We start from the raw sequence: 90,216 nt of genomic DNA on the forward strand, positions 1-90,216 counted from the left end.
AGGGAGAGTCTTGTTTCTGATAGGGCATATCCACTTGACACTTTACCTGCAACTTTGAAGTATTTAGTGAATCAAAAAGCGAGGGTAAGAGTTGATGTTTATAGAGGTGGTAAGTTTCTTGTTAAGATAGAGGATAGGGGTTCGGTTGTAGGGGGCAGGTGGCAATTTGCGAGTTGGAATGGGATTATTAATAATATTCCTGTTGAGTCAGGGAGCGATTACAAATTCAGAATCACTGCGTATAGTTTACCAGATTTTACAGATTCTATTTCTGTATTTTCTGATAATTTTATGGTGATGGATTCTCTTCCTTTGAGTTTAGGGAAATTCTTTATTCCTCCTGATTATTATGTTGGGAAGATTCACAGTGATTCTGTTTTTAATGGGAAGACTGATTTTCTCTGGGAAGCGAGTGCGAGTGGAGAAGTTTATCCTCCCCAGAGATATGTTTTTGTAGATACTGCGAAGGGTATAAGGAAAAGGGTAATTAATTGGCAGGTTGAAGTAAATGCTTGGGCGGGATGGGGTGTTGACGGAAAGGGGCTTAGAGACTCTGTTTATATTTTTGTTGGGTTATCTGGGGCTAGTGGTGTAAGAGACACGGCCTTTTTCTATGTGGATCCTCCTTGTGAGTTAATGCCAGTGAAAGTTGAGTTTGTTTGGTGTTTCAATACTCTTAAAAACTTTATAGACGGAAGAACTTATAGAAAGACATTCGGCTATTATGGATAAGTATGATTCCGAGAAAAGTCGGCTTAATTGTTGAGGAGTGAGGAACAGGGTATGATCTCGAAGATGGAACTAATCCTGCTTTTCTTTATCAACAAAATTACCTTAGAGATGCATTGGTTGCGGCAATGAACCTTGATATCTTTAACAATAATTGCGAGAGAGTGAAGATGGTAAATGTCGCGCAGTTAGTAAATGTTTTACAATCGGTTATTCTAACAAAGGACGACAGGATTGTGCTCACCCCAACTCACTATTTTTTAAGATGGATAAATTGTATCAGGACGTAATACTTCTACCTACTCGTTTGAAATGCGAAGGCTATTTTTATGGTCAGGGGAAAATCCCATTAATCAGTGCGTCGGCCTCAAAGGATAAAGATGGAAAAATCCATATAAGCGTAGTGAATTTAGACCCTGTAAAGGAGAGAAACTTACTCTGCGAAATTCGCGGTGTATCTCTGGAGAAAGTTCCTGGCGAAATTATTACCGCCAATAAAATAAATGCCTATAATGATTTTGGAAAGCCTGAAGAAGTAAAAATAGAACCTTTTAAAGAGTTTAAAATAGATGAGAATAACATTGTTGTCACTCTTTTACCTAAATCAGTTGTTATGCTTGAGGTTCAATAAACAATAAATTGAGAGTTTTGTGATTTTTTAAATAGGAATCTCTTAAAATATAATAATTGCAATGGTTTTATGGATTTTTCAGGTGGACAGTATCAATTTTTGAGGTAGGAGTTTTCGACGACTAACCATTCAGAAGACAACGCGGTTAATTTTTCCATCGAGGGAATTGCCACTCCCTATAGCCTCGCTCCTGTTGATTTTTAAGAATTTAAATAGACCGTGGTAGCTCGGCTTCCGAGACGTCCTTCTTAACGGTTAGTCCTCGCTGTTAACTCGAGATAAAATATACACCAGTTATAGTGTTTTAAACAAAAATCGTGAAACTCAGATTGAGGAATGGAAAGTTTTAAGTTACTTATCTTTCTGGCAATCTAATCTTTGTATCCCCCTGTCTCTCTCGATTTGACGGATCTCGTCCTCAGTAGCCTGTATCGGATATTTACCGGTAAAACAAGCAGTGCAAAAATTACTAATCTTTTTATTTGAAACAGCTTCTATAAGCCCTTCTAAGGTTTGATAGGTAAGTGAATCCACACCAATCATTTTTCTTATATTTTCTACAGTTCTATTGTAGGTAATAAATTCTCCCTTTCTTTGCATATCAATCCCATAATAGCAGGGAAATCTTAGAGGAGGACTTGAGGAAGCAAAATGAACTTCTTTTGCACCCGCATTTTTGATTAATTGAACAATTTTTTTTGATGTTGTTCCTCGGACTATAGAATCATCTACTAAAAGAACTTTTTTGCCTTTTATGATTTCTTTCACAGGAGAAAGTTTTATTCTTATCAACTCTTCTCTCTTTTTCTGATGAGGCATTATGAAGGTTCTTCCTACGTAACGATTTCTTATCAATCCCTCTCTATCTTTTACTTTTAGTTCTTCTGCGAGGGATACAGCAACTGGTCTTGATGTATCCGGTATGGGAACGACTATATCTATGTTTATTCTCTTTTTTTCTATTTCTTTTGCAAGGTTTTTGCCAAGTCTTAGTCTTGCCTCGTAGACGGATATGCCGTCTATAGTGGAGTCGGGTCTTGCAAAGTATACATATTCAAAAATACAGGGATAACGTTTCTCTTCGGTGATTTTTTTGGTGTATAATTTGCCGGCTGTGCTGAAAAATATGGCTTCTCCTGGGTGAACATCCCTCTCTATTTTATATCCAAGTGATTCGAGAGCCACACTTTCAGAGACTACACAGAAACTATTATTCTTTCTACCAAATATTAGAGGTTTAATCCCATAAGGGTCTCTAAAAGCGAGAATACCTTTATCTTTAATCAGAGCAACAACAGAATAGCTTCCTTTTACCTTTTTGAATAATTCTCCAATAGATTCAAAAAGAAAGGAAGGAGAAAAGACAGGTTTATTTTCCATCTCTACAGAGAGAAGATTCAATAGGAGTTCTGCATCAGAAGTTGAGATAGTTATTCTTCTCTCATCTTTTTCCAATCTGTTTTTTAGAGATTCAAAATTAATTATATTTCCGTTAAATGCAAGGGCTATGCCGTAGGGAGTATTTGAAATGAAAGGCTGAGCGTTTTCTATTCCCATTTCTCCTAAGGTTGGATACCGAACATGTCCAATTCCAATATTGCCTTTGAGGTAGTTAAAATCTGCTTCTTGGAAGACATCCCTAACTAATCCTTCTCCTTTTTTGATATGGAATTTATCCGAATAAGTTACCATACCTGCTGCATCTTGTCCACGATGTTGTATTACGAGTAGAGCCTCGTAAATCTGGCTTACGACTTCTTTTTTTCCAAGTATTCCTACTATTCCACACATTTTTACAAAATGGGTAAATTAGATTTTCCCATCAAATATTTATCTATATTATGAGCAACTCTTCTGCCTTCGGATATTGCCCATACAACAAGAGATTGTCCTCGGTGCATATCTCCTGCTGCAAAAACTCCCTCTCGGGTTGTCATAAAATTTTCATCGGTTTTTATATTACCCCGTTCTGTTAGTTCAAGCTTTAAGTCTTCCACCAGACCTCTGTGTTCAGGATGTAAAAAGCCTATAGAGAGAATTACTAAATCTGCCTTAATTTCAAAGTCACTTTTAGGGATTTCTTTCATTATAGGGCAATTCATTTTATCGGTTTTCTTAAATTCAACTCTCACACAATGCAGTTTCTCGACATATCCTTCTTTACCAATGAATTCCTTTGTTAAAACTGACCAGAGGCGCTCACAACCTTCCTCGTGACTGCTTGAATTTTTTAGAATTGAAGGATAAAAGGGCCATGGGTCATTTGTTGTTCTACAGGCTGGGGGTTTTTCAAGTATTTCTATCTGGATTATACTCTTTGCTCCCTGTCGCTTTGCAACACCTACACAGTCTGCACCGGTATCGCCTCCTCCGATTATTACTACTTCTTTATTTTTTGCATCAATAATTTTTTCGGGAGGTATTTTTTCTCCGCTTACTTTTTTATTTGACTGGATTAGATAATCCATTGCAAAGTGAATTCCCTGTAATTCTCTACCCTTGATTTTTAAATCTCTCGGGACTCGTGAACCTATGGCAAGACAAATTGCGTCAAAATCTTTCAATAATTTCTCGGAGTCTATATCTACACCAACAAATGTATTTACTTTAAATTCTATCCCTTCTTTTTCCATTAATTTTAACCGTCGATCAAGGATGTGTTTTTCTAACTTAAAGTCTGGAATCCCATATCTTAATATTCCTCCGATTTTTTGGTCTCTTTCGAACACAACTACTTGGTGCCCCACTTTATTCAACTGATGAGCAGCAGCGAGCCCCGCGGGACCAGAACCTACAATTGCGATTTTTTTACCGGTTCTTTTTAGTGGTGGTTTTGCTTTAACAAGTCCTGATTTAAATGAGTATTCGATTATTGCAAGTTCATTTTCTCTGATTGTGACTGCTTCGTCATTTATTGATAAAACGCAGGAATGCTCACAAAGTGCAGGACAGATTCTTCCGGTTATTTCTGGGAAGTTATTTGTTGCGGAAAGGAGTTCATAAGCTTTTTCCCACTGATTGTTGAATAGGAGGTCGTTCCACTCAGGAATGTAATTTCCAATTGGACAGCCCCAGTGGCAGAAAGGGGTTCCGCAATCCATACAACGGGAAGCCTGTTCCCTTGTTGTCTCATCTTTTCGTGGGATAGAAACATCTCTATAGTCGTTTATTCTTTCTTCTACAGGTCTTAATTCTGCGGTCTCTCTTTTTATCTCTAAAAATCCGTTTATCTTTCCCATTTTTTCTATTCAATTATCGATTGAACCCATTCTTTTGGTTGTTCTTTTCTTTCAGTTTCCAACATATGTTCATATTCGATTGGGATAACCTTTATAAAATTTTTAATTAATTTATCGAAATCCTCGAGAATCTCTTTTGCTCTTTTACTCTTCGTGTATTTATAATGATTTTTTATCAGAGTGTGTATTATTTTAGAATCGTTTTCGTTTATTTTTTTTAATTTTACCATCTCGAGATTACATTTCAGTTTAAAATCTCCATCTGTATCGTACACATAGGCAACACCTCCAGACATTCCTGCAGCAAAATTACGACCTGTCTTACCCAAAATAATTACTCTTCCTCCTGTCATATACTCACAGCCGTGATCTCCCACGCCTTCAACAACCGCATCTATACCTGAGTTTCTTATACAGAAGCGTTCGCCTGCAATACCTCTTATATATGCTTCACCTCTTGTAGCTCCATAAAAGGATGTGTTTCCAATGATGATGTTTTCTTCCGCTCGATAAGTGGTTTTTTTGTCCGGGTAAATTATTATTTTTCCTCCGAAGAGTCCCTTCCCGACATAGTCGTTCGCCATTCCTTCCAGTTCAAAAGTTATCCCTTTTGTTAGAAAAGCCCCAAAACTTTGACCCGCAATTCCTTTGAATTTGAAGTGAATCGTCCCTTCCGGGAGACCTTCTTCTCCATAGACATAAGAAACTTCACCACTTAACCGTGCTCCAACTGAGCGGTTCGTGTTATTTATGTTGACATTCTCTTTTATTTTTTCTCCTTTTAAAATAGCATTTTTTGCAAGCTCTATCAGTTTGTTGTCCAAAATATTATCAAGGTCATGTTTCTCGAATTTGGAATAAAAAATTCCCCTTCTTTCTTTATTTTCCGGTTTGTATAATATTTTGCTGAAGTCGAGGTCTTTTGTTTTCCAATCAAGAATTTTCTCGTTAACTTCCAGAAGTTCGGTTCTTCCTATCATTTCTTCGATCTTTCTTATTCCAAGACCTGCCATAATCTCACGCAGTTCTTCTGCCACAAAGTTAAAATAATTTATAAGATATTCGACTTTTCCGTTAAATCTTTTCCGGAGAATTTCGTTTTGAGTTGCAATACCCAAAGGGCAATTTCCGAGATTGCAGTGACGGAGTAGGACACATCCGAGGACAACGAGAGCAGCAGTGCCAAATCCGTATTCTTCTGCACCCAATATTGCTGCAATTGCTATATCTCTTCCCGTGCGAATCTGTCCATCTGTTTGTAGGCGGATTCTGTCTCTCAAGTTATTTAGCACAAGAGTTTGATGCGTTTCGGAAAGCCCTAATTCCCAGGGAAGGCCTGCATGGTGTATTGAGCTTAGAGGTGCTGCTCCTGTTCCACCATCTCCTCCTGAAATCAAAATCATATCTGCGTGAGCTTTTGCAACACCAACCGCGACTGTTCCAACTCCGACTTCTGATACGAGTTTTACGCTGATTCTTGCCATGGGATTTACATTTCTGAGGTCAAAAATCAACTGTTTTAAGTCTTCTATTGAGTAAATGTCGTGGTGAGGTGGAGGAGATATTAAGGTTACTCCAGGAGTAGTGTATCGAGTTCTTGCTATTATTTTGCTCACTTTGTAACCGGGTAAGTGCCCACCTTCTCCGGGTTTTGCTCCCTGGGCTATCTTTATCTGTATTTCGTCTGCGTGAATAAGATAGTTCGTAGTTACGCCAAAACGGCCTGATGCAACCTGTTTTACTTTGCTTCCGAATGAAGCCCCATTTGAAAGTCTTTTGAAACGGGAGGGCTCCTCGCCACCTTCACCTGAGTTGGACATACCTCCAAGTTTGTTCATTGCCATTGCGATTGTTTCGTGTGCTTCTCTACTTATTGATCCGAAACTCATTGCTCCGACCGCGAAACGTTTTACGATTTCAGAAACAGGTTCGACTTCTTCAATTGAGATGGGAGAAAAATTTGATTTAAATTTTAAGAGACTTCGGAGGGTTGTTGGATTTTCATTTTGAACATTTATAATTTGAGCAAATTTTTTGTATTCTTCATAATCTCCTTTACGCGTAGAATCCTGAAGGTAGGCAATACTCTCGGGATTCCATAGATGATATTCTCCATCTCTTTTCCATTGAAAAATTCCACCCGAAGGGAGTATAGATGAATCGGAAAAAGCTTCTTTATGTCTTAAGATTGTCTCTTTCGCAAGAGTCAAGAGGTCCATACCTCCAATTCTTGAAGTTGTTCCAGCGAAGCATTTATCTATGACTTCTTTACCAAGTCCAAGTGCTTCAAATATCTGAGCTCCCTTATAACTCTGAAGAGTTGATATGCCCATTTTCGATAATATTTTAAGTATTCCTTTATTTATGGCTTTTTTATAGTTACTTATGGCATCGGTTATATTAATTTTAATATCTCCTTCATCTATTAAATATCTTATAGCCTCAAATGCGAGATAAGGATTTATACAGTCTGCTCCATATCCTAAAAGTAGAGCGAAATGTTGAACCTCTTTTGCATCCGCGCATTCAACGAGGATACTTACCTTGTTTCGTAATTCATTATTTATGAGGAAATGATGGACGGTTCCAGTTGCAACAAGTGAGGGTAAAGCGGCATTTTCTTTGTTTATTCCTCTATCTGTTAAAAGTATAAAAGAATATCCGTTCTCTACCGCCTCTTCTACTTCTTCTTTTATTCTCTCTAAAGCTCCGAGAAAGTTTTTGGGGTTATTGGGATTAAAAAGTAAAGAAATATTTTTTGTTGCAAATCCTTTAATCTTGATATTTTTTAATCTTTCGAGTTCTTCATTCGTTAGAATTGGTTCTTTTAATTCTATTTTATGGGCATGTAGAGGGGTTTCTTCTAACATATTTTCCCTGGGTCCTAGGAAAGTTATGCTACTCATAACAATCTTCTCTCTGATTGAGTCGATAGGTGGATTTGTTACTTGAGCAAATAGTTGTTTGAAATAATCAAAAACCAGTTGAGGTTTTTTTGATAGAACCGCATGAGGATGGTCGTTGCCCATCGAACCAATTGGTTCTTCTCCTTCAAGAGCCATTGGTTTTAAAATAAATTTTAAATTTTCTCTCGTATAACCAGACGCCTTTAAACAGGAAATAAGTTCTTCTTTTTTGTATGGAACTTTTGTTTCTTTTTTCTTATTTTGTTTTATAGAATCGAAATCGAGTAAGTTTTCATTTAACCATTTTCCATAGGGGCTTTTATTTGATAGGTCTTTTTTTATCGTTTCGTCCGGAATTATTTCGCCTTTCTCTGTGTCAATGAAAAGTATTTTTCCGGGTTCAATTCTTCCTGATTTTATTATGTCTTCGTTTTTTATATCCAGGACTCCGACTTCAGAAGCCATTACTACTTCTTCATTTTTCGTAATTAGATATCGGAGAGGTCGTAACCCATTTCGGTCAAGTATTGCACCAACTTTCTTACCATCAGTAAAGGCTATTGCAGCAGGACCATCCCAGGGCTCGGAAATGCAAGCGTGATATTTGTAAAAGTCTCTTAATTTTTTATCCAGAAGATTGTCATTTTCCCATGCGGGTGGAATTAGGATCATCATTGCGTGGGGGAGAGAACGACCAGATAAAACCAGAAGTTCAAATACATTGTCTATAATTGCAGAATCGCTTTTTGAAGGATCTATTATTGGTTTTATTTTTTCTATATTTTTTCCGAACAAAGGACTGTTGAGGAGTCCTTCCCTGGCTTTCATCCAGTTTATGTTTCCACGGAGTGTATTTATTTCGCCGTTATGAGCAAGAAATCTGAAGGGCTGTGCAAGGTCCCAAGTTGGAAAGGTATTTGTGCTATAGCGGGAATGAACAAGGACTATAGAGCTTTTTATGGAAGGGTCTTTTAAATCAATATAGAAATCCTCAACCTGCTTTGCCATCAGAAGCCCTTTGTAAGTAATTGTTCTGCTTGATATATTCGTGATATAGAAGAAAGATTTCTGCCTTATGCTTGAAAGACGAATTATGTTCTCGACTCTTTTTCTTATAACATAGAGAATTCTTTCGAAAGCAAGTCCATCTTTATTATTCTCTATAGGGAGTTCCGGGTTTTTGCAGATAAAAATTTGTTCAATCGAAGGTTGAGATTCTCTGGCAGAGGTTCCTATATTTGAATCATTTACAGGCACTTTTCTCCAACCGAGTAAAATCTGTTTTTCTTCTTCTATTACTTTGGTGAAAACATCTTTACAGAATGAACGTTCATGAGCATCTTGAGGCAGGAAAACAATTCCTGTTCCATATTCTCCTGGAGAGGGTAAATCAATTTTTTCTTTATCTGTAACCTTCGTGAGGAATTCGTGAGGAAGTTGAATCAGTATGCCTGCTCCATCCCCGGTTGACGGGTCTCTTCCGGTAGCTCCACGATGAGCGAGGCGACAGAGAATTTTTAATCCTTTTTTAACGAGCTCGTTGGATTTTTCTCCTTTGATATTGCAGACAAAACCCACTCCGCACGAATCGTGTTCATTTTGAGGGTCGTATAATCCCTGTTTTTCTGGGAAATTTTTGGGGCTTTCCATTTTTTTTAATGTCCTGCCTCTCAGTTTAATTGTTTTTTATTAACCGACCAACGCACTAACGGATCAACCTACTAACCATTACAAAATCGGCAGATATTTCTCTATTTCATACTGGGAAACCTGGATTCTATAGTCATCCCATTCTTTCTTTTTTAATGCAATAAATCTCGGAAATATGTGGTCTCCAAGTATTTGTCTGGCGAGGGGACTATTTTCTGTTATCGTTATTGCATGTCCAAGACTATCTGGAAGCATCTCAATGCCCATTTCTTTTCTTTCTAATGGAGTAAGATGATAAAGATTCTTTTCCATTGGAGGTGGAACCTTGTAATTTTTTTCTATGCCTTCAAGACCTGCATGGAGGATTGCTGCAAAAGTCAAGTAAGGATTACAGGCGGGGTCGGCTGCTCTAAATTCGCATCGTGTCGCTTTTTCTTGTCCAGGTTGATACATTGGAACGCGAATTAAAGCACTTCTATTGCGATGGCTCCATGCTATGTAAACGGGCGCTTCATATCCCGGGACGAGCCGTTTATAGGAATTTGTTGTTTGTGCAAATATTGAACAGATTTCTTTTGAGTGTTTCAAGAGTCCCGCAATATAGCAACGTGCAACATCGGATAGAAAATCTTCTGAATTTTCGTCGAAAAAGGCATTTCTGTCTCCTTTGAATAAAGATTGATGAATGTGCATTCCAGAGCCATTTTGCCCGAAAATCGGTTTCGGCATAAAGGTGGCATAGACTCCGAACTTGGTTGCAATTTCTTTTACGACCACCCGGTAGGTTATGACATCGTCTGCCATTTTAAGCGCATCTGCATAACGCATATCCACTTCGTGTTGGGAAGGCGCTACTTCGTGGTGGGAATATTCTACCTGTATACCCATTTCCTCAAGGGCAAAGATAGTTTCTCTCCGAAGGTCACTTGCGACATCGAGGGTTGTCAGGTCAAAATAACCCCCCTTATCCAGAACTTCTGGTTTCTGGTCATTTTTAAAATAGAAATATTCAAGTTCTGGGCCAACATAAAAGTGGTCAAAACCCATCTCCTCTGCTCTTTTTAATGCTTTTTTAAGGACGAATCTGGGGTCGCCATCGTAAGGAGTTCTATCTGGATTTAAAATATCACATATCATTCTTGCAACCTTTTTCTCATTTGGTCTCCAGGGTAATATTGCGAATGTGCTTGGGTCTGGCATTGCAATCATATCAGACTCTTCTATATCTTGATAACCTGTAATAGAAGAACCGTCAAAACCCATTCCATTTGTAAGAGCTCCCTCAAGTTCAGAGATTGTTATTGCAAAGCTTTTAACCTGTCCAAGGATGTCAGTGAACCATAAACGAATGAATTTTACATCTTCTTCTTTTACGATTTTTAAAATATCATTTTTTGTTAAAATATCATTTTTTGTTTTTTTAGCCATTTTTACCTCCTTTTATCCTATTGCTTCTTTTCCTCTTTCACCGGTTCTTATTCGAATACAATCTAAAAGGTCAAGGACAAATATTTTTCCATCTCCTATTTTTCCTGTGCGAGCTCCCTTTATGATTGCCTGGATTGTGGGTTCGACGAAATCTTCGTTTACTGCAATTTCTATCCTTGTTTTTTTAAGTAAGTTTACTTCCTGGAGAACACCCCGATAGGTTTCTGTGTATCCTTTTTGTTGTCCGCAACCAAGAGCATTGGTAACTGTCATTTTATACACCTCTGCCTCATAAAGAGCCTTTTTTACATCAGGCAGTTTATGAGGTTGAATTAGAGCAACAATAAGTTTCATTTTTCCTCCTTTATTCTGTTGAGAATATCTGGAAGCCTCCATAAGCTTCCATTCCATGTTCTCCTATATCAAGCCCTTTTAATTCTTCCTCTCGAGAAACTCGCAATCCAATAGTAACATCTATCAACTTAAAAACAATGGCCATAGTTATAACAATGAATGAGATTACAGATAAAGCACCTAAAAGTTGAATTCCAAGTTGCTTTAAACCCCCGCCATAGAAAAGACCATTGGACACGAGCCCCAGACTTTTTCTTCCAAAAAGACCTAACGAAAGCGTTCCCCAGAAACCGTTCATTCCGTGAACAGGGAACGCTCCAACAGGGTCGTCAATATGAAGTTTATCCAAAAGAACAACTCCGAGAACAACGATTATACCTGCTACCGCCCCAATTGTTATTGCTGCCCACGGTTCGACGAAGGCGCAGGGTGCTGTTATTGCAACAAGACCAGCAAGAGCACCGTTCATTGCCATTGAAAGGTCAGGCTTTCCAAACATTTTCCAGACTGTTATCATTGCAAATATTCCACCTGTTGCAGCTGCCAGGTTTGTGTTTATCGCAACAAGTGCGATTAAACTTCCGTCTCCTACATGAAGACTTGAGCCAGGGTTAAAGCCAAACCACCCGAACCAGAGAATAAAAACTCCGAGAGAAGCAAGTGGTATGGAATGCCCTGCGATAACCTTGGGTTTTCCATCAGGTCCATATTTGTCCAGTCGGGGTTTTAAGATTTTTGTTCCAACGAGAGCCGCAAAACCTCCAACTGTATGAACCACGGTCGAACCGGCAAAATCTGTAAAATTCAATTTTGCCAACCATCCACCACCCCATATCCAGTGTCCAACTATAGGGTATATCAAAGCAGAAATCACAAATGAATAGATAAGATATGCCTGGAATTTCATTCTCTCCGCCATTCCTCCTGCGACAATCGTTGCTGCTGCTCCGCAGAATGCAGCCTGAAATAACCAGAAAGCGTAAAGGGGAACATTAGCACCAGATTCGGCACCAATAAGAAACCATCCTTTAGAACCCATAAATCCATTTCCGTCGCCAAACATTATCGCATAGCCAAACATAAAAAATCCAATTGATGCCATACAGAAGTCAAGAAAGTTTTTGGTTAAAATGTTACAGGTGTTTTTTGCACGGATAAATCCTGCTTCGACCATACCAAAACCTGCCTGCATAAAGAAAACAAGAAATGCAGCCAGAAGAACCCATAGAGTATCCAATCCAACTGAGCTTATTTGTAAAACTTCTTGTGTCATTTTTTCCTCCTTATTATAAGTAATTTAGTTTTAATTTCAATATTTTTTATAGGCTTAGTTCTCCAGGAATCTTAGGGAACAGCGTTGCATCTTTAATATGGGGAAGTCCACAGATATAACGAGTAAGACGCTCTATCCCAATTCCAAACCCTCCCGAAGGAGGAAGACCTAATTTTGCAAGTTCAAGATATAGCTTGAAATCATCTGGATTTAAGCCTTGACGGATTATTCTTTCTTTTATTTTATCATATTCGTTTTCTCTCATACCCCCTGAAAGTCCCTCGCCGTAACCTTCAGGATATATAATGTCCATATCTAGCAATATTCCCGGTCTTTCTGGGTCTTCTTTATCGTAGAATTCCCTTTTCCACACAGGAATGTCAATCAGCCAGAAAGGCTCTTCCATTTTTTTTGAAAGCACCATTTCAAAATCTTTGCCGTATTTATCCATCGCTTCTGTGAAGGTAATCCTCTTGTATGGAGTTTTAGGTATTTTTAAATCACGACCAAAAAATTCAAGCTGCTTCGAACAGTTCTTTTTGACTTCCGTAAAAACATGAGTAAATAAATTTTCTCCCAGACAAAGAAGTTCGTCTCTACTTGCCCCTCTAATTTCAAGGTCAAGTTGCGTGAATTCGAAGAGATGTCTTCCGGTTGCGGCTGTTTCTTTTGTTTCGAGCCGCAGGTTCGGAGAAAAACAAAAGAATTTATCAATGCCGATTACAGCCATTAGTTTGTGAAGAATCATACTTTTGGTTATTTTGTATTTTTCTCCATAGTATTCGAATTCCGTGTCAAAAACCTCGTGACAGAGGGGGTCCGTCTCGGGAGACACCATAACAGCTCCGATTTCAAGGAAGCCATTATTATAGAGATAATTCGCCATTGCCTTCCTGATATTCGTTTGCACTATAAGCATTTCTTTAACCGCAGGATCGGTAAACCTCTTGTGATATTTTTCCGCCAAAACCACCGCTCTATCTCTTTTCATTTTTACTTTTGCCATAATGGCCTCCTTTCGTTTTAAATTATTATTCATCTTTTTTGCATATTTATTCATAATGGTTTAAAAACAAAATAATAAAAAATCTTTTTTTGTCAAGGGGTAAAAATTATTTTTTTGTTTTTGGGATATTTTTTATTTGAAATAAAATTCGCAATTAGAGTTTAACATCAAATAAAAACAAATTTTGAATGTTTGAATATTTTGGTGGAGGGTTGTAAAGATGTACTAGTTTATTTCTACTTTTTGGCTCTTCCTTTGTTTTTAATGATTTATTTCTTTCGTATTCAAAGGGTTTCCCATTACTATACAGAAATTTTTCTTAGACATTCTTTGTCGTTTATGCAACTACTGTACAATCCTTTCTTTTTCATATAATTCTCTTTTTTACCCAATCGCGTTAACCCCAGTTCGCTAGTTCTGATTCTAATACAATCCAGGAGATTCCCTTCTTCTACCTTGCCGATGTAAATCCTCACATACCCCTTTTGAGCGACCACCACCAAAAGCAATTAACCATTCTCATCTTATAAATTTCGGTATCAAAGAGAGCCTTTTTACATCAGTTAATGTGTAGGGGTGAATTAAAGCAACTAAGTTTCATTTTTCATTCAAATTTTTAATGGTGGTGAGCAATTGGTAGGGAGTAGGTAATGATTACGAAAGAGTATCCCTTTTTGCTCACCACCATTTTTGAAGAACTTTTATGATGTTAAAATCATCTTTGCTTTTTCGTCCAGCATATCGGTGAGAAAAGGTATTCCCGTTTCTCTTTCGGTTTCTCTATTTGCCGAGAATATATCGTTACGAGAAATACCCTTTACACTAAATTTTCGAACACCAGCAAGTAATTGTTGTAAACCTGCTTTTATCTTATCCGCAAGAGTCCAGATAGCTATGGCTCCATATGGTATCTTTTTGATTTCATCTTTTCCTATTTTCTTTTCAAGGTCATAATAGCCAGCGAATATTTCTTCCGGTTTATTTCCAAATACAGAGACGGTCTTGGGAAGTTCTTCCCAGTTCCCATGTATCTTTTCTTTCATCTCAGGTTTTATTACTCCTTCGATATTTGAACCAAGGAAGGCAGGGATCATAAGGGCTCTACCCATACATACGAGCTTCGTAAAAGGACTTCCTAAAGCAAGAGCTTTAAAAATCTGATCCTCTCTTGCAATTCCGCCTGCAAAAGCTAAATCCACCACTTTCATTCCTTTAACTGCTGCAAGAATAGAAGCATATTCATAAGCCTTTGCATGAAGGAGAAGGGAGGGAACTCCCCAGTTTTCCATCATATTCCATGGGCTCATTCCTGTTCCACCGCCAGAACCGTCAATGGTTAAAAGATCAAGATTCGCTTCTGATGCATATCTAATAGCCATTGCCAGAGCTTCCATCCCATAAGAACCTGTCTTTAAAGAAATCCGCTTATAACCGAGTTTACGGAGATATTCAATTTCCTTAAAGAAATCTTCTTTAACATCTTCAGCAGACTCTCTATTTGTATATCCAAGTCTACTGTGTCGTGCAATAGATTTTATAGCTCCATGTTTAAAAGCTTCCTTAACTTCTGGCTTTGTCGGGTCCGGGTCTACAATATAGCCACGGTTCTTTAAAAACAATGCATAATCAAGACTGTTTACCTGGATTTCGCCTCCAATAGTTTTTGCTCCCTGGCCCCATTTAAGTTCGATAATGACTTTATCTCCGTATTTTTCGATTAAGAATTCAGCTACTCCGTTACGAGTATCTTCTACATTCATCTGCACAATGATAGCGCCGTATTTATCGAAATACCTCAAGTAGGTATCAATTCGCCTTTCCAGTTCAGGGGCTTTTTTAATTTTACCATTCTTAATAACAGCATCTCTGTCAATGCCTACAACATTTTCTCCAACAACAATTGGAAACCCAACAAGGGCTGCTCCAATTGCCAAAGAATCCCAGTATTTTGCTGCAATAAAGGTAGAACCCAAAGCACCTGTCATTATAGGTAATGTTGATTTTGTTTTAACCGTTGCTCCAAATTCGGTTTCTACACTGACATTAGGAAAGATACAATCATCGGGATCATTGGATAAGCCTTTTTGTAAGTTCTCTGCCCCATAGAGATAACCCTGTATCCTTAGGGAATGGTATGAAACGCCAATAGCACAGGTGTTGCCACTCCCAGCTGTAACATTCCCAAAGTCCCTCGGATATAGTAAATTTCGTCCTCTTAAACTTGCCATCCAGGTTTCACATTTTCCAGTACAATCTGCCTGACAAAGAGTGCATAAACCAGATTCTGTTGGATTGCCTCGGTTGACGGTCCCAAGAGCGTCGTTTGTTTTTTGCCAATTGAGCATTTTTAATTTCCTCCTTTCCTTTGTTTTTGATTTATTCAAGATTTATCGAATAAATATTCACTTTTTTGAATATTTATTCCAAAACTTTCAAAAGGAAGATAATCAGATTTTGTAATTTGTCAATGTTTTTGATTTAACATTTGAATTAAAATTTGAAAAGAAGAGATGTTTGTCGCAAGGGAACAATTGTGTTAAAAAATAAATAATTTATTATAATCAGGTTTTAGGTTTCGTGTTCACGTAGAAGCAGGTTGATTTTTATATTTGTAGAACGGTTTTGCCGCAATGTATGTTTTTTATTTCTTTTCTGGGGTAAGCAGGCTTCCTACTACAACTGCGATTGTGGCAAGGACGAAAGAAGTGATTCTTCCGGTGATAAAATCATTTAATTTAGTATTCGCATAGATGATTGTGCTTATGGTGTCTATTAACATTCCAGCAATTGTTCCATATTTTGGGATTCTTTTCCGCTTTAAGGAGAAGAGAAGTATAGGATCGAATGAAGATCCGAGGCCAATATAGACATATGGAACCATCGTATAAATAAGTTTTTCTGATTTTATTGCAAGTAAAAATGTTGCTACTCATATAAATAAAGTTATAATTCTTGAGGCAAACAATTGGGTTTTATCAGAGATTTTTCTTCTGAAGATGCTGTTATCCACATCTTCGGATAAAGCAGAAGATGTAAAGAGAGGATAGGAGTCAGTTGTAGACCTAATTGGAGTACTTACATCAGAGATTAAAATTACTCCAAACTAGAGCAGAAAAAGTTTTGTTGCAAGGAAAGGCATAAGGTGTTCCGAATAGATAAAGTTTCGGGTAATACCAGACCTTTCCCTCCTATACCTATAAGAAGGGCTCCTAAAAATGCAGAGATACTATAGGTAATAGCAATATTTCTCCCTATTCTGATTTCTCAGGGTCTTTTATTGACATAAGGCGGACGATTGTGTGTGGCTGTCCAAGGTAGCCAAGAACCCCTAGCTTAACCCGCCAATTACTCCAAAAGCAACATACCAGCCTTTGGTGTTTTCCCAAAGAGAGAAGAAAGGGGAAGGTTAATGGTATACCCTCCTTATGATGCCAATAAATTCCACTATAGGAATACCTACAAGAGTTATAATCATTAATATTGTCTGAGAGAAATCTCTCCGGGCAACTGCCGAAAAACCTCTGAGAAGCGGATAAAATATTATAACTTTTTCGATTATAAACCAGGATGCAATTATTCCAGCTAAGCATCCTATGACAGTCCAGTCTTCTATAAGACCTGCAGTAAAGATCATAGTAGCTACACTTAGAATTAACCATCCTGATTCTCCAGATGCTCTCTGGAAATGCAACAACCAGAGGATAGAACCTTCTTCCGCCTAGAACAAAGTCCTCATGAGTTTTGGTAAGACTAACACTCTAAATACCTATTCCAAGAACCAGGATAAGATAAATAAAAAATCCTATTAAAACAGGATTCATTTTTACCTCTATATTTTTTAAATAATAGTTAATACAATTTTTATGTTATGGGTTTAAAGAGCAGAATAGGGGGAGGGGAGTTAGATTGCTTGGTAGATGTTTTTCTTTTTTCAGGATATAATCCTTGTAATTAATGGATTTATTTAATTTTTTTCAATAGAGTTTTTAAATTTGAGAAAATAATTCGAACAGGAAATTTCCTCGGATAAATGTAGATTTTGTGGTCTTCAGGGATTATTTATTGTTGTTTCGTTTTTCCTCAAAGGATTAGGTCTAAAGAAGGCTCGAGGAAAATTTCTTCAATTTTTACCAGAACTCTACCAACCTAATAAGGAACATTTTTGCCAGTTCACCTTTTCTTTTCGAGAGAAACAGAACTAACTTCTCAAGGATCGCTTCTCTCCTTAAGAGGGGAAAACAAAAGGCAAGATTCTGCCATGCGAGTTCAAATTTAGCTTGCCAACTCTTCAGTCCTCATGAATCCAGAAATCGCGAAATAAGAATTGACGGAAGTTTAGTAGGAATACAAAAAAGAGGAAGGAGATTCTCTTTTCGGAATAGATCTCCACCAAAACACAGAAAAAGCCCTTCAAGATAAGCTATTGGAAAACAGGCCCATCCCCTAAAATTCATTCAAATAATTTTTATGTTTTAAGTATATATTTTTTTACATTATAAAGAACTTCTAATTAAGATTGTTTTTAGGGACGTTGTTAAAAAGGTAGGTTTTTGTTATGCAATAACTTAATTTTTAAAAATCGCAGAACTTTCTATAAAGCCTTTCCTGATGAGTTAAAAATCCAAAAATATTGAGTAATAAATTTTTTACAAAGACAAATAAATGCAACACCTATTTGTCTTAAGTATTTGGTAATAAACAACTTGAATTTTGGAACAAAACTTGCATTATGTAAAAATGAGGTGACGAAAAATGTATATATTTATTGTCTTATTAATAACAGGAGTAAAAGCAAGCGCAACAGCAACATTGAGTTTTATATTTCCGGATTTTGAGAAAGAGGAAATTAGGGAAGAAAAGGTTGAGAAGCCTCTTATTAGGCTTCTGGGGGTAAAAGAAGAGAATGGTAAGTTTGTTATTGGTTTGTCTTCTGAGAATAGTGGAGAGGTGAAGATAAATGTAGTTGTAGCTTATGAAAATAGGATTTTTAGAGGAGTTAGCGGTATTTCTATTTCAGGTTCTCAAAAGATAAAAATTCCGATTGTTCTTAGTGGTTCAGGAGAAAGGGTAAGGTGGGTAAAGATTTCTTGGGAAAGTGATAGTTTAGTTGTTTGGAATGCTTCTTGTGATATGAATGAGGATTTAAGCAATTTCCTCCTTTCTCAAAATTAACTAAGCCCACCTTACCTTTTCTCTTTTCTCTAAAAATTTTGAGTTTTGAATTTTTCAAAAATACGTTCCAAAAGATTTTTTGTTTTTCTTATTCCTTCATATTCACTTAATAGGGTCCCTTCGTATTCGATTCCAATATAGCCTCTATAACCACTTAATAAAATGAGTTTAAGCATTTTTTCGTAGTCTATGGTGTTTCGTTTCCGTTTTCATCAAAATTATATGATTTTGCGCTAATGCCTTTTGCAAAAGGCAGGAGTTTTTTTATTCCTTCGTATCTATCAATTCCTAAGGGGAAGTTTCCGAAATCAGGTAAACTTCCAAGGAAAGGATTATTTATCTCTTTGATAATACCAGAAAGCCAGTCTGGGTCTTCAGATAACCCTCCATGATTTTCTATTATTATATTTATTTTTCTTTCCATAGCGTATTCTAAAAGTTTAAGAAGACTTTCTTTAATACGAGATTTTTGTTCCAAAGGAGTTTCTTCTCCAATAGCATTAACTCGAATAGAATGACAATTTAAAAATTTTGCAATGTCTATCCACTTATAGTGATTCTCTACAGATAAAGTTCTTTCTTTTTTGTATTTTGCGCCAAGATTCCCCTCTCGGTCGCGCATTATGAGTAGATTTTTTATTCCTTCTTTTTCTGAACGATTCTTTAATTCTTTGATGTATTTTTTATCTATTTTTTGGGGGAAGAGTTGGTCTACATATTCAACTGCATCAATTCCAAATTGTCTTTTAGCAATGAGAGGAAAATCTAAGGTGGCCTCTTCTCCACTCTTAAAGAAATGACGATGAAGTGACCATTGGCAGAGAGAAATTTTGAAAAGAGGAGAATTTTTACTACCTTTCCTCTTCAAAAGATAGGTTTTGGGAGATTCCTTGTGAAGAGTGGAGATGGGAGAGTTAGAAGAATAGCAAAAGCAACTCATTTTATTTTTTCTCCAAGATTACTTCTATTATCCGGTTTCTTCTTATTTTTCTTATAATAAAGTTTGCTTCTTTGTGTTGGAGTCTCATTGAAGCCTTTGGCTCTACTCCGAAATAAGAAAGAATCCAATCTCCAAGAGCTTTTTCTGGTTCGGGTAAATTCATATTTAACAACTTATTTATTTCTTCTATCTTAACGCCACCTCCAATATTGTAACGATTTTCAGTTATTTTGTATAAGTAAGACGGCATTACATCATATTCATCTTCAATTTCTCCTACTATCTCTTCAATAATATCTTCTAAGGTTACAAGGCCAAGGACTTTTCCTTCTTGAGATTCAACAATAGCAATATGCTGGCGAGAAGCGGTCATTTTTCTAAAAGCTTCTCCATAGCTTTCTATAGGAGAAAACTTCATTATGGGTCGTTTTATGCCAACTACTGAGGGATCATGAGGATTTATTTTTAAAGCGCTAATTATGTCTTTAAAATTAACATAACCAATAACCTTGAAAGCTTCCGTGCTATCATCAATTAGAGGATACCTTGTGTGATTGTGAATGTGAGCTTCTATTAGAGCTTCAGATAAAGACATACTTGACCTTAGGACTTTCATATCTTTTGCTGGAATCATAATATCCTGTACCTTTTTCTTTGAAACATCAATTGTTCTTGAGATAATTTGTTCTTGATCCTTGGTTATTGTTTTTGTTATATATGCATAATTAGCCAAGGCAGATAATTCATCTATGGTTTTTAGTTTAGAAGTTTCTGTGCTTTTCCCAACAAAGGGTCTGTTTAAGAGTTCAATAAACCAAACCATTGGAGAGAATATGCGAATTGTCAGTTCAAGAGGATAGACAATTAAAAGGGCAATTTTTTTATTATACTTAACCCCCAAGGTTTTTGGCAATATTTCTGTCCATTGAATCATTGCAAAGGAATAAAGAATAGAGAAAATTAGGATCCATTTCCCACCAAAAACTTTATTAAACTGAGCCCCAGCCAAAGAAGCTCCTATGGTGTGAGCAAAAGTGTTTACAATTAAAATTACAGCTATTGGCTTTTGGATATTATCTTTGAAGGTACTTAGGATAAAAGCAGGTTTTGGCCTTTTAATAGACATCTCTCCAATTGCTGCTCTTGAGATGCTGAGTAAACAGGATTCAAAAATAGAGCATAGAAGAGAGATTGACATACTGAAAAAAATTACTAAGAGTAATATCACCATAAGAATCCTCCTCTTAACTTTTAAAGAAAAGATATATTTTTAAGATTGTCTTATCAAAAGATAGAAAAAATTCATCAATTTGCATTTTGTTTTTATTGTAAAAAATTTTTATTTCTTTGTCAAGGCTTTTATTTTTTTAATAAATCAAGTTTAGAATCCACCCAACAAAAAAAGCAGAAAAGAGCATTATAATTGTAGCTTTAAGTGTATCTAATGGTCCCAATTCTTTAAGTAAAACCACAAAAGTTGCTACACAAGGGAAATACATAGTTAGGATCGTAGAAGCTGTGATCAATTGGCCTTTAGATAAGCCTAAGGGTGCAAGCATACCAACTGCTAAATCTTTTCTTAGAAATCCAATAAATAAAGCCAATATAGCCTCTGAAGGAAGCCCTAAAAATTTTGTGAGAATTGGACTAAAAACTCTTGATAAGAAATTCATTACTCCAAAATTATGGAATAAATTAACAATAACAACCCCAATTAGAACAAAAGGGAGGGCTTCCTTAGAAAAGGAACTAATTCGCAACCAAAGTTTTTCTAGAAGAGTATTTAAATGTGGAACCCTATATGGAGGTATTTCTATGAAGATCTCTGGGCTTTCTCCCCTAACAAACCTTGCCATAAGTTTTCCAACTATAACCCATACAAGAAATAATGAGAGGAAAACTGGACTAATTCCTCCTATTCCATATTTACCTAAAAGTCCAAATATCATTGCGGTTTGAGCCATACAAGGTATTGAAATTGACATAAGAGTTATGGCGATGAATCTTTCTTTTCTTGTTTCCATAATTCTTGTTGCTAAGACTCCCGGAACATTGCAACCGCAGGCAAGAAACATAGGAATAACACCCAATCCATGAATACCAATTTGATGCATAAAATGGTCCAAAAGGACGGCTAATCTTGGGAGATATCCGGTATCTTCAAGAATACAAAGGATTAAATAGAAACTGAAAATGTAAGGAAAAACATTAGCTATTGAGATGTATAACCCGGTGGAGAGCAAACCAAAGGATTGAGAAAAATCAATTTTTCCGTTGATTAATTCCCCAATAAAAATTCTATGGAGGAAGCTATAGCTTCCTAAAGCTTTTGAGATTTTTAATAATAGAGGAGCCCATAGATTCTCAAATATTGGTTCAAAAACAAAATTAATTAGACTCTCTCCAATTAACCTAACAACCGCGAAAGAAAAAAGCAAAATTAGAATTCCAAGAGCCAATCCTCCTATTGGGTGAATTGATAGCCCTTCTAAAACCTGAAGGAAAGTGTGGTGGTGATGTGTTATCGCTTGGGTTTTTTTAGTAATTTCTCCAATTAAGTTCCATATATCCTCACTTTTTACATTGAATTTAGAAGGCTTTGCAGTTTTAATTTTTTCTCTTAGCTCTTTGATGCCAAAGCCTGTCACCGCCACAGTAGGGATCACTTGCACATCCAAAAGCTCGCTTAGTTTCTTAATATCAATGGTTATCCCTTTGTGGTGAACTTCATCCCAGAAGTTAAGAAGAACAATAACTGGAAATTCGGTAGATAATAATTGGATTGTTAGATAAAGATTTCTTTCTAAATTTGTCGAATCAACAACATTTAAAATCAAGGTGTCTTTTGGGGAGGACTCTTCCAATATTTTCTTTGCAACTTCTTCAGCAGGAGAACTTGGATCAAGAGAATAGGTTCCTGGTGTATCAATAACTTCAATATATTCTCCATTTAATCGGATTTTTCCTCTTAGATATTCTACAGTGGTCCCTGGATAGTTTGAAATGATTACTTTCACTCCAGTAAGTCTACTGAATATAACACTTTTACCAACGTTTGGATTCCCAAACAAGAGAATTTTCTTCATTTTTCTACCTCTTCTACGATAACAGCGCTTGCCATTCCTCTACCAATGGCAACTTCACAGTTTCCAATTTTGATTATAATAGGTCCAGAAAATGGTTGGGCAGAAACCTTTTTTATAATAACCCCCTCTCTTATTCCCATACAATTAAGTTTCTTTACTAAACCTAAGCATCTTCCTTTGCCTTTCTGAATAGAAATAACTTTAAGAGGAACATCCTTTTTTGCTTCAATAAGGGTAACTATTTTCACCTCCTTTAGTTTTTAAGAAAAAATCCATTCTGTTTAGGGTCTCTTTTGAAAGAACGTGCTCCATTTTGCAGGCATCTCTTTCTGCTGTTTTCTCATTCACTTTTAATATATTCATTAAGAATTCTTTTATTATTTGGTGCTTCTTTGAAATGGCTTTGCCTGTTTTGTTTCCTTCTTTTGTTAGTTCTATAAATCCATATTTTTTATGTTTTATAAGGCCGGCTTTCTCTAACATAGTTAAAGCATAATTTACGCTTGGTAGAGAAACACCCATCCTTAAGGCAATGTCTTTTACTCTTGCAACTTTCTCCTTTTTGCAAATCTCGCATATAACTTCAAGATAATCTTCTCTGCTTCCAGTTAACCCCATTTTATCCTCCATAAGTTAGATATATCTAATATTATAAGAGATATTTATCTTTTGTCAAGAGTTTTATTGGAGTTTCTTTGCGGAAATCCCTTTTATAAAGAATATTTTATGAAGAATGAAGATAATAAAAAATTTTTAAAAGAGATTGGTGAAAGATGTTTTTAAAGCAATCTTTTTTCTCCTTCTATATTCTTTATTTCTGTAATGTCATGTGTTACTTCCAAAGTCCCAAGATACTTTTCATTTCTACGAACAGCAAAATACCGAATGTGAATAAGGCGTCCTCTCATATTTATCCAGAATTCTGCCACATCTCTTTTATTGTTTTTAAAATCTCTGAGGATCTCCTCTACTTTGTGTAGGCTCTGAGGGGGATGGCATAATTGGACTTTTCTGCCAATAACCGCTTTTCCTCTTGGGAAGATTCTTTCTTTTGCTTGATTGAAATATCGGACAGTATCGTTTTTATCTACAAAAGTGATATCAATTGGTAAAGTATTTAAAACCGATTCCAGTTCTTCGAGGGAAAAACTTCCTGTTTCAAATTCTATTAGTTTTTCAGATCCTTTTGTGAGCTTTTTAGCTTCAACTTTTTCTGTTGGAATATTAATAATCTTTGGAGTAAAACAGCAATAACCTATTTCTGTAAATTGTGTTTCTATATCTTTCCATTCATCTTCCTTTATAATATTTAATGCTGTTGGGAAAAGAATGTTGTTTTCCTTATAGAAATGACTCATAAGTTTATCGCCGAGAGCAAAAGTTATATCTTTAAGCTTCTTGATATAATCTTCCTGTTTTATCTTTTTCTCTTCTTCAATTATAGAATAAAGCTCTTTTTCATTTACTCTTATTTCATTATGCTCAGCCCACATAACTTTAGGTGGTTCTGTAATTCCATGTTTCTCAATGTAAGGGAATAAAACATTCTCTTCCCGAAGATAGTGTTTCTCCGAATCTTTGAAATGTTCAACAATGTTATGGAATTCTTTATTAAGTAAGCGGTGATCTTTAACATTATTTGCTCTCTCTATTATATTCTTTAGGTCTTCTACGAATCTCAAAATTATTTTGTGCTCTTCCATAAGGATTTGTATTGGATGACCTTCAGGAACTAAAATATTCTGTTTGTCCAAATATTCTTTAAAAATTTTTAAATGGATATCACATAATCGCTGAATTTCCTCTAAGGATATCCCTTCTTTTATTAGTTCTTCTTCAATTGAAGTAATCTCTTCGACACTTAAATCCTTAAGAATTCCCCTAAATTTTTCTTTTGCAATTTCTGGGTCCATTCCTTTGTGTATCTTTTTTATAAGTTCTTTTATAAGATTTTTTTATCCTTTTTTTCTCCGAATAATTCACTCATTTTTCCTCCTTTTTACTTTCTTCTCTTATATTGACCTCTTTGAGAGACTCTATTCATTTTCCATGCTGTCAAATTTTTGAAAAAAGAGTTCCTAAGCATAATGCGAGGATGCTGATGATTGTTAAATATGTAAGGAGAATTTTAATTCCAAACTCTTTTCTTAAAACGAGGAGAGTTCCCCAACTTGTGACTGGCCCTACAATGAGTAAGACCATCCCTGCTCCAATATTCATTCCTTGAGAAATGAAGGCATGAACTAAGGGGACACTCCCAGTAGCACATATATACATTACAACTCCAAAGACAAGGCTAAATAGATACCCAAAAACACCTCCAAAGTAATCTTCAATGAATTTCCCAATAGGAGTGATTATAACTATAAGTGCTGCGAGAGCTAACCCTAAGAGTAATTCTGGGCCAATTTCTTTCGGTAAATCTACGAAAGAATGTCTGAAAACACATTTTAATCTTTGGTTGAACTTTCTTGGAGGAATCTCCCTTTTAGAGTTAGTCTCAATTTTTTCCTCACAATGAGCACAGGAAGGATTAGAAGCCAAAGTCAGGTTTTGAGAAGAGAGGTCTCTATTTTTGACGTCAATAAGGTTCCCAAATAGGCCTATCACCAAACTAATTATTATAACGGCGAAGAATATAAAGACGGCAAATTTTATCCCAAGAAGAGCATAGGTTACCAAAAGGGCGGGTATAGAAGTAGCTGGGGTTGCCACCAGAAACGCTAAAATTGGACCCAACTTTACCCCCTTCTTGTGCAAGCTAACTGCTACCGGAAGAGAACCAAAACAACAAAGGGGAAGAATTACTCCTGAGAGGGTGAGGTAAATTATGGGTCTTATTCTCTTACCACCAAGAGTCTTTTCTACCCATCCTTGGGGTATGAATTCGTGAATTATCCCACTCAATAAAAATCCTACTCCAACAGATGGTAAGACCTCAATAAAATAATCTTTAAACGCCATAAGAAATTTAATTATTATCTCCATCTATATTTTCTCCTTTTTTAAAGGTTTGATTCAACATTTTTGTTTTTATCCATTTTTCTAATTATGCTCGGTTCTTGGAGGATCTTTTTTGATTTTCTTAAAGTAATCATTAATTGCAGCCTTAATCCCTTCTTCAGCTAAAAGAGAGCAATGCATTTTTATAGGAGGTAGTCCGCCTAGTTCTTCTGCCACATCTTTGTTTGTAACTTTAAGAGCTTCTTCAATTGTTTTCCCCTTTACAAGTTCAGTCACCATTGAAGATGTAGCTATTGCCGCACCACAACCAAAGGTTTTGAATTTAATATCTGTAATTATATTATCTTTTACTTTTATATAAATCGTCATTAGATCCCCACAGACAGGGTTTCCAACCTGACCAACTCCATCTGCATCCGGAATCTCTCCCATATTTCTCGGATTCATAAAATGTTCCATTACTTTTTCTGAATAAACCATTTTCCCTATCTTTTTGGATAAAGCGGTGACATTTTTCTCATTTTATCCACAATTGGAGGTAAAACCTCTAAAACCTTATCCACCTCTTCTTCAGTATTTTCTCTTCCGAAACTGAATCGCAGTGAGCCGTGAGCAATCTCAGGAGGAATTCCCATAGCGGTTAAAACATGGGATGGTTCGAGGGAAGCTGAGGTGCAGGCAGAGCCACTCGAGGCTGCTATTCCATAGTAATCTAACTGTAATAACATTGACTCTCCTTCTACATATTTAACGCACAGATTCAAAGTTCCCTCTAATCTTTTTTCAGGATGACCATTTATTATTATCTCATCAATTAGTTCAAGAAGACCTTTTTCGAGCTTATCTCTTAATTTTTTTATTTCGACTCTTTTATCGATTTCTTCCAAAGCGATTTCTGCTGCAACTCCAAGACCAACAATTCCGGGAACATTTTCTGTTCCTGCCCTTTTATTTCTTTCTTGATGACCACCATGGAGTAGGGAATCAATTTTTATCCCTTTTTTTATGTAAAGAGCTCCAACGCCTTTTGGTCCGTACAATTTATGGGCGGAGAGTGATAAGAGATCCACCCCTAAATCTTCCACATCAATAGGAATTTTCCCTACAGTCTGAACAGCATCAGTATGAAAGTAAATATTTCGTTCTTTTGCAATTTTAGCTATCTCTTTTATCGGTTGAATTGTTCCTACTTCATTATTTGCATGCATAATGGAGATTAAGATTGTCTTATCTTTTATAGTATCTTTCAATTCATCCAAATCAACAATTCCATATTTGTCTACCCCAATGTAACTAACCTCAAAACCTTGTTTTTCAAGCCACTTGAATGTATTAAGAACCGCAGGATGTTCTATTTTTGAAGTTATGAGATGATTTCCACGGTCTTTGTTTGCAAAAGAGATTCCCTTAATTGCAAAATTATCAGATTCTGTGCCTGATCCTGTAAAAAATATCTCATAGGGTTTTGCATTTATAAGAGCTGCGACTTTCTCCCTGGCTTTTTCTTTCGCAAGTTCGGATTCCTTGGCAAGTCTATATATACTTGAAGGATTTCCATATTTTTCCGAAAAATAAGGGAACATTGCAAGAAGGACTCTTTTATCTACAGGGGTTGTTGCGTTATGATCAAGGTAAATTAGTTTTCCCATCTTTTAGCCTCCCGTACTTCTTTTCTTCTATTTTAAGATAATTTCTATCCTTAAATTCCTCTTTCTTTCCAACATTCCATCCCTCAACGGGTCTAAAATAACCAACAATTCTTGAATAAACCTCTGTTTTAACTGCAATTATTTTTTTCATTCAATCCTCCTTTGAGGTTATTTAACCGCTTTCCGTAAGGCCTGATCGATGTCTTCTTTCAAATCTTCAGAATCTTCAAGCCCTACAGATAACCGGATGTAATCCTCTGTTACTCCAGTTTCTTTTTGTTCTTCCTTTGTAAGTTGTTGATGAGTTGTTGAAGCAGGGTGAATAACAAGTGATTTTGCATCTCCTATGTTTGCAAGATGAGAGAGTATTTTAACCGATTCAATGAATTTTTTGCCTGCTTTAATACCTCCTTTTATTCCGAATCCAACCAAACCACCGAATTTATCCTTGAGATATTTTTTTGCAGTAAAATGTGAAGGATGATCTGGAAGCCCAGGATAATTTACCCAATTTACAAGAGGATGCTCTTTTAGAAAATGGGCTATTTCAAGCGCATTTTCAGAGTGTTTTTTAACTCTCAGAGGCAAAGTCTCGAGACCTTGCAAGAACAGAAAAGCATTAAAAGGACTCATACAAGCTCCAATATCTCTTAAAAGTTGAACCCTCACCTTTGTTATAAAAGCAATATTTCCTATTCCTGGGAAATTCCCGAAACTCTCCCAGTATTTAAGTCCATGGTAGCTCGGATCAGGTTCAGTAAATTCCGGGAATTTACCATTATCCCAGTTAAATTTTCCGGAATCAACAATGACTCCACCAATAGATGTGCCATGCCCTCCAATATATTTTGTAGCAGAAAGAACAACAATATCTGCTCCATAATCTATAGGTCTTATGATACCAACCCCTACAGTATTATCAACTACAAATGGGATTCCTGCCCTATGAGCAATCTCAGCTAATGCTTCAAAATCTGGGACATCTAACTTAGGATTACCGATTGTCTCTGCATAAATAGCTTTTGTCCTTTTTGTTAATGCCTTTTTGAATTCTTCTGGTTTTGTAGAATCAACAAATTTAACTTTCCTTCCAAGTTTAGGAAAGGAGTAATGGAATAATTGATAGGTCCCTCCATAAAGATTATTTGCAGAGATAATCTCATCTCCTATAGATGTTATCCCAAGAAGTGCAAGAGTTTCTGCAGCTTGCCCCGATGAAACTCCAAGAGCTCCAGTTCCTCCCTCAATTGCAGCCATCCTTTTTTCAAAGACTTCCACTGTAGGATTCATAATTCGAGAGTAGATATTTCCGAATTCCTTTAAGGCGAAGAGATTTGCCGCATGTTCTGTATCTTTAAAGACAAATGAAGTTGTCTGATAAATTGGGACTGCTCTGGCTCCAACTTCTTTGTCTGGAGTTTGTCCTGCGTGAAGTGAGAGCGTGCTGAGTTTTTTCTCTTTCATTATTCCTCCTTTAAATGTAATACAAAAATTCAAGATTTTCTTCCTTTATGCTCTTCTTTTTATACATTTGGACCATATCCTCTAATGTTATTCCATTTAAAATTTCTTCCATTGCTTTTTTTAATCTTTGCCAGATTTCGTAAGTTACACAGGTTCTAACTCTCTTACATATTTCTGGCCGATCAACACAATCTGTAGGGCTAAGAGAACCTTCCACCACATTAATTACTTCTGCCAAAGTTATTTCACGAGGTTTTTTAGCCAAGCGAAAGCCGCCGTTTTTCCCTCTTAAGCTTATAACCAATCCACTTGAGGTTAGTTTGTTCATAATATTTTCAAGATATCTCTCAGAGACTTCTTCCCTTTTTGCTATCTCTTTTATTGATAAAAATTCATCCCCATAACCTATAGCAAGCTCTAACATTGCTCTTGCAGCATATCTTCCTTTTGTCGAAAGCTTCATCTTTCTTCCTCCAGAGATTCAAAGAAAACTGGCCAGAAGGGATCTTGAGTTGGAATCTTTAAGGGTTCGATTTCTCCTTTTATTCTTTTTATAAACCGCTTTCTGGTATTCTCAGTTACCTTCCCTATAATAGAAGCTTTTATCCCTTCTTTCTTTAAATTTAAAATAATTCTATCTGAATGGGTAGGGTTGGAAGTGATGATTAGTGATCCCTCTGAGATTGCATAGAGGGGGTCAATCCCGAATGCTTTACAAACTGTCTTGACCTCTTCCGGATATATGAACTTTGTTTCATCTATCTCCATTCCGACAGCACTTGCATTTGCAATTTCAAAAAGTCCTCCGATAATCCCTCCTTCTGTTGCATCATGCATCGCGGTAACCTCACCTGATTTCATAGCTGTTAATGCATCTTTTACCACTGAGATCTCCTTTGATAGTTTTTGTGCTTTTTTAACAATAGATGTTCCATATTTCTTAATTAATTCTTTTTCTCTTAGAATAGATAAAATACCAACCGCTTCTATAGCAGGTCCTTTCGTGAGGATAATATCGTCTCCAGGTTTTGCTCCTTTTGAGGTTACATATTTCCCTTTTTTAGCAAAACTAAAGACAGTAATTCCGCCAACTGTTGGAGAAGCAAATCCCGGATAAAATCCAGTATGTCCTCCAATAATCGCTATTCCAAGAGAACTTGCAGTTTTATGAATTGAATTCACGATAGTCTTGAAATCTTCTTCAGGAGTTTCTGGAGGCATTATTAATGTATAACTCATAAATTCAGGTTTTACTCCCATAACAGCCACATCACTTGCTCCAATATGTACAGTGTACCAACCATACATCTCTAATGGTTGCCCAGGAATAGAGAATATTGGATCTTCTGCTATGATTAAAACTTTATCTTCATCGATTTCAATAACAGCTGCATTCACGCCAGTTAGAGGTGGAACGATGACTCTTTTATCTTTCTTCCCCAACCTTTTTAAGAGATAGGTTTCAAAAGTCTTTAGGTCGATTTTACCTACTTTTAACTTCCTCTGTGATTTCTTAAAATAAGCTCTTGCGAGGGAACAAATTTCTTCTGCCACTTCTATTGGGTCCTTACCAACTAAAACCGTTACTTCCTCTTTTCCCAGAGCACCCGTTTCATAGAAAACCCTTGGGACTTTTCCGCCAGTAGACTCAACAGCCATTTTTATTTTCCAAGACATAGAAGCCATTTCTGGCCTTCTCACATCTTCTGGTTCCAAAGAGCGGTCTATTTTACCTAAAATCCAGTCTTTCTTAACACTATAATCTTGTAGGAATTTTACTATTTTCTCATTACAGGCAAAATTTATTCCTGCGCGAATGGAAGGTTCATATTTGTTTATTTCAAGAATTAATCTTGCCATGTGACTAGAAGCTCCAAATTTCAAATTACCTGAGGCTCTTGGTTTACCATTTACAATTGTAATTCTTCCATCTATTCCAAGGACATCTTCAACTCTTTTCGCATCTTTCTTTGCATATACTAAATTTGTTCTAACTTCGGGTATAAAAGAGGCAAACTCTTTACAATTTTCAATTTCGCTTAGAGCTATGCTCATTTTGCCGAATAACTCAATCTCTTCTGCCCTATTCTTCATAAGTTCCTCCAATATTAATCCTCAAAAAGGTTTGTGCTTAAATATCTTTCTCCGTGATCTGGGAGAATAACAACTACTTTCTTCCCTTCCCCCAATCTCTTAGCTACCTTTAAACCTCCCCAAAGAGCAGCTCCTGAAGAGATTCCTGCGAAAATTCCCTCCTTTCTTGCAAGTAATTTAGCCATCTCAAAAGCGTCTTTGTTGCTTACCTGGATTATTTCGTCATAAATCTTCGTATTCAAAACTTTAGGAACAAATCCGGCACCAATACCTTGAATTTTATGTGGACCCGGCTTTCCGCCGGAAAGGACAGGCGAATCCAGAGGTTCGACTCCGATAATCAGGATCTCTCTCTTTTTTATTTCTTTCCGGAGAATCTCGCCCACACCAGTTATAGTCCCACCCGTGCCGATGCCTGCAACAAAAGCGTCTAGATCTGGAATCTGTTCTAAAATCTCTCTTGCTGTCGTTTTTCTGTGAATTTCGGGATTCGCAGGATTATTAAACTGCTGAGGTTGAAACCATCCGTGTTTCTCTGCTAATTCCTGGGCTTTTTCTACAGCCCCCTTCATTCCTTTCTCGCCAGGAGTAAGTATAATCTCTGCTCCAAAAGCCTTCATTATTTTTCTCCTCTCTACACTCATTGTCTCTGGCATTGTGAGCACCAATTTATATCCCTTAAAAGCCGAGACAAAAGCAAGTCCTATTCCTGTATTACCACTTGTAGGCTCAATTATGGTATCCCCCGGCTTTATTTTTCCTTCTTTTTCTGCGGCCTCTATCATACTGAGAGCAATTCTGTCTTTTATAGAACCTAAAGGATTAAATCCTTCTAACTTGCAATATACATCAGCAGAATCCTTCTTAACTAACCTACTTAATTTCACGATAGGTGTATCACCTATCAATTCTAAAATACTGTTCACAACTTTACCCATTTTTAACCTCCTAATTAATATTATAACTAATATCATAGTTTTAGTGATATTATAACAAAAAATTTAATTTGTCAAGGGGGGATTTTGTTTAAAATTTAAAAGGCTTTTTAAATTATTAGGTCTCCTTGGGAAAAAGATTAAAATATTAATTTGTTTTTTAATCTTAGCAAAATTTTTAAAGAAAAGATAGGTTGGATAAAGAAATCTTCTCGATTTAATTTTTTTTATTTTGATTTTTAGAGAAAAACTCTTCTATTTTTTTTATTGCTTCTTTTGGAGAGTTAGCCTTTTCTATTGGGATTGGAAGATCGCATTTTATCCCTATTATTTTTTTATCATATATCTTAGCGAAAGCAATTTCGCTTTGTGTCCCTAAGGCTCCGTCGATTGCTATTAAAATATCGGCGGTTTGGACAATGATTACGTTCCTTGCATGTCCCATTCCTGTAAGTATTGGGATGTCTACCCATCTATTAGCTGATTCTTTTGAGCTTCCTGGTAGGATTCCAATAACTAATCCTCCCTCTTCTTTAGCTCCTTTTGAAGCTGCTTCCATAACTCCTCCTAATCCCCCAGTGACTAAAGCGTAGCCCTTTCCCCCAATTAGCTTTCCCATTTCGTAGGCTATATTATAAATTTCTTCTGTAACCTTAGAGCCGCCAATAACACCGACAATTTTCATCTTACTACCGCTATTTTACCGTAATAAGGCTCGGTATTTCCTGCTTTTATCATATAATAATAAACTCCATTAGAAACGGGTCTTCCTAATTTATCTTTTCCATCCCATTCTACATAATTAATCCCATATTTTGAGACTCCAGGATAAATTTCTTTAACCAGTCTTCCAGCTATCGTAAAGATTTTTATTTCAACAGGCACTTCCTGAGATGTATTATAAACGATTATTGTTTTATCCTTCATTGGATTTGGATAATTGTTTACGTTCCAAAGAATTTCTTTTCTCCCAACTTTAAAGCTCGTTTCGCAAGAACCAATGTTTCCAGAGTTGTCCTTAGCATAAACTTTAATTTTAATAGAATCAGAGAGAGAGGGAGCTTCATAGGCAAAAGAAACTTCTCCTATAGTGCAGGTTCCTGTTAAATAAGTAAATTTATCTCCAAGGAGAAGTTTTGAAGTTCCGCCAACGTTGACTTGGATATTGGTTTTGTCTCGTAAGTCAATTCCACTGGAATCGCTTATAATAAGAGTCATCTCCCCTGAAGGAGGAATCAAATCTCCTTTTTTAAGAACCCTACCTTCCAATTGGAAAGAGATAGAAGGTGGTAGTGTATCTAGGGAAGGGAGGCCTTCTTTAAAATATATTCTTGAGGAGAAATATGATTCTTTTTCTCCTCTTGAATAGAAACGGATTCTTCCAGAATCTGCTTTTATGTCATAAGGGAGGTTCATTTTTATCACAAAAGAATCGTTCACTATTGGTGCACTACCTCTAAATAATATTCTTCCTTCTTTTCTTACTTTAATCATTAAAGTGCCACTTCCTTCGCTTCCGTCTATTAATGTATCATAGCTTCCCTCTGTTAGAAGACAGGAAATCTTTTCTGCTGAATTTTTACATTCTCCTTTTATTTCTATAGAAGAGCCTGTTTTAAAAGTATCATTTAGGGAAACAGTTAACGGAGCTGAATCAATCAATATAGAAGTTCCGGGATCTCCGAAGAATGTGTAGGTTGAATGTCCTCCCTTTTCTTTTGCAAAAAGGAAAGCCTCTCCTGCAGTTTTTACAGAATCGTTAAAAAGATACTCGATTATCCTTTCTCCCAAGTATGTATTATCAGGGTTTCCTGTAGCTCTTCCTGCAGCAATTGTTACGATGGTTCCCCCCTCTTTATAAAGAACAGAATAATCCCCAATGCTACGCTCATCCGGTCTTTCAAAGTAACCAACATCACAAGAGCCAAAATAATAGATTGGGGTTTTTCTCCAATTAGAAAGTAGGTTTATGTCTTGAATTAGAAAAACTCCTTCGTGGGCTAAACCTCTTAAGTTTCCATGCCCAATATACATTCCAACAAGAGCTCCTTCTTTCATTGACTCAATGTGAGCTTTCCTGGCGGAAGGTTTTAATCCTGCCTCTCTTGGATATTCTATTAAATATATTTTATCTTTATAAATCCACCCTGGAAGTTTTCTTGCAATACTTTCCATACCGTCAGTATTCTCTCTTTCAGCACTACTTGTAGCAGAAAATGCATCATCAGCGAGAAGAATAGCTTTCATTCTCCAATTACCCGAACTTTTCTCATATTCTATTAACTTATCTACCCATCCTTTAGCTTCTTGTAAGTTAGAAGCTGTGACTCTCCCAATAGGTATATCTGGGACTTGTCTTGGGTCTTCGTTAAAATTTACAAACCAGCTATCCCAAGAAGGATTTGAAGTTAAATAACCCTCTTTCTGAGAAACCGTGATACCTTCTGTATGAATAGGAATGAAGGATGTCTTCCCATTCCCTGTTAAATTTTTGTCATCGTAACTACCATTTCCGAAAAGCAAAACATAATTAGGAGGTGGATTCCAATTTAATTGCGTCCAATATAAGAATCTTTTTATGGCGGAAGGATCTTTAACCCCATAAGAAAAATTATCATAAATTTCTTCAATTTTTACAACCTTTGCTATAGGAGAAGAAAAGCCTCTTAAATTACTCTCTCTCCAATTTTTTAATTTTAGAGCTTCAGAGAAAAAGGTTTCTGGGGTTATGACAATCCAATCTGCTCCACCCTGGAATAGGGAGGTTGGATTTGATATGGATATTTCTTCTATAGAAAAAGGAGAGCTTTGTAAAAGAACTCTACTTGAGGCAGAAGAAAAATTCACAGTTCCATTTTCGAAATCAGAAGAAATTAGTTTCGGAGAGCTTTCTTTACTAATGTCAAGCACATAAGGATTTCTTAAGAATCCTTCTACTCGGTAATTTCTTAAAGAAGAATCCTGTTTTATAATTAAAAAATCTTCTTTCCCGATTGTTTTTCTTTTATAAATAATTTCTATATAATCTAAAATTATAGATCTCTCACTACTTCTAAGAGAAACACTTAACTCGTTTATTCCTGAGTGGAGGTTTTCTAATGTATCTATAAAAATTGTCCTATCAGTTTTAGGGTCTCCAAAACAAGGAACTGTTTTAAGAGATGTTTCTCCATTTAAAGAGATCTCCAAATCAGTGTTTTTATTCTCCTTAGGATAGAAAGCTACAAATATTATTGCTTTAGAGTCAAGGGGGTCTTGGGGAATAAAGGTTGTTATTAATTTGCTATTTTCACTTTCTAAGTTTTCTCCAATCACATTTAATTCTTTCCAACCCCAGGTAAGTCCACTTTTTAAAGGACTAAAAACATCTTCTTCAAGATGGATGGTATCAATAAAGAAAGAAGATTCTTCTCCTCCAACTTGAGAAACTTGATTCATTTTTAAGGCTTCTTTGTTAAAGCGGAGCCAGTAAATATTTGTGTCTGTGTAAGGGTGATAATAGAAAAACACTTTAGAAGTAAACCTATTCCTTTTCCAACCCGAAAGAGAATGAGCATAAAATATGATTCTCTCCCATGGTTCAAAAGTTTCGTCTTCATCGATCTCATATATGGTAGGAAGGACTTCTGGAAGAGTGTCCATTGCTAAAAGGCTATCCAAATTCCATTTCATAACCTTTTTATATCCACCAAGAATTTGAATCTTTTTCGGATCCACTCTTAATGGATTAATGCCAACTTTTTCTAAATCTTTTGGGGTAACTTCATATAAGCCTTCTTTTAGTGTTTTTAATTTTAAGTAAAGGGAGGGTTCTTCTCTTATTTTATAGATAGAAGGTATTATTGCTTCTCCTTTTTGTTTATTTAAAAAAATGCTAAGTTTTCTTGCTTGATAGCCCCTTGGTTTAATCCATTTTCCTCCTCTAAAATAAATTTTAATTAAAATTAATTTCCTTTCCTCTATTTTTTCTCCATCAAAAGAAAAAGGATTTATGATTAAAGTAGAATTTCCAAAGGGAGAAGGGGTATTTTCTTCTATCGCAACAGGAGGTAAAATGTAGGGAGGAGGAGTTTTTTCTATTTCCTCTCCGAAGTAAGATAAAACTCTTGGGATCCCTTTCTCTTTTTGAGATTCTAATACTTTGTATTTTAATTCTATTTCGCATCCAACTGGAGTTAAAATTGACCTTCTTATAGAAGGTAACTCAGCCACTCCTTCTTCTATAGGGTAAAAGTTTCCTTCTTTTAGTTTATAGGAAATTCTACCTGAGATTAGAAATTTTTCATATTCTAAGGTATATTTAATAATTAAAGAATCTGGGGTATCTGCAATAATATTTATGGCAGAAAATAAAAAAAACAAAATCATAATTTTTCTGCTTCCTCAATTAGCATTACAGGAATTCCATCTTCAATTGGATATGCAAGTTTACATTTGTCGCAGATTAGCCTTTCTTTTTTTTCATCCAACCTTAATGAACCTTTACATTTAGGGCAAACAAGGATATCCAATAATTCTTTTTTTATCATTATTACCTCCTTTTAAATAAAAACTATTTAACAAGGAGCAAAAGTCAATAGAAGTCTAATACTTAACTTCGTAAAGCCTAATTACTAAATTATTCCATTTTTTAGAATTACATAACTTTTAACATATTTTAAGTTAGAATTTAAAGGAGGAGAAAATTCTTCTTCCTCAATGAGATAATAAATCTTTTTCCTCTGAGATCCCTCTTTTAGAGAATGATAATCATAATAAAAATCAAATTTATTTATCTCAAGTAGACTTAATTAAAGCTCCATTCTCTCCCATTTTTATTGTTGAAAAATCAGGACTTTTTAAGTAGTAATATACAAATTATTAAAATTCCATAAGTTTGTAAAAATTATAAAAAGGAAAAGAGAAAAAAATATGCGATTTCTTGATTCTCCTGTAATTCTGAAGAACTCAATAAAGTTAATAGGAAGAGTAACAACAAAATATACAATGAGGGGTATTAGAATTAGGAAATATCTAGGTGGTTGATAAGTAAGAAAGTCAAGAAATATATAACTTTTGAAAATTAGCGTAGAGATATCTCTAAGTTGGAGTTTTTCTTTCTCCTTAAATTCAGAAACAAAATAAAAATGTTGCATAAAGCCAAAAGAAATAGACAAAAATTTTTTCTTAAAAGATAATTTCCAAAAATTTAATGTAGTTTTTACCTATCACCGTTAACGTTTTTTGCTTTATTTTGAAATAATAATATTGAAATAATAATATTATTGTTTGGATATACTTTTCTTTAAAGATTTTTTAAAATAAATGAGAAGAAAAAGTTATAGTAAAAAACTTAAAACAAGGAATAGGAAATCCTTACCTTTAATTTTATGAATTACTCTTATTTGTTAAAAACTTGCGTTCAAAAAATCCGCTCAGTAAATAGAGTAGTTTTTTCTTTTAGAGTTAAAGCCTTATTATAAAAACAATAAAATTCCAAAGGAAATCATTGGGACTTCAAGTAGGGCGCTTATTCTCTAAATAAATATAATTTGAACCCATTATTATTGTATATAAAATTAATAAAAACATCAAAAAATCTGAGTTTTAGAGACCCTCAAAAAGGTAGTAAGCTAATCCTATTATTAGGATGACAGAGAAGATACAAGAAGGTAATCTCGTAGAGAACAGATTTAACCCGGTTAGTTTAAACAGGTGGTATCGAATAAAAGGCATTAAAGGCATAATTACCATATGATTTATTTTATCGCAAATCCAAGGATCTCTAAGATATTTTTTGCAACATTTCCCATATGATAACTTTCATCTGCAAAGAAAACTTTGGATCATGTTAAAGAAGGAATCTGGATCTCATGTTATTTTATAGAATCTTAGGCTCGTGAAATCAAGTAAAAGGATTAAATAAAACGATTTTTATTCCTTTATAATTACCCATTCTTTTATAGTTTTATTACCTTGGTTATCGGTTAAAGAGATTTTAAGAATGTGTTTTCCTTTTTTAATTTCTTCTGGATATTCAAAAATCAATCTCTTCCTCTGGGGTTCATAAGCAAAAACTGTTTGTTTCCCATCTATAAATGTTTTAATTGAATGGAAGTTGACCCCGGATAAATTGTCATCAACTTCTATTATAAGAGGAACTTGAGAGGAAAATTTTTCACTTTTTAAAGAAAGAAGAGGTTTAGTTGTGTCCCTTAATATTCCAAAACACCCAAGGTGATCTATAAAGCCTATAAGGTTATCTCTATCTCTTTTAGAAGAAATGAATATCCAACTCTTTCCTTTCTTTTCATAAATAGAGGATTTTTCTTCTTGAGTCTTTATCCTTATTTTTATTTTCTTTTTGAAAGGAAGTGGTGGCTCCCACTCCCATATGTCTCCATTTTTGTGTGATTTTACTGCTATTAAATCGGTGAAAAGGTTAGCATCCGCAGGAATAGAAATTTCACACTTTCCTTCTATAGATCTTAACTTATTCATTTTAATCTTTTTTAGATTCCAAACTAAAATTGAATCCCCAGACTTTAAAATTCCTCCAAATTTGTTTGGATTAAACCATTTTCCTCTACACAAAAATCCATATGGTTCAAAAAGGAGTTCTTTCCCCAAGGTAAGAGTTTTTCTTTCTGGAAGAGAATCTATTAATTTTATTATTAAAGAGGTAAAGTTATAAGCAGCATCATAAACCTCTATTAAGTAAACTCCTTTTTCTTCTCCTTTTATTATTCCATCTTCACCTTCGAAAAAAGGAAGTTCATTGCCAGGACAACTAAAAACTTTCCTAAATTTTCTTCCTGTTCTTTTTTCGTATGCAAAATCGAAAAGGAACCTTGAGTCTTTGTAATTTGAATATGGAAATTTATCAATAAGTTCTCTTCTTATTAGTCTTTCTCCTTTATATAGTCTAATTTCTTTTGGCCCAACTCTTCCGGATTTCCCATTTACTTTGTCGAATACCTCTATTTCTATTCCTGCTTTTCCTTCTATAAAAACTTTAATTGTGTCATAAATGGAGTTGTAAAGTTCTCCAATAGGAGAGCCATTTACTCTTGAAGAACCGCCCAAAGGAATGATTCTTAGTCCTGTGATTACAGGAGGGATTGAGTCAGAAATAGTAAACCCTCTAATAAGAGGATCCATAGGTTTTTGAAATTTGTCTCTCATTTCAAAATGAAGATGAGGAGATAAACAGCCCGAATTTCCTCCATACCCAATTACGTCACCTCTTTTAACTAAGATTTCTCCTTCTTTAAACCATATATCCGTAGAATAAGAAAGTTTCCTTAACTGTTCTTTTCTCACTATTTCTTCTATTTTTTTTGGAAAGGAAAATAGATGAGCGTAGACAAAAGTTTCGCCTGTCCAACTTTTTACGTATACTGCTTTCCCATAACCCCAAGGAGAAGTTTTTACTCTCCATACCCAGCCGTCACAAACCGAGAGAATTTTCTCCCCAATTTTCTTAATAGGAAGATCAATCCCAGCGTGAAGATGATCTTCCCTCCACTCCCCAAAAGAAGAAAGAATGCCTTTTTCTTCAGTAGGCCAAAGAAAATCTATTTCGAGAAAGATAGAAAAAAAATAAAATCCAAAAAATCCCACTTTGTTAATTTAACAAAAACTAACAATTTCGCAATGTTAGTAAAAATATTTAAACTGAGGTTATCTTAATTTTACATAATCTTAAGTTAAGTTTTTGATTTTTAATATCTTATTTTTGGAACAATTTTTGTAATATAAATTTTATTATGAAAGAGATTTTGATTGTTGATGATTTTAGGCCAACTTTAGATTCAATTGGAGATTATCTCTCAAGGAAATTTAAGGGAGAGATGAGGATACATTTAGCAGAAAATGGAAGGGAAGCAATAGAGATCTTAGAAAAGAAAGAAATAGATTTGGTTGTGACAGATATAGCAATGCCTATAATGGATGGGTTAGAACTTCTTGCTTATATGAGCAAGAAATATTCTGAGATTCCTGTTATTGTAATGACCTCTTTTGGAACGCCACAAATAGAAGAGAATCTTAAAAAATTTAAGGCTTTTCTTTATATTGAGAAGCCTTTTGATATTAATTCTCTTGAGGAGAAAATTTTGGAAGGGCTTAAGGGTGAAACAGAAGGGCATATTAGGGGTTTCTCGTTGCCTTCTTTTTTACAACTCATAGCCTTAGAATCCAAAACTTGCACCCTAAAGATTGAATACGAAGGAAAGAAAGGTTTTTTATATTTTATAAATGGTTCTTTAATAGATGCTAAAACCGGAACAAATTCTGGGTTAGAAGCTGCAATAGAGCTTTTATCTTTAGAAAAAGCTGAGATTGAAATTGATGGGAAATGTAAGAAGACAGAAAGGGTTATAGATGCTCCTTTACATTATCTTTTACTTGAGAGTGCTCGGATTAAAGACGAAGAAAATAGAAAGAAAAAATCAGTAGAAGATCTTGAGAAAGAAATTAAGATTGAAGTGGAAAAGGAGTTATATACTCTTTTAGATCTTAACTTTAATTTGCTTTTAAATAATGATACGGAAGGAACCTTTTTATAAATTTTTAAGTTTTATAAAAAGGAGGTTAAGATGAAAAGAGGTAAGGTAGTAGGACTTATGTTATTTTGTTATCTTTTTGTTTTCTCTCTCTTTGGGATTGAGCTTATTAAGGATGATTTTAGGCTGAATGATGATGAAGTTGGAGGGAATAACTATTCCCCAGATGTTTTAATTTTTGGAAATGGGGAGGAAGTAATTTTTTGGGGAGATGAACGAAATGGGAGTAGGAATATCTATGGGCAATTTTACGATTCTTTAGGGAATAAGCTTTGGGGTAATTTTAAGCTCACAATGATGAATGCTTTCAATTGGGAGACCGACCCAAAAGTTTCTAATATTGGTGATAGCTTACTTGTAATTTATAAATATGGTTATGCTCAGTGGTTAACTATAGAGGGAGAGGCTTTAGGTTATCCAATTTATCTTGGATATTTATATGATTTTGATTTTGCAATAAGTGATTCAGGAATATTTTTGGTAGGCTCTACTTATATTTCAGGGAAGGGGTATGATGTTTTTCTTAAAAGATTTAAATTTAATGGAGACTCTGTAGGTCAACGAATTATTTTGAATACTGATGGGTCTTCTGCCGATCAAATGTATCCGTTTATAGCAAGAGACAATAACGGAAGATTTGTTGTTGTGTGGAGAGATTGTAGGAATTCCTCTAAAGGGGACATATATGGACAACTTATTAATGAAAAGGGAGACCCGATAGGTTCAAATTTTCTTGTAAACACAGATTTAGGGGATAATGATCAACTATCTCCTTCTTGTGCAATGGATTCAGCCGGAAACTTTATTGTTGTTTGGGAGGATGGGCGGAGTAGTCCTCATTGCGTTTATGGCCAGAGGTTTGATCAATCGGGTGTCCCAATAGATACTAATTTCAAAATAAATGACACCTCTCTTACTTGTTCCCATCCTTCCTGTGGAATGGATAAGGAAGGGAACTTTGTTGTTGTTTGGGGAGAGGGAAGTAAAACCATCTCCGGGCAGCTCTTTGATAAAAGCGGGAGTAAAATAGGTTATAATTTTAAGATAGTTGAAGATGATAATAGTTTTAGCCTTAATCCTTGCGTTATTATGAGTGAAGACAAATTTGTTGTAGCATGGGAGAGGGATAAAGAGGGTGGTTTGGATATTTATAAGAGAAGCTTTAAAAATGATGGGACTCCTCTTTCTGGAGAGGAAAAGGTTAACGAGATTGAAGGGACCGCAAATCAAGAGTATCCAGTTGTGGATATGAATTCTTCGGGTAGTGTTGTTGTCGCTTGGACAGATTTCCGGAGCCCTTGGGGAGTTTATTTCCAGCGACTTGATCCTCTTGGAAATCCAATTGGGGAAAATATTCATATTGAGCCCGGATACACTCCAGATGTAGCATTATCTGAAGATTCAAGCTTTGTTATCGTATACAGATATTATGGAGAAATTCATCTTCAGAGAGTAAGTCCTTCTGGAGATACCGTAGGCTCTCCTCTTAGGATAGATGAGGTAAGTGGTTATTATTGTTATAGTCCTTCGGTTGATATTGATTTTCTAAATAATGCTGTTGTTACTTGGTATGATCACCGTGATGGAGACAATGATATTTGGGCTCAAAAGATTAATAAATTAGGAATGAAAGTAGGCAGTAACTTTAAAGTGAATGAAGATGATGGTTCTTCTTCCCAAGAAGAACCGAGTATAGCAATGACTCCCAATGGTAAATTTCTAATAGCTTGGGCTGATAATAGAAACGGAAATTATGATATATATGCTCAATTGTTTGGTTCGGATGGGACACCTATAAATGGAAATTTAAAGATTAATGAAAGTGAAGATCCTTCCGGGCAATTTAATCCCTGTGTAGCTTATCTTCCAGATGGAAATTTTATTGTTGCTTGGGAGGATTACGGTTCTTCTTATGGTGTTTATTTTCAAATAGTAGATACCACAGGAGTTCTTGTTGATTCTAATTGTAAGGTTAGTCAGAATAATCACTGGGGATTTTCTCCAGAAGTGAGTGTTGCGCCTTCCGGTGAATTTGTAATTACTTGGGAGGATTATGATTATTATTCTTTTTATAATATCTATGCTCAGAGGTATAAAGCTCAGAGAACCCCTGATGAAGAAAACTTTAAAGTAAATAACGATATGGAAGGAGTAAATAATTCTCAGCTCTACCCTTCTGTCGCAACAAATGGGAATTCGTTAATTTTCGTTTGGCAAGATGCAAGATGGCAAAAAGGTTGGGACATAGCAGCAAAAGTATTTGGTCTTCCATTTGGGATAGAAGAGAGAAAATCAGAAAAGTTTCTTACCACGCTTTTCCAAAATATCCCAAACCCATTTGGTAATACAACTTTTATTTCCTATCAACTTGAGGAAATTGAAGAGATAAGCTTGAATATATATGATATCTCAGGAAGATTAGTTAAATCTCTTGTAAGTGGTGTTGGAAAACCAGGAATTCATACCATTATATGGAACGGAAAGGATAAAAATGGTGTGGATCTACCTTCTGGGATTTACTTCTGTCGTTTGGAAACACCTAAAAAGACTTATTCAATAAAAATGACGCTTCTTAGATGAAGTTACAAATCAAGGAAGACCCTTCCTCCAATGCTCGCAGAGGCATCAAAGTCTGTTTCTGGATAAAGATTTAAAAGAGGAGAAATTTCGAAAAATAAGTCAAATGGTGCTTCTTCAAATAAGTAGGTAAGTCCAACTGGGACCCTAATTCCAATTTCTATTTCTTTCTTAAATAAAATCCTTCCTCCCATTCCAAGATATAAAGGAAGCTCTCCTTTTTCTACCTTAATCAAATCAAAAAAATGATAAATGAAATCACAATTTATTTGAAAATAATCTTCTTTAAAAGACCATCCAGATGCTCCACAAACGCTGGTGGAGCTACCTGTCCAGGTCTTAATTGTTATGCCCGTAGGATCTCCAGCAACAATACCTAAGCCTAAATCTTTTTTTAGAACAATACTCTTTCCAATTAAAGAAATAGCTATTAATGAAAAACAAGCAATTTTTCTCATCTTTCTCTCCTCCTTTTTCCTGAAAATTAATCTGGATTCTGAGAAAGTCAATATTTGCTTACTTGACATATAAATAAATTTTTCTATTATATAGTAAACTTATAAAAATTTTTAAAAATATAAAAAGTATTTGAATAAAAGTTTTTATTATTTGTAAAATTAATAAAGGAGGATATATGATGAGTGTTATAAATGTAATAATTGAACCTCAAAAGGTGTTTGAGCACATTAAAGAAAAAGACGATTGGTGGATCCCTTTTATTATTGTTATCCTTATAAGTTTTCTTTTCTTATGGATTAGCTCTCCCGCAGTGAATCGTCTCTTAGCAGAGAAGATGGCTGAGGTTGGAGTGAGTAAAGAGTTCTCTAAAGCAGCAGAAATTATAAAGTATATAGTGGTTCCAATTACAAGCTTTATTGGATTTTTGATTCTTTCTTTAATTATATGGCTTTTAGGTAACCTTTTTGGAGGAGATTGGGATTTCGTTAAAGCTCTTGATCTTTATGCATATTCTTCTATTACTCAGGTTTTAAGAACCTTACTAAACATAATAACGATTCTTATTCGGGGGACTCCAAATATAGTAACTCTTAAAGACTTAAATGTTGCTACAGGGCTTAATCTCTTTTTTAATCCTCAAAATCCCAAACTTTATGCTCTTTTTTCCGGAATAGAAGCTTTTACTATTTGGCAATTTACACTTATCTCTTTTGGAGTTTCCCAAGTTTCCGGGGTCTCTAAGAAAAAAGGAGTTTGGGTTGGAGTTATTTCTTATATTATCTCTCTTGGATTTAGCGTTATTTTTGCAAAGAAAGAGATAATGTGAGTATTCTATTAATCCTATTAATTTCTCTTATTAATTTAACTCTCAGTGATGCGATCAAAAAGGGATTAAAAGAGAATCCTCTTTATTTACAGGCAAAAAAAGAATTTCTAATAAAGCAAAAGAATAATGCTTATTTTTATTCAGAACTTCTCCCAAGAATTTCAGGAGGATACCTTAGGCAGAAAAACAACTTAATTCTTGATGGGGTAGAAGTTTATGACTCCACAAATAGATATTATGGTGTAGAGATGAACTGGGATTTGAGTCCTAATGAAATTTTTAATGCTTTTTCTTCTCATTATGATAATAGCTCAATATTTTTTTCTTTTTTGGAGCTTAGAGACCAAGCAATATACGAGATTATATCGCAATATCTTAATACTCTTAAACTTGATAAGCTATTTGAAAGTAGAAAGAGAGCTGTGGAGCGAACGGAAAACAATTTGAAACTTATTGAGGAAAAAAAAGAACTTGGAGCAGCTTCTTTTGCGGAAGTTTTGCAAGGGAAGGTGAACAACTTAGAAGCACAATTGGAATTTATGGAAACTAAGAAGAATAGGAAAATTAGTTTGTTGAAACTGAAAAAGCTTATTGGTCTTGGGATAGGAGATTCTGTTTTACTTGAGGAACCAGAGATTGATTTTGTAATTCCGCCAAAGGATTCTATTTTTTATTTGGCCGAGAGAAGAGACCCACTTATTAATGAATTTACTTCTGAACTTATAAAGGCAAGAATTGATTTTTTGAATGTTTCAACAAAGAATTTTTTTTCTTTTTCTTTTGGAACAGAATGGAGATATAGAGATAAAGAATTTCCTAATTTAGATTTTTTGAAAGATAATTATAATTATTCTATTGGATTTTCTATTTCTATTCCTTTATTCACAGGTTTTTCCAGAATTAATGAAATTACAAAAGCCCAATTAATAATGGATTTGGCTTTTTTGAGGCTTAAAGAAAGAGAAAAAGAATTAAGAATATTGGTGGAAGAGAATTATCTCTTATACGAGGAGTCCCAAAAGAAATTAGAGTTAGCACAGACCGCCTTAAGTTTTGCAGAAGAGAATTATAAGGCTGCATCTGAGAGGTATCGCCTTGGGGAAGCCTCAATAATTGAACTTTTAGGAGCGGAAGAAGACCTCCTAAAAGCTCAATATTATTTAACTGAAGCGAGATTTGATTGGTATCTTTCTATTTATAGTCTTAGAAAACTTATGGGAGAATTATATGAAGAATAAGAGAAAATTAATTGTTTTGATTTCTATAATCGTGTTTTTTATTCTTGTAATATTTGTAAATATAAAAAGAACAAATGTTGTTAAGGTTGAGGTTGTAAAAGTGAGTAGAGGTAAAATAGAGGAGATTGTCTCTGCTCCTGGAGAGATTCATTCGGAGGAAGAAAGGCAGATAAACGCAGAAGTTACAGCTGAAGTGATTAAGTTATATGTAGAGGAAGGAGATAAAGTGAAAGAAGGGCAGGTTCTTGTAAAACTTGATTCTACGGAGCAATACGCTGCTTATAGAAGAGCTCTTGCAGGGCTAAATGCCCAAAGAGCAGATCTTGAGTTTAAGAAAGAACAGCTAAGAAGGAAAAAAGAGTTATATGAGAAGGGGTTAATCTCTAAGGAGAATTATGAGAATATTGCGACTGAAGTAGAGCTTGCTGAGAGTAATTTTGAAAATGCAATTGCAGAACTAAAAAGAGCAAAAAGAATGCTTGAAAGAGCAACAATTAGAGCCCCTATTAAAGGAACAATAATGAATATAAATAAAAGGGAGGGAGAGGTTGTGGTTGCCGGAACTGTAAATAATCCTGGTTCAATAATCCTAACCATTTCAGATCTTGAAAAAATGGAGATGGTAGCAAAAGTTAATGAGAATGAAGTTCCGAGAGTTTCGATAGGAGATACCGCAAGGATTTCTATTGATGCTTTCCCAGACACCACATTTATTGGAATCGTTTATTATAAGGCAAGTATGCCAAAAGAAACTTCTCTTGGAGTTGTAGAGTTTGAAGTGAAAATTTCTATACCTTTTCATCCCGGGATGTTGCCTGGTATGAGTGCAAATTGTGAAATTATTACAGCAAAGAAACAAAATGTTCTTCGTATTCCTCTTCAAGCTTTGGTTACGAAAGAGGAGAAAAGTGGGGTTTATAAGATAGAAAATGGTGTTGTTAAATTTGTGGAAATTAAAACTGGAATAATAGAAGGGAAGTGGGTTGAGGTTAAAGAAGGACTTCTAGAAAACGACCTTGTTGTTTCTGGGCCACTTAAGACAATGATTAATCTTGTGGATAATCAAAAAGTTAGTTGGGAAGAGAGTGAAAGGAAAGATAAAAAGATTGAAAAAAATGATAAGTAATTTGGAAGTTTGGTGGGTTTATTGATTAGTGGTTTTCTTGTAGAAATTTTAAGATCCTCTTTTGACTCTATTAGATCCAACAAGCTTAGGTCATTTCTGACTACACTTGGTATTGTTATTGGGGTTATGACTGTTGTAGGTGTTATGTCTATTATCTCTGGTTTGAAAAGAAGTGTTGCGAAGAGTTTTTCACAGTTAGGTGCAAATGTTATTTATGTAGATAAATATCCTTGGTTTATGGGAAAGATGAGCAGAGAGGAGTGGAATAAAATTAGGAAGAGAAAAGATATAGATCTGAAAGCTCTAAATGCATTAAAAGAATATGGAACTTCTTTTAAGTTCGTCTCTCCTCTTATTACAAGAGGTTTTAATATAACAAGGGGAGAAAAGGAAGCTGTTGAGGTGGACGTCCAGGGAACTTCTCAAGATTTTGTTTATATTATTAAACAGAACGTAAAGCTTGGAAGATATCTTTCAAGTGACGATTTAAAATACAAAAGATATGTTTGTGTTTTAGGTGAAGATGTGGTAAAAACGCTTTTTCCAGAGTGCAAAAACCCAATTGGTGAAAAGATAAAGATTCAGGGAAGACAATTTAATGTTATTGGAATCTTAGAGAGAAGAGGAGAAATGATGGGAATGAGTATGGATAATATTGCAATAATCCCATTTCCAATAATGGCTGAATTTGTAGGAGAAGATAGAAAATCTATTACAATAGCAATTTCTGTAGAAGATGAGGAGGAGGCAAGGGAGGAAATAAGATGGATTTTAAGAAGGGTTAGAAATTTAAGGCCGGGTGAAGAAGATGATTTTTCAATTAATTCTTCAGAAGCTCTTATAAGACAGTTTAATGAGTTAACAAAAGCTTTGTTCCTTTTTTCAATTGCAATTGCAGGTATTTCTTTGGTTGTTGGTGGAATTGGTATAATGAATATAATGCTTGTTTCTGTTTCTGAAAGAACAAGAGAAATTGGAATAAGAAAAGCTATCGGAGCAAAACCGTCTGAAATTTTGGGACAATTCTTAGTGGAGGCAGTTGTGATTTGTCTTATTGGTGGAATAATTGGTATTTTTTTAGGAGCTTCTATTACAAAGATAATTTCTGTTTTAAGTAGAGGAAATCTTCCTTTTTATATACCTATCTGGTCAATATTTCTTGGGTTTGGTTTTTGTGGAAGTATTGGGATTTTTTTTGGTTTTTTCCCGGCAAGAAAAGCTTCAAAATTAAATCCTGTAGAAGCTCTTCGATATGAGTGAATTAATTAAGATGAAGAAAGTAACGAAAGTTTATTCGCTAGGAGAAGTGGAGGTTTGTGCACTAAGAGGAATTGATCTTAAGATAAAGAAGGGAGAATTTGTTTCAATAATTGGCCCTTCGGGTTCTGGGAAATCTACTTTGATGCACTTAATTGGGTGTCTTGATGTTCCTACCTCTGGTTCTTATTTCTTAAGAGGAAAGGATGTAATTAAAATGGATGAGAATGAGTTGGCGGAGATAAGGAAAAATCTTATTGGTTTTGTTTTTCAAGATTTCTATTTATTGCCGGGAGCTCCTGCCTGGTATAATGTTTCTTTACCAATGATATATAATAGAATTCCACCAAAGGAAAGAAAAGAAAAAGCTATTTCCCTTCTTGAAAGAGTTGAGCTTGGTGATAGAATAGATCATTTCCCTAAGCAGCTTTCAGGCGGAGAGCGTCAGAGAGTGGCAATTGCAAGGGCTTTAGCAAATGATCCAGAGATTATAATAGCTGATGAACCAACTGGTAATTTAGACTCTCGGAGAGGAGAAGAAATATTAGATATTTTTTCCCGTCTCCATGAAGAAGGGAAAACAATTATCATTGTTTCTCATGAGAAGTACGTTGCAGAGAGAGGTAAAAGAAAAATTTATATAAGAGATGGAATTGTTGAAAGAGAAGAGTGAAAGAAAACCTGGAATATTGGTTATTAATTGGCAAGATTGGACTAACCCTCTTTCAGGAGGAGCGGAAGTTCATTTTTATGAAATATTTAAAAGACTTGTGGATGATTTTAATATTTTTCTTCTTTGCACTCATTTTAAAGGGGCTAAGAGTATTGAAGAGTTAGAAGGGATTAAGATCTATAGAGTTGGTTCAAGAAACACTTTTAACTTTTGGGTTCCAAGAGCTTATAAGAGAATAAGAAAAAGAGAAAGGATAGATCTTGTCATAGAAGATTTAAATAAAATCCCATTTTACGGCAAAATATTTGTTTCTGAAAATAGAATTGCAATTCTCCATCATCTTTTTGGTAAAAAAATATACACTGAAACAAATCCAATATTTGCTTCTTATGTTTTTTTTGCGGAAAGACTAATACCGAAATTTTATGATGATATTCCTATTATAGCTATTTCAGAAAGCTCGAAAGAAGTTCTTGTTAAGATGGGAATTCCAGAAAAGAATATTGAAATAGTATATAATGGGATTGATTTAAATAGATATTTCCCCCAAAAAAAGAAAACTGAAGAACCGACAATTGTTTGTCTTAATAGGATGAAAAGATATAAAAGGATTGATATTTTGCTTGAAGCTATTCCAGAGGTTTTGAGAAAAATCTCTAAACTCAAAGTATTCATAGTTGGGGAAGGAGATGACCTCCCAAGGCTTAAAAAATTAGCTTTTAAGAAAAGAATAGAAAAAGTTGTTAATTTTACTGGTTTTGTTCCAGAGGGAGAAAAGATTTCTCTTCTTTCCGGTTCTTGGGTCTCTGTTAATACTTCTCCAATAGAAGGGTGGGGTTTAACTTCAATCGAAGCTCAAGCCTGTGGGACTTTGTCTGTTGTCCCTGATTCTCCTGGGTTGAGAGAGACAGTGAAAGACGGTTTTAGTGGATATATATATAGATGTGAGGATGCTCAAGCTCTCTCTGAAATTCTTGTAAAATTACTGAAGGATAAGAAGTTTATCTTAAAAATGGGAAAGCAGGCAAGGGAGTGGGCTTCTAAATACTCTTGGGATAACTCTAAAGAGAGAATGAAAAAAATAATTGAAGCTAATATCAAAAATAATAGCAGATAGTGACAAACACCCTTGACAAAGACCTTATTTAAGTTTAAGATAATAGTAGAATCTTAAGAAAGGATAACTCAGATGGTGGAAAGGAGGAAATTTGCAAAGGATTATAGCTTATTAATTAAAGAGTTTGATATTCCATGTTGTTTCTTAGATAAAGAAGGAAGATTTCTTTATTTTAATTCAGCTTGTAAAAAACTTTTTGGTGTTTCAACTCTTAAGAATAAAAATTTAAAAGAATTTATCTCTCCTTCGTTTTCTGACTCCTTGAGAGAATGGACAGAAGGAAAGGCTATTATATGTGAAGGAGAAATTTCTGTGAAAGGGAAAAAGAAATTTGTTCGTCTTTTACCTTCTTTAAAGTATGATAAAAAAAACAATTATATTGGAGCTCTTGTTATTTTTGAAGATCTTGGGGAGAAAAAAATAGAAGAATTGAAAGAAAAAACCAAAAAACTTGAAGAGGATATTTTTATTAAGAATGAATTATTATCCAATCTTCTTGATAACATTCCGGATAATATTTATTTCAAAGACAAGAAAAGTCGTTTTATTGCTGTGAGTAAGGCGCTCGCAAAATGGGTTAAGGCTAAGAGTCCTGAGGAAATGATTGGTAAAACAGATTTTGATTACTTTACAAAAGAACACGCAGAGCCTGCCTTTAAAGACGAACAAAAAGTTATGAGAACAGGCAAACCCATTATTGGTAAAATTGAAAAAGAAACTCATCTTGATGGGCGAGTAACATGGGTTTCTACAACAAAAATCCCAAGATACGATAAAGAGGGTAATATAATAGGGACTCTTGGCATTTCAAGAGATGTGACTGAAGAGGTGAAGATGCGAGAGAAACTAAGAGAAAGTGAGGAAAGAAATAAGGCGATTCTTTCTGCATTACCAGATCTTCTGTTTCAGGTTAAAAAAGATGGGACTTTTCTTTCTTATTTTGCTCCAAATGAAGAGCTGCTTTACGCTAAACCAAGAGATTTCTTAAATAAAAAAATTAAAGATTTGCTTCCAGAGAAAATTGCTTCTCTTGCTATGAAGGGAATAAAAGAGGTTCTAAAAAAAGGTAAGGTTTTTAGGTTTGAATATGAACTCCCGCTAAAAGGAGTATTAAAAAATTGGGAGGCAAGAATAGCAAAATGTAGTGAAGAAAGTGTTATTATCCTTGTAAGAGATGTTACTGAAATAAAGGAAGCGGAAAAGGAAGTTGCAAAGTTGACCGATCTTATAAGACAATCTTCTGATGGAATCTTTAGAATGAATAAAGAGATGCGGATTGATTATATGAATGAAGCTGCTAAGAGTTTATTTGGATATTCTTTTTCTGAACTTAAGGATAAAACTCTTGAAGTTTTAATTGCAGAACCTGAAGCTATGGAGATTCAGAAAGAGATTTTTGATTTTGTTTCAAAGGGAAGAATATATTCCAAGGATCACTTAAGTATAAAAAAAGATGGTTCTATATTTTTTGCCAGATTTAGGATTATACCACTTTTTGAGGTGAATGGTGAAATTTATGGATATATGGCATCAATTATAGATATTTCAGAGGAGAAAAAAGCACAAGAAGAACTTTTCTTTAGAAAGAATTTATTAGATTCCCTTTTGGAAAACATACCTGATGAGATATTTTTTAAAGACAGAGATTCTCGTTTCTTAGAGGTTAGCGTCTCTAAAGCTAAGAAGCTTGGTGTTTCTAAAGAAGAAATAATTGGAAAGACAGATTTTTCTTTTTTTGAAGAAGAAGTTGCTGAAAAATATTTTAGAGAAGAACAGGAAATGATGAGGAATAAACAACCTATCTTTGGAGGAATTGGGAAAAGAATTGATGAGAACGGAAAAGTTCACTGGATTTCTTATTCAAAAGTTCCAAGGTATGATGAGGAAGGGAATGTTATTGGTCTTATAGGGATTTGTAGGGATATTACTGAGCTTAAAGAGAAGGAAGAGGAATTAAGAAAAGAACACGAACTTTTGTCTAACACTTTGGAATCAATGGAGGAAGGAGTTCTTGTTTTAGATAAAGATTTCAATTTTACCTATTGGAATAAAGAAATGGAGAGAATTACAGGGATGAAAAGAGAGGAGGTTTTAAAAAGTGGGAAGAAACCTTGGGAGTTATTTCCTAACCTGAAAGATGTTAAAGTGGATGAGATGATGAGAGAAGCTATGGAAGGAAAGGTGGTTAAAAAAACGCAAATTCCTTATAAGAGAAATGATAATAAGAGGATTTTTACCTCGGAGATGTATCTGCCTCTTAGAGATCCAAAAGGAGAGATTTATGGAATTATTGGTGTGGTCCGAGACATCACAAAAGAAATAGAGGTGGAGGAATCCTTAAGAGAATCAGAGGAAAAATACAGGATTCTTGTAGAAAGTAGCAAGGATGGGGTTTTTATTTGTAGAAATGGGAGATTTCTTTTTGTTAATAATCGCTTATCGGAAATCCTTAAATATAAGAAAGAAGAACTTTATGCGATGGAAATTTGGGATGTAATTATAGAAGAGGAACGAGATTTAATTAAGGAGATGGGGAGGAGGAAAGAAAAAGGAGAAGAAATTCCTGATGTTTATGAGGTTAATGTGATTACAAAGGATGAGAATATACGGCTTTGTGAACTTTCTTTAAAAAAGATAAAATATCAGGGAGAAGAATCCTTTATGGGTGTTCTAAGAGATATCACAGAGTATAGAGATATGGAAAGAGAAAGGGAGAAGGCGGATAGACTTGAATCTCTTGGTATTCTTGCTGGGGGAATTGCTCACGACTTTAATAATTTTCTTACAGGAATTCTTGGGAATATTTCTCTTGCAAAGCTTCATTTAAGCCCTGATAGTGAAGTTTATGAGATATTAGAAGAATCGGAGAAGGCCGCTCAAAGCGCTAAGAGTTTGACCCAGCAACTTTTAACTTTCTCAAAAGGAGGTGTTCCTGTAAAAGGAGAAGTAGACATTGAAGATTTAGTAAAGAGCTCTGCAAATTTTGTCACAAGCGGATCTAATGTTAAATGTAAATTTGAGTTTCAAAAAGAGCTTTGGTTTGTAAGTGGAGATAAAGGACAACTTAATCAGGTTTTTAACAACATAATTTTAAATGCAATCCAAGCAATGCCTGAGGGCGGGATCATAACAATTAGAGGAAAGAATTTAGAACTTTCAAAGAGTTCTTCTTTACCTCTTCCTTCTGGTAAATATGTAGTGGTAGAGGTTCAAGATACGGGGGTTGGGATTCCTCAAAATATATTGCCAAGAATATTTGATCCTTTCTTTACGACAAAACAAAAGGGAAGTGGCCTTGGCCTTTCAACAGTGTTTTCTATAGTTAAAAGACACGAGGGATTTGTAACTGTGGAATCGGAGGTGGGGAAAGGGAGCACTTTTTATGTTTATTTACCTGCTAAGGTAAAAACAAAGGAAACCTTGGAGGAACCTGAAGAAAAAGAGCTCCAAAAGGGGAAAGGGAAAGTTTTAATAATGGATGATAAGAACTTTATAAGAAAGTCTGCGGTTAGAGCCTTAGAGTTGGGTGGATATGAAGTTGAAGATAGTTCTGATGGGATTGAGACAATTAGACTGTATAAAAAAGCATTGAATGAGGGGAAACCTTTCGATGTGGTGATTTTAGATTTAACAATCCCTGGAGGAATTGGAGGAGAAGCTACTCTTCATAGGTTAAAAGAGATTGACCCAAAAGTTAAGGCTATAGTGTCAAGTGGATATGCTGAAGATCCTATAATGGCTGAATATAAAAGATATGGTTTTAAAGCAGTTGTTCGGAAACCCTATAAATATGAAGAACTTTTAGAGGTTGTTAAAAAAGTAATAGAGGAAAAATCATAACATTATTCAAAAAATTACCTCTTGACTTTCCTTTTTTATTTTTTAATATTTTTTATTAAGCGGGCATAGCTCAGCTGGAAGAGTACGAGCTTCCCAAGCTCGGGGTCGCGGGTTCAAATCCCGTTGCCCGCTCTTTTTTAATTTTATGGAAAAAGCCCTTTTTAGAGTAGAAACTAAAGATAAAGCTGCCCGGTGTGGTGTAATAAAAACAAAAAGAGGAAAGATAAATACACCTGCTTTTATGCCTGTTGCGACTTTGGGAGATATAAAAACTCTCCCAATTTGGGATATAAAGAAGTTAGAGATACAAATTTTTATTACAAATACCTATCATCTTTATATTAGACCTGGAGAAGAGATAATTGATAAATTGGGAGGTCTTCATTCTTTTATAGGATGGGATGGACCAATTGCTATTGACTCAGGAGGATTTCAAATTTATTCCCTATCGCCCAAGATAAAGATTCAAGAAGATGGAATTCTTTTTTCTTCTTTTGTGGATGGGACAACTCTTAGATTTACTCCTGAGAAGGTTATTGATTTAGAGGTTAAATTTGGAGCGGATCTCTTATTACCTTTGGACGAGTGCGTTGGATATCCGATAGGAAGAGGTTATGCAAAGGAAGCAATGGAGAGAACTAATAGATGGGCAGAAAAATCTCTTTTTCATTTTAGAACTCTTGATTCTCAAGCTCTTCTTTTTGGAATTGTTCAAGGTTCTACATATCTTGATTTGAGGAAAGAAGCCGCTTATTTTTTAAGAGAACTTGATTTTGATGGTTATGCTATTGGAGGGCTTGTCGTTGGGGAAGCGGAGGAGCAGACAAGGGAAGTGATTAGTGCTACAGTTCCTATTTTGCCTGAGGAGAAACCAAGATATGTAATGGGTGTGGGAAAGGTGGAGGATATTTTGTGGGCTGTTGGCGAAGGGGTTGACCTTTTTGACTGTGTGATACCAACAAGAAATGCAAGGACAGGGACCGTTTACACTTGGGAAGGTAAAATTAATCTTAAAAATTCTCTATTTAAGGATGATTCAGCGCCTATTTCAGAAGGATGTAAATGTCTCACCTGCCTTCATTATTCAAAAGCTTATCTTCGTCATCTTTTTAATACAGAGGAACTTCTTGGAAAGTATCTTGCAACACTTCATAATATATCATTTTATATGGAATTGATGAAGAAGATAAGAGAGAAAATTACTCAAGGAACTTTTTTTGGTTGGAGAGACGAAGTTTTAAGTAATTTTAAAGGAGGTTTTGATGATGAGAGTAATTGAAGTTATGTTGTGTCTTTTTTCTTCAGCTCCTAAGGAAGGAGTAAAGGGAAATCCTGGAGCTTGTGGAGATGGTCTGTCTCCTCTTTTATTTATGGTGATTATCTTCGCGATTTTCTACTTCCTTTTTATAAGGCCCTCACAGATCCAACAGAAAAAACACAAAGAGATGATTAACTCTTTACAGAAAGGAGATAAGGTGATTACTTCTTGTGGAATTCATGGGAGGATAACTCAGATTAAAGACACAACTGTTAAGCTGAAAGTGGATGAGAAAACAGAGATTGAGCTTGAGAAAAATATGATAAGAGTGGTTTTGAAAAAAGAGGATTAGTGAAAGTAATATTTTTTGGAAGTTCCTCTTTTTCTACAATTATTCTTGAAGCCCTCATCTCGGAAGGGATTGAAGTTCCTCTTGTTGTAACAAAAGCTCCTAAAGAAAAAGGAAGGGGGAGAAAAAAAACTCCAACACCTGTGGGAGTTTTTGCTAGAGATTTATCTCTTAATCTTATTGAAACGGACAATCCAAATTCTTCTTGGGTGGAGAATATGATTAAAGATACTAAAGTTGATACCTTTGTTCTTGCTTCATATGGAGCTATTTTGAAGGAAAATATTATAAAAATCGCAAGATACCCCCTTAATATACACCCTTCTCTTTTGCCCAAGTATAGAGGAGCAGCTCCTGTGGCAAGAGCCTTGATGAATGGAGAAAAAAAAACAGGTTTTACCATCTTTTTAATGAATCCGGAGGTAGATAAAGGAGAAATTGTGATGGCAAAAGAAGTTCCTATAGAACCTCTTGAAGTGCGAAGTGAATTGGAAACAAGGCTCTTTAAGGAAGCGAGAGAACCTATATTGTATATTCTTAAAGAAATAGAGAGGGGGGTGAAGCTTAAAACCTATCTTCAAAATGAAAGTGAAGCAAGTTATGCCCCTAAGATAAAGAAAGAGGAATGCAAAATAGATTGGAGAGAGAAAGCTGTTTTGGTTGAGGGTAAAGTAAGGGGTCTCTCTTATACTCCAGGGGCTTTTTGTATTTTTAGAGGGAAAAGTCTAAAACTTCTTAGAGCTAAAAGCTTAGAAGGTTATAAAAATGATTTTTCTCCTGGAGAAATAATTGAAGCGAAAAGGGGTATTATTGTTAAGTGTGGAGAAGGAGCAATCGAAGTTTTGGAACTTCAACTTCAGGGGAGAAATAAAATGGACGCAATATCTTTTATAAATGGTTATCATATAAAATCTGGAGAGCGCTTAGGATGAATGGTTAAAACATTCTTTATTCTCATATCTTTTGGCTTTAATTGGTATGATGTTACTGTTGATTCAAAGGGGCGGATATTTCTTCTTTCTATGGAAGATAGAATTGTAAGAGATTTAAAAGGAGATTTTAGTTTTCCCATTGAATCAATGTTTGCCCCAAATGCTATTTCTGCATCATCTTTTTCAATCTGGGTTACTTCTATTTCAGAGAAAAAGAGTCAGAGGTATTCATTATGGGGCGAACTTATTGGAGAAATTAATATAGGAGGTTTTGATATTGATGTGGATGAAAAAAGAGTTCTTATTGCGGGAGAAAAATCTTATTTAATTGATTTAAGTTCCGGAATTAACTTCATAATATCACACAAAGAGATGAAACGATGTGCTCTTTTTAAGGATTCACTATTTCTTTATGGAAAAGACACAATTTATATTTTTGATAAAAAAGGAATCTTGAAAAGAAAAAAATTTATTCCTCAAGTTAAAGATATCTGTCTTTATAATAAAGAGCTTTGTTTTCTTTTTGAAGATTCTTTAATTATTGGGGAAACAATTGTTCCTGTATTTAAAGGGAAAAGAGTAGAGGGAAAAGACTCATTTATTTCTATTCTTACAGATACAGGAGTTGTTTATTATCCCTCTAAAAAGCAATAATTTTTATATAGACTTGACAAAATTAAATTTCTTTTTAGTTTTTGAAATGAGTTGGTTGATGATGAGTTATCTTTTAGACAATGAAATCCGAGGAAATAATGGATGAGAAGGTTTTATATACTTTAAACTATGGAGTATATTTGATATCCACAAAATTTCAAGATAAAATTAATGGACAGATAGCAAATGTTGTTTTTCAGGTGACTTCAGAGCCACCTAAGATTGCAATTTGTCTTAATAAAAAAAATCTCACGCATTTGATGATTCTTAATAGCGGAATTTTTAATGTCTCTATTCTTGGAAGAAGCTGTAATATGAAATTTATAGGGAAGTTTGGTTTTAAGAGCGGAAGAGATATTAATAAATTTGAAGATGTCAATTACATTATTGGAAAGAATGGAGCTCCAATAGTTAAGGATTTTTCTGTGGCTTATCTTGAGTGTGAGGTAGAGAAAATGTTGGATGTTGGGACGCATTCTCTTTTTATAGGAAAAGTTACTGAGGGAAATTTTTTGAATGAAGATACTCCCCTTACTTATTCCTATTATCATTCAGAACTAAAAGGAAAGGAGCCGGAGAATGCTCCAACATTTGTAAAAAAAAGAAAGGAGTGAGGAATGGATAGATACGAATGTACAATCTGTGGGTATATTTATGATCCAGTAGAAGGAGATCCTGAAAATGGGGTTGCCCCTGGAACACCATTTAGAAGTCTCCCTTTAGATTGGGTTTGTCCTGTTTGCGGAGCTTCCAAAGAGGATTTTGAGAGGATCGAAGAGGAGGAAGAAATTTAAGTTAGCTTTGTCTGGTTTAATGTAAAATAAATATTGTGTTTTAAAATGTGGGTAATTTTTTTAGCTTTTATGCTAAAGGATACAAGTTATGTAAAGAGAGAACTATTAAAATCAGACTCTTTATATTTGGAGAGTTATAAAGATGAAGCTCTTTTTGATAAAGCAGAGAAGATTGTTGATTCTCTTTTGTTGAATTCAAAAATATTAGTGGATGAAATCTTATGGAGGAAAGCTCATTTTTGTTTTGAGAGAGGATACGCTCTTAAGGAAATTTCAAGAAAAAAAGAATGGTATAAAAAAGGGGAAGAGTTTGCAAGGCTTGCAATTAAAAACAATCCAAATAATCCAGAGGCCCATTTTTGGTTTGCTATAAATAAGGGAGCCATTGGTAAGTTGAATGGTGTTTTACATTCCCTTTTTATGATTGGAGATCTTAAAAAAGAAGCAGAGAGAATAATAGAGCTTAAGCCTGATCATCCAGGAGCTCATATAATTATTGGAGAAATTTATAAATCTCTGCCAGAAATTTTTGGGGGCGATAAAAATAAGGCTTTAGATGAGTTTAAATTGGCCATTGAAAAGGATTCTCTTTATACAGCTAGTTATATAAGCCTTGCAGAAACTTATAAAGAGATAGGGGATAGCTCAAAAGCGAAAGAAACTCTTTATAAGTTATTATCTCTTAAAAATTCTCGGGATATAAGAAGATTTAATTTATATGAAATAAAAGAAGCTAAAGAATTATTGAGACAAATAAAGTAAAAATATTTAAATTTTTATTCTTATAACTTTCACGTTACCGCTTTTATCCAGGCCTCTAATTGCAATATTTTCCTCTTTTTTATGAACTTTGAATTGGAATTTTTCTTTCATTTCATCAAAAAGTCCATCCAAAGCTTTAGCATTTTTCCAGTGATATTCCTGTGTGATTTTTGTAGTGTATTTAGCACCAATTATTGGAGAAAGTTCGTCAGAAATAATTCCTGAAACTACCACACTATCTCCAATATATTTTTTTTCTATTTCTTTTATCTCTGGTGGGGTTTGATCGACCAAAAAAGAGGTGATTTTTTCTGCTTTAAGGGGTTGAGTTTGATCTATATTGTCCTTTGCAACTAATTTAACATAATAATTCCCATCAGGATAAGCAGAGATGTTTATAAAATAACTGTTATTGGTTAAGTCCTCTTTTATTTTCTCCCATGTTTTGGAATCAGAAGAGATATAAAGATCAAATAACAGACGATCTTGTTCAGGATCTCTTGCCTCCCAATAAAAACAGAGAAGCCCTTCTGGAATGAAAAAAGCCTCTTCTGGGATAAAAAAACCCATTTTTCTAAGGCGCTCTTTTTCTTCCTGTGAGATATTTGACCCCCCAAAGGGAAAGTTTTCGGTTCCTCTCCCGCTTCCAACTCTAGGTGGAAGGGCAGTTAATTTTTCTATTTGGGGAGGGGAGTTCTGTTTACCATAAGAAATTTGAACTTTCTTTAAGCTTGAACTCTTCCTTTTTAAAACTGCTTTCCACTGAATAAAAGGGGTTTTTATTGAAATACTATTTTCAATTTTTTCCCATTTACTCCAAGAGGAATCAACTTCTTTTTTATTTCCCCCTCTTATGAAAAAGCTAATATCTCCTTTTCCTTCATAGTTTAAATTTCCCCATACGACAGGATATCCTCCTTTAAACACCGAAGAAATATACTCTCCTTCTTTTACCATCTTGTTTTTTATTTTATAAACTTTGGCAGGATATCCAGTTCCAATCCAAAGTTCCCCATCAATACTTTTAAGAGTTGTGATCCTTGATTCTTCCAAATCTAAAATTATTTTAAGATCATCTTTATGGAACTCTCCGATTTGTCCATCTTCTCCTTCTCCAGCATAAAAGGTTCCCCCAGATTCTTCTCCACACAATATGGGAGTTCCTTTGTAGACTTCGTATTCCATATTATTAATAAAAAACTTTATTTCCCCTATGTTTTCTTTTTCTGTTTGGGAAAGGCCTGAAACACATAAAGTTTCTCCTATAAATCCAAGTCCGTTTATTTCCTCAAGCTGGGGATCATAATAGACCTTCAAGATAGAATCTTTCTCTAATTTATATATAACTCCAGGATTTGCAGTTCCAAGGAATAATTCATCTCCCTTTTTGAATATTTTTGTAACAGAGGTTGCCTCTACTTTGAAAACCTCCTTGAAATTTCTATTCTCCAATTTGAAGACTTTGCCAAAGGGGCCTGTTCCAAATAGAAGCTTTCCTTTAAAATCAGAGATAGAAAAAACGTTTTCTGCTGGAATTGACAATGAGTCTATTATTTTAGAACCTTTTATAAAAAAAGTCTTTCCTAAAGGAGAAAGCCCAACGATTAGAGTATTGCCTTTCCCTGAAAGAGAAATCATTGCTCCTTCTCTATTCAAAATTGTGTCTTTTTTCCCGGTCTCAGAAATTCTGACAACCATTCCAAGATCAGATATACCTAAATAGAGATCTTTGTCTATCTTTACTATGCTTGATATAAATCCGCTGCTTTCCCAAGGTAATGTATCTATTTCCTTTCCAAGATATATAGAGTCTCTGGAAATAACTGTGCCTTTTGGAATACCTTTATAAAGGGAATCTCCTTCGTAAATCCATAGATAAGCCATAGAGATTAAAGAAAGAAACATTTTACCTCCTAATTTCTATTGAGAGGGAGCTTTCTCCTTCAAGAGGTCCGTCAAATTTTATTTTTTCTTCTTTAATTAAATACATTTCACTTTGGGTAACTCTTTTTCTTTTTTCCATTATATTTCTTAAACTAGGCGGAAGGCTTTTAAATTCTCCTGCCTCTGTATTTAAAGAAACTCCTTTTTTATAGAAACAGAGAATTAGTTCATCTGGAGCAGGAAGTGAATTTATAAATTCTCTCCATTTTGAGAAGGAGTTAAACTGAAAATTTAAAGGAGCTCTTTCTAATTCATAATATAAATATTCATTTCTTCCAGAAACTTTAATTAAAAGATCCGAAGGAGCGTCTGGAGCTATGAAGCTAAAGTTAACTGTTGTATCTGATTTGCGAAACCTCGTTAGTCTCACGCTTAAATTAATTGTGTCTCCTAATTTGAAATTTTTCTTTTTAATAAGAAGATCTTTTATGATGTATTCTTTTATTTCGGGGAAAATAGAAAGGTCTACTAAAATAGAATCAATTTTAACATTTTCAAGATTATTCTCTTGAATTTGTAGAAAAATTTCCCTTGAAAACTTATATAAATCATATTGGACTTGAGTCCCGCTAATAGCAAAAGGAACTTTAATATCTCCTTTAGAAGTCCAAATTTTGAAATTTCCTAAAGTGGTGGCATCTCCAAATAATCCTTTATTTTCAATCCAGTTTGAAAGGAGAATAAAAGGAGAAACGAGAGGGAAAATACTCTTTTCGGATGCGACTTTATATTTCTTTTGAATTTCTCCGAATTTGATCTTGTAATCAATCATAGGGGGTGTTTCTCCAATTATAGCTTTTATTCCCGAATTACCATCAAAGATTACTTTTCCAATTATCTCCCCTGGTATAGCAAAATTGAAAGAACGATAATAAGAGGGTAGATAACTTAAAACTTCTCCTCCACAGAATGGAAGTTCAGTAAAACCAACCCCATAAGCTGAGTGTCCAAAAGCAAAGATTGTATCTCCCACTATTTCAGTTATTGTTCCTATTGCAGAGATATTCCCGTCGCCTGAAACAATAGTGATTCCGCACACACCTCCTGGAGTTAAATTAGCGACTTTTGTTTTACCTCCACTAAATGGTTGAGAGATAGAAAAATTAAAAGGCAAAGAATCCAGGAAGGGAAGAGAGGAAGCAGGGAATCCATAAACAGTAAGAATGGGTTTTATAGGAGAGAAAGTTGAAGAGCCAAGTGTTTTTTTTATAGTCATTTTTTTCATTTCCGTAAAAGGAGTAATTCCACAAATTGGTTCTTTTGAGAATGCCCATCCAGAAGCAATTGCTCCTAAGAGTTTCCCTTCTATATAAACAGGACTTCCACTCATACCTGCTACAATTCCTGCTTCTTCTACAATTTTTCCTTTTAATTTTGCAATAATCATTTCACCACTTCCAGCCTCTCCAGGAATCTTGCCTAAAATTTCAACTTCAAGAGTGTCTATTTTCTTTCCCCCAAAAGAACTTAGGGCAATTCCCTTCATCCCTTTCTCTACTTTTTGAGGATTTATAAATTCAAAAGCTTCGATAATTTGAAACAGTAAGGTTATAGTTAACATATTAGAAAAAACAATAAAATTTAATTAATTCTTCAGAGATTTTATTTTTATTTTACTCTGAAATTACATTTATAACCTTTTTACCGTGGCGTCTTCCGAATTCTACTCTACCAGATTTTAAAGCAAAAAGGGTGTTATCTCCTCCCATTCCAACATTCCAGCCAGGATGATATTTTGTTCCTCTTTGGCGGATTAAGATGGATCCTGCTTCTACTCTTTCTCCCTCAAATCGTTTAACACCAAGATATTTTGGATTTGAATCCCTACCATTATGTGAAGAACCAACGCCCTTTTTATGTGCCATTTATGAACCTCCTTTATTTTTTCTTCGTTGTTTTTCCTTTTTTTGTGGTTTTTGTAGAGGTTTTCTTTGTTGTTTTTGTTTTTTCTTTTTTCCCTTTGGCTTTCTTTTCTTTTTTCTCTTTCATTTCTATTTTTTCAATTTCTTTTGCTTCTTCTATAGGTTCACTCACTATCGTCTCCTCTTTTGGCTTTCCAAGTAGAATATCCTTTATTTCTATTTCTGTATAAGTTTGGGTATGTCCTCTTTTTCTTCTATATCTATTCCTTCTTTTGAATTTAAACACCAATATTTTATCATATTTTCCATGAGAAACAACCTCTGCAACCACAGAAGCTCCTTCAACATAAGGTTGTCCAATTTTTAGATCCCCATTTTTTAATAGGAGAACTTTATCAAAAGTTACAGTTTCCCCAATTTTGTTATTTAAACGAGGGATCTTTAGTTTATCTCCTTTATTTCCAATATATTGAAATCCTTTAGCTTCAAAGACTGCAAACATCTAAACCTCCTTTCTTATCTTATTCAGAATCCTTGGGTTCTACTGGAGTTTCTGGGATTTCTTCTAGTGGAAATTCTACTTTTTCTTCTGAGAGTCCTTTTCTTAGCTTTTTTTCTATTTTTCCTCCTTCAGTTTTGGTAACTCGCGGAATTCTTATTGCTATTGTTGTGGAAGTAAGGAAAAATAAAGCTGCCAGAACAATCGTTACTTTTCTTAGGAAAATAGAAGCACCTCTTCCTCCGAAGAGGGATCCACTTCCTCCTCCTCCAAAAACAGAGCTCATACCAGCTCCATGAGATTGTTGCATAAGAATAACTAAAATTAAAAGCACTGCAAAAAAAACGTGGAGAGTTATAAGAAAACCTAACATCTAATCTCCTTTGCTATGTTTACCATTTCTATAAAACCATTAACTTCGAGTGAAGCGCCTCCAATTAAAGCTCCATCGATGTTTTTTTTAGAGATAAATTCTCGTATATTGTGTGTTTTAACAGAGCCTCCATAGATGATTCTAACTTTCTCACCTTTATTTCCTAACTTTTCTCTTATAAGAGAATGCATCTCCTCTGCCTCTTCAGGATGGGGAGTTTTTCCGCTCCCAATTGCCCAGACAGGCTCATAGGCAATTGCAAGATTTTCTGGAATGTATTCAATTCCTAACAATGCTTCTTCTATCTGGATGTTTAGAATTTCCTTCGTTTTACCTTCATCTCTCTCTCTTTCTGTTTCTCCTATACAAAGAACAACCTTTAACCCTTCTTTTAAAGCCTTTTCAACTTTCTTTCTAACAGTTGCATTTGTTTCTCCGAAATATGTTCTCCTTTCAGAATGTCCTATTATTACCCATTCCACTCCAAGCTCTTTAAGGAAAAGAGGGGATATTTCGCCTGTATAGGCTCCTTTATCTTCCCAGAAAAGATTTTGAGCACCAATAGAAATTCCAGTATCCTTAAAGCTCCTTATTGCTTCCGGGATGGAGGTAAAGGGTGGAGCTACAAAAACATCCACTCCGTTTGCTGAGAACTTTTTCTCCTTAATCTCTTTCGCAAAATTAGCCGTTTCCTTTACTCCATTATACATTTTCCAATTTCCGCCAATAAGCATTTTTCTCATTTCAAACCCCTATCCTGCAATTATCTTTATTCCAGGTAATTCCTTTCCTCCTACAAATTCAAGAGAAGCTCCTCCTCCTGTAGAAAGATGAGTAACTGAGATCTCTGTTCCTTCGAAGACTTTGTCAGTATCTCCGCCCCCTACCACAGTGAAACCTCCTTTTTCTGTAAGTTTACCAATTTCTTTTGCGATTTCCCAAGTTCCTTTATCAAAGGGAGGTTTTTCAAACACTCCAAGAGGTCCATTCCAGAAAAGGGTTTTAGAGCTTGCGATTATTTTCTTGTAGATTCCTATAGTCTTTTCTCCTATGTCAACTCCCATTTTTCCTTTTGGAATATCAAAAGAAGAAACAACGTTCCATTTTACATCAGGAGGAATACTTTTTATATCCTTAGTGTAGTCTATAACCACTACGTCTTCAGGAAGAAGGAAGTTTTTCTTTTCTTTTTCTATAATTTTAATAGCCTCTTCAACATCTTTAAGCAACTCTTTTTCAATAGGAGAATCACCCACATTTCCGCCTTTAAAATGAATAAAGCTAAAGCACATTGCACCCCCAATTAAGATATTATCTGCAAGAGGAGCCAGATTTTTTATTACAGGGATTTTTGTTTCTAATTTTACTCCTCCAAGCACTACCGTGAATGGTGATTCTGGATTTTCAAGAAGTTTTGAAAGATTCTTTATCTCTTCTAACATCAAGAATCCAATAGCTTTTTCTTTTATAAATTCGGCAACTCCATAAGTAGAAGCGTGGGCTCTGTGAGCTGTAGCAAATGCATCATTTACATAAACATCCCCAAGATTACCAAGGAGTCTTGAGAATTCTTTATCGTTTTTTTCTTCTTCCGGATGGAATCTTGTGTTTTCTAGTAGAAGTAAGTCTCCACTTTTAAGAGAGCTTACCTTTTTTTCTACCTCAGGACCTACAGTTTTTTCTATAAACTGGACTTCTTTTCCTAATAGCTCTGAAAGTCGCTTAGCTATAGGCATAAGAGATAGCTCTTTTACAACCTTCCCTTTTGGTCTTCCAAGATGAGACATCATAATTGTAATAGCTCCATTCTCCATTAAATAACGAATTGTGGGTAAGCTTGCTCTAAGCCTTGTATCATCCTCTATTTTTCCTTCTGATATTGGAACATTAAAATCAAAGCGACAAAGGACTCTTTTGTTTTTTACGTTAAGGTCTTTAATTAAAGGAACTTTATTAATCATAAGGACTTCCCCATCATTATTGCTACATCTATCATTCTCATAGAAAATGCCCATTCGTTATCATACCAAGCAAGCACTTTCACGAGAGTTCCTTCAATCACTCTAGTGTACTCAGGATCAAAAATTGCGGAATGAGGATTGCCAATAATATCCATAGAGACAATTGGATCTTCTGCATACTCAAGAATTCCCTTAAGTTCGCCTTTAGCATATTTCTTAAAAGCTGCATTTACAGATTCTACAGAAGCTTCCTTTTTGACTTTACAAACAAAGTCAACAACTGCGCCATCAGGCACAGGGACTCTCAGAGCAATCGCATCTAACTTTCCTTTTAATTCTGGGAAAACCTCTGTCGTTGCCTTTGCTGCTCCTGTCGTTGTTGGAATAATAGAAAGAGAGGCAGCCCTACCTCTACGCCAATCTTTTGCTGGTAAATCAAGAACTTTTTGAGAGGAGGTATAAGCGTGAGCTGTGCTCATAAGACCATATTCTATTTCGAAAGTTTCATGCAAAACTTTTACAACAGGAGCAAAGCAGTTTGTTGTGCAAGAAGCGTTTGAAACAATGTGATGTTTTTTAGGATCATATTTTTTGTGATTGACTCCATATACAATCGTAAAATCTCCTTCTCCCTTAAAGGGTGCTGAAACAATAACCTTTTTGGCTCCTGCTTTAATATGCTTTTCCGCAAGTTCTTTACTTCTAAATACTCCAGTTGCCTCCATTACAATATCTGCACCTAACTTTTTCCATGGAATTTCTTCTGGTTCTTTTACCTGAGTGAATGGGACCTTTTTACCATTAACAATAAGGGTGCTTCCATCTACCTTAATCTCTCCATTAAATTTTCTGTGAACCGAGTCATATTTGAAGAGATAGGCTAAATCTCCGAGATCTGCAATATCATTTATTCCAACAATCTTTATGTCTTTTCTATTAATCGCTTCTCTAAGAACACACCTCCCAATTCTTCCAAAACCATTTATACCAACTCGAACTGCCATTTTAAAAAACCTCCTTTTTAAACTTTTTATATTTTTACCATAAAACTAAAACCAAAAGCAAGATTATTAAATACGCTTGAGCTTCTATTTAACTCAAGATTTACATCTTCTTCATCTTTTAACTCATCCTGGATTATATTTGTCATAATAGAAAGTGCAAGGTGAGTAATATCATACTTAATTGGTAAATAAAACTTTAGGTAATCTCTTTCGTAACTAAATGTTAGGCCTAATTCTGCTGTGGGAATAATTACCCAATTTAACTCTTCTGTTTTTTTACCTCCAACAATAACCGCATCTGCCGCAAGACCAAAATCTATATCAATAAGAGGAACAGGTATTCCAAAGTAAAGGCAAGTTCCTATTTTGCTTAAAGTGTAATCCGCAGGAAATGTAAGTCTACCATTAAAACCTAATTTTACGGGTAGATCAAGTAAAGCTCCAAAATTAAAACTTGAACCACTAAATTGTAAAGTATAATCTTCACCAGATTCAGAATTTTCCTCTCGGATCATACTATCAATTCTAATAATTGCTCTTCCCGTAACAAGAGAGTCTTGAATGATGGTTAAATTTGTTGAGTCAACGCTTACAAAGTCTTCGGGTAGCTCTGAAATTCTTGAGAAACTCCAGCTATAAGGACCCTTTAACTCATAATTTGCACCAAAGTCAAATCCGAAAGAAAGTTTTAAAATGGGAGGGGTGAATAACATCCCAAGAGTAAAAACAGGATGAGTTGCAGAGAATCCTGAAGAGTGAATTTCTCCTCTGAAAAGATCATCTTTAAGATCCAAGGCAGCAGAAAAGTCTCTTACAATCCAAGTGTCTCCATCATCATCTGTTACAGTGGTGTCGTTTACCTCACACACTAAACTATCAATACGAGCTGAGAAATTCCCTTCTCCTACAAGTTTACAATTTTGAAGTTTAAGACCTACTCCTAAACCCAGGGGTCCAATATTAATTCCTGTCCCAAGAAAAATTGGGAAATCAGAGTATTCAACTCTTAAAGGAATTGGATTATCGAAGTAAAAAGCTCCTTTAAATAAAGGATTAACTTTTACTGTATCTCCATATTCAATTTCTGAGATGTCTTCATGAGTTAGTTTTAAAGGCTCATCTAGATGGAAATTTCCATATAAGCTTCCGCTTAAACTGATTCTTCCTCCGACTCTATAACCTGCTCCATAAGAAACTCCAATACCTACCATTCCGAATTTTTTTGCAAAACCCAAGAAGTTAATTCCTCCTAAAGTAGAATACTCTCCATACAACTCATTTCTATTAATGACCTCTACTTTTTCCTTAGTTTCATCTTCTCTCTCAACTTCAAAGGAAAGTTTCTCCAAATCTATTTTTGTTTTCCCAAATATTGAAATAGCACCAATAAATTGAGTGTTTGGAGCTTTTCCCAGAGTTGCGGGGTTTAGATCAGCTCCGATAATTCCAAGCCCAAGGGTTGGAGTAAAAAATCCTTTTTCAATAAAGAAAAGATCCACTTCATTTGAACTTCTATATATTTTGCAATAGTTTTCTCCGTCAATATTAAGAAGGACCGAAAAAATTAAATAAAAAAGCATAAATTCCTCCTTTTAAGGGTTCACCCTTCCCAAAGTTCTTGGGAAAGGAATTGTTTCACGAACATGGCTTGTCCCAGAAATCCAAGCAACTGTTCTTTCGATTCCAAGTCCAAATCCTGCATGTGGGACAGATCCATATTTTCTTAGATCAATATACCATTTAAAAGCTTCCTCTGGTAAGCTTCTTTCTTTTATTTCTTTTTTTATCTTTTCTTCATCAAATTCCCTTTCTCCTCCTCCTACAATTTCTCCATATCCTTCCGGAGCAAGGATGTCAAAAGAAAGAGTTGCCCCTTCATTTCCTTCTTCCTTTCTCATATAAAAAGCTTTTAATTCCTTAGGATAATGCGTCACTATTAAAGGTGCATTTACACTTTTCCCAAGAATAGTTTCATGTGGAGCTCCAAAGTCTTCTCCAAATTGCATTGGTTCACCCAACTCATTTACTTTCTTAACAGCTTCTTCATATCTAATTTTTGGGAAAGGAACTTTAATTGATTCAAGGGGGGTAATGTTTCTTTCAAGTATTTCTAACTCTCTTCTCCGATTCTCTAAGACTCTTATGACAATATATTCAATCATCTCACTGGCAAGTTCTATTGCATCTTGAAGGTTAGCAAAGGCAATCTCAGGTTCCACTTGCCAGAATTCTGTTAGGTGCCGCCTTGTTTTAGACTTTTCTGCTCTAAAACAAGGGCCGAAGCAATAAACTTTTCCAAATGAGGCAGCAGTAGCTTCACAATAAAGTTGACCACTTTGCGAAAGATAAACTGGTTCTCCAAAATAATTCACTTCAAAAAGAGTTGTTGTTCCTTCGCAGGCAGAAGGAGTGAAAATGGGGGCATCAAATCTCATAAAACCTTTTCCCCATAGAAAATCCTCAATGGCTTTCATCACTTCTGCTCTTATCCTTAATATAGCCCATTGCCGTTTTGACCTAATCCAAATATGTCGGTTTTGGAGTAGAAAATCTACCCCATGAGATTTCGGAGTGATTGGATAATCCTTGCTATCTGCTACAAGCTCAATAGAATCTATAGAAATTTCGTAGCCCATTGGAGCTCTTTTGTCTTCTCTTACTTTGCCTCTTACTATCACCGAACTTTCCTGATTTAGATTATCTAAAAGATAAAAACTCTTGGGATCGGTGTCTCTTTCAGTAGCAACACCTTGAATTATCCCCGTTCCATCTCTAACAAGTAGAAATCTAACTCCTCCTTTTGATCTTTTATGGTAAACCCAACCTCTAATTTCTACTTGTTCTCCAACAAAATTTGCTATATTTTCTATATAAGCCCACTTCATATTTATCTAATTTACAATGAAAATAACAAAAATACTCCTCCCTCTTTACCAAGTGAGGTTCTTTTTAAAAAGCTATTTAACTTTTTCATTTTCATTATAATAAAACAAACAAAAAAGTCAACTCTTTATTATTAAAATTTAATAAAAGTATGTTTTAATTTGTATTCTATCTATAAGATTTTAGAAAATCAAAGTTTAGAATAAGTCTATAATTTTTCCCTGGAACTATTTTGTTTTTATCTTTTTAAGTGAGCTTAACTCTTATGAATTTTTACGGGAAAACCTTGACAAGAATAATTTAAAATATAAAATTTTAATTAAGCGAGATTAATTAAGCGAGATTAGGGAGGTTAAATATGAAAAAGACGTTGTTAGAGGTAGAGACGTTGGTGGATGAGGTGAAGTGGCCTGGCATGTATGAGGTTCAATTTGATGGTAGGGGATTATCTTCGGGGATATATTTTTATAGGCTGATAGGTGGAGATTATATATCTGTAAGGAAGATGAATTTGGTGAAATGAAAGTTATTTATCTTCCTGATGAAGGCTAAAATGCAGATATTCTAATTCTGATAATTAGATTGTGAAACGGTTTATTCATAAAGTTTATAAATTATGGAGGTATGATATGAGGTATTTTAAATATTTTTTGTTTGTGTTTATTACTATGGGTTTATATTTGAATGGACAGGGTATAGTGGATATATCTTCAGATTTGATAGTCTACTGGAAGTTTGATGAGGGGACAGACACGATAGCGAGGGATGTATCTGGTTATCATATGCATGGAGTTTTGAGAAATGCAGGATGGACAGGGCAAGGGAAATTTGGTAAAGCGTTGTCGATAGAAAATGGTATAGGTTATATGGGGACAAAGGAACAGAATTTAGAGATACCTAAAGAGCTGAGTGTAAGTTTTTGGATATACAGAAAAGGACCTAACGGAAGTGGAGATGAATGGCTTGTATCGAGGAATAAATATGGTAGGCCATTTTTTATTAATGTAACCAAGGGAAAGAAGATAAAGGCATTTATAAGGGGTATAAATAATGGAGTTTATGTGACAGCGAATACGAGTATACAGGATAGTGTGTGGAATCATATTGTAGTGACATATAAGAGTGGAGAAATCAAAATATATATAAATGGTAATCTTGACAAGGTGGACACGACTTTGAAAGAGGATTTGTACTATGACGGTAAGAAGTATAGTATAACGGTAGGGTCGACAGACACATCGAACTTTGCCATGTATGGTTATTATGATGAGGTTCGGATTTATACTAGGGCTTTAAGTGCGAGTGACGTTAGGGCTTTATACGATGGGACTGGATTAGATGCGACACCACCATTGCCTGTAGGTTATGTATATGATGGGTTGAATGCGGATATGGATAGCACTATATCACAGACATCCCTTAGTGCGAGTTGGGGTAATGCGAGTGATCCTGATTCGAAGATAACGAAGTATTATTATGCTATAGGGACAAGTCCAGGTGGGAGTAATGTAGTAGATTGGACAAGCAATTCTGTTAATACGAGTGTATTTTATAGGGGGCTGAATTTAACGGTTGGAATGACATATTATTTTTCGGTTAAGGCTGAGAATAGTTCAGGTTTGCAGTCGACGGTTGTATCTTCGGATGGGATTAAAGTTGTGCAAGGTAATTTTCCGAATTTGATTGAGCAAGTGAAGGATACGTTAGCTCACTGGAAAATTGATTTAAGTTATACTCAGTATCTTCCGCCGTTATCAGAGATATTAAATAGGCCACATTATGATGTTAGACAAGGTGGATTATTTACCTGGCATACTATATGGCAGGATCCACCATCCAGTCATCGGACTATTGAGGATATAGATTCAGTGGGAATAAAAACAGTCAGGGTTGGTAGTTACTATAATACGATGCCGAGGCATGATGAGATAAAAAATATGGCTCTCTCGATGCGTAATTTAAAGATGAAAGTACTCTATACTTTATTAGCAAAGCAAAGATATCAGACTGGGGAGTTTAGTTCGGATGAACAATGGATTGATAGTGTGTTGGCTTTTGTGGATAGGATGATAGGTACATTTGGACCGAATGGTTCGTTCTTCAAAGAAAATCCGGATGTACCATATGAACCGGTGATATATTGGGAGGTATGGAATGAACCAGCGCTTTACTATATGTTGGGTAGAGATTATTGGAATGCATTAAATGAAGAGGGAAAGGCGGATTTGTATGCTCGGATGTTGATGGCGGTTTATCGTCATATTCGTTCTAAGCCTGAGTGGAACGATGTGAAAGTAGTTGCGATGTCTTTGGTTGGTACTGGCTTTTTCTCGCTTGTAAATGATGCGATAATTAAGTATGGTGGAAATCCCAGAGATTACTATGATATTGTTTCTTTTCACCCTTATGTAGGTGGGCCACCGGATGTTGAGAATGTTATGATTGATTCAGTTACCGGTCAAGTTGCTTACAGGAAGTCAGTGATTAATATGACAAAAACTCTTAGAGATTTAATGGCAAAATATGGGGTTTCGGATAAGCCTGTATGGTTTACAGAGATAGGTTGGTCAAGGTATAATGGGTTAAATCCGCCAACGGGTAGGCCATATCCTGTTTTAGAACGACAGCAGGCAGCATATGTTGTCAGGTTATACGCACTTGCATTGCGTTTAGGAATTGACCATGTTCATATTATGTTTGTATCGGATGGAGATGGTTCTAATTCAGGATTCTTTTATACAATAACAGAGCATGGTAAATTAGTATATCGAGGTTGGTATGAGGTAGCACATGCGGTAAGAAATTTTTACAAGGTACTGCCAGCGCCGAAGATAATTGGAGCGCTGAGTGATGGAGAGAAGGGGTTATATGCGTATTGGATGAAGGCAAACGAGAATGATCCTAACTCTAAGACGGTTTTAATGGCATGGAATGCAGAGTTGCCGATGGCGATAAATTTTCCTGCGAGTAATCCTAATGGGGATTATCTATTAGTGGACATGTTTGGGAATACTGCAATTATAAAGCCGCAGAATGGGCAGTTGGAGATACCTATAGGTCCTTACCCTGTTTATTTAATGGAAGGCACGGAGATACCTACGTATACATTTATTAATCCACCTGAGGAGTTGAAGGTGACGTATGTTGACAGGGAGAAGGGGAGAGTTGGATTAAGTTGGTTAGCGAGTTCTTCATCTGGAGTAAGTGGGTATCATATAATACGGAATGGAGAGGTGGTAGGTAGTACAAGTGGGACGAGTTATGAAGATAGTGGAATATTGTCGGATAGAGATTATACGTATGCAGTTCGTGCATATACGGCAAGTGGTGTAACGAGCATAATTTCAAATGAGGTTCAGGTATTAAGGTTGAGAGATTCGGTAGATCAGGATGACCAACAACCAATGAGATTTGAGTTATATCAGAATTATCCGAATCCGTTTAATCCTGTGACGAGGATACAGTATGAGATACCGAGTCAGGGTAGGGTATTGTTGAAGGTATATGATATACTAGGTCGTGAGGTAGCTAAGTTAGTAGATGAGGTAAAGCAGGCGGGTAAGTATGAGGTAGAGTTTGATGGTAGTAAGTTGTCGAGTGGGGTATATTTTTACAAGTTGATGGTAGGTGATAATGCATTTGTGAGAAAGATGGTGTTAATAAAGTAGTAGGTAATTTAAGATAATGGAGGGTTGTTATGAAAAAGATATTATTAATTGTTTGGACAACGATACTTTTGTCTTTTGCAGTTTTAAGCCAGACGCATCTTACTGTATTTCCAGGCACCACTGTAGAAGTAGGAGAGGAAGTGTATTTTGATGCGATATATTATGCGAGGACAATTTCGGATACGCTTGAATTTGAGTGGGATTTTGGAGATGGTTATAGGATGTATATAGACACTTCGGATGGGAATCCGTTTGAGTCTGGGGTAGCAGTGGTTCATTATTTTATGAAGCCTGGAGTGTATACTGTTAAGATGGAAGGGTCTTACTATAAGTTAGTTGGAGTAAGTAAGCCGGTAAAGCTCAATACGGTAGCGGTAGATTCAGTTGTTATAACTGTTACAGGGGAGGCACCTATTGCAGGATTTGAGGTATTACGAGCGCCATTTCATGGAAGGGTAGCGCAGTATTTATATGCAAAGGTTCCGGCTGGGTATAGTCCGAGTCAAGTTAGTGCCAGGATTGAGAAGGTAGGTGGAGGATATAGTGAGGAGTTGGTTGGTACGACGGTAGATACGTTGCAGAGGTTTTTGTTGCGGAATGCTCAATTGCCTATGGGGGATTATGTTATTACATTTGAGTTGAAGAGTGGTCAGAGTGTGGTTAGTCGGATAAGGGAGAAATTTACGAAGCCATATAATGGTGCGCCAGTAATTGGGATAGATGAGAATAATGCCTTTGTTTTGAATGGGACGACGTACTTTTTCCCTATAGGACCGTTTATGAGTAGTAATACCTCACTATTGAGTAGGGTATCGACTGCTCTACATACTGAAGGGTATTACCCTTCTCATAATCCATCGACATGGGTAGATTACATTTCTCAAGGTAGAGCTTATAATTTGATGACAATAGGTCCAACCAGATGGGAAGGTTTTATATCGGAGCCAGCATTTTACAAACGAAACTCAAAGGTAGATAGTATTGTAATATATGTACAAACAGCGAAGAATGAGCAAGGGTTATTTGCGTGGTGTTGGTGTGATGAGCCGGAGCTTGGAGGTCGTTGGGCTCAGGTGCCTACACAAGTATTGGCAGCATGGGCATATAGGACTCGGTTAGAGGATCCACATCATTTAGCAACAAATCAGCTGTATGGATATAGTTACCAGAGGTATAGAAAACCGAAGCAGAGTAATACGTTATCTGCAATGTATATGTATCGGCACAATGCGCCGTGGTATGGAGGGAAGAGGCATTTTTATGGGGATTTTTACACACATGATGCATACCCGTTAGAGGCGCAGGAGCATGCATCGTTTAAAGATTCAACTGCAGGTATATTTGAGTTATGGTTTGAGAATCTAGATGTATTCAGGTGGGTAAATTGCGATCTTATACCATTAGGTGCATGTGTAGAAACGCAGAATGTGACATCTTGTAGTAGGATGGATCAAGAGGATTACACTACCTCATGGGATGCAGGTCCGACGCCGGATGAGCTGAGGATGGAGTTATGGGGTGCAGTTGTTCATGGTATGAAAGCAATAGTATACTTTGATTTATTTTCTCCTACGCCGGCGGAGAATTTTAGTGTTATGGGAGAATTTAAGGAGACAATTACAGCGTTGACGCCGGTAATATTTTCAGTGCCATCGACGAGGGTTATGACGCATAATTGTAACACGAGGGGGAATAGAGTAGATATAATGGTACGTGAGCATGGGAATGATGTATATGTATTTGCGGTAAGGGTGAGTGAGCCGGAGGGTGAATGGGATGAGGTATATGAGCCTGAGAAGATACGTTTTGAGTTGAACACAGGGATAAATATTTCGAAAGCGTATGATGAGTTATCGAGGTATAGGTGGAGTTATGTGAAGTTAGATGCTACTGAGGGGCAGAAGGAATTTAGTTGTGTAGTTCCGGAGGGTAGTATAGTACCTGGTAGTGTAATAATATCTGCTGTAATAAATAGTGCAGCATCGCAGGGGTATCCTGATTCATTAGTAGATCAACATACAGGGAAGAAGTATCCGACGGCATTAGATATAGTTGGTAATTTGAAGTATGGATATGATGATGGGAATGGGAATATTATACCACACGCAAATTATGGTGGTAAGAAGTTAACAGGGGCGGTTAATTATTCGACTGGGCAGATACAGTTTAGTTTTGAGACTGGAATACCGGAGGGGAAGGGATTTGTGCAGGTAGCGTATGCGCCTGGCAATAGGCAAGCTCGAGAGGTTTCGATTAATAATGGAGTTATCAGTGAAGATCTTGAGCGGAATGCGGTGAGGATATATAGGATACCGCTTGATTCAACTGGAGGTGAGGGAAATGGTCCTGGCAAGTTTAAATTATATCAGAATTCTCCTAATCCGTTTGATTCTACTACGGTGATACGGTATGAAATTCCAAAGGAGGTAAGAGTGATATTAAAGATGTATGACCTCTTAGGACGGGAGGTGACTACTTTGGTTGATGAGATCAAAGGACCTGGAAGGTATGATTTAAAGTTAAATGGAGAAAAAATTCCTTCTGGAATATATTTTTACAGGATGATAGCGGGTGAGTTTGAGGCAGTAAAAAAGATGATATTGATAAAATAGAATAATGGACTTCTAAAAGGAGGTTTAAGAATGAAGAAACAAATAGGGATAAAATTGCTTTGTCTTTTTATACTTTATAGTGTAAGAATGTTTGCGGTCTCTGCGGATTCGATTAAGCAGGGAGAGGTGGTGTGGAAGTTTTCTGAGCCACGGCCGGTGGGGCAATTTGCTAATGGAGACTGGTGGGTATTGGCGCCTGTGACTATAACTGAGATATTGCCGAAATATGAGAAGATTACGGACTCGGTGAGTGTGTATTCGAAGGTAGTATTGTTGACATTTTATATAAATGGATGGGAGGTAAATCCGGTTGCGAACCAATACAAACATGGATTTGATGGGGCATTGTATTATAATGTTAGTGATCCTAGTAAGAGTTATTTTGATTCGACGTTAGTACCTAAGTTACCGTATACGGTTACGGTGGGTGCAGTGGATAGTTCGGGTGGTGCGGTATCGATAGTCAAGGCGGTATCGAATTTGGATAAAGGTGGTAAGAATTATTTGCCATATAGGCGGATTAAGTCTGCTAAGGTATTGACAGTTGTATCGAGTATACCACCAGAAAATGGATCAAAGTTATTTAGGCCTCCGTATGTTAGGGGAGAGAAGCCGTTTTATTCGGTAGATAGTATACGGTGGGACAGGTTACCGTCTTACGATTCTCCAGTAAGTAGTCCGCCGACTTTAGAATCAATTGAATCATTATATCGTAATACAGGTTTAGCACATGCAAAGGCAGTGCGGAATATGCTTCCAGTAGATGCATATGTAGGTGATTACCAGCCTAGTAATTGTCCAAGTATTAACGAGGCGCTCTTAAGGTTGATGTTAAATGATAAGACGAATGAGGAGAAGAAGCCGGCGTTAATAGCGGTATTACAGAGAGGTATTGATATGATACATTGGCAGATATTAGGTAATGTTCATCCTGAATCGGGTCACCAGCCGGGATTGTTAGCGATACCGACATTTACAGCGGCTTTATTGGAAATTAACAAGTATAAGGTATTTGTGCAGACACTAGCGGAGGTATTAGGTAATGAACGTTATTCTAGGAAAAATTTTCATGAATATTGTATGTTACACGAGAGTAGTTGGAATCCAGATGTAGTTTTATGGGGAGGGGTTGATACTGAGAATAAATACTGGGATTATGTTATAAAAGGTAGCGGTAATCGTTCGATTGCAGATCCGTATGGGTATATAGATGGAGGTAAATCACCTGAGCCGTCGTATCAGGCGATATGTATTAATGGATATAAAGGGGAGGTGTTATGTGCGCATTTGATGCCGGCAATGCGGGAGGTATGGTTTGATTCAGTGTATATGAGGATGACGAAGTATGTAGATAGGATGGTGAATTTAGGTAAATGGACACAGCCAGATCCATGCGCACCTGCAGAAGGGGTATGGAGGGGGACGGGCCCGAAGAATGGTAAGCCATGTACATCAGCGATGCCAAGTCCTGATGGAGGAGATACATGTATATTGAGTTATGATAATTACAAGAAGACGTTTGGGCCTGATACGAATAATCCTGGTAAGTGTATATGTGATAAGGATTCGTCGGATGGGATAGGTAGATTTCCGTATGTGCATGGTAGTCAGGTAGGATGGCAGTATAAGAGTAAGTTTGTGGACACGATGTGGAGTGTATATAGAGCATCTGGTGTAGAAGAGGAAGAAAAAGGAAATTATTCAGATTTTCTATTGTTGGAGAATTATCCTAATCCTTTTAGTGGAAAAACCAGAATAGTTTATGGGATACCTAGAAAATCAAGGGTGATGGTGAAGGTTTATGATGTGGTTGGGCGGGAAGTGATTAAGCTTGTAGATGAGGAGAAGGAAGCTGGTAGGTATGAGATAGAATTTGAAGCTGAGAGGATACCCTCGGGAGTTTATTTTTGTAAACTTACAATGGGTGAATGTTCTTTTGGGAAAAAGATAGTAGTGATAAAATAAAGATAAGTTAATAATATTAGGCTATGGTATTGCAATATTAGTGTATGGTATAAAAGGACACAGGTTAGTATAAGGTTGAATGGAACGAAACGAATTTAATAGGGCGGTCAGTGGTAAGCGGAGTGTATTCTTATCAGCTAACAACAAGCAGCAAGTATGTAATGGCCAAAAAGATGTTATTTATTGATATAGAGAAAAAAGAAAGATTAAAATTAATAAAAAATAAATAGAAGGGTATAAAAATGAGAAAAAATTTTTTGATGTTAATAATAATAGCAATACTTATACAAACGGTGGAAGTTTATTCTGAACCTCTTATAGTTGACCATAATGCTGTGGAACTATATGATGATATACCACAACAATGGATTGATTCGGTGAAGAAAATGTGGGTTACAGTTCCTGGAGAGTCACATTCAAAAGGATACCGTATTGGGCTACGTTTACTGGACTCCATTGATAACAGATTTAGGGTCAGTATTAAAGAATCTGGAACTCCAGAAGGACCAACTAATCAATATCTTAGATTTAGTTCTGCTACCTGGGGCGATGTTGAGCATCCAACAGGCTGGATATATGGTTATGGTGAGGAAGACTGGTATACAAGTGATACAGCAATAAATCGAACAAAAGCTAGTATAACCTATTGTAACAAAAATGGACTTGTGCTAAATGCAATGGGTTTTGGATGGTGTTGGGACATGACATGGCAGAATGGAGTTGGTGGAGGAGAAGATCCCGTATATAGATGCAGGTGGGCTGGTTCCTCAGTTGGCGGTCCAGATGGAAACAAACGCTGGGGTTTAGATGCAGAAGATTCGGTTCTAACCGGTAATCGTGTTTGTATGGATACTTATTTGCGAGCAACTCAGGAATATATCAATCACTGCAAAGCTAATGGTTACCCCACTAAGGTGTTTTTTACAACCGGACCGGTTGACGGTACAAGCGGAGAGCTGGCATACCAGCGATATTTGAAACATGAGCATATTCGTAATTATGTTAAAAACTCCACTGATGGAATTCTATTTGACTATGCAGATATACTTTCATGGAGTGATTCTGGAGAGGAATATACCATAAGCTGGACAGATCTTGGTGGAACTTATCACTCATTCCAGCATATCCATCCTGATAATATGTTAGATTTAGATGGCAGTTACACAGAAGATGGCGACCATATTGGTCAACGTGGTGCGTTAAGACTTGCAAAGGCTATGTGGTATATGTTAGCTCGAATTGCAGGCTGGGATGGAATCTTAGGGGTTGAGGAGGATGGAAAGTTTGAAGCAAAAGATTTTCTCCTGAGGCAGAATTATCCGAATCCATTTCATATAACGACAACAATCAGCTATCGGCTCCCAACTAGAGGTTATGTTAGACTTACCATATACGACTTCCTTGGAAGGGAGATTAAAGCACTTGTTGATGGGATGAGAGAATCTAGTGAGCAAAAAGTAGAGTGGGATGGTAAAAACACACAAGGTGAACAAGTTGCAAGCGGAATATATTTTTACCAATTAAAAACAAGCAGTGGTTTTATAAGCACGAAGAAGATGTTGTTGATAAGATAAATTGTTATAAGAAGATATAATATGAGAAAAATAATACAGAATATATCTATATGTATATTTTTGTTAAGTCACATTGCTTTTGCACAGAGTGTTCTTTTAACCTATCCATCGCAAAACCAGTTGAATGTTAATCCTGTAACGAATATAGCGGTTGTATTTAATGTCCCAATTAATCCAAACACAATAAATGATAGCACATTTATTGTTTATGGTAGAGAGACAGGTAAGAGAGTAGGTTTATATGGTTATGATGCTTCGTCTATGACTGCTGAGTTTAATCCTGCTAAAGATTTTGCGATAGGAGAGGTTGTTACGGTTATTTTGACAAAAGGTATTAAGACACTGGCAGGTAATCCATTGTCCAAGCCGTATCAGTGGAATTTTACCATAAAAGCAGGAGAAGCAGAAGCAAACTTTGAGAATAAGATAGGTTATTACATTGGTAGTTATCCGGAAGCAGTTGTTGCTGTGGATTTGAATAATGATGGTTATGCTGATGTGGCAGTAGCTAAAGGAGAAGATAGTATTACTGTTTTGCTAAATAACGGAGAAGGAGCATTTAATAGCAAAACTAATTACTACTCAAAACCCTCTCCATGCTCTATCTATGCTTCAGACCTAGATAATGATGGTGATATTGATCTAGTTACTGCTAATGGTAGATGTGATAGTATTGTTATCTTCCCAAATAACGGCGATGGTACTTTTGGGCAAGCTATTTTTTATACTACTGGAGATTGTCCCGTTGATGTTATTGCAGCAGATTTTAACGGCGATGGTTACAAGGATTTAGCTGTGGCGAACGCTTGGTCTTGGACATTTTCAGTTTTTATGAATAACGGAAATGGTGGTTTTATGCCTAAAGTAGATTATCCGGCAATTCACCATATACATTCTGTATTAGCATTTGACATTGATAATGATGGTGATATGGATATAGCTTTTTCTGGGGATTCTGATAATATGGCAGATAGTATATTTGTTTATAAGAATCAAGGCAATGGCACTTTTACAGGGAAGAAAGGTTATCAGACGGGACGATATCCGTATGCGATGTGCACATCGGATTTTAATGGTGATGGATATGCAGACTTAGCAGTTACGAATTATTATCATTTAGATTTTTCTATATTGCTAAACAATGGTAACGGTTCTTTTTTACCGAGGGCGAATTATTATGTAGGAGTTCATCCGAGTTCTGTTTTTCCTGCAGATTACGACGGTGATGGTGATATGGATTTAGCGATTCCTTATTTAGCATTTTGGGGGAGTCGACATGACTCGCTTGCAATATTTTTCAATGATGGTAATGGAATATTTTCGACGAGGAAGGATTTTCCGGCTGATTCACAATCTTCGTGTGTTTACGGTTCAGATATAGATAAGGATGGAGATATAGATCTTGTGGTTACAAACAGAATGATGTCAAAAAAAGTGACTGTATTTTTAAATTCAAATCACACTGGTGTAGTCTCACAACAAGAATTGCCGTCAATTTATTGTTTATCGCAGAATTATCCTAATCCGTTTAATTCAAGGACAACTATTAGTTATAGTATTGGCATAAGGAGTTATGTGAGTTTGAAGATTTATGATGTTTTGGGCAGGGAGATTGTAACCCTTGTTGATGGAATAAAAGAGGCAGGTAAACACATAGTCGAATGGGATGGAATGAATTTGTTAGGTCAAAAAGTCAACAGTGGTATCTATTTTTATCGACTTAAAAGCAAAGAAAATTTTGTAATCACAAAGAAGATGATATTATTAAATAAGGAGGAGAAATGAAACAATCTGTTATTATACTATTCTTATTTTTATGTGTATTACCACAATTAGTTGTTGTTAAATCTGCGACAATAGATGTTTATATGGCAGATCCAGAAGTTAGGATTGCTCAAAAGCTCTATGTGCAGATATCTGATGTATCTCCCTCAGACCGACTGTTGGTTATACTTGACGGTGATACAGTGTGTGATCGAAATGGGCCTCTTTTGCCCGAGGAAATTGTACTAGTGAGTTACGCCAATCAAGTTGCTGGAGACCATACACTTGTTGTCAAAATTGTAGACATCTACGGCAACGATGCCTCAAACATTTTTACAAGAACATGGCGCACTTTGCATAATGGAATTCCAGTTGTTGGCATAGACGAGAACAATTCTATACGTGTAAACGGGGAGTTATATTTTCCCGTTTATGCACCAGTGGAGCGCACATCAGCCCAATGGATTAGAGATAGCCTGATGAATACAACATTCACACTAGACTATCGTCATCCTGACAGGTGGGATTATACTATTGACGATTATATAGATTGGTTGAATATAACAGTTGGTTATGGAACGCGTAATATAGGTCCAGCAACACGGTTCCAAGGCATAGGCAGAAGGATATGGATAAATCCTGAAACAAATGATACCGTAGTTATAGTAAATGGACATGGTCATGGTAACGATTTAGATATAATACGTCAATATGTAATTGCTGTACGAGACCACCCTGGACTTTTAATGTGGCAGTGGTCAGATGAACCTGACTGTGGAGGCACTGGTAATCGAGCAGAGCCAGAAGAAGTAAGAGCATGGACTGATACATGTCACAAATATGATACAAATCATCCACATGCTGTGAATCTTGGTGCATACCATTACGGACGGAATGATAGCTATTCAGTAAATCTATGTAGAGAATACAGTTACGTTTATGGTGCAAGCACTGGACATCATTCAGGTGAAAGAAAACCGATTGCGGATATTATTGGCTTCGACTTTTATCCAATAGAATATGGATCTATGAGGGATTATAGCGGTTTAGATGTCGGTTTTGTAAGCATGGCAGATGCATTGGATCGACTCCGTTTTGAGTATAATCATGACCTCTTTCCAATTTTTTCCTGGAATGAGAACTGTGATATTCATCCTGAATATACCGATGCTCCTGCTTGCCCTGGGAACAGAGACTATTGCCCTGGATTCTGTTCTTTTGATTCGACGTGTAACCCATCTGGAACACGATGTGACAAATGCTGTCCTGAAGGTTCAGTTAGGTGTACACCTGGTGTTAATTGTCCAGCTTCTACTCGTGGTTATTGTCGCAATAGTCCACCCTATTATCAATGGACACCCCCACCTACGCCAGAGCAGATGTGGGCTGAATACTGGATTAAGATAATACACGGTGTAAAAGGATTTCAGATACACGCTGCATTCAGTGATGATTGTGTAGGGTACAACAGCAGAACACAAGGTCTACCACCTCGCAATGCAGAGACTATGAGAAAATTCCTAACTTGGATGAACGACCTTAAGTATGCTGTGCTTGGACCCGATTACGACGGAACAGTAATTCATCAAGAGGCAAGCGGAGTTAGAGTTGATGTTATGGTAAAAAAGTATGAGGATATTATTTACATCATCGCTGCAAATTTGTCAATGGAACAGAGCGAAACTGTCCAATTTACAATGGATGTAAGTTCACAGGGACCTGTTGAAGTCTATGGGGAAGGTAGAACCATTCCTGTCAGCAATAATACGTTTTCCGATAATTTTGCTCCGTTAGGTGTTCATATCTATAAATATAGGGCTTCAAATGATGGCTCCGAAAGTAATCAACCTAAGCAGTTCTATCTCTACCAGAATTTCCCTAATCCTTTTAACTCTTCCACAAAAATCCAGTTCTTTATTGGGAACAGGGAGAAAATAGAATTAATTATCTATGACATACTTGGTAAGAAAGTACGCACACTCGTTAATGATGTTCTAAGCACTGGTGCTCATACAATTTCATGGGATGGAAAAGATAACTTTGGTAATGTTGTGAGTAGTGGAATTTATTTCTATCAACTAAGAGATGGCAAAAATATAGTAAAAACTAAAAAAATGACTTTAATAAAATAAAGGAGGTCTCTATGAGTATATGTAAAATAGAAAAACTTTTGGTGTTATCAATAGCACTTCAATTTTTGTATGTTACATCATTGAACTCTCAGATTATAGCAGGACACGAAGCAGCAGCGAGTTTTCGTTCTATCCCACTTTCTGCAATATTGAAAGCAAAAGACAGTCTTCACATTGCCTACGGCCACTCATCACATGGTCAACAAATAATCGAAGGTGTTAGAAATTTAGATGCTTTTATGACAGCAAATGGAAGTCCAGCTGGAACATATGCTGTAGATTTTACAGGAAATGCAGGACAGGGTGTTTTGGACTTTCGTGATAATGGTGATTACTATTTTGTACAACATCCTCCAAGACCTTTTCCAGTTGCCAAAGACTTGGGAGCTGATTGGAATAATAATCTTAACTACACTGCATGGGTTTCTGATACGAGGAATTATTTAAATAGTCATCCTGAAGTTAATGTAATTATTTGGAGTTGGTGCAGTCAAGCAGGATATAATAATTACGACCATCATATAGAAGCTTATCTTGATAGTATGTCCGCTCTTGAAGCAGATTATCCAAATGTAAAATTTGTATATATGACAGGTCATGTAGATGGAACAGGGCTTAATGGAAGACTTCATACAAATAATGAGATTATCAGAAACTATTGCATTAATAATGGTAAAATACTATATGATTTTGAAGATATAGAGAGCTGGGATCCTGATGGTAATTATTATGGTGATAAGTTTGTAACAGCCGCTTGTAATTGGGATGCAAATGGTAATGGTTTTACGGAAGAGGCAAGAGAAGATACTGGAGACTGGGTACCACCTGGACCGTTGAATGGAGATAGAAATTGGGCCCTTGAGTGGCAAGAATCGCATACCTTAAACGTAGATTGGTATGAATGTAAAATCAATCATTATCATACCCAGCATTTGAATGATAATTTGAAGGCATATGCATTCTGGTGGCTTATGGCTAGGATTGCAGGCTGGGATGGTTCTCCAGGCGTTAATGAGGATAAAGAACACCTTCCACTTAAATTTAGTTTATCTCAAAATTTTCCTAACCCGTTTAACCCAAAAACAACGATAAGATTTTCGATTTCTGAATATACTATGGTTAGTTTGAAGATTTATGACATTTTAGGGAGAGAAATAGCTACACTTGTAAACGAACCAAAGAAACCAGGTGAATATACGGTTGAATGGAATGGAACGGATCTGTCAGGCCAGCAAGTGGCAAATGGGTTGTACTTTTATCAATTAAAAACAAGCAATGGTTTTATTTTTACCCGTAAAATGGTACTATTAAAATAGATGTTATACATTAATGGTATTGAACTTTGTTAGGGAAAAAATCTTATCGGTTCTATTTTTTGAGATATTGATAACATTACAGGCTTTACCAGCAAATCATTATATACGGGCTGGTGCAACAGGTGCGAATAATGGTAATAACTGGGTAGATGCATGGACAAGACTGCCTGATGTTTTAGTAAGAGGGGATACTTATTATGTTGCAAGTGGAACCTATCCGTTTTATAGAATCGAAGAAGTAAATGGTTCAGGTTATATTGTTATCAAGAAGGCAACAGAATTTGATCACGGAACTGATAGCGGATGGGTTTCAGCTTATGGGCAGGGTGTTGCATCTTTCCAGGGATTGGAGATATTAGCTTCGTGCGTTATTTTAGATGGACAAACTGGTGGAGGACCAGGAAACTGGAATTCAGGATTCGGCTTTGAAGTTGTTAGAACGCCGCCCGACAATTGTGGCGACAATGGTGATTTGCTCAGAATAGGAGCAAGCATAAACGACCCAAAGACCAATATCTATATAAGTCATGTAAAATTTTATTCTACAAGTACAAACTATCCTATGGGAGGTATATCTTTATACGGTGGTGTTGCTAATGCAACTATCTCGTATTGCTCTATTACCAATATTTTTGGTTGCCCATTTTTCTTTAATTCGTGTAGTAATGTTATAATAGAGTATAACTATATAGCTAATACCCGTTCGACTGGTTCAGTTGATCCTTACTGTCCCGGTTGGCATACAGAAGGAATATCTTCTATCGGTCAGAATACTAATATAACGATTCGATATAACTTATGGGATCGCATAGCTGGCACCGCTATAATTGCAGGAATAAATAATGGCACTTGTGAGAATTGGAAAATATATGGGAATATTTTTGCAAGGAGTGTTACAACTATTCGCTATTATTATGATGGGACATCTAATAGGCAAGTTATGAATAACCTAGAATTCTATAATAATGATATTGTAGGTATTCCTGAAACAATTGGTGGTTATGGAGTTTCGCAGGGTGGAATTGTTATCGATAGCGGAAACAATAATAAGGTTTATAATAACATCTGGTATAATAACATAGCTAATTCATTTTCTATTGATGCCGAACATGGATTTAACTATTTCGCCGAAAATCGTAGAGTAGAAGGTTGTTATCCTCAGCCTTGCGATATGGATGAAGATGCTGCTGTTGACGATGTGAACACTCAACTTGGCCCTGATGCAAGTCCGTTTATCAGCGGGGATGGAGCAGGTGATCCTTTACAAGCGAGTTTTTTACTTAAAGTGCCTACTGAGCCAGGTTTGCCACTTAGTGCTGAATTTAATAAGGATATGTTTGGTAACATTCGTGGCGAAGATGGAGTTTGGGACCGAGGTGCTTGCGAATATGTAAATAGCTCTGATGTATGTGATGAGATTTCTGAGCTAGCAGATTTTATATTATCTCAGAATTGTCCTAATCCATTTAACCCAAAAACAATTATAAATTATAGTATTGGAACAAGGGGTTATGTGAGCCTAAAGATTTATGATATTTTAGGTCGTGAAATTGCAATACTTGTTGATGGAATAAAAGAGGCAGGATATCACAAAGTAGAATGGAATGGTAAAAGCTCATCTGGACAACAAGTTGTAAGTGGTGTGTATTTATATCAACTAAAAACAAGCAGTGGTTTTGTGAGTACGAAGAAGATGTTGGTGATAAGGTAAATTGTTTTATGTGCAAATAGATGATTATGAAAAAATGCCTTCCCTTCAGTAATTTTATTAGGGTTGTTAGAGAAATCGTTTTTCCCCCTTGGCAGACACATATTTTTATTTATATAATGCTTTTGTAGTATCTAAAAATAAGGTTAAGTATTATTATATATTGAGGTTAAGGCTTATGAAAGAGTGAAGGGGAGGGAGTATGAAAACGCTCGGATTAATTTTTTGGTTATGTAATAAGGTATAAGACATTCGGGAATGGGGTGTGTAGAAGTCAAATCTATGGTGAATATAATTCGCTTGTGAGGTGTTTGGAAAACAGTATGGATAGATGGATAATTATTGCCATAAAAAATTCGGAAGGATTGTGAAGTGAAATATTATATGTCGAACCGAACTTGAAGAATAGGAGATTAAATATTGGGTTATTTGGGTAAAAATTGATATTGCCCTAAGCAAGGTAATGATATCGGATAAATATGCGGCTGAATGGAAGAAATTTTGGTGGAGGGATGTATTTTTAAAATTTTCTGCAGGCAGAACGAGAAGTAAAAAATCATTCAGAATAAAAATGTTGTTAATGAAATAAAAAAAGGAGGTAGGTATGAAGATGTTAAAAGCAGTGTTAGTAGTAGTTGTTATGTTAAACGCGATCTCCTCTTCTGCCCAGCAGGAAGAGAGATTCACAAAGACAATCTCCTCAATAGACGGAAAGGAATGTGAGGTTTACATAAACAACAAAAATGGCACGATTCACCGAGCGTATGGACTAAAAGGTTTTGATACCCGTATTTCAAGCCGAAATATCGAAAGTTTAAGCAATCAGTTTATTACCAGCCATAAAGAAATCGTTAAAGTGGATCCGGGTAGTCTTGAACTTGTAAGATGTAAAAAAGCAAAAGATAAGGATAGATGGTTTATAAATTACCGACAGTTATACAAAGGGATCCCAGTTTATGGTGCATCAGTGGGATATACAGTACATGAAAATGGAAACATTGTTGCATTTGGTGCCGATGTTTATCCCGATATCAATATAGATGTTCATCCTTCTTTATCAGAAGAGGAAGTGCTGGTGATAGCCAAGAGAGAACTTATATCATTAGCTGAAAAAGAAGGCAAAGATATTCCGGAAGATGAAATAAAAGTCAGTTTGAGACCCGAGCTTTCGGTATATCCCATAGAAAAAGAAAATGGTTATGAGTATAAGTTGGTTTATCAGGTGAGGTTAACTTTTATAGGTAATGAAGGTATTTACGATCAAAGTTATTTAATAGATGCTAAATCAGGGAGTGTTGTGAACTCATATTCAAATGTATTGAATGCTATATACGGTAGAATCAAACTTGAATACTGGACTGATTACTTAAAGGATTCAACGTCTTATTCATATTATAAAGGCTCACCTAACTGTCCTGTATCTCTTTATAAGTTTAATAATAACGGATTGGAATACCTTGCGAGCACAATAACTGAAGAAAGCGGAAGATTTTATTTCCCGTACAGCAGTAGAGCCGGCTATTATGTTTACTCGATGTATCATGCAGGGCAATTGTATAACGATATTGTTAAAATAGAAGATCAAAAAAATAATTATGACTACGCAATGTACTTAGATAACAATTATAGATGGTATTGGAGGGTGAGGGAAGCGACAAATCTTTATGTACATATTAACATATTCCACGATGATTACATCGCAAGATATTCCGACGCTATGGATAACCTACAGGTTCAGGCTATAATAACTTCAAGTGAGCTAATTAATGGTTTATGTACAGGTGGTTTTTTATATTTCGGTACAGAATCTGGTTACAATTGGAGCAGATATCGAGAAGTTGTATATCATGAATATTCCCATTCTTTTACCATTACCAGCAGAAATAGAGAACCAATACCTGGTGGTATTCCTGGTGCGGCTATGGAAGAAGTATATGGATTACTTGAAGGATTAGCAGATTACTTTCCCTGTTCATATCTTAATGATCCTCTAATGGAAGGGCCGAATTTCTCTCGTAATCTTGATAACGACCTTATGTATGAAGGAATTTTTGGTAATCACTATTATGGCCAGATTTTTGGAGGCGCCCTCTGGGATTTACGGAGTTACTTAGGCCAGGAAAATGCAGACAGGCTCATTATTGAAGCAATTGAGATGGAGCCTTACGCTTGGTTTTATAATGAATTTGCAAAAAATATTGCAATAGCTAACGATGATGATGGGAACCTGAATAATAGTGTTCCCGATTGGTTCTGGATTAACAGAGCATTTTACACAAACCACGGTATTCCTTTCAATGTTCCTGCTCCTTCGGTAGAGAGAACAACAGAAGTAATTAATTTTACACCGGAATCTCCAGCACCTCTGGAATATTCTTTATCTCAGAACTATCCCAATCCTTTTAATTCAACCACAACTATTTCTTTCTCCGTACCGGAAGAAGCGCATGTTAGAATGGTTGTGTATAATACTCTGGGGCAAATAGTAAGTGTCCTAGTCGATGGAGAATATACACCGGGCAGCTATTTGGTTAACTTCAATGCAACCGATGTAGCCAATCAAGTATATATAGTAAAAGCGGTTATGACTTCCATCGAAAATCCTAAAGAGCAACATAATTTTACGAAGAAGATGATATTGCTGAGATAGTAAAAAACATTTAACAAAAAGAGGTCTTTGATGGGTTTTGTAAAAGTGTCTTCCACAGGGGCTATTATTGTGCTTTTTTGGTAATTGGTTTTATTTGGGATGGCGGGGTTAAAAACAGTTTTAAGGAAGACTTGAAAAGAAATCCCGACTTTTGGAAAGAAGAAACTTTATACAGGAGAGTTAATATTGGATAAGGTGGTAGGGAATAATATCCAATTATTATCCTAATGGTTTTAAGGTAAGGCTTAAGAACGGAAAAGGGGAAATATATATACTTTTTCAGACGTCGGGGGATGTGAATTACTTAACATGATAATAATGCATATACTGGATTGGTTTTATATAGAAATTAAGGTGGAGGTTCATTTACATTAATCCAACAAAAGCGAATACCGCTTGTCATCCATAATTCCAACACTTCTTTTTTCTTATTCGGAGAGGTCCTTTTGTATGAGCGTGACACTTTATTCTTCATATGGTAATGTACTTGTAAAAAGATAGATAGAGGGAAGCTGTATGAAGTTCTATTTGATGGAATAGAATTTAATAGAGACAGAAGACAGGATAAGATTGAGTCTATAGAGAATACTAATATAACCGGATAAAAGGTTTAAATAACAAAATATTGTATATAAGTAACGTTGTAAGATGAAATATCATCCCGAGGATGGTTCATCTCAGTTTTATTCAAGATGGTATCGCCCAAGGATAATGCTCTCAATTAAACGAATTTCCCCGGAGGGGCTGTGGCAAGGTATTAAGGACAATTTAACGAGTAAGGCAGGGAGCAGGATAAATTTGAAATTCAGTATATCAGTATAGATGATGTTATAATAGGTGAGCTGGTTATATACAATGTTCTTGGAACAACAAGTAGTAGGATAATGTTAAAATAAGAGAAGAAGGTTGTTAAATGGAATGAAGATTTTTCTTCTGTAGTTTCTGTAAACTATTTGTAGATGAATATGTTTTTATAAAAAGATGATTTTTAAAAAATAGAGGGATAGAGATTTATAGAATATGGGAGATTATGGGGGTTGCCTATTTTCATCTTTTCCTACTAATATCTAAATCTACCTGTGGAAAATTTATAGTGTTTTGAGAAAGAGAGAGGTTATAAAGGTCTTGAAACTACACTAAGAAATGTAATGATTGACAATATAGGTTTTGAGAATATATTAATTAAACAAAGGATTTTCATAAAAAGAACTGAAAATTAAATTAAAAATTTTTCAAAGGTTTGGTTATGAAAGGAATAAATTTATTATTGTTTGTTATCACAATAACATTATCGAGTCAACAATTCCCTTATCAAGATCCTAAGCTTAGTTCTAGTGAACGGGCTAAAGATTTGATTTCACGTTTGACATTAGAAGAAAAAGTAGCTTTAATGTGCGATCAATCTGATGAGATTCCTAGATTAGGTATAAAAAAATTTAACTGGTGGAGCGAAGCATTACATGGTTTAGCTTATAACGATAGTGTAACGGTTTTCCCACAACCTATAGGAATGGCAGCTTCGTTTAACGATGAATTAGTTTATAAAATCTTTTGCGCTGTTTCAGATGAGACAAGAGCTAAATATCACGATATGTTACGTCGAGGTGGAGAGAATAGACGATTCCTTAGTCTTTCTGTATGGACTCCTAACATAAACATTTTCAGGGATCCGAGATGGGGTCGCGGACAAGAAACGTATGGCGAGGATCCATATTTAATGGCACGGATGGGTGTGGTTGTGGTAAAAGGGCTTCAGGGTCCGGATACTTCAAAATATAGAAAGTTACTCGCATGTGCAAAACATTACGCAGTTCATTCTGGGCCAGAATGGAGCAGACATGTTATTAATCTGAAGAATATAAGCCCGAGGGATTTATATGAGACCTACCTTCCTGCTTTCAAGGCGTTGGTACAGGAAGCGGATGTTCGCCAGGTTATGTGTGCATATCATCGGTTAGATGATGAGCCATGTTGTGGGAATACACGGTTGCTACAAAAAATTTTAAGGGAGGAATGGGGGTATAAGCATCTGGTTGTATCTGATTGTGGCGCAATTACAGATTTTTTTACAACCCACAAGGTGTCACCCGATCCTCTTCATGCTGCCGTGAAAGCAGTTCTAGCAGGAACAGATCTGGAATGCCAGTGGACAGATCATACATATAAGAAATTATCGGAGGCTGTCAAAAATGGATTGGTTAAAGAAGAAGATATTAATAACCGCTTGATGCGAATTCTAGTCAATCGTTTCGATTTAGGTGAATTTGACGATGATTCATTAGTCCCATGGACAAAAATCCCTATTTCCATTGTAAATTGTGAATTACATCGAAAACTATCATTGGAAATGGCACGCCAATCTATTGTTTTGCT

General features: G+C 35.7%; 69 protein-coding genes and 1 tRNA gene. 31 read left to right on the top strand and 39 right to left on the bottom strand.

The window, feature by feature from the left end:
- Positions 1-732 (top strand): hypothetical protein (locus ABIN61_03655; protein ID MEO0293303.1); only part of this gene is annotated, 732 nt, incomplete at its 5' end.
- A gap of 151 nt (positions 733-883) precedes the next feature.
- The gene (locus ABIN61_03660; protein MEO0293304.1) at positions 884-1,360 is read left to right on the top strand and encodes an alpha-L-arabinofuranosidase C-terminal domain-containing protein; all 477 of its coding nucleotides are present in this window, start codon (positions 884-886) and stop codon (positions 1,358-1,360) included.
- A 351-nt stretch (positions 1,361-1,711) separates the two neighbouring features.
- Here the strand turns inward: ABIN61_03660 and purF are convergent, their stop codons facing one another.
- From purF to ABIN61_03710, 10 genes are all read right to left on the bottom strand, one after another.
- Positions 1,712-3,151: an amidophosphoribosyltransferase gene (gene purF, locus ABIN61_03665; GenBank protein ID MEO0293305.1), complete on the bottom strand. Its 1,440-nt coding sequence runs from the start codon at positions 3,149-3,151 to the stop codon at positions 1,712-1,714.
- A gap of 2 nt (positions 3,152-3,153) precedes the next feature.
- Positions 3,154-4,599 (bottom strand): glutamate synthase subunit beta, encoded by a 1,446-nt coding sequence (locus ABIN61_03670; GenBank protein MEO0293306.1) that lies wholly within the window; start codon positions 4,597-4,599, stop codon positions 3,154-3,156.
- Positions 4,600-4,604: 5 nt separating this feature from the next.
- Entirely contained in the window at positions 4,605-9,155 is a 4,551-nt protein-coding gene (gene gltB / locus ABIN61_03675; GenBank protein MEO0293307.1) for a glutamate synthase large subunit, read from the bottom strand.
- Between the two features lie 78 nt (positions 9,156-9,233).
- Positions 9,234-10,583: a glutamine synthetase family protein gene (locus ABIN61_03680; GenBank protein ID MEO0293308.1), complete on the bottom strand. Its 1,350-nt coding sequence runs from the start codon at positions 10,581-10,583 to the stop codon at positions 9,234-9,236.
- Between the two features lie 12 nt (positions 10,584-10,595).
- Positions 10,596-10,937 carry a P-II family nitrogen regulator gene (locus ABIN61_03685; protein ID MEO0293309.1) on the bottom strand — a complete coding sequence of 114 codons (342 nt, stop codon included), beginning with the start codon at positions 10,935-10,937 and terminating at the stop codon, positions 10,596-10,598.
- Positions 10,938-10,947: 10 nt separating this feature from the next.
- Complete coding sequence (locus tag ABIN61_03690) at positions 10,948-12,210, bottom strand: ammonium transporter (GenBank protein MEO0293310.1); 1,263 nt, start codon at positions 12,208-12,210, stop codon at positions 10,948-10,950.
- A 46-nt stretch (positions 12,211-12,256) separates the two neighbouring features.
- Positions 12,257-13,216, bottom strand: a complete 960-nt coding sequence (locus ABIN61_03695; GenBank protein MEO0293311.1) for an asparagine synthetase A — start codon at positions 13,214-13,216, stop codon at positions 12,257-12,259.
- 701 nt (positions 13,217-13,917) lie between these two features.
- Positions 13,918-15,561: a glutamate synthase-related protein gene (locus ABIN61_03700; protein MEO0293312.1), complete on the bottom strand. Its 1,644-nt coding sequence runs from the start codon at positions 15,559-15,561 to the stop codon at positions 13,918-13,920.
- 296 nt (positions 15,562-15,857) lie between these two features.
- On the bottom strand, positions 15,858-16,097 hold the full coding sequence (locus ABIN61_03705) for a hypothetical protein (GenBank protein MEO0293313.1): 240 nt from the start codon (positions 16,095-16,097) through the stop codon (positions 15,858-15,860).
- A gap of 525 nt (positions 16,098-16,622) precedes the next feature.
- A complete protein-coding gene (locus tag ABIN61_03710; protein ID MEO0293314.1) occupies positions 16,623-16,910 on the bottom strand; it encodes a hypothetical protein in 288 nt (95 codons plus the stop codon).
- Positions 16,911-17,968: 1,058 nt separating this feature from the next.
- Here ABIN61_03710 and ABIN61_03715 point away from each other — a divergent pair.
- Positions 17,969-18,388 (top strand): hypothetical protein, encoded by a 420-nt coding sequence (locus ABIN61_03715; GenBank protein ID MEO0293315.1) that lies wholly within the window; start codon positions 17,969-17,971, stop codon positions 18,386-18,388.
- 187 nt (positions 18,389-18,575) lie between these two features.
- Here ABIN61_03715 and ABIN61_03720 read toward each other — a convergent pair whose 3' ends face one another.
- From ABIN61_03720 to ABIN61_03805, 18 genes are all read right to left on the bottom strand, one after another.
- Positions 18,576-19,328: a TIM barrel protein gene (locus ABIN61_03720; protein MEO0293316.1), complete on the bottom strand. Its 753-nt coding sequence runs from the start codon at positions 19,326-19,328 to the stop codon at positions 18,576-18,578.
- Position 19,329: 1 nt separating this feature from the next.
- The gene (locus ABIN61_03725; GenBank protein MEO0293317.1) at positions 19,330-20,559 is read right to left on the bottom strand and encodes a CNNM domain-containing protein; all 1,230 of its coding nucleotides are present in this window, start codon (positions 20,557-20,559) and stop codon (positions 19,330-19,332) included.
- A 136-nt stretch (positions 20,560-20,695) separates the two neighbouring features.
- On the bottom strand, positions 20,696-22,414 hold the full coding sequence (locus ABIN61_03730) for a ferrous iron transporter B (protein ID MEO0293318.1): 1,719 nt from the start codon (positions 22,412-22,414) through the stop codon (positions 20,696-20,698).
- Positions 22,411-22,662, bottom strand: coding sequence for a FeoA family protein (locus ABIN61_03735; protein ID MEO0293319.1), 252 nt, complete (start codon positions 22,660-22,662; stop codon positions 22,411-22,413). Before ABIN61_03735 ends, ABIN61_03730 begins: the two co-directional genes overlap by 4 nt.
- Positions 22,640-23,032 carry a metal-dependent transcriptional regulator gene (locus ABIN61_03740; GenBank protein ID MEO0293320.1) on the bottom strand — a complete coding sequence of 131 codons (393 nt, stop codon included), beginning with the start codon at positions 23,030-23,032 and terminating at the stop codon, positions 22,640-22,642. Before ABIN61_03740 ends, ABIN61_03735 begins: the two co-directional genes overlap by 23 nt.
- 161 nt (positions 23,033-23,193) lie before the next feature.
- Positions 23,194-24,327 carry a DUF438 domain-containing protein gene (locus ABIN61_03745; GenBank protein MEO0293321.1) on the bottom strand — a complete coding sequence of 378 codons (1,134 nt, stop codon included), beginning with the start codon at positions 24,325-24,327 and terminating at the stop codon, positions 23,194-23,196.
- A 142-nt stretch (positions 24,328-24,469) separates the two neighbouring features.
- On the bottom strand, positions 24,470-25,402 hold the full coding sequence (locus ABIN61_03750; GenBank protein MEO0293322.1) for a permease: 933 nt from the start codon (positions 25,400-25,402) through the stop codon (positions 24,470-24,472).
- 57 nt (positions 25,403-25,459) lie between these two features.
- Positions 25,460-25,858, bottom strand: a complete 399-nt coding sequence (gene nifU / locus ABIN61_03755; GenBank protein MEO0293323.1) for a Fe-S cluster assembly scaffold protein NifU — start codon at positions 25,856-25,858, stop codon at positions 25,460-25,462.
- Between the two features lie 5 nt (positions 25,859-25,863).
- A complete protein-coding gene (gene nifS, locus ABIN61_03760) occupies positions 25,864-27,027 on the bottom strand; it encodes a cysteine desulfurase NifS (GenBank protein MEO0293324.1) in 1,164 nt (387 codons plus the stop codon).
- The gene (gene nrdD / locus ABIN61_03765; GenBank protein ID MEO0293325.1) at positions 27,005-27,178 is read right to left on the bottom strand and encodes an anaerobic ribonucleoside-triphosphate reductase; all 174 of its coding nucleotides are present in this window, start codon (positions 27,176-27,178) and stop codon (positions 27,005-27,007) included. Before nrdD ends, nifS begins: the two co-directional genes overlap by 23 nt.
- A 17-nt stretch (positions 27,179-27,195) precedes the next feature.
- Positions 27,196-28,491, bottom strand: coding sequence for an O-acetylhomoserine aminocarboxypropyltransferase/cysteine synthase family protein (locus ABIN61_03770; protein MEO0293326.1), 1,296 nt, complete (start codon positions 28,489-28,491; stop codon positions 27,196-27,198).
- A gap of 10 nt (positions 28,492-28,501) precedes the next feature.
- The gene (locus ABIN61_03775; protein ID MEO0293327.1) at positions 28,502-28,954 is read right to left on the bottom strand and encodes an Rrf2 family transcriptional regulator; all 453 of its coding nucleotides are present in this window, start codon (positions 28,952-28,954) and stop codon (positions 28,502-28,504) included.
- Complete coding sequence (locus ABIN61_03780) at positions 28,951-30,585, bottom strand: thiamine-phosphate synthase family protein (protein MEO0293328.1); 1,635 nt, start codon at positions 30,583-30,585, stop codon at positions 28,951-28,953. Before ABIN61_03780 ends, ABIN61_03775 begins: the two co-directional genes overlap by 4 nt.
- A gap of 14 nt (positions 30,586-30,599) precedes the next feature.
- Entirely contained in the window at positions 30,600-31,523 is a 924-nt protein-coding gene (cysK, locus tag ABIN61_03785; protein ID MEO0293329.1) for a cysteine synthase A, read from the bottom strand.
- A 214-nt stretch (positions 31,524-31,737) separates the two neighbouring features.
- The gene (locus ABIN61_03790) at positions 31,738-32,205 is read right to left on the bottom strand and encodes a TIGR00725 family protein (GenBank protein ID MEO0293330.1); all 468 of its coding nucleotides are present in this window, start codon (positions 32,203-32,205) and stop codon (positions 31,738-31,740) included.
- Positions 32,202-35,888, bottom strand: coding sequence for a C25 family cysteine peptidase (locus ABIN61_03795; protein ID MEO0293331.1), 3,687 nt, complete (start codon positions 35,886-35,888; stop codon positions 32,202-32,204). The genes ABIN61_03790 and ABIN61_03795 overlap by 4 nt, the downstream gene beginning before the upstream one ends.
- On the bottom strand, positions 35,885-36,049 hold the full coding sequence (locus tag ABIN61_03800; protein ID MEO0293332.1) for a Trm112 family protein: 165 nt from the start codon (positions 36,047-36,049) through the stop codon (positions 35,885-35,887). Before ABIN61_03800 ends, ABIN61_03795 begins: the two co-directional genes overlap by 4 nt.
- Before the next feature lie 1,384 nt (positions 36,050-37,433).
- On the bottom strand, positions 37,434-39,122 hold the full coding sequence (locus ABIN61_03805) for a M23 family metallopeptidase (GenBank protein MEO0293333.1): 1,689 nt from the start codon (positions 39,120-39,122) through the stop codon (positions 37,434-37,436).
- Positions 39,123-39,268: 146 nt separating this feature from the next.
- Here ABIN61_03805 and ABIN61_03810 point away from each other — a divergent pair, with 146 nt between their 5' ends.
- Complete coding sequence (locus tag ABIN61_03810) at positions 39,269-40,069, top strand: response regulator (protein ID MEO0293334.1); 801 nt, start codon at positions 39,269-39,271, stop codon at positions 40,067-40,069.
- Positions 40,070-40,099: 30 nt separating this feature from the next.
- Positions 40,100-42,646 carry a T9SS type A sorting domain-containing protein gene (locus ABIN61_03815; protein ID MEO0293335.1) on the top strand — a complete coding sequence of 849 codons (2,547 nt, stop codon included), beginning with the start codon at positions 40,100-40,102 and terminating at the stop codon, positions 42,644-42,646.
- Positions 42,647-42,648: 2 nt separating this feature from the next.
- On the opposite strand, the gene ABIN61_03820 is transcribed toward ABIN61_03815, so the two are convergent.
- On the bottom strand, positions 42,649-43,101 hold the full coding sequence (locus ABIN61_03820) for a hypothetical protein (protein MEO0293336.1): 453 nt from the start codon (positions 43,099-43,101) through the stop codon (positions 42,649-42,651).
- Positions 43,102-43,277: 176 nt separating this feature from the next.
- On the opposite strand from ABIN61_03820, the gene ABIN61_03825 reads away from it, so the two are divergent.
- The 15 genes from ABIN61_03825 (at position 43,278) to ABIN61_03895 (ending at position 57,928) form a co-directional block, all read left to right on the top strand.
- Entirely contained in the window at positions 43,278-43,928 is a 651-nt protein-coding gene (locus ABIN61_03825; protein ID MEO0293337.1) for a YIP1 family protein, read from the top strand.
- Positions 43,925-45,166, top strand: a complete 1,242-nt coding sequence (locus tag ABIN61_03830; GenBank protein MEO0293338.1) for a TolC family protein — start codon at positions 43,925-43,927, stop codon at positions 45,164-45,166. The genes ABIN61_03825 and ABIN61_03830 overlap by 4 nt, the downstream gene beginning before the upstream one ends.
- Positions 45,156-46,292, top strand: coding sequence for an efflux RND transporter periplasmic adaptor subunit (locus ABIN61_03835; GenBank protein ID MEO0293339.1), 1,137 nt, complete (start codon positions 45,156-45,158; stop codon positions 46,290-46,292). Before ABIN61_03830 ends, ABIN61_03835 begins: the two co-directional genes overlap by 11 nt.
- A gap of 12 nt (positions 46,293-46,304) precedes the next feature.
- Positions 46,305-47,552, top strand: coding sequence for an ABC transporter permease (locus ABIN61_03840; protein MEO0293340.1), 1,248 nt, complete (start codon positions 46,305-46,307; stop codon positions 47,550-47,552).
- Positions 47,545-48,222 (top strand): ABC transporter ATP-binding protein, encoded by a 678-nt coding sequence (locus tag ABIN61_03845; GenBank protein ID MEO0293341.1) that lies wholly within the window; start codon positions 47,545-47,547, stop codon positions 48,220-48,222. Before ABIN61_03840 ends, ABIN61_03845 begins: the two co-directional genes overlap by 8 nt.
- Positions 48,203-49,339: a glycosyltransferase family 4 protein gene (locus tag ABIN61_03850; GenBank protein MEO0293342.1), complete on the top strand. Its 1,137-nt coding sequence runs from the start codon at positions 48,203-48,205 to the stop codon at positions 49,337-49,339. Before ABIN61_03845 ends, ABIN61_03850 begins: the two co-directional genes overlap by 20 nt.
- Before the next feature lie 72 nt (positions 49,340-49,411).
- Positions 49,412-53,179 carry a PAS domain S-box protein gene (locus tag ABIN61_03855; GenBank protein ID MEO0293343.1) on the top strand — a complete coding sequence of 1,256 codons (3,768 nt, stop codon included), beginning with the start codon at positions 49,412-49,414 and terminating at the stop codon, positions 53,177-53,179.
- 59 nt (positions 53,180-53,238) lie between these two features.
- A tRNA-Gly gene (locus tag ABIN61_03860) sits at positions 53,239-53,311 on the top strand.
- Positions 53,312-53,324: 13 nt separating this feature from the next.
- Positions 53,325-54,458: a tRNA guanosine(34) transglycosylase Tgt gene (gene tgt, locus ABIN61_03865; protein ID MEO0293344.1), complete on the top strand. Its 1,134-nt coding sequence runs from the start codon at positions 53,325-53,327 to the stop codon at positions 54,456-54,458.
- On the top strand, positions 54,442-54,789 hold the full coding sequence (yajC, locus tag ABIN61_03870; protein MEO0293345.1) for a preprotein translocase subunit YajC: 348 nt from the start codon (positions 54,442-54,444) through the stop codon (positions 54,787-54,789). The genes tgt and yajC overlap by 17 nt, the downstream gene beginning before the upstream one ends.
- The gene (gene fmt / locus ABIN61_03875) at positions 54,789-55,718 is read left to right on the top strand and encodes a methionyl-tRNA formyltransferase (protein MEO0293346.1); all 930 of its coding nucleotides are present in this window, start codon (positions 54,789-54,791) and stop codon (positions 55,716-55,718) included. Before yajC ends, fmt begins: the two co-directional genes overlap by 1 nt.
- The gene (locus tag ABIN61_03880) at positions 55,719-56,372 is read left to right on the top strand and encodes a hypothetical protein (GenBank protein ID MEO0293347.1); all 654 of its coding nucleotides are present in this window, start codon (positions 55,719-55,721) and stop codon (positions 56,370-56,372) included.
- Between the two features lie 80 nt (positions 56,373-56,452).
- The gene (locus ABIN61_03885) at positions 56,453-56,986 is read left to right on the top strand and encodes a flavin reductase family protein (protein ID MEO0293348.1); all 534 of its coding nucleotides are present in this window, start codon (positions 56,453-56,455) and stop codon (positions 56,984-56,986) included.
- A 3-nt stretch (positions 56,987-56,989) separates the two neighbouring features.
- On the top strand, positions 56,990-57,166 hold the full coding sequence (gene rd / locus ABIN61_03890; GenBank protein ID MEO0293349.1) for a rubredoxin: 177 nt from the start codon (positions 56,990-56,992) through the stop codon (positions 57,164-57,166).
- A 45-nt stretch (positions 57,167-57,211) separates the two neighbouring features.
- The gene (locus ABIN61_03895; protein ID MEO0293350.1) at positions 57,212-57,928 is read left to right on the top strand and encodes a hypothetical protein; all 717 of its coding nucleotides are present in this window, start codon (positions 57,212-57,214) and stop codon (positions 57,926-57,928) included.
- A gap of 6 nt (positions 57,929-57,934) precedes the next feature.
- Here ABIN61_03895 and ABIN61_03900 read toward each other — a convergent pair whose 3' ends face one another.
- From ABIN61_03900 to asnS, 10 genes are read right to left on the bottom strand one after another with little or no spacing between them, the layout of a single operon-like run.
- A complete protein-coding gene (locus ABIN61_03900) occupies positions 57,935-59,833 on the bottom strand; it encodes a hypothetical protein (protein ID MEO0293351.1) in 1,899 nt (632 codons plus the stop codon).
- Position 59,834: 1 nt separating this feature from the next.
- Entirely contained in the window at positions 59,835-61,433 is a 1,599-nt protein-coding gene (locus ABIN61_03905; protein MEO0293352.1) for a SpoIVB peptidase S55 domain-containing protein, read from the bottom strand.
- Between the two features lie 52 nt (positions 61,434-61,485).
- Positions 61,486-61,737, bottom strand: coding sequence for a 50S ribosomal protein L27 (gene rpmA, locus ABIN61_03910; protein ID MEO0293353.1), 252 nt, complete (start codon positions 61,735-61,737; stop codon positions 61,486-61,488).
- 13 nt (positions 61,738-61,750) lie between these two features.
- A complete protein-coding gene (gene rplU, locus ABIN61_03915; GenBank protein ID MEO0293354.1) occupies positions 61,751-62,236 on the bottom strand; it encodes a 50S ribosomal protein L21 in 486 nt (161 codons plus the stop codon).
- A gap of 19 nt (positions 62,237-62,255) precedes the next feature.
- Positions 62,256-62,606 (bottom strand): preprotein translocase subunit SecG, encoded by a 351-nt coding sequence (gene secG, locus ABIN61_03920; GenBank protein MEO0293355.1) that lies wholly within the window; start codon positions 62,604-62,606, stop codon positions 62,256-62,258.
- Positions 62,600-63,349: a triose-phosphate isomerase gene (gene tpiA / locus ABIN61_03925; protein ID MEO0293356.1), complete on the bottom strand. Its 750-nt coding sequence runs from the start codon at positions 63,347-63,349 to the stop codon at positions 62,600-62,602. Before tpiA ends, secG begins: the two co-directional genes overlap by 7 nt.
- A 9-nt stretch (positions 63,350-63,358) precedes the next feature.
- On the bottom strand, positions 63,359-64,564 hold the full coding sequence (locus ABIN61_03930) for a phosphoglycerate kinase (GenBank protein ID MEO0293357.1): 1,206 nt from the start codon (positions 64,562-64,564) through the stop codon (positions 63,359-63,361).
- Positions 64,564-65,571, bottom strand: coding sequence for a type I glyceraldehyde-3-phosphate dehydrogenase (gap, locus tag ABIN61_03935; GenBank protein ID MEO0293358.1), 1,008 nt, complete (start codon positions 65,569-65,571; stop codon positions 64,564-64,566). The genes ABIN61_03930 and gap overlap by 1 nt, the downstream gene beginning before the upstream one ends.
- Before the next feature lie 26 nt (positions 65,572-65,597).
- On the bottom strand, positions 65,598-67,151 hold the full coding sequence (locus tag ABIN61_03940; protein ID MEO0293359.1) for a hypothetical protein: 1,554 nt from the start codon (positions 67,149-67,151) through the stop codon (positions 65,598-65,600).
- Between the two features lie 12 nt (positions 67,152-67,163).
- Complete coding sequence (gene asnS / locus ABIN61_03945; GenBank protein MEO0293360.1) at positions 67,164-68,456, bottom strand: asparagine--tRNA ligase; 1,293 nt, start codon at positions 68,454-68,456, stop codon at positions 67,164-67,166.
- A 356-nt stretch (positions 68,457-68,812) separates the two neighbouring features.
- On the opposite strand from asnS, the gene ABIN61_03950 reads away from it, so the two are divergent.
- The 11 genes from ABIN61_03950 to ABIN61_04000 all read left to right on the top strand — a co-directional run.
- On the top strand, positions 68,813-68,977 hold the full coding sequence (locus ABIN61_03950) for a hypothetical protein (protein ID MEO0293361.1): 165 nt from the start codon (positions 68,813-68,815) through the stop codon (positions 68,975-68,977).
- 106 nt (positions 68,978-69,083) lie between these two features.
- Positions 69,084-72,122 carry a LamG-like jellyroll fold domain-containing protein gene (locus ABIN61_03955; GenBank protein ID MEO0293362.1) on the top strand — a complete coding sequence of 1,013 codons (3,039 nt, stop codon included), beginning with the start codon at positions 69,084-69,086 and terminating at the stop codon, positions 72,120-72,122.
- Positions 72,123-72,151: 29 nt separating this feature from the next.
- Complete coding sequence (locus tag ABIN61_03960; protein ID MEO0293363.1) at positions 72,152-74,734, top strand: T9SS type A sorting domain-containing protein; 2,583 nt, start codon at positions 72,152-72,154, stop codon at positions 74,732-74,734.
- Between the two features lie 897 nt (positions 74,735-75,631).
- Entirely contained in the window at positions 75,632-76,699 is a 1,068-nt protein-coding gene (locus ABIN61_03965) for a T9SS type A sorting domain-containing protein (protein ID MEO0293364.1), read from the top strand.
- Between the two features lie 701 nt (positions 76,700-77,400).
- Positions 77,401-78,273: a T9SS type A sorting domain-containing protein gene (locus ABIN61_03970; GenBank protein MEO0293365.1), complete on the top strand. Its 873-nt coding sequence runs from the start codon at positions 77,401-77,403 to the stop codon at positions 78,271-78,273.
- Between the two features lie 21 nt (positions 78,274-78,294).
- Entirely contained in the window at positions 78,295-80,058 is a 1,764-nt protein-coding gene (locus ABIN61_03975) for an FG-GAP-like repeat-containing protein (protein MEO0293366.1), read from the top strand.
- Entirely contained in the window at positions 80,055-82,169 is a 2,115-nt protein-coding gene (locus tag ABIN61_03980; protein MEO0293367.1) for a T9SS type A sorting domain-containing protein, read from the top strand. Before ABIN61_03975 ends, ABIN61_03980 begins: the two co-directional genes overlap by 4 nt.
- 11 nt (positions 82,170-82,180) lie before the next feature.
- Positions 82,181-83,485 carry a FlgD immunoglobulin-like domain containing protein gene (locus ABIN61_03985; protein ID MEO0293368.1) on the top strand — a complete coding sequence of 435 codons (1,305 nt, stop codon included), beginning with the start codon at positions 82,181-82,183 and terminating at the stop codon, positions 83,483-83,485.
- 67 nt (positions 83,486-83,552) lie between these two features.
- On the top strand, positions 83,553-85,196 hold the full coding sequence (locus ABIN61_03990) for a T9SS type A sorting domain-containing protein (protein MEO0293369.1): 1,644 nt from the start codon (positions 83,553-83,555) through the stop codon (positions 85,194-85,196).
- Positions 85,197-85,797: 601 nt separating this feature from the next.
- Entirely contained in the window at positions 85,798-87,843 is a 2,046-nt protein-coding gene (locus tag ABIN61_03995; GenBank protein MEO0293370.1) for a hypothetical protein, read from the top strand.
- A gap of 1,246 nt (positions 87,844-89,089) precedes the next feature.
- The coding region (locus ABIN61_04000; protein ID MEO0293371.1) for a glycoside hydrolase family 3 N-terminal domain-containing protein at positions 89,090-90,216 on the top strand (1,127 nt) is incomplete at its 3' end.

Source organism: candidate division WOR-3 bacterium, assembly GCA_039804165.1.
Taxonomy (GTDB): domain Bacteria; phylum Hydrothermota; class UBA3072; order UBA3072; family UBA3072; genus JAFGHJ01.

Excerpts from the sequence above, each read along its gene's own strand:
- purF (MEO0293305.1), bottom strand. The coding sequence starts at position 3,151 with ATGTGTGGAATAGTAGGAATACTTGGAAAAAAAGAAGTCGTAAGCCAG.
- ABIN61_03670 (MEO0293306.1), bottom strand. The coding sequence starts at position 4,599 with ATGGGAAAGATAAACGGATTTTTAGAGATAAAAAGAGAGACCGCAGAA.
- gltB (MEO0293307.1), bottom strand. The coding sequence starts at position 9,155 with ATGGAAAGCCCCAAAAATTTCCCAGAAAAACAGGGATTATACGACCCT.
- ABIN61_03680 (MEO0293308.1), bottom strand. The coding sequence starts at position 10,583 with ATGGCTAAAAAAACAAAAAATGATATTTTAACAAAAAATGATATTTTA.
- ABIN61_03685 (MEO0293309.1), bottom strand. The coding sequence starts at position 10,937 with ATGAAACTTATTGTTGCTCTAATTCAACCTCATAAACTGCCTGATGTA.
- ABIN61_03690 (MEO0293310.1), bottom strand. The coding sequence starts at position 12,210 with ATGACACAAGAAGTTTTACAAATAAGCTCAGTTGGATTGGATACTCTA.
- ABIN61_03695 (MEO0293311.1), bottom strand. The coding sequence starts at position 13,216 with ATGGCAAAAGTAAAAATGAAAAGAGATAGAGCGGTGGTTTTGGCGGAA.
- ABIN61_03700 (MEO0293312.1), bottom strand. The coding sequence starts at position 15,561 with ATGCTCAATTGGCAAAAAACAAACGACGCTCTTGGGACCGTCAACCGA.
- ABIN61_03705 (MEO0293313.1), bottom strand. The coding sequence starts at position 16,097 with ATGGTTCCATATGTCTATATTGGCCTCGGATCTTCATTCGATCCTATA.
- ABIN61_03715 (MEO0293315.1), top strand. The coding sequence starts at position 17,969 with ATGTATATATTTATTGTCTTATTAATAACAGGAGTAAAAGCAAGCGCA.
- ABIN61_03720 (MEO0293316.1), bottom strand. The coding sequence starts at position 19,328 with ATGAGTTGCTTTTGCTATTCTTCTAACTCTCCCATCTCCACTCTTCAC.
- ABIN61_03725 (MEO0293317.1), bottom strand. The coding sequence starts at position 20,559 with ATGGTGATATTACTCTTAGTAATTTTTTTCAGTATGTCAATCTCTCTT.
- ABIN61_03730 (MEO0293318.1), bottom strand. The coding sequence starts at position 22,414 with ATGAAGAAAATTCTCTTGTTTGGGAATCCAAACGTTGGTAAAAGTGTT.
- ABIN61_03740 (MEO0293320.1), bottom strand. The coding sequence starts at position 23,032 with ATGGGGTTAACTGGAAGCAGAGAAGATTATCTTGAAGTTATATGCGAG.
- ABIN61_03745 (MEO0293321.1), bottom strand. The coding sequence starts at position 24,327 with ATGGACCCAGAAATTGCAAAAGAAAAATTTAGGGGAATTCTTAAGGAT.
- ABIN61_03750 (MEO0293322.1), bottom strand. The coding sequence starts at position 25,402 with ATGGAGATAATAATTAAATTTCTTATGGCGTTTAAAGATTATTTTATT.
- nifU (MEO0293323.1), bottom strand. The coding sequence starts at position 25,858 with ATGGTTTATTCAGAAAAAGTAATGGAACATTTTATGAATCCGAGAAAT.
- nifS (MEO0293324.1), bottom strand. The coding sequence starts at position 27,027 with ATGGGAAAACTAATTTACCTTGATCATAACGCAACAACCCCTGTAGAT.
- nrdD (MEO0293325.1), bottom strand. The coding sequence starts at position 27,178 with ATGAAAAAAATAATTGCAGTTAAAACAGAGGTTTATTCAAGAATTGTT.
- ABIN61_03770 (MEO0293326.1), bottom strand. The coding sequence starts at position 28,491 with ATGAAAGAGAAAAAACTCAGCACGCTCTCACTTCACGCAGGACAAACT.
- ABIN61_03775 (MEO0293327.1), bottom strand. The coding sequence starts at position 28,954 with ATGAAGCTTTCGACAAAAGGAAGATATGCTGCAAGAGCAATGTTAGAG.
- ABIN61_03780 (MEO0293328.1), bottom strand. The coding sequence starts at position 30,585 with ATGAAGAATAGGGCAGAAGAGATTGAGTTATTCGGCAAAATGAGCATA.
- cysK (MEO0293329.1), bottom strand. The coding sequence starts at position 31,523 with ATGGGTAAAGTTGTGAACAGTATTTTAGAATTGATAGGTGATACACCT.
- ABIN61_03790 (MEO0293330.1), bottom strand. The coding sequence starts at position 32,205 with ATGAAAATTGTCGGTGTTATTGGCGGCTCTAAGGTTACAGAAGAAATT.
- ABIN61_03795 (MEO0293331.1), bottom strand. The coding sequence starts at position 35,888 with ATGATTTTGTTTTTTTTATTTTCTGCCATAAATATTATTGCAGATACC.
- ABIN61_03800 (MEO0293332.1), bottom strand. The coding sequence starts at position 36,049 with ATGATAAAAAAAGAATTATTGGATATCCTTGTTTGCCCTAAATGTAAA.
- ABIN61_03810 (MEO0293334.1), top strand. The coding sequence starts at position 39,269 with ATGAAAGAGATTTTGATTGTTGATGATTTTAGGCCAACTTTAGATTCA.
- ABIN61_03815 (MEO0293335.1), top strand. The coding sequence starts at position 40,100 with ATGAAAAGAGGTAAGGTAGTAGGACTTATGTTATTTTGTTATCTTTTT.
- ABIN61_03820 (MEO0293336.1), bottom strand. The coding sequence starts at position 43,101 with ATGAGAAAAATTGCTTGTTTTTCATTAATAGCTATTTCTTTAATTGGA.
- ABIN61_03825 (MEO0293337.1), top strand. The coding sequence starts at position 43,278 with ATGATGAGTGTTATAAATGTAATAATTGAACCTCAAAAGGTGTTTGAG.
- ABIN61_03835 (MEO0293339.1), top strand. The coding sequence starts at position 45,156 with ATGAAGAATAAGAGAAAATTAATTGTTTTGATTTCTATAATCGTGTTT.
- ABIN61_03845 (MEO0293341.1), top strand. The coding sequence starts at position 47,545 with ATGAGTGAATTAATTAAGATGAAGAAAGTAACGAAAGTTTATTCGCTA.
- ABIN61_03855 (MEO0293343.1), top strand. The coding sequence starts at position 49,412 with ATGGTGGAAAGGAGGAAATTTGCAAAGGATTATAGCTTATTAATTAAA.
- tgt (MEO0293344.1), top strand. The coding sequence starts at position 53,325 with ATGGAAAAAGCCCTTTTTAGAGTAGAAACTAAAGATAAAGCTGCCCGG.
- yajC (MEO0293345.1), top strand. The coding sequence starts at position 54,442 with ATGATGAGAGTAATTGAAGTTATGTTGTGTCTTTTTTCTTCAGCTCCT.
- ABIN61_03880 (MEO0293347.1), top strand. The coding sequence starts at position 55,719 with ATGGTTAAAACATTCTTTATTCTCATATCTTTTGGCTTTAATTGGTAT.
- ABIN61_03885 (MEO0293348.1), top strand. The coding sequence starts at position 56,453 with ATGAAATCCGAGGAAATAATGGATGAGAAGGTTTTATATACTTTAAAC.
- rd (MEO0293349.1), top strand. The coding sequence starts at position 56,990 with ATGGATAGATACGAATGTACAATCTGTGGGTATATTTATGATCCAGTA.
- ABIN61_03895 (MEO0293350.1), top strand. The coding sequence starts at position 57,212 with ATGTGGGTAATTTTTTTAGCTTTTATGCTAAAGGATACAAGTTATGTA.
- ABIN61_03900 (MEO0293351.1), bottom strand. The coding sequence starts at position 59,833 with ATGTTTCTTTCTTTAATCTCTATGGCTTATCTATGGATTTACGAAGGA.
- ABIN61_03905 (MEO0293352.1), bottom strand. The coding sequence starts at position 61,433 with ATGTTAACTATAACCTTACTGTTTCAAATTATCGAAGCTTTTGAATTT.
- rpmA (MEO0293353.1), bottom strand. The coding sequence starts at position 61,737 with ATGGCACATAAAAAGGGCGTTGGTTCTTCACATAATGGTAGGGATTCA.
- rplU (MEO0293354.1), bottom strand. The coding sequence starts at position 62,236 with ATGTTTGCAGTCTTTGAAGCTAAAGGATTTCAATATATTGGAAATAAA.
- secG (MEO0293355.1), bottom strand. The coding sequence starts at position 62,606 with ATGTTAGGTTTTCTTATAACTCTCCACGTTTTTTTTGCAGTGCTTTTA.
- tpiA (MEO0293356.1), bottom strand. The coding sequence starts at position 63,349 with ATGAGAAAAATGCTTATTGGCGGAAATTGGAAAATGTATAATGGAGTA.
- gap (MEO0293358.1), bottom strand. The coding sequence starts at position 65,571 with ATGGCAGTTCGAGTTGGTATAAATGGTTTTGGAAGAATTGGGAGGTGT.
- ABIN61_03940 (MEO0293359.1), bottom strand. The coding sequence starts at position 67,151 with ATGCTTTTTTATTTAATTTTTTCGGTCCTTCTTAATATTGACGGAGAA.
- asnS (MEO0293360.1), bottom strand. The coding sequence starts at position 68,456 with ATGAAGTGGGCTTATATAGAAAATATAGCAAATTTTGTTGGAGAACAA.
- ABIN61_03950 (MEO0293361.1), top strand. The coding sequence starts at position 68,813 with ATGAAAAAGACGTTGTTAGAGGTAGAGACGTTGGTGGATGAGGTGAAG.
- ABIN61_03955 (MEO0293362.1), top strand. The coding sequence starts at position 69,084 with ATGAGGTATTTTAAATATTTTTTGTTTGTGTTTATTACTATGGGTTTA.
- ABIN61_03960 (MEO0293363.1), top strand. The coding sequence starts at position 72,152 with ATGAAAAAGATATTATTAATTGTTTGGACAACGATACTTTTGTCTTTT.
- ABIN61_03965 (MEO0293364.1), top strand. The coding sequence starts at position 75,632 with ATGATACATTGGCAGATATTAGGTAATGTTCATCCTGAATCGGGTCAC.
- ABIN61_03970 (MEO0293365.1), top strand. The coding sequence starts at position 77,401 with ATGACATGGCAGAATGGAGTTGGTGGAGGAGAAGATCCCGTATATAGA.
- ABIN61_03975 (MEO0293366.1), top strand. The coding sequence starts at position 78,295 with ATGAGAAAAATAATACAGAATATATCTATATGTATATTTTTGTTAAGT.
- ABIN61_03980 (MEO0293367.1), top strand. The coding sequence starts at position 80,055 with ATGAAACAATCTGTTATTATACTATTCTTATTTTTATGTGTATTACCA.
- ABIN61_03985 (MEO0293368.1), top strand. The coding sequence starts at position 82,181 with ATGAGTATATGTAAAATAGAAAAACTTTTGGTGTTATCAATAGCACTT.
- ABIN61_03995 (MEO0293370.1), top strand. The coding sequence starts at position 85,798 with ATGAAGATGTTAAAAGCAGTGTTAGTAGTAGTTGTTATGTTAAACGCG.